Origin of the sequence: Sphingomonas sp. CFBP 13706, from assembly GCF_014842355.1 — a bacterium.
In the GTDB taxonomy this organism is placed as follows: Bacteria; Pseudomonadota; Alphaproteobacteria; order Sphingomonadales; family Sphingomonadaceae; genus Sphingomonas; species Sphingomonas aerolata.
In genome coordinates this window covers 1-98,696 of sequence record NZ_JACYVM010000012.1, presented here as the reverse complement: position 1 = coordinate 98,696, position 98,696 = coordinate 1, and the positions used below count along the sequence as shown (strand labels likewise).

General features: G+C 61.0%; 92 protein-coding genes and 3 pseudogenes. 46 read left to right on the top strand and 49 right to left on the bottom strand.

The window, feature by feature from the left end; genetic code table 11:
* Both IFS44_RS17540 and IFS44_RS17535 read left to right on the top strand, forming a co-directional pair.
* Positions 1-1,119, top strand: a protein-coding gene (locus IFS44_RS17540; protein ID WP_192099414.1) for an IS3 family transposase whose coding sequence is annotated in 2 segments (ribosomal slippage) — positions 1-206 and positions 206-1,119 — 1,120 coding nt annotated over the 2 segments. Because the reading frame shifts where the segments join, the coding sequence is not laid out codon by codon here. This gene is flagged as partial in the annotation.
* A gap of 390 nt (positions 1,120-1,509) precedes the next feature.
* Positions 1,510-2,064 carry a helix-turn-helix domain-containing protein gene (locus tag IFS44_RS17535; RefSeq protein WP_446740691.1) on the top strand — a complete coding sequence of 185 codons (555 nt, stop codon included), beginning with the start codon at positions 1,510-1,512 and terminating at the stop codon, positions 2,062-2,064.
* Here IFS44_RS17535 and IFS44_RS17530 read toward each other — a convergent pair.
* The 5 genes and pseudogenes from IFS44_RS17530 to IFS44_RS17515 all read right to left on the bottom strand — a co-directional run.
* Entirely contained in the window at positions 2,047-2,550 is a 504-nt protein-coding gene (locus IFS44_RS17530) for a hypothetical protein (RefSeq protein WP_192099413.1), read from the bottom strand. The genes IFS44_RS17535 and IFS44_RS17530 overlap by 18 nt on opposite strands.
* 123 nt (positions 2,551-2,673) lie before the next feature.
* Positions 2,674-2,784 carry a DUF5818 domain-containing protein gene (locus tag IFS44_RS22975; protein ID WP_446740775.1) on the bottom strand — a complete coding sequence of 37 codons (111 nt, stop codon included), beginning with the start codon at positions 2,782-2,784 and terminating at the stop codon, positions 2,674-2,676.
* 29 nt (positions 2,785-2,813) lie between these two features.
* Positions 2,814-3,014, bottom strand: a complete 201-nt coding sequence (rpsU, locus tag IFS44_RS17525) for a 30S ribosomal protein S21 (RefSeq protein WP_031393196.1) — start codon at positions 3,012-3,014, stop codon at positions 2,814-2,816.
* 517 nt (positions 3,015-3,531) lie between these two features.
* The gene (locus IFS44_RS17520) at positions 3,532-4,470 is read right to left on the bottom strand and encodes an ATP-grasp fold amidoligase family protein (RefSeq protein ID WP_192099412.1); all 939 of its coding nucleotides are present in this window, start codon (positions 4,468-4,470) and stop codon (positions 3,532-3,534) included.
* A 720-nt stretch (positions 4,471-5,190) separates the two neighbouring features.
* Positions 5,191-5,531, bottom strand: a pseudogene (locus IFS44_RS17515) (integrase core domain-containing protein); the annotation flags it as partial.
* A 252-nt stretch (positions 5,532-5,783) separates the two neighbouring features.
* Between IFS44_RS17515 and IFS44_RS17510 the strand changes: the two are divergent.
* Positions 5,784-7,397 carry a DUF5597 domain-containing protein gene (locus tag IFS44_RS17510; protein WP_192099411.1) on the top strand — a complete coding sequence of 538 codons (1,614 nt, stop codon included), beginning with the start codon at positions 5,784-5,786 and terminating at the stop codon, positions 7,395-7,397.
* Between the two features lie 104 nt (positions 7,398-7,501).
* Here IFS44_RS17510 and IFS44_RS17505 read toward each other — a convergent pair whose 3' ends face one another.
* The 5 genes from IFS44_RS17505 to IFS44_RS17485 form a co-directional block, all read right to left on the bottom strand.
* The gene (locus IFS44_RS17505) at positions 7,502-9,124 is read right to left on the bottom strand and encodes an alpha-L-fucosidase (RefSeq protein ID WP_192099410.1); all 1,623 of its coding nucleotides are present in this window, start codon (positions 9,122-9,124) and stop codon (positions 7,502-7,504) included.
* A gap of 146 nt (positions 9,125-9,270) precedes the next feature.
* Positions 9,271-9,915 carry a GDSL-type esterase/lipase family protein gene (locus IFS44_RS17500; RefSeq protein WP_244650400.1) on the bottom strand — a complete coding sequence of 215 codons (645 nt, stop codon included), beginning with the start codon at positions 9,913-9,915 and terminating at the stop codon, positions 9,271-9,273.
* Between the two features lies 1 nt (position 9,916).
* Positions 9,917-10,696: a GDSL-type esterase/lipase family protein gene (locus IFS44_RS17495; RefSeq protein ID WP_192099409.1), complete on the bottom strand. Its 780-nt coding sequence runs from the start codon at positions 10,694-10,696 to the stop codon at positions 9,917-9,919.
* The gene (locus tag IFS44_RS17490; RefSeq protein WP_244650399.1) at positions 10,693-11,610 is read right to left on the bottom strand and encodes an alpha/beta hydrolase; all 918 of its coding nucleotides are present in this window, start codon (positions 11,608-11,610) and stop codon (positions 10,693-10,695) included. Before IFS44_RS17490 ends, IFS44_RS17495 begins: the two co-directional genes overlap by 4 nt.
* A 38-nt stretch (positions 11,611-11,648) precedes the next feature.
* Positions 11,649-12,443: an IclR family transcriptional regulator gene (locus IFS44_RS17485; RefSeq protein ID WP_192099407.1), complete on the bottom strand. Its 795-nt coding sequence runs from the start codon at positions 12,441-12,443 to the stop codon at positions 11,649-11,651.
* Positions 12,444-12,617: 174 nt separating this feature from the next.
* Between IFS44_RS17485 and IFS44_RS17480 the strand changes: the two genes are divergently transcribed.
* The 6 genes from IFS44_RS17480 (at position 12,618) to IFS44_RS17455 (ending at position 23,747) form a co-directional block, all read left to right on the top strand.
* Complete coding sequence (locus IFS44_RS17480; RefSeq protein WP_244650398.1) at positions 12,618-15,446, top strand: TonB-dependent receptor; 2,829 nt, start codon at positions 12,618-12,620, stop codon at positions 15,444-15,446.
* 81 nt (positions 15,447-15,527) lie between these two features.
* Positions 15,528-16,256: a FadR/GntR family transcriptional regulator gene (locus tag IFS44_RS17475; RefSeq protein WP_192099406.1), complete on the top strand. Its 729-nt coding sequence runs from the start codon at positions 15,528-15,530 to the stop codon at positions 16,254-16,256.
* A gap of 321 nt (positions 16,257-16,577) precedes the next feature.
* A complete protein-coding gene (locus IFS44_RS17470; protein ID WP_244650397.1) occupies positions 16,578-18,737 on the top strand; it encodes a hypothetical protein in 2,160 nt (719 codons plus the stop codon).
* 162 nt (positions 18,738-18,899) lie between these two features.
* On the top strand, positions 18,900-21,767 hold the full coding sequence (locus IFS44_RS17465; RefSeq protein ID WP_192099405.1) for a glycoside hydrolase family 31 protein: 2,868 nt from the start codon (positions 18,900-18,902) through the stop codon (positions 21,765-21,767).
* Positions 21,768-21,806: 39 nt separating this feature from the next.
* On the top strand, positions 21,807-22,022 hold the full coding sequence (locus IFS44_RS17460) for a hypothetical protein (RefSeq protein ID WP_192099404.1): 216 nt from the start codon (positions 21,807-21,809) through the stop codon (positions 22,020-22,022).
* 72 nt (positions 22,023-22,094) lie between these two features.
* Positions 22,095-23,747 carry a hypothetical protein gene (locus IFS44_RS17455; protein WP_192099403.1) on the top strand — a complete coding sequence of 551 codons (1,653 nt, stop codon included), beginning with the start codon at positions 22,095-22,097 and terminating at the stop codon, positions 23,745-23,747.
* Here IFS44_RS17455 and IFS44_RS17450 read toward each other — a convergent pair.
* The 5 genes and pseudogenes from IFS44_RS17450 to IFS44_RS22965 all read right to left on the bottom strand — a co-directional run bounded on the left by IFS44_RS17450 (position 23,734) and on the right by IFS44_RS22965 (position 27,697).
* Positions 23,734-24,798, bottom strand: coding sequence for an aldose epimerase family protein (locus IFS44_RS17450; RefSeq protein ID WP_192099402.1), 1,065 nt, complete (start codon positions 24,796-24,798; stop codon positions 23,734-23,736). The genes IFS44_RS17455 and IFS44_RS17450 overlap by 14 nt on opposite strands.
* Before the next feature lie 117 nt (positions 24,799-24,915).
* Positions 24,916-25,122 carry a hypothetical protein gene (locus IFS44_RS22355; RefSeq protein ID WP_192142880.1) on the bottom strand — a complete coding sequence of 69 codons (207 nt, stop codon included), beginning with the start codon at positions 25,120-25,122 and terminating at the stop codon, positions 24,916-24,918.
* 145 nt (positions 25,123-25,267) lie between these two features.
* Positions 25,268-25,471: pseudogene (locus IFS44_RS22970) on the bottom strand (transposase); the annotation flags it as partial.
* A 1,209-nt stretch (positions 25,472-26,680) separates the two neighbouring features.
* Positions 26,681-26,863: a hypothetical protein gene (locus IFS44_RS17440; RefSeq protein ID WP_244650396.1), complete on the bottom strand. Its 183-nt coding sequence runs from the start codon at positions 26,861-26,863 to the stop codon at positions 26,681-26,683.
* Positions 26,864-27,286: 423 nt separating this feature from the next.
* Entirely contained in the window at positions 27,287-27,697 is a 411-nt protein-coding gene (locus IFS44_RS22965; RefSeq protein WP_192099399.1) for a type II toxin-antitoxin system PemK/MazF family toxin, read from the bottom strand.
* Positions 27,698-28,242: 545 nt separating this feature from the next.
* Between IFS44_RS22965 and IFS44_RS17430 the strand changes: the two genes are divergently transcribed.
* The 19 genes from IFS44_RS17430 (at position 28,243) to IFS44_RS17340 (ending at position 46,971) form a co-directional block, all read left to right on the top strand.
* Positions 28,243-28,797, top strand: coding sequence for a lytic transglycosylase domain-containing protein (locus tag IFS44_RS17430; protein WP_244650407.1), 555 nt, complete (start codon positions 28,243-28,245; stop codon positions 28,795-28,797).
* Positions 28,794-29,162: a TrbC/VirB2 family protein gene (locus tag IFS44_RS17425; protein WP_192099398.1), complete on the top strand. Its 369-nt coding sequence runs from the start codon at positions 28,794-28,796 to the stop codon at positions 29,160-29,162. The genes IFS44_RS17430 and IFS44_RS17425 overlap by 4 nt, the downstream gene beginning before the upstream one ends.
* 42 nt (positions 29,163-29,204) lie before the next feature.
* Positions 29,205-29,543: a type IV secretion system protein VirB3 gene (locus IFS44_RS17420; protein WP_026046796.1), complete on the top strand. Its 339-nt coding sequence runs from the start codon at positions 29,205-29,207 to the stop codon at positions 29,541-29,543.
* On the top strand, positions 29,536-31,944 hold the full coding sequence (locus IFS44_RS17415) for a VirB4 family type IV secretion/conjugal transfer ATPase (RefSeq protein ID WP_192099397.1): 2,409 nt from the start codon (positions 29,536-29,538) through the stop codon (positions 31,942-31,944). The genes IFS44_RS17420 and IFS44_RS17415 overlap by 8 nt, the downstream gene beginning before the upstream one ends.
* A 12-nt stretch (positions 31,945-31,956) precedes the next feature.
* Complete coding sequence (locus IFS44_RS17410) at positions 31,957-32,676, top strand: type IV secretion system protein (RefSeq protein ID WP_192099396.1); 720 nt, start codon at positions 31,957-31,959, stop codon at positions 32,674-32,676.
* Positions 32,673-32,930: an EexN family lipoprotein gene (locus IFS44_RS17405; RefSeq protein WP_192099395.1), complete on the top strand. Its 258-nt coding sequence runs from the start codon at positions 32,673-32,675 to the stop codon at positions 32,928-32,930. The genes IFS44_RS17410 and IFS44_RS17405 overlap by 4 nt, the downstream gene beginning before the upstream one ends.
* A 2-nt stretch (positions 32,931-32,932) precedes the next feature.
* Positions 32,933-33,895 carry a type IV secretion system protein gene (locus tag IFS44_RS17400; RefSeq protein WP_192099394.1) on the top strand — a complete coding sequence of 321 codons (963 nt, stop codon included), beginning with the start codon at positions 32,933-32,935 and terminating at the stop codon, positions 33,893-33,895.
* A 361-nt stretch (positions 33,896-34,256) separates the two neighbouring features.
* Positions 34,257-34,946: a virB8 family protein gene (locus tag IFS44_RS17395; protein ID WP_192099393.1), complete on the top strand. Its 690-nt coding sequence runs from the start codon at positions 34,257-34,259 to the stop codon at positions 34,944-34,946.
* A complete protein-coding gene (gene virB9 / locus IFS44_RS17390; RefSeq protein ID WP_010218643.1) occupies positions 34,943-35,800 on the top strand; it encodes a P-type conjugative transfer protein VirB9 in 858 nt (285 codons plus the stop codon). Before IFS44_RS17395 ends, virB9 begins: the two co-directional genes overlap by 4 nt.
* 455 nt (positions 35,801-36,255) lie before the next feature.
* On the top strand, positions 36,256-37,044 hold the full coding sequence (gene virB10, locus IFS44_RS22815) for a type IV secretion system protein VirB10 (protein ID WP_342366469.1): 789 nt from the start codon (positions 36,256-36,258) through the stop codon (positions 37,042-37,044).
* Positions 37,045-37,073: 29 nt separating this feature from the next.
* The gene (gene virB11, locus IFS44_RS17380; RefSeq protein ID WP_192099391.1) at positions 37,074-38,048 is read left to right on the top strand and encodes a P-type DNA transfer ATPase VirB11; all 975 of its coding nucleotides are present in this window, start codon (positions 37,074-37,076) and stop codon (positions 38,046-38,048) included.
* Positions 38,014-39,990, top strand: coding sequence for a type IV secretory system conjugative DNA transfer family protein (locus tag IFS44_RS17375; protein WP_197977928.1), 1,977 nt, complete (start codon positions 38,014-38,016; stop codon positions 39,988-39,990). Before virB11 ends, IFS44_RS17375 begins: the two co-directional genes overlap by 35 nt.
* A gap of 19 nt (positions 39,991-40,009) precedes the next feature.
* Positions 40,010-43,111, top strand: coding sequence for a DUF5710 domain-containing protein (locus IFS44_RS22960; RefSeq protein WP_192099390.1), 3,102 nt, complete (start codon positions 40,010-40,012; stop codon positions 43,109-43,111).
* A 505-nt stretch (positions 43,112-43,616) separates the two neighbouring features.
* Positions 43,617-43,889 (top strand): hypothetical protein, encoded by a 273-nt coding sequence (locus IFS44_RS17365; RefSeq protein ID WP_192099389.1) that lies wholly within the window; start codon positions 43,617-43,619, stop codon positions 43,887-43,889.
* The gene (locus IFS44_RS17360) at positions 43,886-44,773 is read left to right on the top strand and encodes a zeta toxin family protein (RefSeq protein WP_192099388.1); all 888 of its coding nucleotides are present in this window, start codon (positions 43,886-43,888) and stop codon (positions 44,771-44,773) included. The genes IFS44_RS17365 and IFS44_RS17360 overlap by 4 nt, the downstream gene beginning before the upstream one ends.
* 206 nt (positions 44,774-44,979) lie before the next feature.
* On the top strand, positions 44,980-45,231 hold the full coding sequence (locus IFS44_RS22955; RefSeq protein ID WP_446740866.1) for a KfrB domain-containing protein: 252 nt from the start codon (positions 44,980-44,982) through the stop codon (positions 45,229-45,231).
* Positions 45,232-45,502: 271 nt separating this feature from the next.
* Positions 45,503-46,273, top strand: a complete 771-nt coding sequence (locus tag IFS44_RS17350) for a hypothetical protein (protein ID WP_192099386.1) — start codon at positions 45,503-45,505, stop codon at positions 46,271-46,273.
* A gap of 12 nt (positions 46,274-46,285) precedes the next feature.
* Complete coding sequence (locus tag IFS44_RS17345; protein WP_192099385.1) at positions 46,286-46,708, top strand: KfrB domain-containing protein; 423 nt, start codon at positions 46,286-46,288, stop codon at positions 46,706-46,708.
* Positions 46,705-46,971: a hypothetical protein gene (locus tag IFS44_RS17340; protein WP_192099384.1), complete on the top strand. Its 267-nt coding sequence runs from the start codon at positions 46,705-46,707 to the stop codon at positions 46,969-46,971. The genes IFS44_RS17345 and IFS44_RS17340 overlap by 4 nt, the downstream gene beginning before the upstream one ends.
* A 247-nt stretch (positions 46,972-47,218) precedes the next feature.
* Here the strand turns inward: IFS44_RS17340 and IFS44_RS17335 are convergent, their stop codons facing one another.
* Positions 47,219-48,481, bottom strand: coding sequence for a Y-family DNA polymerase (locus tag IFS44_RS17335; RefSeq protein ID WP_192099383.1), 1,263 nt, complete (start codon positions 48,479-48,481; stop codon positions 47,219-47,221).
* 8 nt (positions 48,482-48,489) lie between these two features.
* Entirely contained in the window at positions 48,490-48,924 is a 435-nt protein-coding gene (locus IFS44_RS17330; RefSeq protein WP_244650394.1) for a LexA family protein, read from the bottom strand.
* Positions 48,925-49,044: 120 nt separating this feature from the next.
* Between IFS44_RS17330 and IFS44_RS17325 the strand changes: the two genes are divergently transcribed.
* Genes IFS44_RS17325 through IFS44_RS17315 form a run of 3 tightly spaced genes read left to right on the top strand, consistent with a single transcriptional unit; the run spans position 49,045 to position 50,106 of the window.
* Positions 49,045-49,287: a hypothetical protein gene (locus tag IFS44_RS17325; protein WP_192099381.1), complete on the top strand. Its 243-nt coding sequence runs from the start codon at positions 49,045-49,047 to the stop codon at positions 49,285-49,287.
* A complete protein-coding gene (locus IFS44_RS17320; protein ID WP_192099380.1) occupies positions 49,284-49,463 on the top strand; it encodes a hypothetical protein in 180 nt (59 codons plus the stop codon). The genes IFS44_RS17325 and IFS44_RS17320 overlap by 4 nt, the downstream gene beginning before the upstream one ends.
* A gap of 10 nt (positions 49,464-49,473) precedes the next feature.
* The gene (locus tag IFS44_RS17315; protein ID WP_192099379.1) at positions 49,474-50,106 is read left to right on the top strand and encodes an SOS response-associated peptidase family protein; all 633 of its coding nucleotides are present in this window, start codon (positions 49,474-49,476) and stop codon (positions 50,104-50,106) included.
* Between the two features lie 101 nt (positions 50,107-50,207).
* Here the strand turns inward: IFS44_RS17315 and IFS44_RS17310 are convergent, their stop codons facing one another.
* From IFS44_RS17310 to IFS44_RS17270, 9 genes are all read right to left on the bottom strand, one after another.
* Entirely contained in the window at positions 50,208-50,717 is a 510-nt protein-coding gene (locus tag IFS44_RS17310; RefSeq protein WP_192099378.1) for a hypothetical protein, read from the bottom strand.
* A 326-nt stretch (positions 50,718-51,043) separates the two neighbouring features.
* Complete coding sequence (locus tag IFS44_RS17305) at positions 51,044-51,217, bottom strand: hypothetical protein (RefSeq protein ID WP_192099377.1); 174 nt, start codon at positions 51,215-51,217, stop codon at positions 51,044-51,046.
* 34 nt (positions 51,218-51,251) lie between these two features.
* Entirely contained in the window at positions 51,252-52,427 is a 1,176-nt protein-coding gene (locus IFS44_RS17300; RefSeq protein ID WP_244650393.1) for a relaxase/mobilization nuclease domain-containing protein, read from the bottom strand.
* Positions 52,420-52,953, bottom strand: coding sequence for a mobilization protein (locus IFS44_RS17295; protein WP_192099376.1), 534 nt, complete (start codon positions 52,951-52,953; stop codon positions 52,420-52,422). The genes IFS44_RS17300 and IFS44_RS17295 overlap by 8 nt, the downstream gene beginning before the upstream one ends.
* 420 nt (positions 52,954-53,373) lie before the next feature.
* Positions 53,374-54,183, bottom strand: a complete 810-nt coding sequence (locus IFS44_RS17290) for a hypothetical protein (RefSeq protein WP_192099375.1) — start codon at positions 54,181-54,183, stop codon at positions 53,374-53,376.
* Between the two features lie 49 nt (positions 54,184-54,232).
* The gene (locus IFS44_RS17285) at positions 54,233-54,532 is read right to left on the bottom strand and encodes a hypothetical protein (protein ID WP_192099374.1); all 300 of its coding nucleotides are present in this window, start codon (positions 54,530-54,532) and stop codon (positions 54,233-54,235) included.
* 354 nt (positions 54,533-54,886) lie between these two features.
* A complete protein-coding gene (locus tag IFS44_RS17280; protein ID WP_192099373.1) occupies positions 54,887-56,005 on the bottom strand; it encodes a ParB/RepB/Spo0J family partition protein in 1,119 nt (372 codons plus the stop codon).
* Positions 56,005-56,775, bottom strand: a complete 771-nt coding sequence (locus tag IFS44_RS17275; RefSeq protein WP_192099372.1) for a ParA family protein — start codon at positions 56,773-56,775, stop codon at positions 56,005-56,007. The genes IFS44_RS17280 and IFS44_RS17275 overlap by 1 nt, the downstream gene beginning before the upstream one ends.
* A gap of 29 nt (positions 56,776-56,804) precedes the next feature.
* The gene (locus IFS44_RS17270; protein ID WP_138995683.1) at positions 56,805-57,020 is read right to left on the bottom strand and encodes a hypothetical protein; all 216 of its coding nucleotides are present in this window, start codon (positions 57,018-57,020) and stop codon (positions 56,805-56,807) included.
* Between the two features lie 124 nt (positions 57,021-57,144).
* Here IFS44_RS17270 and IFS44_RS17265 point away from each other — a divergent pair, with 124 nt between their 5' ends.
* Complete coding sequence (locus IFS44_RS17265) at positions 57,145-57,339, top strand: hypothetical protein (protein ID WP_010218566.1); 195 nt, start codon at positions 57,145-57,147, stop codon at positions 57,337-57,339.
* Here the strand turns inward: IFS44_RS17265 and IFS44_RS17260 are convergent.
* The 3 genes from IFS44_RS17260 to IFS44_RS17250 form a co-directional block, all read right to left on the bottom strand.
* Positions 57,336-57,683: a hypothetical protein gene (locus IFS44_RS17260; protein ID WP_192099371.1), complete on the bottom strand. Its 348-nt coding sequence runs from the start codon at positions 57,681-57,683 to the stop codon at positions 57,336-57,338. The genes IFS44_RS17265 and IFS44_RS17260 overlap by 4 nt on opposite strands.
* Positions 57,680-58,249, bottom strand: a complete 570-nt coding sequence (locus tag IFS44_RS17255) for a recombinase family protein (RefSeq protein WP_192099419.1) — start codon at positions 58,247-58,249, stop codon at positions 57,680-57,682. The genes IFS44_RS17260 and IFS44_RS17255 overlap by 4 nt, the downstream gene beginning before the upstream one ends.
* A gap of 437 nt (positions 58,250-58,686) precedes the next feature.
* Entirely contained in the window at positions 58,687-59,532 is an 846-nt protein-coding gene (locus tag IFS44_RS17250) for a DUF932 domain-containing protein (protein WP_192099370.1), read from the bottom strand.
* A 160-nt stretch (positions 59,533-59,692) separates the two neighbouring features.
* On the opposite strand from IFS44_RS17250, the gene IFS44_RS17245 reads away from it, so the two are divergent.
* Complete coding sequence (locus IFS44_RS17245) at positions 59,693-60,442, top strand: hypothetical protein (protein WP_192099369.1); 750 nt, start codon at positions 59,693-59,695, stop codon at positions 60,440-60,442.
* Positions 60,443-60,627: 185 nt separating this feature from the next.
* On the opposite strand, the gene IFS44_RS17240 is transcribed toward IFS44_RS17245, so the two are convergent.
* Positions 60,628-61,356, bottom strand: a complete 729-nt coding sequence (locus tag IFS44_RS17240) for a helix-turn-helix domain-containing protein (RefSeq protein WP_342366468.1) — start codon at positions 61,354-61,356, stop codon at positions 60,628-60,630.
* Positions 61,272-61,853: a DUF3768 domain-containing protein gene (locus IFS44_RS22810; protein ID WP_342366467.1), complete on the bottom strand. Its 582-nt coding sequence runs from the start codon at positions 61,851-61,853 to the stop codon at positions 61,272-61,274. The genes IFS44_RS17240 and IFS44_RS22810 overlap by 85 nt, the downstream gene beginning before the upstream one ends.
* A gap of 316 nt (positions 61,854-62,169) precedes the next feature.
* Between IFS44_RS22810 and IFS44_RS17230 the strand changes: the two genes are divergently transcribed.
* Positions 62,170-62,427, top strand: a complete 258-nt coding sequence (locus IFS44_RS17230; RefSeq protein ID WP_244650392.1) for a hypothetical protein — start codon at positions 62,170-62,172, stop codon at positions 62,425-62,427.
* Between the two features lie 193 nt (positions 62,428-62,620).
* Here the strand turns inward: IFS44_RS17230 and IFS44_RS17225 are convergent, their stop codons facing one another.
* Positions 62,621-62,785 (bottom strand): hypothetical protein, encoded by a 165-nt coding sequence (locus tag IFS44_RS17225; RefSeq protein WP_192099366.1) that lies wholly within the window; start codon positions 62,783-62,785, stop codon positions 62,621-62,623.
* Positions 62,786-63,335: 550 nt separating this feature from the next.
* Between IFS44_RS17225 and IFS44_RS22335 the strand changes: the two genes are divergently transcribed.
* Positions 63,336-63,752 carry a response regulator gene (locus tag IFS44_RS22335; protein WP_342354870.1) on the top strand — a complete coding sequence of 139 codons (417 nt, stop codon included), beginning with the start codon at positions 63,336-63,338 and terminating at the stop codon, positions 63,750-63,752.
* A 94-nt stretch (positions 63,753-63,846) separates the two neighbouring features.
* Here IFS44_RS22335 and IFS44_RS17215 read toward each other — a convergent pair whose 3' ends face one another.
* The 10 genes from IFS44_RS17215 to IFS44_RS17175 form a co-directional block, all read right to left on the bottom strand.
* Positions 63,847-64,257 carry a single-stranded DNA-binding protein gene (locus IFS44_RS17215; RefSeq protein WP_192099364.1) on the bottom strand — a complete coding sequence of 137 codons (411 nt, stop codon included), beginning with the start codon at positions 64,255-64,257 and terminating at the stop codon, positions 63,847-63,849.
* An 884-nt stretch (positions 64,258-65,141) separates the two neighbouring features.
* Positions 65,142-65,945 carry a strawberry notch-like NTP hydrolase domain-containing protein gene (locus tag IFS44_RS22950; RefSeq protein ID WP_446740865.1) on the bottom strand — a complete coding sequence of 268 codons (804 nt, stop codon included), beginning with the start codon at positions 65,943-65,945 and terminating at the stop codon, positions 65,142-65,144.
* On the bottom strand, positions 65,935-66,717 hold the full coding sequence (locus IFS44_RS22325) for a hypothetical protein (RefSeq protein ID WP_244650391.1): 783 nt from the start codon (positions 66,715-66,717) through the stop codon (positions 65,935-65,937). Before IFS44_RS22325 ends, IFS44_RS22950 begins: the two co-directional genes overlap by 11 nt.
* 177 nt (positions 66,718-66,894) lie before the next feature.
* Positions 66,895-67,797, bottom strand: a complete 903-nt coding sequence (locus IFS44_RS17205) for a replication initiator protein A (protein ID WP_031393304.1) — start codon at positions 67,795-67,797, stop codon at positions 66,895-66,897.
* A 265-nt stretch (positions 67,798-68,062) separates the two neighbouring features.
* The gene (gene repC / locus IFS44_RS17200) at positions 68,063-69,397 is read right to left on the bottom strand and encodes a plasmid replication protein RepC (RefSeq protein WP_192099363.1); all 1,335 of its coding nucleotides are present in this window, start codon (positions 69,395-69,397) and stop codon (positions 68,063-68,065) included.
* Between the two features lie 679 nt (positions 69,398-70,076).
* Positions 70,077-70,547: a MarR family transcriptional regulator gene (locus tag IFS44_RS17195; protein ID WP_192071722.1), complete on the bottom strand. Its 471-nt coding sequence runs from the start codon at positions 70,545-70,547 to the stop codon at positions 70,077-70,079.
* Positions 70,517-70,999 (bottom strand): hypothetical protein, encoded by a 483-nt coding sequence (locus tag IFS44_RS17190; RefSeq protein WP_192099362.1) that lies wholly within the window; start codon positions 70,997-70,999, stop codon positions 70,517-70,519. The genes IFS44_RS17195 and IFS44_RS17190 overlap by 31 nt, the downstream gene beginning before the upstream one ends.
* Before the next feature lie 112 nt (positions 71,000-71,111).
* Positions 71,112-71,390, bottom strand: a complete 279-nt coding sequence (locus tag IFS44_RS17185; protein ID WP_244649247.1) for a hypothetical protein — start codon at positions 71,388-71,390, stop codon at positions 71,112-71,114.
* Positions 71,391-71,417: 27 nt separating this feature from the next.
* Positions 71,418-71,909, bottom strand: coding sequence for a LuxR C-terminal-related transcriptional regulator (locus IFS44_RS17180; RefSeq protein WP_192099361.1), 492 nt, complete (start codon positions 71,907-71,909; stop codon positions 71,418-71,420).
* Between the two features lie 231 nt (positions 71,910-72,140).
* Positions 72,141-72,452, bottom strand: coding sequence for a hypothetical protein (locus IFS44_RS17175; RefSeq protein WP_244649245.1), 312 nt, complete (start codon positions 72,450-72,452; stop codon positions 72,141-72,143).
* A gap of 728 nt (positions 72,453-73,180) precedes the next feature.
* Here IFS44_RS17175 and IFS44_RS17170 point away from each other — a divergent pair.
* Positions 73,181-75,418: an ATP-binding protein gene (locus IFS44_RS17170; RefSeq protein ID WP_192099360.1), complete on the top strand. Its 2,238-nt coding sequence runs from the start codon at positions 73,181-73,183 to the stop codon at positions 75,416-75,418.
* Between the two features lie 117 nt (positions 75,419-75,535).
* Here the strand turns inward: IFS44_RS17170 and IFS44_RS17165 are convergent, their stop codons facing one another.
* The 3 genes from IFS44_RS17165 to IFS44_RS17160 form a co-directional block, all read right to left on the bottom strand.
* Positions 75,536-76,459 (bottom strand): family 43 glycosylhydrolase, encoded by a 924-nt coding sequence (locus IFS44_RS17165; protein ID WP_342366465.1) that lies wholly within the window; start codon positions 76,457-76,459, stop codon positions 75,536-75,538.
* 80 nt (positions 76,460-76,539) lie between these two features.
* Positions 76,540-76,674: a hypothetical protein gene (locus IFS44_RS22640; RefSeq protein WP_267895098.1), complete on the bottom strand. Its 135-nt coding sequence runs from the start codon at positions 76,672-76,674 to the stop codon at positions 76,540-76,542.
* Positions 76,675-76,724: 50 nt separating this feature from the next.
* Positions 76,725-79,526, bottom strand: coding sequence for a TonB-dependent receptor (locus IFS44_RS17160; RefSeq protein ID WP_206757860.1), 2,802 nt, complete (start codon positions 79,524-79,526; stop codon positions 76,725-76,727).
* A gap of 376 nt (positions 79,527-79,902) precedes the next feature.
* On the opposite strand from IFS44_RS17160, the gene IFS44_RS17155 reads away from it, so the two are divergent.
* The gene (locus IFS44_RS17155; RefSeq protein ID WP_192099357.1) at positions 79,903-81,063 is read left to right on the top strand and encodes a cellulase family glycosylhydrolase; all 1,161 of its coding nucleotides are present in this window, start codon (positions 79,903-79,905) and stop codon (positions 81,061-81,063) included.
* Between the two features lie 49 nt (positions 81,064-81,112).
* On the opposite strand, the gene IFS44_RS17150 is transcribed toward IFS44_RS17155, so the two are convergent.
* Together IFS44_RS17150 and IFS44_RS17145 are read right to left on the bottom strand one after the other, a co-directional pair.
* Positions 81,113-82,915: an IlvD/Edd family dehydratase gene (locus IFS44_RS17150; RefSeq protein ID WP_192099356.1), complete on the bottom strand. Its 1,803-nt coding sequence runs from the start codon at positions 82,913-82,915 to the stop codon at positions 81,113-81,115.
* A gap of 35 nt (positions 82,916-82,950) precedes the next feature.
* Positions 82,951-84,108 (bottom strand): aldose epimerase family protein, encoded by a 1,158-nt coding sequence (locus IFS44_RS17145; RefSeq protein ID WP_192071713.1) that lies wholly within the window; start codon positions 84,106-84,108, stop codon positions 82,951-82,953.
* Between the two features lie 162 nt (positions 84,109-84,270).
* On the opposite strand from IFS44_RS17145, the gene IFS44_RS17140 reads away from it, so the two are divergent.
* Positions 84,271-85,581, top strand: coding sequence for a sugar MFS transporter (locus IFS44_RS17140; RefSeq protein WP_244650390.1), 1,311 nt, complete (start codon positions 84,271-84,273; stop codon positions 85,579-85,581).
* A gap of 68 nt (positions 85,582-85,649) precedes the next feature.
* On the opposite strand, the gene IFS44_RS17135 is transcribed toward IFS44_RS17140, so the two are convergent.
* Positions 85,650-86,411, bottom strand: coding sequence for a FadR/GntR family transcriptional regulator (locus tag IFS44_RS17135; protein ID WP_192099354.1), 762 nt, complete (start codon positions 86,409-86,411; stop codon positions 85,650-85,652).
* Between the two features lie 107 nt (positions 86,412-86,518).
* Between IFS44_RS17135 and IFS44_RS17130 the strand changes: the two genes are divergently transcribed.
* The 8 genes and pseudogenes from IFS44_RS17130 to IFS44_RS17095 all read left to right on the top strand — a co-directional run bounded on the left by IFS44_RS17130 (position 86,519) and on the right by IFS44_RS17095 (position 98,125).
* Positions 86,519-88,072, top strand: a complete 1,554-nt coding sequence (locus IFS44_RS17130; RefSeq protein ID WP_192099353.1) for an aldehyde dehydrogenase (NADP(+)) — start codon at positions 86,519-86,521, stop codon at positions 88,070-88,072.
* Positions 88,073-88,129: 57 nt separating this feature from the next.
* Positions 88,130-89,122, top strand: a complete 993-nt coding sequence (araD1, locus tag IFS44_RS17125) for an AraD1 family protein (protein ID WP_192099418.1) — start codon at positions 88,130-88,132, stop codon at positions 89,120-89,122.
* A 2-nt stretch (positions 89,123-89,124) separates the two neighbouring features.
* A complete protein-coding gene (locus IFS44_RS17120; RefSeq protein WP_192099352.1) occupies positions 89,125-90,051 on the top strand; it encodes a Gfo/Idh/MocA family protein in 927 nt (308 codons plus the stop codon).
* A 7-nt stretch (positions 90,052-90,058) separates the two neighbouring features.
* The gene (locus IFS44_RS17115) at positions 90,059-91,621 is read left to right on the top strand and encodes an alpha-N-arabinofuranosidase (RefSeq protein ID WP_192071709.1); all 1,563 of its coding nucleotides are present in this window, start codon (positions 90,059-90,061) and stop codon (positions 91,619-91,621) included.
* 51 nt (positions 91,622-91,672) lie between these two features.
* Positions 91,673-92,707, top strand: a complete 1,035-nt coding sequence (locus IFS44_RS17110) for an arabinan endo-1,5-alpha-L-arabinosidase (protein ID WP_192099351.1) — start codon at positions 91,673-91,675, stop codon at positions 92,705-92,707.
* Between the two features lie 2 nt (positions 92,708-92,709).
* Positions 92,710-93,738 (top strand): annotated as a pseudogene (locus IFS44_RS17105) (glycoside hydrolase family 43 protein); the annotation flags it as partial.
* Positions 93,735-95,084, top strand: coding sequence for a glycoside hydrolase family 27 protein (locus IFS44_RS17100; RefSeq protein WP_342366471.1), 1,350 nt, complete (start codon positions 93,735-93,737; stop codon positions 95,082-95,084). The pseudogene IFS44_RS17105 and the gene IFS44_RS17100, both read left to right, overlap by 4 nt.
* 119 nt (positions 95,085-95,203) lie before the next feature.
* Positions 95,204-98,125, top strand: a complete 2,922-nt coding sequence (locus IFS44_RS17095; protein WP_244650389.1) for a TonB-dependent receptor — start codon at positions 95,204-95,206, stop codon at positions 98,123-98,125.
* Positions 98,126-98,166: 41 nt separating this feature from the next.
* Here IFS44_RS17095 and IFS44_RS17090 read toward each other — a convergent pair whose 3' ends face one another.
* Positions 98,167-98,613 carry a hypothetical protein gene (locus IFS44_RS17090; protein ID WP_192099350.1) on the bottom strand — a complete coding sequence of 149 codons (447 nt, stop codon included), beginning with the start codon at positions 98,611-98,613 and terminating at the stop codon, positions 98,167-98,169.
* Positions 98,614-98,696 lie beyond the last annotated feature (83 nt).

Genomic DNA, 98,696 nt, shown 5'->3' with positions numbered 1-98,696 from the left:
CTTCCTTCCATTCCAACGAAAGGATCGCACCATCAAACCGTGGGATCAAACACCTAGCGCCACCTATTACGCCTGGAAGGCCAAGTTCGGTGGTCTGGAGGTGTCCGATGCGAAGCGGCTGCGGGCGCTCGAGGAGGAGAACGCCCGGCTCAAGCGACTGCTGGCGGATACGATGCTGGACAACGCAGGTCTGAAGGACCTGCTTTCAAAAAAATGGTGACGCCTGCCGCGAAGCGGGAAGCGGTCGCGCATCTCCAGACGGCGCTGGGGATGAGCGAGCGGCGGGCGTGTGCTGTCGTCGGGGCGGATCGCACGAGCATGCGGTATCGTTCAAGCCGGGCAGATGATGGCGACCTTCGGTCGCGTCTGCGTGAGCTTGCGCAGCAGCGCCGACGGTTCGGCTATCGGCGGTTGCACATCCTGCTGCGGCGGGAGGGCATCATGATCAACCGCAAGAAGACACAGCGGCTTTACCGCGAGGAAGGTCTGACAGTCCGTCGCCGGAAGGGACGAAATCGCGCCGTCGGCGCGCGGGCACCTGCGCCGGTGCTGGCGCCACCCAACCAGCGCTGGAGCCTGGACTTCGTTCATGATCAGATGGCCACGGGGCGGCGGTTCCGTATCCTCAACATCGTTGACGACGTGACGCGGGAGTGTCTGCGGGCGGTGCTCGACACCTCGATCTCGGGCAAGCGGGTGGTGCGCGAGCTGGGCAACCTGATCGCCGAGCGTGGCGCGCCCAAGATGATAGTCAGCGACAATGGCACCGAGTTGACCTCAAATGCGGTGCTGGCGTGGTCGGGCGATGCCGGCGTCGAGTGGCACTATATCGCTCCGGGCAAACCGACGCAGAACGGGTTCGTCGAGAGCTTCAACGGCCGCATGCGCGACGAGCTACTCAATGAGACGCTGTTCTTCACGGTCCGCCAGGCGCGCACGATCCTCGCCCGCTGGGTCGAGGACTACAACACAGAGCGGCCACACTCCTCGCTCGGCTACGCCACACCGGCCGCCTTTGCGGCAGAACTCGAAAAGCAACGGTCGGATTTAAACCCGACCGTTGCTTCACCCGCGCTCCTGCGCGACAACAACGGTCGGTCTCTGGTTGCAGCTGGATGAAAGGCGGGGGTCACGTCAGTCATTGCCGGATAACCTGCGATACGCCGGTCTGATATCGAAATCTTCGCATCGACGTTCAGAGAGTGATCATTGGCTCGCAAGGTCGGCTAGATAGCTAGGCTACATAGTATGGCTGGTCGGGTTTAGTAGTCATGCTCATCAGCTCAAGCTATCATGGGGATACCCAAGAAAGCCGGATGAGATGAGCGAGCAGGAAAAGCGGAACATGATCAAGGCCACGCGGGGGTATCTGCGCGTGAGTACTGAGGAGCAGGATCTCGCTCGCCAGGAAGTGATAGTCGCCGGGGCGCGAGGAGCTGGGTACTATGTGGCAGCAGTCTACCGGGAAAAAGCATAGGTGCACGACCGGACCGGCCAGAACTGCTGCGCATGGTTGCCGACCTCCAGCCTGGTGAGGTGGTTGTCGCGGAGAAGATCGATCGGATCAGTCGTCTGCTTTTGCCCGAGGCGGAGTTGTTAGTCGCGACGATCAGAGGGAAGGAAGCTAAGCTCGCGGTGCCGGGGATCGTTGATTTGTCCGACCTCGTTGCCGATAGTTCTGGTGTTGCCCGGATCGTGCTCGAGGCGGTGCAGGATATGCTGTTACGGGTAGCGGTTCAGACCGCCCGCGACGATTACGAGACCCGTCGTGAACGCCAGCGCGAAGGGATCGAGATTGCCAAGCGGGAAGGCCGGTATACTGGGCGGAAGCCTGACCTCGCGCACCATCGCCGCATTATCGCGCTTCGTGACGCTGGCATGAGCATTGTTAGGACGGCCGAGCTGGCCGAATGCAGCATTGCGCAGGTCAAGCGAGTGACAGCTCTGCATCGTGCGAAAGCAGGCGTTTCATTAACCAAGGGGGTGTCGTCGGAGGACGGATCCAGCTTAAAGTTCGTGCTTCGACGACAGTGGAATAAGCCGTCGTCAGACAGCTGGCGGTAGGCCCGATTTGATCTTTCCGCCCACCGACGTGTCGGTTGCGGCTCCGTAGCGTTCGGCTTCTGCGACTAATTCAGCATCTGACAGGGCGCGGTGGTCTATCCACCACTTCGCATCAATTACGACGGCACAAACATGGCGGCCGTTTCCGTCTGTGCCCGAATTCGCCATGAGCGCGCAAAAGCGGCTGGCCCGTAGGGTTGTCGCCCAAGCAACCTGGCGATCACTGCCTGTGAGCAAGGGAAGGTCTAGGTGGGCAATGGCTGCACTGTTACGAACCGCCGCCTCCGCCTGCTCACCTTGCTTGGTCGCGACGAAACAGTTGCGACACTTGGTTGCCTTCAGCCAGCGGGCTTTGCGCTCCTGCTGGCTGGCAAAGCCGGAAAGATAGTGAATCTGCTCATGCCCGCAGGCGTGCGTGATGATTTGTCCCATAACATGATGATGCTCGACAGCCGTTTCGAGGCAACCGGGATGAGTCAGGTTCAATCACGAATGCGTTGAGCCGTTGGCGTGACTACTTTCCAACTTCAATCACTTAGTTGGGGGCTACTCCATCGGCATTCACGAGAGCGGGGCCGACAAGCGTGCCGACCAGACGAACCCGCTTCTCTACGAGGTCGAATGGCGCTGCAATTCCAATTCGTAGCGACCCCCAAGGTCCCGCCGCAGGTAAAAGGCGCCACCGTCGCGGATCAATGTACCAATCTCATCTACCCGCATACCGATCAACGGCACGATCGCGTTGTCGTTCAATTATCGCGTTCGGCGCGCTTGCGATCCGCCTTCCGCGCACGACTGACGGCCGCGGCATGTTCGCGCGCCCGTTTCTCGGACGGCTTCTCATAATGCCGGCGCAGCTTCATCTCACGGTACACCCCTTCACGCTGCAGCTTCTTTTTCAGGGCGCGCAAGGCTTGGTCGACGTTGTTGTCGCGGACGATGATCTGCATGATGGCTGGCTCGTTATGGCTATAGGTTAGTCAAATACAACACGCTTTATGCCCAGGAACGAGCCATGCCAAGGATAGCTTAGGCGGCATAGTCTGGCGATCCGCGTCACCGACGACGAGTTGAGCTCATCGTCGGCACATAGGGTTACCTTCGTCCGGTCGCCCTGCCTTTGAAACTGATATTGCGCCGTTGCATTCCAAAGAATGCCATATCCCGATTGGCGCGCGGAGCGCGACTGTGAAAATGTCGGCGCGATCGAGCAGATCGGTGTCGGCGAGGCCTGTAATAGACCGAGCGAACGGTTGATCCTGCATACCGGCGTGTCGGTCGTGGACGGGCAAATGTCCTGCGCCCGCATCTGGAGGCGGCGCTGGCTGGCACGGATGCAGCCTGGGGTATCACGAGCTCTACCCCGTCATCTTCGGCGAGGAGCTGGCGACCCCCGCCTGTGCCAGTGTAGAGCGGATCGCGGCGGTGGGGGCCTGCGTGGTGCGTCCCGCTTGATGCTGACGCCCGTCAGCCCTCGCGCCTGAACGCCCGCATCAGCGTGCGGCTGTATTCGCGATGGGTCGGAGTTTCCCGGTGGCACCCGGCAGATGATGGCGCGATGCCAAGCGAAGCTGCCGGTGTGAACGTCAGTTCCCCGAAATAGATGCCGTCCGCCCCGTCATAGAGGTCAACGCGGACGAAATCGAACGGTGCCGCCAGTGCTCGAGGCGCCGCGGTCATCTCAGCAAGGCGACCAGCATCTGGAAGCCAGTAATCTTCCGGGGTCGTGAACCCGTCGTCTGCGTCCATGGGCTCGAACCCTGGCACTTGGAACAGGCGGCTCCATGCCGTACCGAACCGGGCGTGATCGACCTGGCACAGCAACGGTTCGCCGTGGATGCAATGAAACTTGTAATCGTCGGGCGGGGCGGAGTTATGGGCGGGCACCAGCGTTTCGACGATGATCTGCCGCGGCAGGTTCCAATACTGCATCTCGCGCATCACGAGCGCATAATCGATTGATGCCAGCTGGTGCATCGCCGCAAGATCTGCCGGCGAGGTGACGTTCCGCAGAAAGACGGGCGATCCACTGGCATGGGTCGGCTTGGCGATCGCAGGGGTTCCAATGAACGGCCGCAGCAGCTCGTGGAGGCGGTCGACGGATCGCACACCCGCCATCGGGATGACCGCCAGCGTTTCGAGCACGCGCAAAGCCGGGCATGATCGCGTCGCCATCGCCTTGGCAGTGCCCTTGTCAACGAACGTACGCTGGAGCGCCGACCAATTGGGGTTGATTATGCGGGCGAAGATCAGGTCGTTGATCGTTGCGGCGGCATCATTCGGGGGAAGCGGCCATCGCCCGAACTTCCGTTCAAAATGACCGCCTGCGATCAGATGGTTGAACCCGCGCTCCATTGGCGCGGGACGGGCGAACCCGTTTCGGTCGTCCCCTGACAAGTCCGTCATTCGATACCCTTGCCCATTGATCCCGATCGCGGATCAGTCCGCCTGCGGCCGCAATATGGCATCCAATTGGGTGAGGCGGCCCGGAATGCATGCGACATGAGGGTAATGTAAGCCATTGCCTGGAGCTTGGCGGGGCGCACACGGAAAGTGAGACCGCCCCGAACTGCGTGCCATCATTAAATACCGGACTGCTGGTCAGCGATCCGTTATGTGGCATTCGATGCCGGCTCGCTGCTTTTTAACCCTCATGATTGCCTGTGTCTCATTGATCGGATGTGGCGACCGTACGCCTGACCGTGAACGTGTGCTGCGACAATTGGCACAATCCTCGGATGCCCAGCTTGCAGGGGAAGCCGAGAACCTCAGGAAAAACTGATTCGAGCGCCGTCCGATAAGGAAGCACGATATTTTCTAATCAAATCGCGAGCGCGATTGTTACATGGCACGCGTATAGCCGTCATCCGCAAGGAGCTTGCCGAGAAAGTAGGTTACGGTCGCATTGAGGTCGATTGTGCAGAGCGCTCGATGCGGGTGCTGGCCTTGTCAGATCGACGTTCTTTTGTAGAAGCAGGGCTATCAAGACCTGTCGAACTAAGCTCCATCGCCGATCGGCCGTTGAGGCGGGAATTAGCGGCTGCCGTTTGCGCAAAAGACGGAGCGTAATAGGCGGGTAGATTGATCTGTCAGCGCTGGCTGATCGCCGACCGCTACGAAACCCTGCTAGGTGTTTGGTCCCGGCATCTGGTGGATCAGATCAACAATGAGTCTGTCCGGCTCTGACGTCCAGATCTTGCAATGTATTTGTAAGGCGTGAGGCCATTGAGCGTCTTGAGGCGACGGGCAAAATAATAGGCCGCCATGAGGTTGGCGAGGTGCACAGGCAACTGCTCGTGGCTATCGTAATGGAAGCGTTTGGCGGTCGCCTCCTTGATCGTGCAGTTCATCCGCTCGACTTGTCCGTTGGTCCAGAGATGGTAGGGATGGATCGGCCCCTTAACTGAGCTCGGGAGAGCCTTGGTGAGCCGGTGCTCTATGTCGTTCGCTTCGCAGATCATGTCGAAGCGCATCTGCCGCGACCAAGCGGTGTTACAGTTGCGCGACTGTGCGACTAGACATGCTGGACACCTTATTTGGCCTTTGACGACGCGAACGAGCGCGACGGCATTCTATCTAGTGAGCAATGTGCTTGAAATGCTACGGCGCGGTTGGAAGTTCCATATTTTCACTTATGATATCCATGTTCACCAGCGCACCCATGGTTGGTTGTACAGATAATGTCGGGACCATAGGGGCTCCGTCTGGAGAGGAATTTCATGCGTATCGCACTTGCAACCCTAGCCCTGCTCGTGTCCGGCGCGGCATGCGCGCAGTCGACGCCAATTCCAAAGATCGAGGCGCGCGACGGGCGTCACGCGCTGATTGTTGACGGCGCACCATTCTTGATGCTGGCCGCGCAGGCCAACAATTCGAGCAACTATGTCTCGCAGCTGCCAGCAGTCTGGCCCATGCTCGACCGGATGCACGCCAACACGCTCGAAATGCCGGTCGCCTGGCAGCAGATCGAGCCGGTCGAGGGGAAGTTCGACTTTTCCTTCGTGCAGGCGCTGCTTGACCAGGCACGCGCGCACGACAAGCGCGTCGTCCTGCTCTGGTTCGGAACGTGGAAGAACACGTCCTTGGCGTACACGCCCGATTGGGTAAAACTCGACAATATACGTTTCCCGCGAATGAAGACGCGCGACGGCAAGGATCACGGCGTCCTTTCGGCGATGTTCTCCACGACGATGGAGGCGGACAAGAAGGCGTTCGTTGCGCTGATGACTTATCTTAAGTCGCATGATCCGCAGAACACGGTGATCATGGTCCAGCCGGAAAACGAGACGGGGAGCTACAGTAATCCGCGTGATTACAGTGCGAAGGCGAATGCGTTGTTCGCACAGGCGGTCCCGGCGCAGCTTATAAAGGCGCTCGGCAAGGCGCCTGGGACGTGGAGCGCGGTGTTCGGCGTGCAGGCGGACCGCGCGTTTAACACTTGGCACGTCGCGCGCTTCGTTAATGTGATCGCCGCGGCGGGAAAGGCGGTAAAGCCGCTGCCGATGTATGTGAACGCGTCGCTCGCAGGCCCCTCGAACGTGCCCGATCCCAACGGCGTCGCGAGCGGCGGCCCGCAGCAGGACGTGCTCGACATCTGGAAGGCGGCGGCACCGTCGATCGATGCCGCGGCGCCCGACATCTACGATCGCAAACACGACAATGTAATTGCGTATCTGAGCGCCTATGCGCGGCCCGACAACGCGCTGTTGGTGCCTGAGATCGGCAACGCGAAGGATTTTGCGCGGTTCTTCTGGCCGGCGCTGGGGCGCGACGCGATCGGCTATGCGCCGTTCGGGATGGATGACACGGGATATTCCAACTATCCCCTCGGCGCGAAAACGCTCGATGACGAGACGCTAGGTGCGATCGGCAGGAAATATGCGCTGTTCGCGCCGATCGCACGAGAATGGGCGGGCGTTGCGCTCACGCATCCAACCTGGGGCGTTGCCAAGGGTGAAGACGGCGCAGCGCAGTCGACCGTGATGGGCGATTGGTCGATTACGGCGAGCTTTGGGCAGTGGCCGTTCGGACAGAAAGAATGGACCTGGATCAAGTCCGACAAGCCCTGCTGGGCCGATCAGCCCGTCGGAGGCGCGGTCGTCGCACAACTATCGCCGACCGAGTTCTTGGTCGCGGGGGATTATGTCCGCCTGAACTTCAGCGCGAAGACCGGAGGGCCCGCCAAGGGCATGATGCTGCGGGTCGAGGAGGGGACGTTGACCGATGAGCGTTGGACTACCACCCGTGTGTGGAACGGGGATCAAACGGATTACGGACTCAACATCGTCAATCGACCGACGCTGCTTAAAGTTACGATGGGGGTGTACAAATAGACGTCCGCTTCCATTACTTCTTTTGCAAAGGCTCGCGCGTAGTTGGAACCGGGTCTCGGCCTAGGCCGGGACCATTTGGTCCACGCGCCGGCTTGCTGAGGGGGTCACACCAACCCACGCCCCTCGATTCGGACTGCTGGGACAAAGCCCGTGTACGCCGGTAGGTCCAGATGCAGTCCGGCGGCGTCGCGGCGATGCTTCAATGTGCCACCGCCGAGCAGTGATACCCGCTCGATCTCCCCCGCTGTGCGTCCCGTTCCAAGTGACGCAATCGTCGCAGGGCCGCGCGGGGGGGCGAGGAATAGTGCGTAGAGTGCACTCCTGTTAGTCGTGAAGCGTATGTCCCGCAGCGTGAACGGCTTGGCAGTCGCCTCGTTCTGCATGCCAACTGCAAGCTTGGTGGGACCTTCGCCGTAAATGCGCCAAGGTCGCGAGCCAAAGATCGCTTCGCCGTTGGTTGCGACCCAGGCTGCCATGCCGTCGAGGATCTTCTCCTCTTCCGAGTCTATCGAGCCGTCGCCAGGCTGCGGTACAGAGAGGAGCAGATTGCCGTTTTTGGATACGACGTCGGCGAGGCGCTGTATCACCTCCTCGGCGGTCTTGTAGCTGCGATCGTTGAGGCGTGCGACGTTGTAGAACCAGTCGCCGAGGCACGTGTCTGTCTGCCACGGCTCGTCCCACAGATGATCGGTGAAGCCCTTTTCGACGTCCTGGACGATGCCGAAGCGTTCGTTCGGCTTCAGCTGCTTGCCGGTCAGCACGACGTCGATCTTGCCGTGCCATTGGATCGAGCGGTTATAATAATCCGCTGCTGCCTCAAGCCCGACGGGGCCGAACGGCAGCCCATAATCGTCGAAATAGACAAGGTCTGGCTTGTATTTCTCGACCAAATCAGTCTGGCGAAGCAGCCAGCGCGTGACATAGGCAGGGTCGTCCTTGGGACCGGTTTCGACCCACCGGCCGTTATTCTTGTCGTGCCAGGCGTTCATCGCCTCGATCGTGTCGATGCCGTCGGGGAGCACGGCATGACCGCCGGTGTAGAGCTCCTGCGGGTCGAGTCCTTCCCACCATTGGCCTTTGCCGTCCGCCTTGGCTTGCGTGAAAGCATCGTAGCGGACACCCTTCTTGGCACCGATCGGGTCGTAGCCATAGGCGGGCTGGTACCAGTGCCAGGCGTGCGCCGCGTGGTTCGACACGCCGAATTTAAGGCCGGCGGCACGCGCAATCTTTTCCCATTCGCCGACGATGTCGCGCTTCGGCCCAACCCGTAGCGAGTTCCACGCGTGGTAGCGACTGTCGTAGCAATCAAGATTATCGTGATGCGTCGCGAGCGCGACGAAATATTTAGCGCCGGCCCTCACGTAGCGGTCCATCAGCGCCTGCGGGTCCCAGCGCTCGGCCTTCCAGGCGTGCTGCAGATCCTTCATCCCGGCAACCGACGGATGGCCGTAGGCCTTGAGGTGATGCTCGTACATCGGATGGCCCTGCATATACATGAAGCGGCCGTACCAATCCCCCTGCTCGGGCACCGCCTGCGGGCCCCAATGCGACCACAGCCCGAGCTTCGCGTCGCGGAACCAGTCGGGGTAGCGGTAATTGTCGACGAGCGAGGGCCAGTTTGCCTGCACCGGACCGCTCGCGCGGCCCATCGGGCTGGCTGCGCGGGCGGCGGTGGCAAGGCTCAGGGCGGCGGTGCCGGCGAGAAAGCCGCGGCGATTATAGGTCATTTGTCGGATCCCAACGTCTTTGCGATCGCGGCGAGCGCGAGGGTTTTCATGATGGCGTAGCCGGCGGGGGTAGGGTGGACGCCGTCGGTCGAAAGGCCCGGCTTCATGCCGCCCTCGGCCGTGGTTAGCGCGGCATGATAGTCGACTTAGCTATGCCCGTGCACCTTGGCATAGCCGCGCAACCAGGTGTTAAGCGCGGCGATCTGCGAGACGGGCCGCTTCGCGGGGCTCCAGGGGAAGGCGGCGGCGGGCGGAACCGACGCGAGGATGACCTTGATGCCGTACGCGCGCGCCAGTTCGGCCATGCCGGTGATATTGCCCTCGACGGTTGCCATCGTCACAGCACCGGTGTTGCCAGCAATGTCGTTTGTGCCTGCCATAATGTGAACCGCGGTCGGATGAAGTAGGATTACGTCGTTGCGGAAACGGATCAGCATCTGCGGCGAGGTCTGGCCGCTGATCCCGCGGTCGACCAGGCCGTTGGTAAACGGCGACGCATCGGCGCCGATCCAGTTGTCGGTGATCGAGTCACCCATGAACACGACACGCACGGGGGTCTTGAGCGCAGCGTTCTGCGCGGCGTCGCGGCACAGCTGCCCGTGATCGCGCGTTAGCATATGCAGATTGTACATCTGATAGTCGGCGGCGGGTCTGGGGTGCGTCGGGCACGGATCTGCGACGATGCCGACGAGGTCGTCGGCATAAGGATCGCCGGGGACCTTGGTCTGCGCGGCACCGGGGGCCAAGCACGAGATGGCGGCGAGCAGCGCCGTGAGGGTTTGGATGCGCATATCAGTTCCTTGCAAGCGCAGCGGCGATCGCGCGCGAGGCGATGGGAGTCATGCGGGCATAGCCGCTAGGGAGCGGGTGAATGCCGTCGGTTGTGTACGAGCGGCCGAGCATGCCTCGGGCATCAACCAGGGCAGCGTAGTAATCGGCATAGGCATAACCGCGCTCAGCGCAGAAGACGCGCAGCCAGGTGTTGAGCGCAAGTAGTTCGTCAGGCTTGCGCTCCCCGACCACGTTGCGCGCGGCTTCGGTATAGTCGTTCACCGGGAGCAGCGATCCGAACACGACCTTAATGTGGTGCGCGTCGGCTAAGTCGGCCATTGCTTCCCAGTTGGTCTTGATCTGCTCGGGTGTTTCCTGTTGCAGGAAGCCCTGCACGTCGTTGACGCCGGCGAGGATCACGACCGCCCGCGGGTGCAGCGCGATTACGTCTTGATGGAAGCGCAGGATCATCTGCGCTGTGACCTGGCTGCCGATGCCGCGATTAATATAGGGCTGGCCGGGAAAGCTGGCCGACAGGTTCCAGCGGTCAGTGATCGAATCGCCGAGGAACACTACGCGACGCTGGCCGGGTTTGCGGGTGGGGAGAGCGGCATTGGCTTGCCGGTAGATGTAACGTTCACCAAAATCCTGCATCAGGCTTGGGACGAGCTTGGCGCGGAAGGGCCCAAGCCACTGGCCCCAGTCCCGCTCCACGACGACTCTGCGCTCGGGCGAGCTTTGATAACCTTGCGCCACGGCCGCGCTCGACAACAAGGCCAATACGAAGACGCCGACCTTCATCCGAGGAGGCCGTGGCGCGCAGCGAACGTCATGAACAGCGCGGGCCATGCCATCGCCGAGCGGTCGGCGGGCAGCCGACTGCCGAAGCCGTGCCCCCCGTCCTCGAAGATGTGCAGTGCGACCGGGCGTTTGGCGTCAGTCATCGCGCCGAACATCGCGATGCTGTTCGCCGGGGGCACGAGACCATCGTCGGCGGCATGAACGAGGAAGGTCGGCGGGGTGTTCGCGTCGACGCAGTGTTCGACCGAATACCGGCGGCGCGTTTCGAGCATAGCTTCGGCCCCCAACAGCTGATCGCGCGAGCCGGCATGCGTATAGGGTTCGTACAGGCTGATCACCGGGTATACCAGCGCAGCAAGATCGGGACGGGCGCTCTGTCCGTCTGCGGAGTCGACAGGTGCGTACACCGCCCGCGCATGGTGCGTAGCAAGCAAGCCTGCGAGGTGGCCACCTGCCGAAAAACCGACCACTGCGAGACGATCGGCCCGCACGCCGAAATCCGCGGCGCGGCTGCGGATCAGGCGCATCGCACGCTGCGCGTCCTGCAGTGGCACGTCGGAACGGTCGTCCCACCCTTCACCGGGCAGGCGGTACATTAGTATGAACGCGGTGATCCCGCGCGCGTTTAGCCACGCCGCTTGCGAGGTGCCCTCGTTGTCGTACGACAGGAAAGCGTAGCCCCCGCCGGGGACGACGAGCACCGCAGACCCATTTGCGCGCGCAGGACGACGCACGATCAACACGGGTTGTGCGATGCCCGTGACCCAACGATCGGGATGCGCGGGATCTTGCGATTGGTCGTCGATCCGTCGCGCGGGGATCGTTCCTCGGCTGCCGGGTGGAGCCCCGGGCCACAGCGCAACTACCTGGTCCGTCGCGCTGATCTGCGCGGCGAGAGGGCGGGCGAACGCCATCAGCGCTCCTCCGCCCAAGACAGTTCGGCGGGAAGGGGTCATGCTGCGCTCTCCACCTGCTGGATAGCACCGGCGCCGTCCCTTACCACAGGCGTAAGTTGTCCCGCGATCGCTGCGGCTGCCGTGCGCAGCACATTCTGCGAGGCTGTCAGCGTTAAGCGACTGGCGGGACCGTCAACGAACGGCACGGTCAGCGCCGCGCGAGCGAAGCCAGCAGTGAGGATTGGCACCGACAGATCGGTGATGCCGGTCAGTACAGGGCTTGCGGTTGCGCCACCACCATCCGCGACGAGCCTGTTGAGCTGCGCAACGAGCGCCGCTTCGTCAATCGCTACACCGGTCAGGCGAATCTCCTCCAGCATGGCTCGCCGTGCTTCCGACGGCTGGAAGTCAAGCAGAATGCGCCCCGAGGCCGAACTATATAACGGACGGTGATAGCCCACGCGCACCGCAAAGCCCGATAAGCCGGGCGCCTCGACCCCGGTGATCACCACCATTTCGGCTCCCGACGCAACCGCCATATGGCAGCTCTGTCCGGTGTTGCGCGCGACGTCGTGCATCGTGGGGAGGGCCGTCGAAACGAGATCGCGAACCGGCGGCTGGCCCATGCTCACCGCAAAGAGCCGGTTGGTGAGGCGATAGCCGTCGTCGCCGCGCGTGATGTAGTGATGCTCTTCGAGCACTTGCAGCATCCGGAAAATCTCACTGACGGAGCGTCCAAGCGCGATGGATATGTCGGACATGTTGAGCGGGCCGGCTGCAGAGGCGAGCATCTCCAGGATCTCAAGACCCTTGGTCAGGGCAGGCGCCTGATAGCGCGATTTGTCGGCCATTCCTTCTCTCCAGCGTCCTTATCACGGCTTCTGCGAGACCGCTGATCGGTTCAGAGGTGCCATCAAAGATTCACACATGAAAGCACTTTTTATATTTCATAATCGTTTTGTCAGGTTTATAGGATTGTACAGCGCTCTGGCCATGAGAAGCCGGGGTCTGAAGAGGATTACACGATGATTGATTCGGCTGCTGCGCGTCGCGTTCGAGGAATGCATCTGGCAACCGGGACGTCCGTTGTTGCGCTCCTACTGGGCTGGGCTATGCCCGCCTCTGCGCAGACGGCAACACCTGTGCCGACGGCATCGGAGCAGAGCGGTACGGTTGCTCCTAGCGCGGAGGAGGGCGTCGCCGGCGCTCAGGCCGAAGGCACTACACCGGCGCAGGATCAAGCCGATATCGTCGTCACCGGCGTCCGTGCCAGCCTTCAGTCGGCCCAGAATATCAAGCGCAACTCTGCGCAGATCGTTGATTCGATCGTTGCCGAAGACATCGGCAAGCTGCCCGACCGCAACATCGCCGAGGCGCTGCAGCGCATTTCGGGCATCCAGATTCAGCGTAACTACGGCGAGGGCAGCTCGGTTGCGATCCGTGGCCTGACGCAGGTCCGCACCGAACTGAATGGCCGCGACATCTTCACTGCTAGCGCCAACAGCAGTTCGCTGAGTTTGGAGGACGTGCCTTCGGAATTGCTCGCCGGAATCGACGTCTACAAGAACCCGTCGGCGGACCTTATCGAGGACCAGCTGAGCGGTACGATCAATTTCCGTACCCGCAAGCCGTTCGACTTCAGCGGCTTCAAGGTCTCAGCCGCGGCGACGAACACCTATTACGACCTCGCGCGCAAGAGCCAGCCGACCGCTTCGCTGCTCGTCAGCAATCGCTGGAACACCGGGATCGGCGAATTCGGCCTGCTCGTCAGCGCTTCGTACCAGAAGACCGTGTTTAGCCAGGACACGATCTCGACGGAGCCGTTCGAGACGCTCGATCCGAACGATCCTGATCCAATCATTCGCGCGGCATCCCTCGCGGCGTTATCGTCGCTTGGTCGCACTGGGCAGGTCACGACCATTCCGCACGGCACCGGCATCGGCCAGGTCAATGGCGCACGCCGGCGGTTCGGGATCGACGCGTCGCTGCAGTGGCGGCCGACTGACACGCTGGAGATCACGGGCGAACTGTTCCGCAACGACTACAAGTTCCGCTATGACGATTTCAGCTACTTCGCGGAGCCTGCGGAAGGCGCGTTGAACGTCGTCCCAATCCCGGGCGCCGCGTTCGCGTTTGGCCCGAATGGCGATTTTCAAAGCGGATCGTTCCGGGATATCCGCCTTGCGGCCAACACCAGCCTCGAAAAGCGTCACTCGACGACCACCGACTATTCGCTGAACGCGAAATGGCGCCCGAGCGCGAGCCTAACGATCACCGCCGATGGCCAGTTCGTCGATTCAAAGACGAACGGCCTCCGCTCGATCGTGGGCCTCAACGGCGTTGGCAATGCTACGCTGGTCCAAGACATCAGCGGCGACATCCCCTCGTTCCAGATCACCGCGCCCGGCGGACTGGAGAACCCCGCGAATTACGCGTCCGCTTTCTATCTTGATAACCTGAGCAACTCGCGTGGCAAGGATAAGACCGGCCGCCTCGATGCCGAGTACAAGTTGGACGGCGGTGTCCTGCAGTCGATCAAGGTCGGTGCTCGCTATGCCGATCGCTCCAGCCGCTCGAGCGACACCGGCTATCGCTACACCGGCCTGAACGCGGTGCCTGCGCAGCTTGAATTCGGCAATTTCAGCAAGTTCTTCCGGGGGGACGCTGATCTATTCGGCAATGCGCTGCTGTTCTCACGCGGAATCACGCGTGACTATGGTACGACGCTTGGCACACTCGGTATCCCGACAACGCCGTCCTATCTGCCTAGCAGCACAAGCAACCAGTCGCAGAAGACCTATACTGGCTATGCCACTGCCTTCTTCAAAGCGGATACACTGCCCGTGCCGATTGACGGCAATATCGGTGTACGCGTGGTGCGGACCAAGCTGAACGTCGACGGCTTCTATCAGCAGACCGACCTAGTCACCCCGGTTGCCGGCGGTCCGCAGGTAACCGGGCCTACCACCTTCGTGCCGATCGTGAGCAGCGACAACTACACCTCGGTGTTGCCGAGCTTGAACCTGCGCGCACATCTCACTGAAAAGATGCAGCTTCGTCTGGCGCTGTCTAAGAACATATCGCGCCCGACGCTGAGCCAGCTCAACCCGAGCCTGAACATCACCGAGCCGGGCATCGCACAGATCCGGCAGGAGCAGTACACCTCGGGTGGCAACCCTGATCTGAAGCCGATGACCTCAAAAAACCTCGATGCGTCAGCCGAATGGTATTTCTCGCGCACCGGATCGCTCACCGTCGCCGGGTTCTACAAAGATATCTCGGACTATATCCAGACCGGCATCTCGCAGCGTAACGTCACCTTTACCGACGGCCAGACCGCGCTATACAACGTCACCTCGTACAGCAACGTCAGCAACGCCAAGGTAAAGGGCGCTGAAGTTGCCTATCAGCAATTCTACGATTTCCTGCCGGGGCCGCTCGCAGGCCTGGGCGCGCAGGCGAACTTCACCTTCGTCGACTCATCGGCGCCTAGCCCAGCGACCGAGGGCCCCGTCCGTCAGCTGCCGCTACAAGGATTGTCGAAGTACAATTATAACCTGATCGGCATTTACGAGCGTGGCATTATCTCGGCGCGCGTCGCCTACAACTGGCGCAGCAAGTATCTGAGGCTCACATCCGGCAACGGATCGGGCAATCTGCCGGTGTTTCAAAAGGCGTCGGGTCAGTTCGACGCGTCGATCACGGCGAACGTGACGCCACATCTGTCGTTGACGCTTAACGGGGTCAATCTGTTGAATACGATCCAGCAGACCTATTATGGCCTTGAGTCCCGCCCCCGTGATTCGATTGCGAACGATCGTCAGATCAGCGGCGTGGCGCGAATCACCTTCTGATCGCGACTTTTTCACGTTGAGATGATGACGTAATCTAACAGGAGTGTTTGTAGTCACATCTGAGTTGAGCGGTCGAACAGCATGACCGAAGCTAAGCCAAGCCAGATGCGCATGACACCGGGCCGAAATTTGACTGAGCGGCTATTCAATTTCGTGGGGCGTGAGATCGTTACCGGGCGTTACGATGGAAAGCGGTTTCCTACGGAAGCCATTTTGGCGTCTGAGCATCATGTAAGTCGGCCGGTCACACGTGAGGCGATCAAGATGCTGACTGCGAAGGGTTTGCTCTATGCGCGTCCGAAACAAGGAACTTTTATACAGCCCATCTCAGCATGGAACCTCTTCGACGCTGACGTGCTCAACTGGTTGCTCGAACGTCGATTCACGCTACCTTTGTTGCGCAGCTTTATTGAGTTTCGCCTTGCCGTTGAGCCGATGGCTGCACAGCTCGCTGCGCGTTCTGCGACGCCTAAAAATATTGCGGTGATTGCCGCTGGCTATGCACAGATGGAATCATCTCAGCAAGGCGATGATGACGCACTTGAGGCTACTATCGTGTTTCACATCGCCATTCTACAAGCATGCAACAATCCCTTTTTCAGTCAGTTCGAGAGTTTCGTCTCGACTGCATTGCGGACTTCAATCAGCTTTACTAACCGGTTCAACGACCGCGACGCAGGCCTTGCAGCGCACAGGGCGGTACTCGATGCTATTGCCGCGCATGACCCAATTTCCGCCAGTATTGCGTCTCGATCGATTATCGAAGACCTCATGATCCTGATCCGCAAGGTCGAGAACGAAGGCAGGTAGGTCAATCTTGACGCCACCGTCTTTGGTGTTTGGCCTCCCCATCTGGTTGATCGAATATACGATGATTTAATTAAGCTATGACGGCCAGACTCTGACAATGCAGGTGTACGGTTTTAAGGCCATTTAAGAGTTAGAGTCGACGGGTGATGTATTAGCGGCCGTCGATCTGGTAAGGTGCACTTGCGACATGATTAATAAAGCTGGGACCGCAATGCCGGCTCACGAACAGGTCATCGCACGAAATTGCACTGCAACGATGCGGGAGCCCTCATGATCCGATCACTTCCTAGACGATGGCGCGCGATTGGTGCAACTGTGCTGATGCTCACGGTTCCTGCGTCGGCTCGCCCGCCTGAAATTGCCCCGTACCGCTGGACCAACGTGAAGGTTGGCGCAGGCGGCTATGCTCCCAACATCGTCTTCAGCCCGGCGGAGCGCGGTCTCGCCTATCTGCGCACGGATATGGGGGGCGCCTATCGCTGGGACGACAGGGAACAGCGCTGGCTGCCGCTGCAGGACGGCAACGCCGTCCCGAGCTACATGGGCATCGAAAGCATAGCGCCCGATCCGCGCAGCCCGGATATTGTCTACATGGCCGCCGGCATGAACGCGGGCCAACCGGCCGCGATCCTCCGGTCCGGGGATCGGGGGCGGTCATGGCGCGTCACGCCGGTGCCGTTCGCGATGGGCGGTAATGAGGACGGCCGCGGGCTCGGCGAGCGGCTAGCTGTCGATCCAAATCAGACGCGTCGCCTGTTCTTCGGTTCGCGTCATGACGGGTTGTGGCGCAGCGAAGATGCCGGTGCGACCTGGGGCAAGGTCGCAAGCTTCCCCGTCGCGGGGCTCGGACGCCCGGCGTCCCGAAAAACGCATGGCGGCGTCTCCTTCGTGGCGATCGACGAAACAAGCGGTAGTGAAAGCAGGCCGTCCCGTCGAATATGGGCGGGCGTAGCAGATCCGGGTGAAGTACATCTCTATCGATCGGACGACAGTGGACAGACGTGGGTTGCGGTCACAGGACCGCCGATGCTGGCGGCAAAGGGCGTGGTCGATGAGCGTGGCGTGTTGTGGGTCGGCTATGCGAGCGGGCTTGGACCAAGCGGAATCGCGACCGGCGCGGTGTGGCGCTACGAGGCAGACGGACGCGGACGCGACGTGACGCCGACGGCGTGGCGCGAAACCGGCGCGGAGGGAGCATTCCTTGGTGTTTCGGTCTCGCGGATGACGCCAGGCACCGTCGCGGTCACGACCGTCGACCGATATCGGCATGGGGATTCGCTCTGGATCAGTCGCGACGACGGGCGCAGCTGGGACGATGTCGGTCCTCGCAGCAGGCGCAACGTATCCGAGACGCCGTTCCTGCTGCATGAAGGCAAAGGCGCGGATTTCGGACACTGGATCTCAGGTCTTGCAATCGATCCATTCGATCCGGCACACATCGCCTATACGACCGGTGCGACGGTCTATGCGACACACGGGGTGAGCAGTACGAGCGTCAACTGGACGCCGTGGACCAAGGGCATCGAACAGACCGCAGTCATCACCCTCGCGTCGCCGACAGGCGGCGCGCCACTGATCTCGGGCTTTGGGGACTTGGCCGGCTTCGTCCATGATGATCTCGACCGTTCGCCACAGCCGACCTTCATCAATCCGTACATGTCGAATACCAACAATGTCGATTACGCCGGGCTCAACCCGAACGTGATCGTGCGTAGCGGCAGCCTGTATCTTGATCGCCCACGCGAGGCTTCGATGGGCCGCTCCGAGGATGGCGGCCGAACGTGGACGATGGTCAAGTTGCCGCCGATGGGTGATCCGGCGAAACGCGAGGATCTGAATGGCGATTGGCCGATCACCGTCTCGGCGGACGGCGCGACGATGGTGGTGGCGACCCCCGTTCCGCAAGTCTCACGCGATCGCGGACACAGCTGGTCCGTGGTTCGCGGCCTGCAGGGCAGGACCCGCGCAGTGGCCGACAAGCGTGATCCGCGTCTATTCTACGCCGTGGACGTCGAGCGCAGCCGGGTACTCGTTTCGCGCGATGCGGCGGCTAGTTTCTCGCCCGTGACGGCGCGCGGACTGCCCGCCGGTCTCAGCCGGGCCGGGCGACAGGACCGCGAGGCGCAGAGCGCGCTTGTCGCAGACCCCGCGCGGACGGGCTCGCTGTGGCTGCAGGCGGGCGAGCGGCTGTTCCTCAGCACCGATGCCGGGCAAAGCTTCGCGCCGGCCAGCGGCAACCTCCGTGTCGAACTCTACGGGCTCGGCAAGAACGGCCTGTTCGCGGTCGGAACGCTCGACGGCATTCACGGTGTGTGGCGATCGGTAGACCGCGGGGGAAGCTGGTCGCGTATCGACGACGACGCGCATCGCTGGGGTGCACGGTACCGTGTCATCTCGGGCGATCCTCGGCGCGAAGGCCGCGTCTATATCGGTACAGACGGTCGCGGCCTGTTCTACGGCGACCCCGTGGAGGTTCGATGAGCCCGCAAGGTATCGTTCCAGCGGGAATGCACGCAGCGCAACCTGCCCTGGGGCGGGACACCAGAATATTGAGAGTCTAGCGATTTCCAGAACGGCCGCGAGTGCTGAAGTCCACGAGGGGGCATTAGCACTGAGCCACGAACGACATCCGGGAGAATGACGATGAAGGCAATTTTAACGGCGCTGCTGCTCGGCAGCGCGATGACAACAGTTCATGCACACGCACAGAGGTTCGAACGAACCACGGGGGGCGTCAAGGTGACCCCCGCAGGTGGTTCCGCCGCGAGCGTAGAGGTCTCCGTGCACGGCGACGGCATCATCCACGTCGTCACGACGCCGAAGGGTGCCGGTACGGCCCCTCGCGCTCCAAGCCTGATGGTGGCGCAGCCGCCCGCCGTGGGTACGTTCGAAGTGGCCAAGTCCGCCGGACAGGTGCGTATCACCACCCGCAAGGCAACCGCGGAAGTTGCGCTCGCCACCGGTCAGGTCCGCTTCCTTGACCCCTCCGGCAAGCCGCTGCTCGCCGAAGCCGGTCCCGTCCGCTTCGCGCCGGCCACCGCGGACGGGAAGCCATATGTCTCCGTCTCGCAGCAGTTCAACCGCGGCACCGACGAGGCGCTCTACGGTCTCGGCCAGCATCAGAACACGCAGATGGACTATAACGGCGAAGACGTTGAACTCGCGCAGCACAACATGGACATCGGCGTTCCGTTCGTCGTCTCGACGCGTGGTTACGGCCTGCTGTGGGACAATAATTCGATCACTCGCGTCGGCAATCCCAAGCCCTACGCCTTCGTAGGCGAGGGAATGAAGGTCACGAGCGGTGGCAAGCCCGGCTGGCGGGCCGAGTATTTCCTGGACGGCAAGTCCGCAGTGACGCGGCAAGAGCCCACGATCGACTACCAGTTCATCGAGGATCAAAAGAAGTGGCCCGAGGCCGCGAAGGCACGTACCGTCGCGGCGACTGGCGGCCAGAACACCGCTGGCAACGCGGTGCAGAAGCAGACGGTGGTGTGGAGCGGTGACGTTATGCCTACCGCGACTGGCACCCACAAGTTCAAGCTCTACGGGTCGAGCTACTACAAGGTCTACGCCGACGGGAAGCTCGTGCTCGACCGCTGGCGACAGAACTGGAACCCGTGGTTCGCCAACGTTGATTTGCCGATGACGGCCGGCAAGCCTGTGGCAATCCGTATCGAGTGGGAGCCGAACGCCGGCTACATCGCGTTCTTTCACAATGATCCTATGCCCGACGCGGACCGCCATTCGCTGTGGTTCACCAGCGAGGTAGGTCAGGCGAAGGACTATTGGTTCATTCCCGGCGGTGGCATCGACGGCGCGATCGCGGGATACCGACAGATCACGGGCAAGTCGGAGATGATGCCCAAATGGGCGTACGGCTTCTGGCAGTCGCGTCAGCGCTACGAGACCGCGGACCAGCTGACGGGTGTGGTCGATCAGTATCGCAAAATGAACATCCCGCTCGACAACATCGTGCTCGACTGGCGCTATTGGCGCGACCCCGAGTGGGGTAGCCACCGCTTCGACGCCACGCGCTTTCCCGATCCGGCGAAGATGCTCACAGACGTGCACGGCGATCACGCCAATTTCATGATCTCGGTCTGGCCGAAATTCTATCCCACGACCGACACGTACAAGGAGCTCGCGGCGGCGGGTCTCGTGTACCAGGGCAATCTGCGCCAGGGGAACAAGGACTGGGTCGGCCCAGGCTTCGCCAGCACGATCTACGATCCCTATTCAGCCAAGGGACGCGATATCTTCTGGAAGCAGATCGAGGGGCGGCTCGCGAACCTGGGCGTCGATGCCTGGTGGGCCGACGCGTCCGAGCCCGACCAGCATTCGAACACTTCGATCGTCCAGCGTATCGAACAGATGGGGCCGACGGCGATCGGGCCCGCAGCTCAGTATTTCAACAGCTATCCGCTGATGAACGCGCGCGCCTTTTATGACGGCTGGACCGCGTACAAGCCGAACGTGCGGCCGTTCCTGCTCACCCGTTCCGGGTTCGCCGGTCTGCAGCGCTACGGCGCAGCGATCTGGTCGGGCGACGTGGCCAGCCGCTGGTACGATCTGCGAGCGCAGATCTCGGCTGGCGTCAACGCATCGATGTCGGGCATCCCGAACTGGACGCACGATATCGGCGGCTTTGCGGTCGAGGATCGCTTCGCAAGCAAGACGCCGACCGCAGCCGATCTGCAGGAGTGGCGCGAGCTCAATCTGCGCTGGTTCCAGTTCGGCGCGTTCAGCCCACTGTTCCGCAGCCATGGCGAATATCCGTATCGCGAGATCTACGAGATCAGCCCAGAAGGCTCACCGATGCGGGCGTCGATGATCCGCTACGACGAACTGCGCTATCGCCTATTGCCGTACATCTACACGGTGGGTGCCGACACCTACATGAAGGACGGCAGCATCATGCGCGCGCTCGCGGCCGGCTTCCCTGGTGACCGCCAAGTGCGCCGGATCGACGAAGAGTATCTGTTCGGCGACGCGTTCCTTGTGGCGCCGGTGACGTCGTACAAGGCGCGCAACCGGTCGGTCTACTTCCCCAGCGGCACGACCTGGTACGACTTCGATAGCGGCCGGGTCTATAAGGGTGGCACCAGCGCTACGGTCGACGCGCCGTTCGAACGGCTGCCGCTGTTCGTGCGGGCGGGGGCGATCGTGCCGACGGGACCGGTGACGCAATATGTTGACGAGCGCCGCGACGCGCCGCTGACGATCCTGATCTACCCGGGCGCCGACGGCAGCTTCTCGCTGTACGAGGACGACGGACGGTCCACCGGATACAAGACGGGCGCCTTCTCGCGCATTCCGATCGCCTATGACGACCGCAGCGGCACAGTGCGCTTCGGGCCACTTGAAGGCGGCAGATGGGAAGGCATGCCTGCGACGCGCAAGTTGCGCGTGAAATGGGTCGTCGCGGGTCAGACGGCCAAGGACGACGCGTACGACGCGGAGGTCACCTACACTGGCCGGCCGGTCGAACTAGCGAGACGGAACCGCTGACGGCGACGACCAACGACAGACGACATGGGAGGAATGCAGATGACGGTATGGCGCGCCTTGGCCCTGATGGCCGCAATGGGAGCCGGAACCACGGCAATCGCGCAATCGGGCCAGGCTCCGATAAAGCAGTCGCCGATGCGGCCGGTGGCACGCTATGCCAATCTACGCGCCGCGATCTACATCGCGGTCAAGGACGCCCGCGCCCTCGCGGACCGCACGACGTTCGACCGACAGTTCGCTCGCGCCGCCTCGTAGCTGCATTTCGATAAGGTCTACATCGAGGCGTATCGCGACCACGAATTCGCGACCGCCGAGGAGTTGGAGCGGGTGAAGGGCTATTTTCACGAGAAGGGCATCGCGACCGCGGGCGGCATCACGCTCGCGGCCGGTGGGAAGAATGGCCAGTTCGGCACCTTCGACTATGAGGATGCGGACGATGGGGCAGAATGCGAACGCGCCAGCCGGCTGGCAGCACGCCATTTCGACGAAGTGATCCTGGACGACTTGTTCTTCTACACGTCGAAATCCGACGCGAACATCGCCGCCAAGGGCAAGCGCAGCTGGACGCAATATCGGCTCGACAGCATGCGCAAGGTAGCGCGTGACCTGGTGATCCGCCCCGCCAAGGCGGAGAATGCGCGCGTCCGGATGATTATCAAATACCCGAACTGGTACGAGCATTTCCAGGGCTTGGGTTACGATCTCGACCAGAACGCGCAGGCGTTCGACGGTATCTATGCGGGCACGGAGACGCGCGATCCGACGCTGACCGATCAGTTTCTGCAGCAATATGAGAGCTATTTGATCATCCGCTATTACGAGAATATTCGCCCCGGCGGGAATGGCGGGGGGTGGGTCGACATTGCCAGCATTCGCTCGGTTGATCGCTATGCGGAACAGCTGTGGGACACGTTCTGGGCAAAGGCGCCCGAGGTCACCTTGTTCAACTGGCGTCCGATGAGCGAGGATGCGCCGGCCATCGCCGGCGACAGGCCATGGTCGTCCGACCGGACGAGCTTCGACTGGACCTCCGAGCTGGCGCGCTGGCGATCAGGTGGCACGCCGGGAACACCCGGCTGGGGCCGTGCGGCGGGGCTCGCGCTCGAGCGGATAGATCCGATCCTGGGGGCGCTTGGCAAGCCAGTCGGCGTCGCGAGCTACAAGCCCTATCAGTCGTCGGGCGAGGACTTCCTTCACAACTACTTCGGCACGATGGGCGTGCCGGTCGAACTGTCGCCTAGATATCCTGACACCGCCGACACGGTGCTGCTAACGGAGGCGGCCGCTGCGGACCCGGCGATCATCGAGAAGATCAAGGGCTCGCTGCGGCGCGGTGCCGACGTCGTGGTCACCTCCGGACTTGTTAAGGCATTGTCCGGTCATGGCTTTGCCGACCTTGCAGAATGGAACCCCACTGGAAACACCGTAAGCGTGTCGAACTACATCCAAGGCTTCGGGGCTGGCAACGGCACCCCGCTCGTCGACGCGTCGGATCCACGACCGGTGCTGATCCCCGACATCCGTTTCTACACCAACGACAGTTGGATGCTGGTGCGCGCATATGCCGGCGCCAAGGGCTATCCAATGTTGCTGATGAACCATTATTCGAAGGGCACGCTGTACATGGTGACCGTGCCTGAGAACCCGGCCGACCTCTATGCGCTGCCCCAGCCGGTGTTGACGCAGCTGCGCTCGGTGCTGGCGCGTCATGCCCCGGTACTGCTCGATGCCCCCGCCGAGGTCGCGCTGTTTACCTACGACAACGGCACGTTCGTTATAGAGAACTACCGCGACACGGCGGTCACCATCCGGGTCGGCGTCACCGGTGCGGCGCGGCTGCAAGAGATCGGCGGGCCGACCTCGCTCACGGCAGCCGGCGAGATCACCGGTGCGATGGGAGACAGCCGGCCGGCGTTCGCGCTTAGCATTCCGGCCCATTCGTTCCGCGCTTTCGGCCGCGGCGTCGCTAGCGCGAACTAACTCCGAACCGCCAGATCGTGGTCGAGCGGAAAACCTGCCCGGGGCGCAGTAGCGTGGTAGGAAAGTCCGGGCGGTTCGGACTGTCCGACAGATGCTGCGTCTCGAGCGCGATGCCGTCGAACGCGCGCATCACGCGGCCGCTAGGGCCCTTGTCCAACCCGTCGATATAGCCGCCCGAATACACTTGGATCGACGGCTCGGTCGTCTCCACACTCAATGCCCTGCCCGATCCAATATCGTCGAGCCGCGCTACCGTCGCCAGTCTACCCAGCGGCTTGTCGAACAGCCAGGCGTGGTTGTAGCCATGCTCGCCCATCGGCGGTACGCGGCTGTCGATCGCCTGCCCGAGCGCGCGCGGTTGCCGCAGGTCGAGCGGAGTGCCGACGACGGACGGAAAGGCGCCGGTTGGGATGCCGCTGGCGTCCGTTGCGACATAGCGTCGCGCGAGCACCTGCAAGCGCTGCCCGCGGATCGACCCGCTGCCCTCGCCAGCCAGGTTGAAATAGGCGTGGTTGGTGAGATTGAGCGCCGTCGGCTTCGAGGTCCGCGCCTCGTAGTCGATCTGCAGCGCGTTCCCGCCAATCAACCGATAGGTTACCGCGACCTGCAGTCGCCCTGGAAAGCCTTGGAAGCCGTCAGGACTGTCCAGACTAAAGGTTGCCGCTCGGGAGCTTCGCGACCGCACCGACCATTGCTGCGTGTCGAACTTGGCCTTGCCGCCCCCATGGAGCGCGTTGGGGCCGTCGTCCGCCATAAGCCGCACCGGCTTGCCGTCGATCGTGAAACCCGCGCCTGCTATCCGTCCAGCATAGCGGCCGATCGTCGCACCGAACGACACCTTGCTGTTCTTAGCGCGAAACTCTGCCGGGGTCGCGAAGCCGAGCAGTATGTTCGCGGGGATGCCGTCACGATCGGGGACTTCGATCTGTGTAACCGTAGCGCCGAATGGAATCAGACGGACGACCATGCCGGTGTCATTGTGAAGTTCGATGACGTCGTTACTCGACTGTGCACTAGCGACCGGTGCTAAAGTGAGGGCAAGAACAATCATTATCTGACGCATATCTGCTCCGGATCCAGTTTGCGTATGGCTATATACCGTAGAAGATGCTGATACGCCCGGATAAAGGCATTCCTCGGACCTGTCTCATTGTCTATGTGCTTGATCTCACGTACGCTGGAGCGCCGACCAATCGGGGTTGATCATGCGGGCGAAGATCAGGTCGTTGATCGTCGCGACGGCATCATTCGGGGGAAGCGGCCATCGCCCGAACTTCCGTTCGAAATGACCGCCTGCGATCAGATGGTTGACCCCGCGCTCCATAGGCGCGGGACGGGCGAGCCTGTTTCGGTCGTCCCCCGACAAGTCCGTCATTCGATACCCTTGCCCATCGATACCGATTGCGGATCAGTCCGCCCGGCCGCGATATGGCATTCAATTGGGTGAGGCGACCCGGAACGCATGCGAGATGAGGGCGGCGTAAGCCATTGCCTGGAGCTTGGGGGGAACGCCCCCGGAAATCCGCGATCGTGCGAACGTCCAGTCGCAGGCCGCCCAGCAGCCACATTACTCCCAGGTCGCGTCCCGCCTCTGCCGCCAGGCACCGGCTCGACCGGACCCGGTTGAAATAGCCGTAGAGGTGGGGGTACAGCTTCAGCATATCAGCAGGGTCATAGCCGGGCCGACCTGCGCCTTGGGTCGCTCCAGCCAAAAGCACGCTCATCTATGTCTAGCTCGTCGATGAACACCGCGATGAACCATGTCAGGTTGTTCACCGATACGTAGTCATCAACCGACGCCAGCAGCAGTATTTGATCACGGGAAAGCCCTTCCTGTATCCCATGCCGGATCATATCGATCCGGCCACCACGCAATAATCCATCATGACGTTTTCAGACTGTCTGACTGTCTGGCGTATATTGCTGGTATACCCTGAGTAAGCATGCGATTTGGGACACAATCCTCGTTCAAACAAGGTTGGAAACAGCGAGATCGAACACCTCATTCCGGAGGTCTAGACCCTGCTCGAACACATTAGGGATGCGTCTGGCTTAGCCGCGTGGATCGCTGGGTCAGCCTCTGCCTTTAGAGGGCGATCACGAGATTCGTAGTCGATGGCATGAGCATCGGCACGTTTTGCATGTTTGACGCTGGTTCGCGGCTGCCATCAGATCAACGTCAGTCAGATCGCGGCAATCGATCCATCATTTGACGTCAGTGATCGAAGGCATGCGTTACAGTCGGCGTCACTGTTTGGGTTTGGTTAGCGCTGCAAGCTGCTTGGCCCTGATCGTCAACGCCCAGCTGATTTGCCGATCGGTGCCGGTTAGCGGTGGAAGAGCAAGGTGTGAGACTTGCGTTTCTTAACGCTACCGCGGCACCTTCTCAGCCCGCTTTTCCGCAACGATGCAGTCTCGACAGGTAGTCGTCTTGAGCCACTTAGCCTTTCGTTCCTGCTAGCTGTCAAAGCCGGAAAGATAGTGAGCCCGCTCGTGACCGCAGGCATGAATGATCCGCTGGTTCATGGCTGTTCGTGGTTTGTGCGCAACGGCAATTAGTCAGGTTGAATCAGAATTGCATTGAGTAGCTGACAATGTAAACCAGAGGCATGCTTGACCAGCTAAACTGGTGCAACCCCGTCGGCATTTGCCAGACATGAGCCAATCAACGTACCACTGAGCCGGACGCGCTTCGTTACCGGATCTATCGGGGTGTGGTGCAGTTCCAGCTCGTAGCGCCACCAACATCGCGGCGAAGATAGAAGGCCCCGTCATCTTGTATCAGGGTACCAATCTCATTGATCCGGGTTCATTCGTCACCATCGCTACGCCGTTACTTCATCATGATCGTGAGAGTTGGCGGGATATCATTGCGCGTTATCGATGTACTTCGGTGGGGCTCATGATTCTGCTAACCTGTTCTCGATCGGTCTTCAAAGGCTGATATTACGTCGCGCCATTTCAACCAACGCCGTATCCCCGATTGGTGAGCGGGGTTCGGCTTTAAATATGTCAGCCAAATCGAGCAGATCTTCTTTGGAAAGGTTCGCGATTGAGGCTTCGATCTCGGCAAGGCGCCGCACTGCGTGATCGCCGCGATCGGCGACCCGCTTCATTCTTGTCTTGAGCATATGGCTTTCTATCATAAACGTCGCGGGGGCGGCAGTGGCATTTACGGGTGATTTGCCGAGGTCATTCAGCCAAAATGCCCTATCTGCGGGCGAAAGAAGCTTCGTTAGTGGAGAGCCGGACCTCGTTCCGGCAGCAGATCGCGAAGCGGCAGGAACGTACAGCTTTAACAGTAAACGGCGTGATCTGGGGATCGCGAGCTCGCTGTTGGGCCATCGACCAAAATGCCTGCTGTCAGAAGTTATACGTGCCCCAGGCGCTAAACGAAAAACCCCAACCGGTTTCCCGGCTGGGGTCTATCGAACCCCTAGCTTGCATCGCCGAGGGTCCTGCCGGATTACTCCGGACTTAAGCCTGATACCCGGCAAGCCGGGTAGCGCAGGAACGAGAGGCATATACGCTGCTGTTCCTTAAGGTTCAATGACGATCCCGATTGCTGCTGAGACAGCTCGGCGAAGTTGGTCAACCTTAGCCTTTTCAAGTTCGATCTGATGGTACTGCCGAACGCCGGTCACGCGATGCTTGCTATGAGGAAGGTTGAGGCGAGTGTAGCCCACAGTTGCTACCATGTCGCACTTGGCCCAGCGCGGCCCTGGTCCCCACGGCTCTGGAATCTCATTGGGCACCTCGATGTGCCATGGTTCGACCGGGGTAGGGGCAGACATTGATAGTGGTACGACGGTCACCAGCGCGTCTCGACGTTTGAGTTTGGGCGAGATCGTAACCGCTAGCCGTCGCTTGATCATCTCCGGAGCTCTGAAGCCTGTAGTGTAATCGCAGATAACGATTGTGCCCGGTCGGGGATGGTAAGGAAGCGGCATGCTTGCTCGTAACGCGCGTTCTTAGACGAGGCCAGCTATGCCGCGGCGATCACGGCCGTCGGCCTTGTACTATTGAACATGAATGATTGGCTGGAGCTGGAGGCCGAGAAGGGCGCGCGAAAGCGGTCCCACCAGCTGACCACGACCATCCGTCCAAACGATTGGATCTATGACTGTTTATGACGTTTACCTTGTTTTTAATATTATAAGGATTGTGTTTTGCCCGTTTTTCCATGCTCACCCGTACGAGTAAATTCTGAGATTGAAGAGTGAAACTTTCAACAAACACTGTAATGTAAGGGCAGCATTGCTGACATAGCTACGTCATTTTACGCTCATACGCCTGGATCGTGGACTGCAAGGTTGTTCGGTCAAGTCACTCTACGGATGGCCCCCGCGAAACGATTTAGCTCGCTCCACTAACCGGGGCAGCATCCATGATTTTTACGATCGCTGCTGCCGCTGATCTGGCGCGTCAATGCGCGCCAGGTGTGGCCGTTGAAACGATGCTATCGGTGATCCACACGTAAAGCCGGTTCAATTCGCTGGCGATCGGCGTCAATCGTGGTGGTCGGTCCAAGCCGAAACCGCGCAGCTACGCCGAAGCCGTAAATACGGCGTATGCCCTTATCCGTGCCGGATATAATATCGACCTCGGGCTAGGTCAGATTAACAGCGCGAACCTTCGACGGTTAAACCTGTCGATCGAAGACGCCTTTGATCCGTGCCGTAGCCTGACCGCAGCCGCTACAGTGCTGACCGCGAATTATCTCCGCGTCCTGCCGCGTTCGCAGTCGACGCAGCACGCGCTCGCTACGGCGCTGTCGATGTATAACACCGGCAAGGAATGGCGCGGCTTTACGAACGGCTATGTCGGCCGCGTGTACGGCTCGGCCGGGACGGTCGTTCCTAGCATTGCCGGGCTTCCTAAGCTGGCTCCCCCTTCCACGGTTCTAGCCATGAACCGGCCATCAGATTTCGGCGCGGTCGCCCGCCGTGCCGATCCCCAACCCGCTCCGCCTGTACGCCTACCAGAGGAAGGCTCTCCCGTTCGAGAGGCTCCCGCTGCGAGCGTGCGAGGCGTGATGGTGTTTCAATGACGGGCAACACCTACCGAAAGGACGGACAAGTGCTGAAACGACACCACGAACACCTCAACGGGCATTATAATTCCGCCCGTCGTACAAAGGATCTGACACGGTTCGCCATTGCGGCGGTCGCGTGCTGCCTGATCGCTCATCCTGCCTACGCTCAAGGCACGGGCAACATTCAGAGCTTTGCGGACTCGATCAAAGAGTTCGTAACCGGGACGTTCGCAAAGAGCGTCGCGGTCATCGCGATTGCTGTCACCGGCTATCGCTTCTTCACCGGCCGCGCGAGTGCCGGGCCGCTGATCGCCGTCGTTGGCGGCTGCTTCCTGATCTTCGGCGCGTCGTGGTTCCTCGATCAAATCGTGGGCGGCTGATCGGTCGCTGCTGACGACGCCTAAACCAACTGGAGAACGATCTTGGGTGACGACGAACCACTAATCAGCGAGCCGCTTTTCTTGGCGGTCACGCGCCCGGCTATGTGGTTCGGCGTCCCCATCGAGGCCGGTATTCCGATGGCGATCGCGGGCGTCCTCGTCCTGATCGTCTCGGACAATCCGATTTACGGCGTGATTGTCGCAGTCGTCGGATTCGGGATCGCCCGGCTTGTCGTGCGCCACGATCCCAACGCCTTCCGGCTCCTGAACCTCGGCGTTCAAACGAAATGGAAAAACCGGGACCGCGCGTGGTGGGGCGGTAGCTCTTACTCGCCGCTCCCTGTGAAGGCTCTCAAGCGCAAGGGTTTTGCAGGTGAATAAACCGACCGTCGCCGAAAAGCTCCAGACGCCTTGGAACATCGCCAAGCGCGAACAGGAACCTAAGCGCTTTCTCCCATACTCACGCCATATCGACGATCATGTGATTGCGCTCGATGACGGCTCGCTCCTGACGATGTTTCGTCTCGACGGCATGGCATTTGAGACGGCCGATCGCTCGGACCTCAATTCGTGGCACGAAAATCTAAACAGCATTCTCCGCAATAGCGCGGACGAACGCGTTGCATGGTGGACGCATACCGTTCGCCGCCGCACCGACACTTATCCGGATGGCGCATTCCGATCGGAGTTCGCCCGCGACCTCAACGAGACGTATCGCGGCCGGGTCACGTCGGAACGCATGTTCGTCAACGAACTCTACCTGTCGATCGTCATGCGCCCGGCTGTCGGCGCTGCTGACAAGCTCGCGGTGGCGTTCAAAAATCTGGTGTCGAAACAGGCTCGCGTCGATGCGTTGGCAAAGGTCGACGAGGAAGACCTACAGCGGTTTAACGAACGCGCCAGCGAGACGGCAAAGCTGCTCGGGCGGCTCTCTCCGAAACGGCTCGGCCTGTATGAGTTTGACGATCTGCTGTTCTCCGAACCGCTGGAGGTTCTGGAGCTGATTATGATGGGCGCATATCGGCGGATTCCGCTGGTGCGTGGTCATCTGGGTTCGGCGCTCTATGGCGAACGCCTAATCTTCGGGCGCGAAGCCGTCGAAATTCGCGCGCATGATCGTAGCCGCTTTCTCGGCCTTTTCGGCATTCGCGAATATCCGTCACGCACCCGGCCGGGGATGCTTGATTCCCTGCTCAACGCGGATTTCGAGTTCGTGATGACGCACTCGTTTGCGTTCCTCGGCAAGAATGACGGAATGACGCGACTGATCCGTAAGCGCCGCCAGCTCGGCAGCACTGACGACGAAGCCGTGTCGCAGGCCGAAGCGCTGTACGACGCCGCGAACGATCTGGCGGATAACCATTTCGTGATGGGCGAACATCATTTCTCGATCGCCGTGTTTGGCGATACCGTGCGCCAGCTCAACGATAACCTGTCGTCGGCGCGCGCTGCTCTGTCGGACGCGGCGATGGTGTCAGCACGCGAGACAAGCGCGAACGAAGCCGCGTTCTGGAGTCAGCTCCCCGGCAATTTCACTTGGCGCGCGCGTCCCTCGGTCATCACGTCACGCAATTTTGCGGCAATGTCGCCGTTCCATACTTTCCCGGCTGGAAGGCCCGATAGCAACCATTGGGGGTCGGCCGTTGCGCTGCTCCAGACAACCGCGCTGTCCCCGTACTATTTCAATTTCCACGTTGCTGATATTGGTCATACGGCCATTTTTGGACCGACCGGCAGCGGTAAAACCGCCGTCCAAAACTTCTTCATGGCGATGCTGGAAAAGAGCGGCGCGCGGCAAATCTTTATCGACAAAGATCGCGGCGCGGAAATCTATGTCCGCGCATCTGGCGGGACATATCTGTCCCTGCAAAACGCCCTTCCGACCGGCTTCGCGCCGCTCAAGGCGTTTGATTATACCCCGGAAAATGTGTCGTTCCTTAGCGGTTTCATCCGCCAACTGGTGCGCCGCGAGGACACGCATCTGACTGTCGCGGAAGAGCGGCTAATTCACGAGGGCTTGGTTGCTCTCGGCCGTCTCCCTGCTCACCAACGCTCGATCCGCGCCCTTCGCGAAGTGCTGGGGTTCAAGGATGCAGAAGGCATCGGCGCGCGTCTGGAGCGTTGGGCGGAAGGCGGGCCGCTCGGCTGGGTATTCGATAACGAGGCCGATGTGCTCTCGCTGGAGGCGCGTTTCCTCGGGTTCGATATGACGGATTTCCTCGATAACGAGGAAGTTCGCACCCCTGTTATGATGTATATGTTCCAGCGGTTTGAAGAGCTGTTGGACCGCAAAGAGCGTCTCGTCATCGATATCGACGAGTTCTGGAAGGCGCTGGGTGACTCGCAATTCACCCGGTACATCGAAGACGCATTGCTTACCTACCGTAAGCGCAACGCCTTCTTGATCTTCGGCACACAGAACCCGGATCATGCGCTGCGCTCTCCGATCGCGAGTAGCATCGTCGGCCAGGTCGCAACGCTCATCATCATGCCGAACCCGAAGGCGAGCGAGGAAAGCTATCGCGTCGGGCTGGGTCTGACCGCGAAAGAGTTCAATCTGATCCGTCGCGAGCTGGTTCCGGAATCCCGGCAATTCCTCATCAAGCAGGGTCACGATTCAATCGTGGTGAAACTCGACCTCGACGGCCTCGACGACGCGCTGGCGATCCTGTCGGGCCGGTCGTCGACTGTCGGGCTTCTCGACGAATTGCGCGCCGAGTTGGGCGACGATCCCAAGGTTTGGCTTCCCGAGTTCCACCGCCGCCGCAAGTGGCTCAAGTAAGGAGAGAAGACGATGAAACGATATGTAATCGGACTCGCCGCACTCATGCTCTGCACAACCGCACCAGCGGCAGCGCAGGGCATCCCCGTCTATGATGGGACTTCATACCTCAAGCTGCTGGAACAGGCGAAGACCGCCGCGTCACAGCTCAACAAGCTGCAAGAGACGTATAATCAGGCGGTGAAGGCGTATGATGCCGCCAACGGTATCACCAACGTCAACGATATCGGCTCGATCCTCAACAGTTCGCAATCGCGAAATTGGATCCCTTCCGAAGCGAAGGATATCCAAAAGCTGATGAGTGGCGCGAACGATCAGCTCGGATCGCTCGGCACCGCCGCCAATAACATTCGCAACGGAAGGCGTGTCGATATCCCGGCGCTGGGTGCGAATGCGACGGAAAGCGAAAAGGCCGCGCGCAAGGCTCTCGATACGAACGGCAACAGCTATGCGACTGACGCTGCGGTTGCAGAAGCTGCCTATAGCGCAACCGGCACCCGCACGAAGGGCCTCGAAGAGCTGCGGCGCTCGCTCGATACTGCGACGACGCAAAAACAGGTGCAGGATATCCAAGCCCGCATCGCCGTCGAACAGGCGCATATCCAAAACGATCTAATGCAGTTCCAGGCGGTGCAAGCGCGTCGAACGGCCGAAGGCGAATTGCGCGGCCAACAGATGCTAGAGACGCAAGCCGCCGCCCGCGCCGCCTATGCTAAGAGCCGCCAAAAGTGAGGGTCGTTCTGACCGTCATGGTTGGCGCGATGGCGCTGGCTGGTTGTTCGGAAAACTCCCCGATCGCGGCGCAACCGCGATCGTTGGACTTCTTCAAGGCGAATACCGCCGTCCGCAAAAAGGTCATTGCGGCGTGTAAGGCGGCGCAAGGCACGCACGCTTATCAGCCGGAAGAAGAGTGCGGAACGGCGCAAATTGCCGATCAGCAAGTAGCTCGCGAGAATTACGCTCGCGAGCGCACCGGAGGGAAATAGCAATGAATCCGGCAAGCCCTACGCTTTTCACTGAGGCATATACTTACTTCAACGGTCAGTTGAACATGTTTCTAACCCAGCGGTACGGCGATGTAGTTGACGCCGTTCGCGGTCCTCTTTTGGCAGGGCTTGTCATTTATATTGCGATCTACGCTTTCGCGATCATGCGCGGCGTAGTGCAGGAACCTCTTACCGATTTCGTCTATCGCGGCGTCAAGCTGGCAATCATCTTCACGGCTGCGACCACCGTTGCCTATCAGGATTGGATCACGGGACCGCTATTCAACGACGCGCCTAGCGCCGTCACGGAGGCTATTTCCGGCAAAGAATACGGCTCGATGGGCATGGTGTTTGATGCGCTGGAATCTCAATCGATAGAGGTTTCAAACAGACTTCAAACCGCCGCTGACGCAATGCCACTTCTCATGGCACCACGCGCGATCCTGTATTACATTCTTTCCTTCATTGTTCGCCTGTTCGCTGAAATTGCATCGTGCGTTGGTTTCGGCGTCAGTATGCTTGCGCTGATATCGCTTGCGATCATTATCGCTATGGGGCCAATATTTATTGCGCTGTCGCTATTTGATTGGGGAAAGCGGTATTTCAACGGCTGGTTAAATCAGGCGTTTAACTACATCGTCGTACTTGCGATCATAACGACAATGGCAAGCCTTATTACCGATCTTGGGGATAAGGTCTTAGGTCAAATGAACATCGAAGACGATGTATCTGCTGCCGTTCTTTATATCGGCTTCTACGCTCTCGGTACTTTCTTCTTTTTCCAAGCTCCCTCCATTGCATCGGGCATCACTGGCGGCGCTGCCGCTGGCGCTAGCGATCTGGTCGGAAACGTCGCTCGCGCTGCCTCTAGGCCGTGGTTGCCGTCGCGGGGCGGCGGGGGTGGCGGCGGTGGCCGTGGTGCCGGGGGCCGTGGTGCCTCGGGCGGCTCAATCTCAAAACGATAATCTAGCTCGGGGAACGTCATGAACTGCAATTTGAATAACCGACGCTCGCGCGGGTTTAGAATCGCGGCAATCGTCGTCGCTCTCGCGGGTCCGCTCGCCGGGTGCGCCACGTCCAAGACGCCAAAGCTCGCTGTCTGTGATGGTCGGCACAAGCGGCCAGCTAATCCTTACGGAAGCATCCTGCCGGGTGCGCCTCCTGTTGTGTACGTTCCCGGTAAAAAGGGCGTGCCGGTCCCCGTCCCAGCGCCATCAGCGCCAGGTGCGCCCGCACAGGTCTTCTCACCCGATCCTGCGGCAACGTCCGCCCTCACGCCCGACGCCTCGCGTCGGGTCTTCGCTAGCTGCTGATAGGAGCCGGAAATTGGCCGAAGGTGTCTCAAAATCCGACCTCCAAAAGTATTTCGCCGATGCGCGAAGCTGGGACGAGGATCGCGCACGCGCTGCAATTAAATCGAAGCGGTTTGCCTACATCATCGCGGGTGTAGGTGCTGCGACCGGCATTACTGGCCTTGCGGCTGTGGCAATGCTTGTCCCTTTGAAACGTATCGAACTCGTCACCGTCCGCGTTAATCAGACGACCGGCGCTGTCGACGTTCAAACGGAGCTTAGTGGCAAAAAACAGATTGCTTACGATGAAGCCGTTTCTAAGTATTTCCTCGCGAATTACGTTCGTCTGCGGGAAAGCTGGAACTCGGCTTCCGGTAAGGAAGACTTTAACGCTGTTGCAATCCTATCAACTACGCCAGAGCAACAGCGCTTGTCCGATCTTATGAACGTGGCAAACCCTAAAAGCCCTCGGGCCGTGCTTGGTGAAAACGGGTTTGCAAATGCTCGGGTAACAAACATCACCTTCATCAACAACCGCGTTGCTAACGTGCGCTTCACGCGCACTGTTCAAACGGCGACCACGGAACCCACATCAACGGATTGGATTGCGACTGTGACGTTCGGTTACACCAATGCGCCAATGACGGAAGGCGACCGCTTCCGGAATCCTCTTGGGTTCCAAGTCGAGAATTACCGTGCTGATCCAGTGGTGGTCGGACGATGACGCGGGTTGCACTCGCAGCCTTGGCGCTGGGCCTAATCTCGGTTCCCGCACTGGCATCCGAAACGCCTCGCGCTGGCTTTGCCGATCCGCGCGTTCGCACCGTCAATTATGATCCGGAACAGGTTTACCGGATCGTCGGCGTCTTCCGCACGGCGACACAGGTGCTGTTCGGTAGTGACGAGGAAATCGTCAACGTCGCTGTTGGCGATAGCATCGCTTGGGAGGTCGTTCCTCGCGGCAACCTAGTATTTATCAAGCCCCGCGAACGCGCTGGTCCGACGAACTTGATCGTCTCGACGATGCACGCCGGGCAGTTGCGAAACTACACATTCGAGCTGACCGCACGGACAGGCTCGATCAAAGCCAATGCCCGCGACACATTCTTTCAGGTTCGCTTTCGGTATCCGGAAGACGAACGATTGAAGGAAGAGCGGATGCGGACCCTGCAAGCGGCGCTCCAGCTCGCCAAGGTGCAGGAAACCGCGATGAAAAGCGCCCTCGATCATGGCGTTTTGGAAGGGCCGCGCAACCTCGCCTATTCTCTCCAGGGCTCATCCGATCTCGCTCCCTCGGAAGTCTCCGACAACGGGCAATTTACGGTGCTGCGCTTTCCTGCAAACCGCGAAATGCCAGCGGTCTACCTCGTGCGGCCTACGGGTGAGGAAACCCTAGTCCCGTTCGACGTGCGCGACGATTTCATGGTGATCCACACGGTAGCCAAACAATTCCGACTCCGTCGGGGTGCGGAAGTCGTCTGCATCTACAACGAAAACCCCAAAACCTACGGCGTCGACCACGGCACCGATACCGCCTCGCCTCTCGTGGAGCGGACTATGAAGGAGGAAGAGCGTTGAGCACGATTCCGCCCATTACCGATAGCGAGCCTGTCGACCGTACCCCGCCAATCCGCGACCGCACGCCCGAACAGGCCGATATCCAGCGCGGTATTACGCCAGTCAGCCGGGCAAAACAGACCGGCAAGATTGCTCCGATCGCGGGCGGCGCTCTTGTCGTTGCGGCGCTCTTGTGGATCAACCTCGGGGGTCGCGATGACTCCGCGACGACAAACACTATGGCGATGGCAAAAAGCGCCAAGGAGCGGCCGACCGATACGGCAAGACAGGTTGCCGAGTATCAGAACGGTACGCCGACGATCGCCACCGCTGCGACCGACCCTAACGCGCCGACGCTCGGGGCGTTGAACGTCGCGCCAGGTACACCGGGGACGACGACGCTCGCGAACGGCCAAGTCGTGCCGGCGATTCAGCCGGGCGCATATCCAGCGACCGGGCAGGGGGGCGCAAACCAAATGTCGCCCGCGCAAACCCTTGCACAACAAAGCCGCCGATCGCCGCTGCTCGTGTTCGGTGCTGGCGACGATAGCGGCCCGGGCGGGCAAGCTGGGGCGCCAGCCGGTAACAATGGCGGCGGTCAGCTCGGGGGCCTCCAGAACGCTTCGGCGGAACAGGAAGCGCCCGGCGAACTCGACCGGCTGCGCCGGGCATCGTCGATCGGTGAATCTCGCGCAACGATGATGCCGAACCGAAATTACCTCATCACGGCCGGGACGCTGATCCCCTGCATTCTGCAAACCGCGATGAACTCGACGCAGCCGGGCTATACCTCGTGCATCGTGCCGCGCGACGTGTTCAGCGAGAATGGTCGTGTCGTCTTGCTTGAAAAGGGGACGAAGGTTCTCGGCCAGTATCAAGGCGGACTCCAGCAGGGGCAAAACCGCCTTTTCGTGGTCTGGACCCGCGCGACGACGCCTCGCGGCGTTGCGATCGAACTCGGCTCGCCCGCGTCTGACGCTCTCGGCCGGGCTGGCATGGCTGGCGGTGTCGATACGTTCTTTTGGGCGCGCTTCGGCGGTGCTGTCATGCTGTCACTCATCGATGCGGCCGGACAGGCGGGATCGAACGCAGTTGCTAGCAGCGGAAGCTATAACGTGTCGCAGCCGTCCAACGCGGCCGGGCAATCGCTCCAGCAGTCGCAGAATATCCGCCCCGTCCTCAAAAAGAACCAGGGCGAGGAAGTCGGCATTTTCGTCGCGAAGGATTTCAATTTCGCGGACGTTTACGGACTCGCTCTCAAGTGACCCCATCGAGCGGTATTCTAGAACACTACATGGAACCGCTGCGCGCTCTTCTAGCGCCTGACGACGTGACCGAGCTCGTTATTAATCGGCCGGGGGAAGTCGGGATAGAGCGGCGCGGCGGTTGGGTATGGCATGACGTGCCAGAGCTTGATTTTGCGTGGCTGATGACACTCGCCCGCGCTGCCGCTGCCGTCACTAAACAGGACATAAATGCTACGTCGCCAATCTGTTCGACGGTCCTCCCAAGCGGCGAGCGGTGCCAATTCCTGATCCCGCCAGCCACGCTAGACGGCATCGTATCGGCAACGCTCCGCAAGCCTTCTACCGTCACAATGGACGTTGAATCGCTGATTGCGGGGGGCGTGTTTGACGAAACGGAAGCGGCATCGCGCGCCATTTCTCCGACCGACGAAGAGCTAAAAAGACTGTTGGCCGCGAAGGATTGGCAAGCCTTCCTCCAGCTCGCAGTCGTCAGCCGGAAAAACATCCTTATCAGCGGCGCGACCGCCTCGGGTAAAACCACGATATCGAAGGCGCTAATCCGGATGATACCGGAGGACGAACGGCTCCTGACGATCGAGGACGCCCGCGAGCTGACTATGCCGCATAAGAACGTCGTGCATATGATGTACGCAAAGGACGGGCAAAGCCTCGCCAAGATCGGGCCGAAAGACTTGCTCGAAAGCGCTTTGCGAATGCGCCCTGATCGCATCCTGCTCCAAGAGCTTCGCGACGGGACCGCGTTCTTTTACTTACGTAACGTCAACTCGGGCCATCCCGGTTCGATTACAACCGTCCATGCCAGTTCGGCCGAAGGCGCGTTTGAACAGCTAACCTTGCTCGTAAAGGAATTGGAAGGCGGGCGTGATCTTGCCCGTGACGATATCCGGGGTCTGCTCCACAGCCTTATCGACGTGGTTATTCAAGCGCAAAAGGTCAAAGGCCGCTGGAAAGTGAAGGAGATATTCTTTGATCCGTATATGGGGGAAAAGTCCGGCGACTAAGACGGCTGTTGTCGTCTGCGCCGTGATCGTCTTCGCTGTTCTATCGTTCGTCATTGGCGTGTTCATTGCGCTGGCCGCGCTGAAACAGCTCAATTCGCATATGAGTTTTGCCGCGATCCCTAAGTGGGTCTGGTACTATCGGTATGATCCGATCCTGCAAACTTGGCTTATGCGTGGGTCGTTCCTCGCCTCGGCGCTGGTGGCGATCGGCGCGCTACTCCTGTTCCGGAATACCAAGTCGCTCCACGGCGAGGCGCGCTTTGCCAACACCAAGGAAATCGAAACCGCTGGGCTTCGATCGAATGACGGCATCCTGTTGGGTAAGTTTGCCGGGCGCTGGCTAACCACAAATTCGGAAGCGCATGTGCTGCTGGAGGCTCCCACGGGTGCCGGTAAGGGCGTCGGGATCGTCATTCCCAATCTATTGAATTGGGCGGGGTCGGTTGTCTGCCTCGATATGAAGCAAGAGAACTTCAACAAGACGGCTGGCTTCCGCGCCAAGCACGGCCAGGCGGTGCATCTGTTCGATCCGGTCAACCGGGAAGGGCTTACGTCCTGCTATAACCCGATCGGCTATATCGACCGCGCCGATCCCGTTCAGGTCGTCGACGAGTTGCAGAAGATCGGCGCGATGCTGTTCGCCGCGCCGGAAAAGGGAGATCCTTTTTGGGCGGAAGCTGCTCGGACGGCTTTTGTCGGTGTCGGCACATGGCTAGCCGCAACGCCAACACTCCCGTTCACGATCGGGGAAATCTATCGCAGCATCACGACGGGCGATCCAAAGACCCGCTTCGCACAGGAAATCATCGATCGGGAAGCGGCTGGAAAACCGCTCTCGATCGCGTGCATTACCGCGCTTTCTGATTTTACCTCGGCGTCGGACAATACCTTTTCCGGTATTAAACAGAGCGTCACGACAAAGCTCGGGCTGTGGCTCAATCCGTATATCGACAAGGCCACCGCGACGAGTGACTTTGATCTGCGCGAGCTGCGCCTAAAGCCAATGTCGATCTATCTCGGTGCGACCGTCAACAATATCGACCGGCTTGCACCGCTCTACAACCTGATCTTTCAGCAAATCGTCGACCTCAACACCGATTCAAATATCGGTGAGTATGATCCGAAAACACAACACCGCTGTTTGATCCTGCTCGACGAGTTTGCGAAGCTCGGGCGGGTGCCGGTGATCGTCTCGGCAATTTCGTTCGTCCGCAGCTATGGCTTGAACCTCTTAATCGTGGTTCAAAACAAAGCACAGTTGAAGGACGGTGCCGACGAAATCAGTGCGAACAGCGACGTTACCGTGGTTTATACCCCGAAGGAGTTTAAGGACGCCAAGGACATATCCGATCGCCTCGGGACACATGGGCTTGGCGCTAAGTCGAAAAGCCGGGGCGGGTCACTGTTCGGGCAGTCAAACAACAGCGTATCGGAAAGCGAACATGCCCGCGCACTCATGTTGCCGCAAGAAGTTCTATCCATGCCGCTCGACGAGATTCTAATCTTCAAGCGTGGCGTTTTGCCGATTAAGGCGGCGAAGCTCATTTACTACAAGATGGAAGAGTTCACGTCGCGCCTTCTGCCCGCTCCAAAGGTACAAGCTAGCGATGCCTCGGCGCTCCCCCCGCCTAGCTGGGTGGATAAGGCTCCCCGTGATGCCGGGGCAGTACCGCCAACGCCGCCAACGGAACCGGCTCCCGCCGCTCCAGGTGGTGCCGCTGCGGATGCACCAGCCGATGCCCCGCAACAGGCTTCCCCGGCTCCGCGCGAGCTGACGGACGAGGAAATCGATAGTCCTGCGTTGCTTGATACCAATGCGCTCATCTTGGGCGATGACGATCCTTTCGAGGCAATCAAAGCCGGTGCTGACAAGGTTGTAGCGGTCGAAAACTGGCTGGCTAACGTGATGCACCCCGAAGACCGCGAGCGGGATGCCGCATAACCACAAAGGAGGACAACCGATGGCCGATCGCCAATATCTCTCGGTCCCCTACGCTGAACGGGACGAAGCAAAGGTCGCTGGAGCGCGCTGGGACAAGGATAAGAAGCGTTGGTACGTCGGCCCCAAAGCCGACGCGGAGGCCGTTGTAGCGCGCTGGCGCGAGCGGCCTCGGGAAGAGCTATCGGAATCCGATATCCGGGCGTCCTTCGCGAGTGCAATGCGTGACCTCGGCCTTAATCCAACCGGGCAACATCCAATTATGGACGGCAAGCCGCATCGCATCCCGGTCGAGGGTGAGAAGGGCGGTCGGGAGTCCGGTCGGTATGTCGGGTATCTCGACGGGCATCCGGCCGGGCATATCAAGAATTATAAAAGCGGCATTGATACGCCGTGGAAGCTGGAGGGCGTCACCATCGCCCCCGAAGAATCCGCCCGGTTGAAGGCCGAATTTGAAGCCAAATCGGAAGCGCGTGCGGCCGAACGTACCGCCACCTTCGACGCGACTGCGCGGCGTGTTACCCGTCAAGCTGAACGGCTGTCGCCTGTGGTCGCGGCTACGCCATACATGGTCGCAAAGGGCATCAGCCCGGCCGGAGGTGCGCTTACGGATCGCGACGGAAAGACGACGTATCTCCCCGCGATCGACGTCACCGGCAAACAATGGACGATGCAATATATCCGTGACGACGGGACGAAGCGGTTTGCAAAAGATAGCCACAAGGAAGGCACGTTCCACGTTGCGGGGGGCAACCTCGCTTCGCTGGAAAAGGTGCCTGTCATCATCATTGGCGAGGGGTATGCGACTGCCCGCACCGTTGGCGAGGAAGTCGGTTTCCCAACTGTTGCAGCCTTCGATTCCGGCAACCTCAAAGCCGTAGCTCTCGCCCTGCACGATCGCTTTCCCGACAAGCCGATAATCATCGCTGGGGATGACGATCGCGCGGAAGAGCTGAAAGGTCGACCAAACCCCGGCAAGGATAAGGCTGTCGCCGCTGCCTTGGCCGTGAATGGTCGGGCGATCTTTCCGGAGTTCGGCCAGGAGCGCGACGCCAACCCCGGCGCATATAGCGATTTCAACGATTTGAAGATGCGTAGCCCGAACGGGCATGTCGCCATTTCTCTCCAATTTGCCGAAGCCGTGCGTGACGTGGTGTTTGCAGCCGCCCGCGCCGAGCAAGAGCGAACAGCCCATCAAACAGACGCGAACAAGGAGCGCCCTATGCCTGACGACGCAAACCCGGAACCGGGTCGCGATACGGAGCGCAATGCGCCCGCGATCGAGCGTCCCGCCGCTGCCGTCCCCGCGCCGGAAGCCCCTCCCGTTGACCCTGCAAGGCTCGATGCTGACCGCAAAAGTTCGTCCGGACGAACTTTTCGGGAGGATACCGCGCCCGCCAGCACGCCACCCGAGCGCGGCGTTGATCCGGCTCCGGTAGCTCAACCCGCGCGCAAAGCGGCCGATGACGAACGGGGCGCGGCTGAAAATCAGCCTCCTTCGCCAGCCCACGAAAACACCATTGGCCCGGTTGGACCTGAAAGCGCCCGCGATCGGGGGCCGGGTGCTGCCGCTGCCGGCGTCCCGCCGATCGACCGCGATAGCCGCGTGGACCCTGACCGTTCGGCCGGTCCCTCGCGCGATACTCCCGGCGAACCGGATCGCGCGTCTGATCCTGCCGCGAAGAAGCGTGAACAGTCGCTAGAACCGGGTGACGTACCGGACGAGATTGCGCGCCGCTATTTCGTCCAGAAATCCAAATGGTCTGGCGAACCCGGTTTCTATGAATCCAGCACAGCAAAAGACCCGGCGTTTCGCGATCAAGGCGGCAAGCTCGTCGCGCATACCGATAGCCCGGCGACTGCGCGCGATCTGGTTGCGGTTGCTCAACATCGCGGCTGGGGCGAAATCCAAGTCACCGGGACCGACGCCTTTAAGCGCGAAATCTGGTTGCAGGCGATGCAGCAGGATATCGGCGTAAAGGGCTACAAGCCTACCGAACGCGATTTACAGGAATTGAACCGCCTTCGGGAGGCCAACGCCGATCGCCAGAACAATAGCGTTGCACCAGTCGAACGCAGCGGCGCGGAACGTGTCTCGCCGCGTCGTGCTGATAGCGCCGATCGTGTGCCAGGTGCGCCCCCCGCCGATCGCGCGGCCGACTTTAAGGACGGCGTTCGCGGGAAGCTGGTCGAAACTGGTCGGGCAAACTTCAAGGAAGGCGATCCGTCCAGCTCGTCGCCTTACGTCGATGTTGAACTAGCGAACGGTGATCGTCGACGCGCTTGGGGTGTCGGCCTTCCCGATGCTCTCGCGCGCTCGAGCGCGGCAATCGGTGATAGCGTTGTGGTTCAACGCGGCGAGCGTGAAACGGTCCAAGTCCCGCAACGCACGCAGGATAAGGAAACCGGCGAATGGTCGACGAAGACGATCGAGGCACAACGCGCCCGGTGGTCTGTCGAGCTGACCGAACCTAATCGCCAACAGTCGGTTGACCGCGCTGCGAACGATCGAGGATCTAGCTCGCCTCAAACACCCGATCGCCAGCCGTCGCAGGACCGTTCGGGCGCAAGTGCGGCTGACCGGACCCAAACACCGCCAACGCCTCGTGACGGTCCTTCCCGTGGCTCTGACGCCGCCCCGGCTGAACGCCAATATCTCGCGGTTCCCTACAAGGAGCGTGAAGCGGCGAAGGCGGCTGGCGCACGGTGGGACGGAGCCGAAAAGCGTTGGTACGTTGGCGAACGCGCGGACCCGGCCAAGCTCGAACGGTTCACGGTTCGCGATCAAGGCGACGATCGCGCCTCAAAGCTCATCGGCGCCGATCGCACCGCCCGCGCTAACATGAAGATGATTGAAAGCGTCGTGGGGAAGGCGCTGGCTGACAATCCGGAAGCCGCAAAAAAGGTGCTGGCGTCGGCCCGGTCGCAGCTTGCCGATCGTGTCGAACAGGGAACCGGCCTCCGAACCCCGCAAGTCCGCGGTGGTCCCGATCGCACGCAGCAAGGCGGAAGCTCACCAGCAACGCCAGCCCGCCAACCCGCTCCAGCTCGTGCGGTCGAGGGTGCGCCACCTGTTCCGCCAACCCCTCGGCGCGAACCCCCGCAACGATCGCGGGGGCGATAGGCGATGCTGCTGCTCTGCCTCGCCATCGCCTTGCACGACGTTGACGGTCCTATTCGGTGTCAGTCGGGCGAACGCATCCGCCTTGCCGGTGTCGGTGCAACTGAACTCGACGGCTCGCGGCGACCGGGACAACCCGGCGTTGCGGGTGATCCGTTCGCACAACGCCGCGAAATGGCTGTCGCGCTGGGTGGCGGCATCGGGGCGGACAATCGACGGCCAGACGGATATCTTACTTTCGCCCGGCCGGTTCGCCTTTCGTGCGAAGCGGTCGGGACAAGCTGGAATAGGACCGTTGCGTGGTGCCAACTACCGAACGGCCAGGACGCGAGCTGCGTCGCGATCCGTGCCGGTATCGCCGTTCGCTGGGCTAAGTTCGACCCTAGCCAACGGTTAGCCCGCTGCGTGCGATGATGGCGTTTGTAGGTAGCGAATTGGCTGGGATGGGTGGTGTTACGCTCTGTATTTTTAGCCGTTTGCACCCTATATTTGATAGGACAAGGAGCGCGTGATAGCCGATGTTGGACTAGCTACCGGGAAGACGGAAGCGGAGCTTATTCGGGAAAGTATCGACGCGAACCTCCCTTATCTCCACTCGCAACGCTGGGCCGTAGAACAGGGTCGGCTCCGTGGTGTGATCGATAAGGCTCCAGATGCAGAAAAAGCTGCTGCAAAAGAGGCGCTTTCAAAGCACTACGATACGCGCGGCGATGTAGAGAGTAGCCGCGCCCCTTTAGTGCAGCGCGCAATGGAACAGATAGAAGCTCGCAAAACAAAGTGAGTGACGATCAAAAGCCATTGCGCGACGATGAACGCGAGAAACTTGCTCGCGATCTAGCAGAAACCGGAATCGAGAAATCGACCGCTGTAAAAGAGCCGTTGGCTATTTTTACAGCCGGGCAGTCGGGTTCTGGAAAGAGCATGATCGTCAACTCGATGCGGATTCAATTCGAGGGTGTTGGCGGTGCCGTTGAAATTGATCCGGATAAAATCAGGCCGCAAATCCCATACATGCGCGACCGGATCGAGCGCGGCGATTTAGATATTCCTCAAGTCGCATTCTCTGACGCTGGCAATCTCGCGCACCGTGTCATGCAGATATCCGCAGAAGAGCGGCGGAATATCATTTATGATGGGACGCTATCGAACTACGGCAATTCCTCCAAAAGTATGGATGAACTGAAAGACAAGGGATACCGTGTCGAGGTTCACGGAATGGCTGTGTCTCCGGATTTAAGTCATGCAAGCACTTATGATCGCCGCGAGGTCGAAATCGTTGACTCCAAAACCGGGTTTGGTCGTGGAGTAAGTGATGAGTTTCACGATCAGGCCGTGAAAGGTCTGGTTGATACGATCGAGAAATTGCAGCAGAACAACAATGCTCACGCGATCGTTCTTTACGGTCGTGACGGAAAGGTTGTTGGCAGTAGCAACTTAGAAAACGGCCGGTGGGTGCCCGATGAACGCCTAGCGGATACCCTTCGCGACATTCACAACAACCCCGATCGCCGTAGCCTAGAAGACGCTGCTAAACTTGGGATCGCGCATCGGATCTCATGCGCTTCCGTGGCGCTGATCTCGACGAACAGCGCAAGATTGAAGGCTTTCGCGTTGCCTCTCACGAACGCCTACCGGCTGAACCGTCGATCGATGCAGCGGCCCTAAACCGGGGGAGTCCGGATGCCGATCGCGCGAACACTGGCGAACGCCTTATCATCGCGGACGGAACACGCATTCACGAAAAGCGCATTGATGGTGGCTGGCGCGAACAGGACTCGGAACCACAAGGCTCTAGCCCCAAGGGAGTCTATCGTCTCGATACCGCGCGGGAAGCCGATCCTAAGTCCAAGGAAGAGTATCGCGGCGCTGTGCTGCACGTCGACAAATCGAACGTATACCAGCTCGGCAACGACGGCCAGGTAACGCGCCATGATCGCGACCGCTTCAAGGAAACCCCTAGCGTCGGGGACAATGCTCGAATTGGATACGATAAAGGCCAAGCCGCTGTGCTGACGCGCACGGCCGAACCTACTCCGGATCGCGCTGCGCCTTCCCCAACCGTGCAGACGCCGGCAGCGCCAAGCCAAACGCCAACCCGCACGACTCCCGACCGCGAGCGGTAGGACGTGCGGGCTTCTGCATGACGAGAGCCGGGCGCATTGCAGTCGCATCGATCGCAGCAATTCCGATCGGGATTGCGATCGAGCTGGGCTTGGAAATCTCCACCAGCCTTGATCGATACAACGCGACCCTCCCGCAAGCGATCTACGCTGCACGCCATTCCGTCTTCATGCCTCACGGCATCAGGGATTGGATCGTATGGGCGATGCTTGCGGTAATTGCCTTCGTCATACGCGAGGTAATGCAACCACGTAATCACACAGCGCCTAAACCATGATCGAGATATTCGAGCTTGAATATACCAAGGCGCAGCTAGCTAAGGTTCCTGACGAGGAACGAACATTCTTCCTTGTTATGACTAGCCTCGCAAACGATGTGCAGATGCTAAACAAGCAAATGCAAACCTCGATTAGAGAAGAAAGTGATATCAAGGTCGTCCAGCATGGCGCTCATGCAATGGCGATGCTCAACCTAAGAATGCTTGCCGGTCGTCTGTATGAAGGCTGGAAGACTCACAAAGCTCATTATCCGCACATATCATCGCTCTATGATAAAGATCTAAAAGCCGACGCAAAATCTGCATTGGCCGAGTTAGAAGCGTATTTTGAACCAAAACAAATAGAAGGCCAGCCGAAACCGCGCCGCGCCTTACTCGCTATGGTTCGCGATAAGATAGGTTTCCATGCTGACTTCAAAATGACGGCATCAGCATTTAACGAATGCAAAGACGATGCGATAATGGGGGAATACATATGCCTGACAATGGGCAACACCCTCTACTTTTCAACGGAGATGGTTCACCTTGAGGTTGTCGCAAAGATAGAAAATTCCTCGTCGGACGATGCGGCGTCTCTAATGGCGTTGATGGATCATAGCCGCGATGTAACGCGCCTATTTAATACGTTCGTGTATGGTTTCGCTGCAATATTCCTTCGTCGACATTTTCCAAAAAAAGTGAAGAAACTTAGGAGAAGAAGAGTTGATTTGCCCTCACAGCCGAAGCTGCGGGATTTGAGATTTCCCTTTTTTACTGAACTAGAATGAAAGGCTCCGATCGTGAGTTCTGATCGCCCGCCCGAACGTGCCGAACGGCTCGTAATAATGAACGGTAGCCGCCTTCACGAAAGGCACCTTGGCGGCCAGTGGACCGTCATGGATTCAGAACCGCAGGGCATGAACCCTCGTGGTATTCATCGCCTCGACACGGCTCGGGACGCCGATCCTAAGACCAAGGGTGAATATCGCGGTGCGGTGCTTCACGTCGACAAAGCCAACATTTACCAGCTCGGCAACGATAGCCAGGTGGTGCGCCACGATCGCGATCGCTTCAAGGAAACGCCACACGTTGGGGAGGGGGCGCGGATCGGATACGACAACGGGCGGGGCGTAATGCTCAACCGCTCGGCCGAAGCGATTCCTAATCGTGGTTTCCCGTCGCCAACAGCGACACCTCAAAAGCTATTGAACCGCGAACGATGAACATCGACGTCCTTATTTCAATCGCGGCTTGGGTCGCTGGCCTTGATGCTCAAGGTTGGACGAGTATCTTTAAGATATTTCTGTATATCTTTGCCGGTCTAGCGATCCTTCTACCGTCTATTGGCGAATGGTACGACACTAAAGACTTGAAGAATAAAACAGATAACAAGAGGCGATCCCAGGCGCTAAAGGCTTATGGCCGTGTTTCGGGCATGTTTGCCCTTGTTGGGCTTACCATTGGTAAGATATATTTGCATATCTAACGATACAGCTTGCCTAGATATAACTATCGCCTAACGGTCGGCACAGGCGAGACCGTTACTTTCCCCCGCTTAAAACACCGTTTGCACTTTAGCCGCGCAATGGCTTGCGGCATTGTTTGCGGCAAACCGCCAAAGAGCTTCAACACGTTGGCGAACGGTACATTGATCGTCCGCCCGCACTGGCACACGATCCGCATATCTGCGCGATGACGCGCGTAATCCATCGTCGTTTCAAAACGTGCGGTACTCATCGCGCAACCGGGATTTCCGCGATGTTCGTTGTCCACGAATTAGATTTCTGGCTGCGCTTCGTGTCGAAAGCCTTTGGCCCGCGCCCCTGCGCCGCAACGGTGATCGTATCCCGCCCGAACCGGGCGTTTAGTCCGTCCATCGCGGCTAACAGGCCAGGAGCGCGCGGGTCTGGAATAGCGAACAAGTCGGTCTGTGCCGCTCCAGCCGGGTTTAGATCCTCCAGAAGCACTCCGCATTTCGTATATACCCCGCCCTCCTGAAACATCGCCTCGGTAAGCCTTGTTGCCATCCCGACTATCACGCGCGGGTCATGGCTCGCCGGGGACAAGCGCGCCGATCGCGATGCGCTTGGTGGATTCGGCCGGTATTTGCTGCCGTGCGCAAAGACTATCATGCGAGACGCCACCAGCCCCTGCGCGCGTATCTTCTCGGCCGCGCGAGCTGCGCGACGTGCCATCGCCTCGCATAGGTCGTCCAAGGTGCTGACAGGTGCGCCAAACTGCCGCGTGACGGCTGTTCCCTTCATCGCCTCCGGTTCAACTGTGAACTCGGCGCACTCGATACCGTTCAACTCACGCACAAGGCGCTCCAGAACGACTGTCCCGGCGTCTCTCGCGACCGCTGGGGGCAATGCAGCAAGGTCAGCCGTAGTTCGCACCCCTAGCGGCTTCAGGCGGGCCTCCAGAGCCTTACCTATCCCCCAAACCTCTCCGACCGGCCATTGCGCGAACAGCCGGCGACGCAATTCCTCGTCGTGAAGGTCGACGACGCCGCCCCAAATCTTTTCAGTCGCTTTTGCAAGAGCATTGGCAACCTTTGATAGCGTTCGCGTTGGTCCTAAGCCTATGCGGGTAGGCAAACCAACGCTTCGTGATATAGCATCAATGACGCGGTGAGCGGTTGCTACGTCGCCAACGCCGCTAGGAAGAACAGGAAGACGGAAAAAGCTCTCGTCTATTGAATAGACCTCAAACGTATCGGAGAACTCTGCAATTACCGCATTGAAGTGCCTATTTAGATCGTCGTACAATTCGTAGTTAGATGAACGAACCGGTATTCCGTGACGTTTCACAACGTCACGAATCTTAAACATCGGATCGCCCATTTTTATATGCAGGGCTTTTGCTTCCTCGCTTCTAGCGATGGCGCATCCATCATTGTTGGATAGTACGATTACCGGCACGCCACGCAAGCGAGGATCAAAAAGCCGCTCGCTCGATACATAGAAATTCGCCACGTCACAGATTGCGTAGGACATAGCTCGATCTAACGCCGGTAGTCGCGGACGCCCGATCGCACGACGCCCCACACGTCGACCGCCTCATCTGCGATTGTCACGGGGTAGCTCGTCGATACGTTGCGCGCCTCCAAGTGCGGCACACCTTCGCGGAACACCAGTTGGCGACATACGAACCCGCCATCTACAACCGCGATTACAATGTGACCGTCTGACGGGCGCGTGTCTCGGTCGACCACCACCACGTCGTTATCGTGGATTCCGGCGTCCCTCATGCTGCTTCCCTCGATCCGGAAAACAAAGCTCGCGGCTCGATCCAATCGTAACAGGTCCACCAGATTTACGGACTCGCAGGCCCAGTCCTGCGCGGGCGAGGGGAATCCAGCTCCAGCGGCTGCGAGAATGCGCGGAAATATGCCTAGCGGAATATCTGCGATCGGAATTGGCTGCATCAGCGGCAGCATTTTAGCGTCTCCCTTCGGCCCCTCATAACGCATCAAAGAACAGAAAGGGAACGGGTAAAGCTATGCGACCGATCGCATTTTTGCGGCGTCGTCTTCGTGCTTTCGGATAGCATAGCCGGGATGGTCTACCGCAAGCCGCCCCCGCTCCCTGAACAAATGTCGCTTTACTGGTCCCACTGGTCGCCAGCTCGCCAGCGTGCCGAACAAGCGCGCTATTCTGAAATAGTCCGCGCCCGTGAAGTTCGGGACAAAGCGCTAGCCAAGTTGGACCGCGATACGCTGCGCATCATCGCCACGTTCGACGCGAGCTGCCAAACCATCGAGGCCGTGTTTCTAGATACCGAAAAAAAGGGGTGGGAATGACGGGCGTTGCCGCCCGGCTATCGATGCCGCATCATCCTGCAATGGATAAACCCGACGCCTTTGAACAATCCGCCCAAATCGTCGAAGCGTTCGCGGAAGGCGAAACCGACGATCGCGTTCTGGAGCTGCTGCGTAAGATCGCTCAAGCGATCCGTGACCACGCAATAGACGACTAGGGATCGCATAATGTGCAACCGCGCCTGCATGGACGGCGAACCGGAAACCGTATGGGGATCGGCGTCAAAGCTCTTTATCGAACGCCCCCGCGACAATCGGTTTAATCCGCGCGAGTTGCGGCCGAAGAGCCGCAATTATATCATCCGCGAACAGGACGGCCAACGCGCCTGGGACGTGATGACGTGGGACGTTACGGGCGGCAAAGCCCCTTGGCCCATGACGAACGTGCGGAACCTCGCGCTCCCTCAATGGCGCAAGCTGGCCGAGAAGCCGGAAAACCGCTGCCTCGTGCCGCTCACGGAGTTCTGCGAGTTCACTCCCGACAAGCACGATCTGGAGGACGGCAAACCGCCCCTCAAAGGCGAAATGTGGTTCTCGGTGCCAAGTCAGCCTGTGTTCGCTGTTGCGGGATTCTGGCAGACCACAGCGGAGGGCAACGGCTTTACGATGGTGACGTGCGATCCTAATTCGCTGGTTAGCCCGATCCACCCCAAAGCTATGATAACGATACTCGATCCCGACGATATCGAGACGTGGTTGCGCGGTTCGTATGACGACGTTGTTCGGCTCCAGAAGCCTTTTGATCCGGACAAGATGACGGTGCGTGGCCCTGTTTTCCCGACGCGGCGCAGAGAGCGATAGCTAGACGAAAGTTCGTCCGGACGAACTTTTTGATCTTGCCGAAAATCGGCTCCGTGGATCTCGGAGAAGCCACGAACCCTCTGATACGAGGGGACCGGGCATCATAGACGAAGTTCCTGCGCTAGCTTTTCTTGTAGTGGGTTCACCACGTAACCGATTTGAGCAACGGCGTCCCTAATTGCCTCTGGACTTTTTCCCTCGATGCGCCTGTCGGTAATCGCTTCGAGCAAATCGCATAGGTCCATGAACCGTTCGATCGGCAATCCCGGTAAGCCTTGCATTCTAATTGCAGTTCCCCGGAAAGCTCCAAGCTCTGCACGCAAGTCAATCGTGTCGGCAAAGCTAGAGACGTTTTCCAAGTAGTTCCGTGAAACGTCCTGAATGCTGCGAAATAGGACGTACAGGTGTGTAGCTACGTCGGTTTCAAACCGCTCTTGTTTCTTATCTGCTGCAACCTGAGCGAGCCGCGCCCGCTTTCGATCAAGGAAGTAAAACGATGCAGCCGTTAGAGCGCCCCCGACGCCTCCGATTGCACCAACCCAATCGGGAAAACTCCCCCAATCTATGTCATTTCCCCAAGCCCACATTTCCGACGCCCTCACGATAATCACGCATAAACTCGCTCGGTATCTGAGCGGACATTGAAGTTCGTCCGGACGAACTTTCCGGTTCAAGCGCGGTGTGATTTATCCCGGCGTGCATCGCCGCACCGCTGGCAAAAGCGGTTTTCGCTTGTCTCCATATCGAAGTCGGTCGATTAGAGACGCGGGTAGGAAGACCGTGCGCTGGTCCTTGTGGAAGGGGCCGCGACCTTAGCCGGGATCGTCTTCCTACCCGCCCTCCCTTACCCCTTGGAACAGGCTCGGAAAGGGTATCGCCATCGGCGCTTAGGAACACCGGGGGGCAATACCAGTCATGTTCTAGGGTCGGGTTTCGGCTAACTCAAGCGGATGTAGTTGCACAGGCTCACGGTAAACGTTGCGTTAAAGCCGAACCGACTAATATCGGGCCAATCATTTCGCATGTTTTGGAGCTGCGCTTGGCGACGATCTACATAACTCCCGCCGGTAATGCCGATGACGATGCCGGGGCCGTCGTTGGCATACATCATCGTCAAAGTTCGTCCGGACGAACTTTCCGCCAAACTACCGGCTGCGATCGGGCCGCGTTGGCGTCTTAGGTGTCTCGCGCGACTTGTCGGGCATCCGCTCTGGCTGCGGGGGTTGTGTCGGCCGTTTCCGTTCTGACTTTGCTGGAGGAACCGGCTCGGCTCGGGTCACTGGCGCACGCTCTCGATCGCGTTCGCTATCGCGGGCATTCCTTGTCACCTCTGCCATCTGCCGGGCTTGGTCGCGATCCCGTGTCATTGGATCGGGCATCGACGCGACGAACGCCCGCGTCTGCTCGGCTAATTTCCGATCGGCGGGGTCGGCGCTGGCGTCCAGTTCGGTAGCCGCCTTCTCGTAAGACGCTCGCACCTCGGATTGCCGAACGATCGCGTTCACCTCCCAAGGTCGCGCCTTGGCTGGCTTCTCCTGTGCCATAGCTGCGGCCTCGGCTCTGCTCGATTGCAATACGCGGGGCAGCTCGGCCGTTCCGGCTTCCGCCCGATCGCGTATCTTGCGGATAGGCGTCCGCTCCATCTTCTGAATAACGCCCCGCGCTCGGCGGGGTGTTGCCTCGGCTTCGATACCGCGCGCCCGTAACTCGCGTGCGAAGCTCTCGCGCCATCCGGCTAGATCGTCCTTCCTCGGATTGAATCTCTCCCCGCCTTCCCCTCGGGCCGCGACCGTTAAATGAACGTGCGGATGATCCGCGTCTGTGTGCAGCGCCATTGCGTAGGGAAAGCGCTCCAGCTCGGTGCGAGCGAACGCCCGCGCTGCCTGATACACCGTGTCCGGATCGGTGCCGGGCGGCATGGATAGAACCATCGAAATCGACGTAAGCGGTTCGCGGCGCTTGGTGGTCGCCGCTTCATCCTCGGCCCAATCCTGCGCTAGCTCGCGAAGGTCTTTCACGCTTTCCAGCTTTTCGCCGTCGCTCGTCTCGACCTCAAGTTTTCCGTGTCGGCCGATATACTCCAAGTGCGCGGCGGTATGCCCGCCACCACGTTGACGGCCGGAAACCTTGACCATGACCTCCGGGACGCGGTTCGTGATCCGCTGGAGCTTTGCCTTCGTCGCCGCAACGCTACCGCCCCCTCCCCCTCTGGAGCTTTTGCCAGCCGGTATGTTCAACCGGCCTTTCGAGCCTGTTGTTTTGCCTCCTGCTGGTGCGCGCCAGGTGGTGTCTAGAAACTCGATCTTCGGGCCGTCACTCATCCCCGGCTCTCCAATAGGATAGGTCGCCGCGCATCGCGTCACCGATCGCCTCGACTTGTTCGCTTACTGATTCCGCCATCGCGGCCAAGCGCACAACCTCGCGGCCTACTTCTAACCGGCTTTCCTCCATGTTCGCGGCATGAAAAGCCTTCACCACTTGGTTTATGTTTTTGCCGATCGCGCGAAGCTCGCGGCGAATGTCTGTCAGCGTTTGCCGGTGATCGATCGCCGGGACTGGCGCGGCTCTCAACCGGCTTTGGATTAGCGCAACGATCCATTCCGTTCGCTTCATACGCCGCCCGCTTGCGAGCTGTTCAAGCGCTTCGCCGTCTTCTTTCGGTAGTCGAACCTCGATCCGGTCGGGCGGTTCGTTGGGGGCGGGAAGCGGTGGAAGCGTCACACCCTTCGCGGTGCAAACCCTCTCTATCATCTTGCGTAACAAGTCTGACCGCCCGCCATCAGCAGCCGCGATCTTGTCGAACTGTGCCGCCAGGTCATCCGGCAATCGAAGGGTGAACATCGCCATAGGACAGAGACAATACACAAACCAATGGGCTGTGTAATACAAAAGCCGGCTGTAAGCCTATCCTGCCATCATACCACAAGAGTTAAAATTGTTCGTCCGGACGAACTTTCGCTAACGATCGCTTCTGACCGCTCGTTTGCCCCTCCCCCTGCCCTCTCTCGGTCGAACGCCGGGCAAAGCCCGGCTCGCGCGAAAATGCCCCCGTGACGATCCAGCTCTTGCGCCGATCGTCACGGGGGCATTTTCGCGCCGCCCGGATCGTACTTGCTCCCGCCACGTTTTCCTCCAGACGGCGCGGCTTTCCATCCTGTTATCCGCGTCGTCACTTCAAAAAACTAAAGCCGGTCGGATCGTAACCCTTCCCGCATTGTTCAGATTATGACGGCGCGGTTTCCCCCCCTTGCCCGCGCCGTCACTTTCTTAAAATGCGAACGCCGCCTGTCCCGTCTTTGCCTCAACGTAGGTGACGGCATTCCCGGCGCTGTACCTGTCGCGTCCCTTTACGGACCATTGCAGGAATCCGGCGCGGTCATACTCAAACCATCCGTCTTCGATTCCGAAAATCATCGCCCACGCCTGATCCTCAAGGCTGCTGGCTTTCCCGTTGATCGGCCAACGCTCGCCGCCTTTCTTGCCCTCTGAATTGCAAGCTGACGGTTTGCCGAGTTCCCGAATGATAGAGGCGCGATTGATCGGTTCGGTAGCTCCAAGCTCGTCCATGATCTGCCGGGCCTCCGACGTGGAAAGGTGGCCGTGGCGCTTTCCCCCCTCGCTATGGTCTGAATATCGCAAACCAAAATCCACCGCGTTGAAGATGCTGCGGGTGGTGGTGAAGTCGGACGTATCGAGCAACGCGCGCCACTGGCCCGCCGTCACGAGGTCGACCGCGTGAAACCAACCGAAACTTTCGCAAGTGCTGTAGCCGTTTTCGTTGGGTGCGCCGTTCGGGTCCAGCTTGAACCCTAACGCGGCCTCGACGTGCTGCACGAACGGATGCCCGGCTAGATCAGGGTGACGAAGGCCGATCGTGCGGGGCCGATCGCCTCGCGCCTTGCATACCTCAATCGGGAACCGGAACAGGCGGGAAGGAAGATCCCAAGGGGAGGGCAGGGGGAAGCCGCTTGGCACGGTCAAACCGCCATTAAGGTCCAGAATGAAATCGTTCTCCGCGAGTCCTGCGGTGATGATCTGTTCGCCTAGCTCGTCGCGCGTCTTGGTGGTGGTGGTCATATCGGCATCCTCGAAAGAGGGGCCGGGGGGGTGCCCGGCCCGCAATGGATCAGAGGGTTTTCCAAGGTTCGTTTGAACCAACGGGCCGATATTGAAGCTCGGTGCATCCGTAGGCTTCGGCCCAATCGAGCGGGGCAAAAGCGAGGTCCGCGCCGTGATTGATGCAACGGGTGCGGCCCTCAAAATAGACCTCGCCGTCATCGTCCAAAAGCTGGAACTCGGTCGGCATCGTTACCAGTGCGTCGGCAACCTTGCTCTCGTTCTGATAGTGGCGCGATTCGTCGTCGAACTGGCCGAAGTTGACTGCGTTCCCGTCGTCGATTTTGTCGGTGATGATGATCCAGCGCATTTTGCGATCCCTTCGATTGGCTGGCGGGGCCACCCCGCAAACTCCTTCATCGTGGAATCTAACCGGGAGAGGGGGGCAGCGAGAATCTAGGGGAGTGGTGCGGGCGCAGGGAGCTTTAGCGACTGAGCCTCGGTCCCCTAGATTGTCGTTGCGGGGGAGAGGGCGCGTGCGTCCTTTCCCCCCTTTCTACAAACTACGCGCCGGCCTTTGCCGGCACTTTCTGCGGCGCCCTTCCGCGCCGCCTCTTCCGTCAGTGATTGGAACCCGTAAGGGCCAAGACCCCACTTGGGGGCTTGGGGAGCGTAGCGACTGAATGAACGGTGCCGCGAAGCGGCAGACGCCATCCCCCTCCCTTTATGAACCGAACGCCAAAAGGCTAACGTCGTTTGGATCAACGGACTCTTCCGCTCCGTCATCGTCAAACACGACGCGAACAACTGGCGGCATGATAAGTCTCGCTGCTCGCCCATGCACCATCACAGGAAGGCTTGGCTTGCTGCTGTCAGCCGCGCGGGATTTCTCGGGCGTGGATTGTGTGGGCTTTCCGTCACCTTTTGGCGGTGCTGGTGTCGCATCCTTCGTAACGGGCTTTGTTACTGGAGCTGATAGGTTTTCCGCGTCTTTTCCCCTCGCGGCCGGTGGGTCTGTCGCTGTCGATCCGTTTGGAGCTGGCTCGGAAGTTCGTCCGGACGAACCTTTTTCATCGTCGTCGGAAGTTCGTCCGGACGAACTTTTATCGTCCGGTTCCAGCGGTAGGGGTGGCTCATCCGCGTTTGGCGTTGCTGCTGGAGCTGGTGCCGGGCGCTTATTTACCGCGTCTGCTCCGCGTACCAGCTCACGCGCGGCAGCTCGCCGGATGCCCGTTCCGTCACTGTCGGCAACGAACGCCTCGACCTTTGCCGGGTCTGCCTTCCAACCTTGATACAGCTCGTAGAGCGTTCGGATTGCTGTTGTGTCGGCCAGGGCGCAAAGGAATGGCGGCATTTCCTGCAACGCCGAATATTCCGCAATTACCGATTTCGGGCGTCCTAGCTTCTTCGCTATATCCGCGGCCTTGTCGCCTCGCGCCAACGCGGCTCCGATCGCCTCGCCCATTTCGGCGGTTGTCAGCGGCGCGCGCTGGTCGTTCTCTATGACCTGATCGAACAAATCATCTTCGGATACATCGGCCGTCGTCACGATCGCGCGGATTTCAGTCAACCCCGCTATTCGAGCGGCGCGAAAGCGCCGATCGCCATAGCGGACCATAAACGACGTTCCGCCTTCCAACGGGCGAACGGTGATCGGCTGGAGTATCCCGCGCTCTTTGATCGACTGCGCCATTTCCTCAAGCTGCGTCTGATCAAAAATCTTGCGAGGATTGTTTGGGTCGCTCGTGATCCGATCGAGCGGGATCATCTGAATAGCAACCGCGCTCGCGTTAGAATTAAGCGTAAATGCAACGTCGCCAAGTAGTCTTCCAAATTTGGACATTACTTAGCCTCCGTCGTCTCGGGTTGCTTAGGTGCAACCCGCTCGTAAACCGTCGTAAGTATCTTCCGGATTTCTGCGCCCGCTACTTTCGCGCCGGAAGTTTTGATTGTCCAAACTGGAACGGCGTCCGACATTGCCTGTTCGTATCCGTCTCGGTTAGTAATCACACCCGGAAACAACATATCAGAGCCAAGCGCGTTTATAAGCGTCTGGAGGTTGTCACGCTCTCGGTTAGAATGGCTGTTGAACCGCGAAGCGAGCAAACCTAGGAAGTTGACGGGCTTTCCGTTTCTACCCTTGTCTTGAACATTCTTCATCGACTGCAATAGCTTGCCGACGCCGCTTATCGCGAAGTCCTTCAACTCGATGGGCGCAATTACATGATCGCACACAGCCATTGCAGAGAAGTTTCGCCAGCCCCAGGCGGGCGGGGTGTCGACGACACAAAAGTCAAACGCGCCCGCGATCTTCGCAAACTGCGGAATCATCGCATCCGCGCCCGCCGCCTCAATGGTGTCTAGGCGTCCGTCGCTGGCTAGAACGGTGATGCCGGGTTCAGCGGTTAAAGGATCTAGCTTGCCCGTCTCGAATAGGTCGGCTGCATAGCCGCCCTTTCGTTCAGCCTGTAGAACGGTGCTGGAGTTGGCTTGGCCGTCTAGGTCGATGAACAGAACACTCGCCTTTAGCTCGGCCAGAAACCAAGCAAGGTGAACGGAAAACAACGTCTTCCCGACGCCGCCCTTCTGGTTGTTGATTACGATCGTCTGCATGGCTCAAGCCTCCACCGGCTATGCCGGGATCAATGGTTGTCCGGACCCTTCCGGAGATTGCGGTCATAAAGTTCTTGGGCCGATTGATCGTAACGGTACGGGCCTTCCCCTCCGCGTCCTGCTCCGCGATTGCGCCCGAAGGGCGTCGATCCGCGCACGAACAGTCCCCAAAGGATCAATCCTGCAATGAATAGGTAGCCGATCGCTTCGCTAATACCGCGAATGCCGTCCCATAATTCTTGCATTATCGTTCCTCCGTTACTCGGCCGGGGGTGCTTACGTCATCCGATGACGCCACCCTAGCACGATATCGTTAAATCGCCTATGATCGCTCCTGCCATCGTCAAACGCGATCGGTGTAGGAGCATTATGGACGATCAAGCAAAGCCGCGCGGTCGGCCTTCTCGTGGCGCGATGGGGTCGGTTTACGCCCGTCTCGCGGCCGATAAGCACGAACTGTTGCAGCGTATCCGCGAAGAAAAGGGCTGGTCGCTTGTTACGGCGATCGAGCGCGCGGTTGACGCGCTGGCGAAGCAAGAGGGCTATACCGAACATAAGGACTAGTGCGCTGTCGGGTTGATCGGCGGTTGGCCGGTCAACGTGTTTAAGAGGCGGTCCATTGTCGAGTTGCCAGCCGCAAGCGGCCGGGCAGGGGCCTTGAGTTGGTCGACCATAAGCGTTCGCGCCAGGTCGGCCGGTATATCCGGAACGTGACGCTTCGCGATCGTCACCAGTACGCCGGGATGACTGACCTCGGCATAGGACGCACCTAACCAAATCAAAGGCGGCTCGTCCTCCGAACCGTCCTGCAGGGCGTCCGTCCAGACGGTCAGAAAGAACGACGCAAGCGGCGCGTCCCATCCGATCGCGAGGCGCGCGCCGTTCCCCTGAAAATCGTACCGGCTCATATTTGCTGTTCCTCGGTCCGCGTTACGATCCGCGAAATTGTGGCTTGGCTCACGTTGAAGGATCGCGCGACGTTGCGCTGTGTCTCGCCGCTGGCGACCCGTGCAGACGCCTCGCGTATCTGGTGGGGTGTCAGTGTCGGCTTGCGACCGAACTTGATCCCTGCGGCCTTCGCCTGAACCCGTCCCGCCGTTGTGCGTGCGATGATGCGCCCTCGCTCCCATTTGGCTGCGATCCCGAGAACGGCAATCACTACCTCGGCCAGCTCCGACGACGTATCTACCAACGGCTCCGCGATCGATCGGAAAGCCGCTTCCGATAGTTTGACCTCGTGCAGGATATTCAAAAGGTCGCGCGTGTCGCGTGCCAGCCGGTCGATTGCTGTCACTACCAGCACGTCGCCCGGTTCTAGAGACTTCAACGCTTGCCGTAATTTCGGCCGGTCGGCGTTGGCGCCGGCGCTGCGCGTCTCGCGAATAATCTTCTGACAACCAGCGGCGCGAAGCGCCTCCGCTTGCTGGGTCAAATCCTGTCCCCCTGTCGAGACGCGCGCATAGCCCAAAATCATGGCCCTCTTTTGTATCAGAAATGTGCATAGCGGAAGGCCGCGGAAAACAGCCGTTTTTGAAATGATGCAAAATTGTTGATTTCTGCATCGCGAAGCGATGCGCGCGATCATCGGCCTTCCCGATAATCGCGCCGCGCCATGCGGGAACGGTCATCGTGCAAACCTCCGGTTTCGGATGCCAGCGGCGCGGCGCAGCTCGTGCGCGACGCATACGCGGCAAGGCGGATACGTGTTGGCGTCCAGCCAGTTGACGAAGGAAAGAGCGGCGCGGGCTGGGGCCAGGTGACGCCAGCGGGTTTGTGCAACGGTCGTCATGGGTCTGTCTCCGTGACGGCACGACGCGACCCTGTTAGGGGGCGCGCGTCGGCTTGGGGTCTGTCTCCGATTGTCGGCAAAACCGGGGGGGGCGGCGCTGCAATGCCGTCCCCCCACCTTTGTTAGGCTGCGGCCTTTAGGCGCTGCATCCCCTCGGCCAGTGTCCACATGGCCCGATTGAGGCTGACATTCTGGTCAATGCCGTTGATCGCACGCGACTTGCTGCGGCGAATGCGGCCCTCGTCGGTGCGCTTCATCCCGTGCACGCCGCCACGAATGACGTTCTCCTGAATGACGTTAAACGTGCTCCAGACACTGCCGCCCACATCGGCCGAACGGCGCGGCTGAATGATCTGGTCGGGACGGATGGGGCTTTCGTCGTCGCCGTAGCGGGCGATCAATGCCGCCTCACCGAAAACGCGCTGCTCGGCCTCGCTAAGGCGCGTTCCCTTCATTTCGGCCGTGGCGTCGATGATGCGCGGGAAGTCCTTGGCGATGGTGTACGCGCCTTCGATGATCTGATCCTGAATGTTGCCCTTGTGGGGAACGCGGACCTCCTGAAACTGATCGCCGCAAATCATGCCGTTGGTGCAGACGAAACGCAGCATCCCGGCGAACATCTGATAAGCGCTCGTGCCGTCATGGCTGTTGACGATGATGACCTCTGCGGCCTCGGCTTTGCCGATATCGTCGGGACGACGGAGGCGAAGCATGTGCTTCGTATGCGCCATGCGGCCCAGGTCGCGGGGCTTCGACTGTGCCGCGAAAAACGGTGCCCAACCCTCTTTGCGAAGGCCGTCGACCAGCTCGATCGTCGGGACATAAACGTAACGCTGCGAACGGCTGTTGTGCGCTTCTTCCGCGAAGATCGAGGGGACGAGGGCGCGGAGCGTGTCGTTGTCGAGTGCTTCCGAACCGCGAATCTGGCGGGCGTTGCGAGCGAAGCGGGTTGCGAGGGTGGCGTTCATGGGTCTGTCTCCGGTTGGTGATCGCCGCTGCAAATCGGCGGGAAGGCCGTCCTTCCACTTACGATATTAAACGATATCATTTGCTATGCAATAGGTATTTTGCATATTGCCTAATATTTTTCGATATCGTATTGTTTTGGGGAGGTTAGGAGGCTTTTAGATGCTGCTCACGCCCGAACTCGCTGCCATGTTTCCAACGCTGGGGGAGCATGACGAACCCTATAGCTGGTCCTTATTCGAGGTAGGAACGCAGCCCTCGGGCTGCCTGATCGCCATCGGCACGCTAGAAGAGGAAGGCGGGAGAAACCGCGAATTGAAAGTGCGGGTGGTCGAGGTGACGAGGCTAGGATGGCATCGCTTGGTGATGACTAGCCTCGGCCGTTTCTCCGGTTCCGGGGTCAAGCTGACAGACGGTTTTGTCGAGGTGATCCATCCCCGTTTGCGAGCGCAGGGGATAGGAACGCTCGTGTTCAACGTCGTTACCGCATGGGCGCAACGCACCTTCCCCGGCGTGGCCGTCGATCCCATAACCCTAGTTCGTCCAGATACTGCGGCGCAGTTCGACCGCCTGACGCGGTTCTATGGTCGGTTCGGTTTCGCCTGGGATCGCCCGGCCGATGGCTGGGGTCGCCATTTCCCGTCTAAGCCGATGACGGTCGACGCTCTCAAACAATATCCGGAAGAGCTGTTGGCAGACGTGCGCCGCGTCGACCTGACGGCCGGTTTAACCGCGATGATTGATCGGATGCTAGAAGCCGACGACGATCGCCGGATGATCGCCGTCCTGCGCGATCAGATCAACGAACGCCGCGACCGCTGGCGAACGAGTGGCTATCGCCTCAATCTGCTAGGCTATGGAATTGCGGCGCTCGCTGGGTTCGGCGCTGCTCGGGCGCTGTTCCTGCTATAGTCGGTGCCGCTCTCGTCGTGTTCGTGACCCTTTGCACCGTTTCAACGGGACGAACGCGCTCAAATGGAAGCTGACAAAGCCGCTTGCTCCATCGTGGAGCATCGTGGCGGCGCAGCCGACACTCCCGCACTATCCACAAGGAAACCGTTCTAGATCCTTTCCAGTGGCTTCCTCGCCTCCCGCCATCAGGCGAAAACGTGTTGGCCGACTAGGCCAACTCCATCCGAGCTATGATTAAATGAATCTATTAGCGGTTGCGTCTGTAATTGAGACTCGCTGTCTCTCCGATCGATCGCCGCGCCAAATTTCTCCAGCATCTTCCCCAACTGCCCGCCTACTGTGGCTTTCGCGAAGTCGCGGCAGGAGAGGGTGGCTAGCATAGCCTTCGTCTCGGCCGCGCTGTCGGCGTGGTGCTGCTCGTGATCGATCGGGACCGGCGCCGGTCGCATCCAGCGCGGGAGATAGGCCAGGACGCGCGCCGGCAGCATCGTGCGATAGGCATTCGACGTTTGCTTGTACCGCGGCCCTATGCCCTCGACCTCAACCCGCTTGAAACGGCGCTGGCGGGCAATGAAGCCGACTGCCTCCAAAATCCCCAATGCACGCGCGACCGTTGCCCGGCGAATGCCCGTCTTTTCCATCAACCATTCATAGGTCGGATAAACCCGCCCTGCGTTAAGCCGCGCCAGCTCTAGAATCCGCTCAAATATCAGGATCACGTTCCCGTTGAGCGATAGGATAGCGCGCTCGATCCGCGACGCCTTGCGCGCCTCGCGGCCGATCGTCGCCCGGATTGCCGAACGACGCGCGCAAAGCTCCTTTGCTGCCTTCAACGTCTTGTCGGTTTCGCCCTTCGCGGGAACCGCGAAAAACATATCCTCGAACGTGCCTTCTTCGATGCTGTTACGCAGCACCGGCGCGCCGGTCCTATGCGCTGCACCTGACGGCTTAGGCTTACGCGCGGAGTTCCATCCGCCGATCGCGCTCCGCGCAATCTCGCCAATCGATAATGCTTCCATCGTCCATCCCCTCGATAGGGCTGGGACAGGACGCGCGTCGTTTTGAAGGGATCGGCCGGATCCTCTGAACCCGCGCTCAGGTCGTGATTGTAATAGTCGATCTTCCAGTAGCATTCGGTGCCTTCAAACCGGAACCGGCCCAGGTCGTGCTCGCCATACGGGTCGATGGCGTCGTCAAAGCCATCGAAGTCGCGAACCTCTCGGAGCAGTTCCGCCCGCTTGCGGAAGTTTCGGAAAAGAGTGACGTCGCCGATCAGATCTGCGATCCCGCTGGTCATCACGATACGGTTGTTGCCCGGGACGGTGAGATGCTCGCGCAGCCAGTCGTTGAGGCGGGCGATCTCCGCTGCGCCACCCTTGGCGTGGTTTGATTGGGGCGTTTGCTCGGCCATGATGGTCTCCTGCCATTGACCCCGACGATCGGGGCCTTTCGACAGGCGACAGGACGGGCGGGGCACAGGTCGCTCGCGCACCCATAGGGTCGAAACGGAGTGGAGAAGCCCGCTGGCGGGCTTGCGCGGGGGAGCGCCCCGGCCAGGACGTACGAGCCCGAAATGCCGCGCGGATCGTCGACACGGGAAGACTTCAGGTCCATGCTGATGCTGGACGACCACGCCGATCGCGGCGTATCGTTTGATCATGGAAACGGCTGCCGACATCGTTGCCCTGTGGCCCCGCTGGATGGACAGCGCTGGCGATATGCTCCGGATGAAGGCGTTGGTCCGGACCCGGTGCTGCAAATGCGGGACGCTAATGCGGGCCGAGCTGGAAGACATCGTGGCACGCCGCGGCTCCGACTATTCGCTGGTCGACAAGCTGGAGCGCTGTCGGATGGTCGAGTGCGAAGGGTCTACCTTCTATCTGGTGTCGCGAACCTATGGCCGCGAATGGGTGACGCTCCTGCGCGACCCGCGGCTGATGAAGGTGTTCGAGGAACTGCCGCCTGTCCGGACGGCGTGGAGCTGATTGCCCGCCTTCGGAAGAGATACCGCCTGAATTTGGATCCCGCACCCAAGCGGTGGGTAGAAGGGGGCAGAAGCGCGTCGTCCAGCGGCGCTGCCGTGCTTGCGCAGCGGGGCCGGGGCGGGCTCGATGCCCGCTCCGGCGCCTTCACGGTTGACGAGCGGGGAGGGGAGGGGGGCCGAAGCCCCCGGGAGGCTCAGGCGTAAGGGTCGTATTCGTTGACGATCGTGAGCGAGCTGTCGTGATCTTCGGCGGTGATGACGACGTACCCCGTGCCGACGGCGATGACGATGGTTGCCACCATGAGGGTTCTTGCTAGGCACATGGCGTTTTTGCGGGCGATCCAGATATCGTTGAACATGTCCGAGGCTCCTGTGAAGCCGGCGGGGTTCATCCCCGCTCGACAGGCGCCCGACAGGACGGGGAAGGGCCGCGATCACTTTGTTGCCGCAGGCAAGAAAGCCGTAGCAAAGCGCCCGGACCCCTTGCGGGTTGATCGTACAGGGCCCTGAGGCGGCCCAAGGATTGCGCCTCAAAAGCGGGGGGGAAGCCCGCCTGCCGGGAACGTCGTGCTCAGCGTTGGTTTGCCAGTAACGCGCCCCTCGCAGGCGCGGTGGACACCTGCCCAGTCCGTGCCCCTCTCTGCGCCCCGATGTCGACGGGGACAGTGCGCTGCGCGGCGGTGCAGCCCCGGCCGGGCCAGGATGGAAGGAAGTTGCCGCTTTCCGGAAAGATGTTTCCGCGCTGTGCGTCCGTCAGTCGATCGTCACCCGAAAGGGCCGAGACCGGCTACGGCATCGGTGAAGCGAAGCGGAATAGAGCGACGGTCCCGGCTTCGCCGGGAGACGCCATCTCATTTCGAAACGCCAACAACGGCAACCAGATTTTATAACGAGGCTTCAGATCGGAAGGTGATCTCTACCGTCGCTTATGCCTTGGTAGTCGATGATGATCCGCTTATCCTGATGCACGCGTCCGACGCTCTCGTGGCCGCCGGGTTTCGCTTTCACAAGGCGGGTACGGGGGATGAGGCGAAGACCCTCCTGGGCGATCATGCCGACAATGTGATGCTCCTGTTGTCCGACGTGGAGATGCCCGGCGACACCGACGGGTTTGCGCTAGCCCATCACGTTGCCCACCATTGGCACGGGATTGAAATTGTGATCGCAAGCGGCAACCGGAAGCCGGGTCCGGGTCCGGGTCCGGGGGTCATGCCCGACAAGGCTACGTTTATCGGCAAACCGTTCACCGATCGCATGGTTCACCGACATCTTAGGCAGACGCTACCGGACAACAAGCAACCCGAGCAGCTCAAGCGGGCGGTTTAGCTGAGTTTTCCTGAACTTGTGACCTTACGGTCCTGATCGCCAATGAACGCGATAAGAGGCCCGGAGCGTCAGCTCCGGGCCCGTACTGCCTCCCTCAGAAGGGGACGTCATCGGCCTCATTTTCCTGCGCGGCGCCTTGGCGTTCCTGGCGGTTCTTGCCGTAGGAGAGGAAGGTCACTTCGTCGGCGATGATCTCGACACCGTAGCGCTCGATATTCTGGTCGTCGGTCCAGCGGGTGTAGTGGATGCGGCCCCGGACCATGACCTTCTGGCCCTTCTCGACATACTGCGCGACGGTCTGGCCGACGCCGCTGAAGCAGGTGATCCGGTGCCATTCGGTGTCCTCGACTCGGCGAACTTCGCCATCCTTCATGGTCTTGCCGTCCTGGTCACGCTTGGGACGCGAGGTGGCGAGGGAGAAGTTGGTGATCTTGGTGCCGCCCTGGGTGGTGCGGACTTCAGGCGTGGCGCCGACGTTGCCGGTGAGGATGACGAGGTTCTGCATTTCGAAGTTCCTTTTTTTACTCGCCGGGGGGTCCGTCCCCTCGACTGAGCACCAAAAAAGACGGCCAGGACGCCCCCTCCACCGCAAGCGCGTAGACGCGCAGGGGAACCCCGATCAAAAGGGTGGTGCGGGCAGCCGTGGCACACGGCAACTCGGCCCGAATGATCGCGGGTTGGAGGGGGTGGACGGCCGAATTAGGTCGTTCAGGAAAGAGAGGGGATGGACCGCCCGGCGGGCAGCGGTCATGGAACCGTGAAGCAGTACGTCTTTGTCGCGTTACTCGTCCGGAAGTGCCACTCTGCCTCAATCCTGTTATCCCGGGCGCCTCTGACACTCTCCCTCGCTGGTGCTCGCGCCCTGCGCCGGTGTCTGTGGTGAAGGATGATGGTTGCGGCGTGGACCTTGGTGCGGCTTTCGCTGACACGGCGCGCGCGCGCCGAGCATGTCGAGATGACGATGGGACGGTTCGTGCTTCGCAGCATCCCGCCCGGACTGCAGGAACCAAGCGCGGCTGACGTGCCTGCCGGTAGTGCGTCCCGCCTGGCACACCGCGGCGAAGCCGGCGCAAAGGCCATCGCTGTGAGTTAGCGTGCGGCCTGAACGAGAAGCACACAGCGCGGGGCAGACTCCGGCCTCGCCCCACGGAACCGCTCCGCGTCGGAATCGCGATCTGGGCGCGATAAGCCCCGTCAGTCGATCGTCACCCGGACGGGCCAAGACCGGCTAGGAACTCGGTGGAGCGAAGCGGCATAGCGCGCTGGTCGTTACACTATTCGCCACCAACCATCGCGAGCTTGCCCCTTAGGAACCAGTCATCACCGCTCGGCTGTTCGCCTTGGGAGCGTGCACGACCGATCATGGCTTCGACAGCGCGATCCGCGTCCTCACCATGCAGGCGGGGGGCCGAAGCCGGCGACGGTGACGCAAAGCCTCTTGCCGCTCGCGCGAGGAGCGCCGAGGTTGCTTGCGGCGACCGCGCAATCATTGATCCAAGATGATCGCGGCGACCTGGCGACCCTTGCCGGCGCCGGTGCCGTCACCGAGGAAGAAGCCGGTCCGGTACGGACGGCCATCCTCGGAGAAGCGATTGAGAGACCTTCCTCGACGGATTTGAACAGGCCGAGTAGGTTACGCCCAAACGCGTCGCCGGCATAAATCAGCGTCTCGAGCTGTGCGTCGGAGAGCGCCTTCGCGTAGACGACAGCCTGGGGCAGGGTCGGAACATAGATTGGCCGCGGCGCTGTGATCGAAGCCATGGCGATCGATTCTACCAGCGCGGTTGGATGCGCCGACGCGCAACCGATCGCGATACGGCTTGGCCGATAGGGCAGGTACACACCGACAGACTCCCCCGTCGGAAGTGGCTTGGCAAACACGGTGTAATCGATCGGCGTTGCGGTCTGCGACAGCGCGCCTTTTGCGGGTGGTGCGCTCAGCCGCGGTTTGCTCGCCAAGCCGCCAAAACGCGAGCTGCGCCCGCGGGGGCGGATGAGCAGCGAGGCCGTGCGCGGGACAGGCGCGGACACAGACGGAGCGGTCTTGGCGGTGATCGCCGCGGGCGCATCGGCGAGCGTCGTGCAGCGGATCATCTCGGCAGGCGTGCCGGTCACCTTTTCCAGCACCATGATCTTCACAGGTTGGCTGGTGCCATGCTTGGCATAGGCATTCGCCGGCAGTTCAAGGTGCAACGTCAGCGTACAACCCTCGGTCGCCTTCGCTCACGCGCGACTCGACGTGTCGACGCGGTCGGGCAAGATGGCGGCGCAGCGGCCTCCCGTGCCCAGACGCATCAAAGCGGTGCGAAGATGCCGGAACGCTGTTTGGCGGTCGGCGTGACGACCGATGCTGCGCGATAAAGGCGGATTGATAAGAACGGCCGTAAGGCCGGATGCTCGGCGCCAGCAGGTCGTGAATCAGCTCGGCGTCGTGCCGCGTGACGGCAGCCCCGGGGGAGTCGGCTGCGAGCATCTCGGCGCGAGCCGGATCGATCTCGTTCAGGACTAGGCGAGCATTGGCGCGGGAGGCGAACTCAGCGAGGAGACCAGTGCCGGCAGATGGCTCGAGCACCAGGTCCGTGGGCGCGATGCGCGCAGCGAGCGCGGCGAGGTACCCGATCGGCGCCGGTGTCGAGAATTGCTGGAGCTCAATCTGCTCTTCGCTGCGAACAGTGTGGGTCGGCAGATTGGCGACCAGTTCGGTAAGTGCAGCGACACAAGCGCCAGGATCGGCGGGAAGGCCTGCTTTTGCGAAGTACATGACTTCGACGAGTTCGAGCATGTCGCGGAGCGACCAGCGACCAGCGACCATCTGCAGTCGAAGCGCCATAGGCTTGCTCCATGACCCACACAGCATGTCGCGCTGGAGCGATCCATTCTTGGCAATGGTTTCGGCGACGGCCTTGGCAGCGGTGACTGACGGTTCGGTGAAATCGAGTTTGAGAGCTGCGTCTGAGGTTCGCATCGAGGGCCTCGGTTAAGTCGTCCGGTGATCATCACCGAATCAACAAGCCGAAGGCTCCCTCTCCTCTGAACACCTTGTGCCCGACAAAGCATAGCGACCGCGAAGCCATCTTCCAAAGCCGGTCGGGCGGCGTCGGCCGCGGCTAGTCGCGCAGGATGTCAGGCATATGGATCGATATCACGCGGCCAACGTGGCCCGACCGCCTGTCGACCGATCCTTGGGCCTCATTACAACGACCGTTTCTGGCTTCCCGACCCGTCGTCCTAGTTTATCCCGCGCAGGGACCTCCGGAACAACTTCGCGCACTTCAATTGAGTAGCTCGGCATCTTATTGTCGGCCGCAATCTTCTTCAGCTGACTTTTCAACGTGCGTAGCGGCGACGTGGAGCCGATTTTCGCACCCAGCATCTCCAGAGGCATTTCATATTCTTCATCACGACAATAGCAGTGCGCCAATTCATAAAGGCGTCGTTCAATCGAGCCAAGACGAAAATAGTCGTTGTGGTAGTCATAGATACGACTGTCACGTGAAACCGCGCGGACGAGCCAGTCACAGAGCTGGACGCGGACCGGCATGAGTTGATCGACGCCGCTCGCTGTTTCGCGAGTTGTCGCCTGCGCCTCCGCGAACCATGAGAAGAAGCCCTTCGTCCCCACGGTGCCAGTTTTAATGTTTGTTCGGATTTGCGTGCCCTGTAAACGACCGAGTGCTTCGATGAAGCGATCGTAATCACGCTTCGATGGGCGACCGACGCCGGTCGCCCGGAAGAAGTCGTGTGCATTGAAGGTAAAGACGTTCTGTACTTCACCCCCGGTCCGGCCAATATGCTGCACCATCAACGACAGGACGTAGATCAGGACTTCTTTATCCCACATCGTCGCGATACCGCTCGAACTGGGCTTGATCTCGATTTTGACGCCGTCCATCTCGTAGGTCATGGCCTCCATCTGAGGCCGCTTCGCTAACGAGAATAGTGGAAAGTCCATGATGCTCTGCTCGCCGCGGACTTTGCCGTGCAGCGGGCTGTCGAGATAGTCGAACAGCTTGCCCTGGGAGAGAGCGACTTCTCGCGAATCCATCGTCCGGGCTCCCACCAGCTTCACTTAGCAAGGCCGCTTATAGCGGATCGGCCGCAAACCTGCAGTCGGATAAGCGACCGCGTTATCGATAGCACGAGGATTTGGAGCGATTTAGCCGGTAAATCGGGGTGTGTTTCACATTTTGATAGGTACGGGCCACCGCAAACCCGGTCGAGACTCGTGCTATCGGTAACGCCGTGAACCTCATTCGGAGACCCGGTGTGCAGTACGAGTTCCAGGTCTTTGAGAAGGTGACGAAATCCTGTCATCGCAGTTCAGCCCCCCGGGAAACCAGCCGCGACATCAGGCTCCCGATCGGCGTCGCGTCGGTCCCATCGGACATCCCCCGCATGGCGACCGTGCGGCTCGTGTCCTTGAGGCCGTGGAGCGTCCGCCCAAGGTTCAATTCGCCCTTGTCAGCCTTGCTGCTCATTCCGCGGAGATACGCGCCGGGCCGCTGAACCTCGCCGCGCCGGTATTTCTGGATCGTGGCGATGACGGAGGCAGCGGCACCTCGCTGGCCCATGATGCGACAGGCTTCCTTGAACGCGTGATTGCTGATCCCCGACTGTCCCGCAAGACGCTCCGCGGTGGCGACCACCTCGCCCCACGATCCATCGCGGTGGAGCAGACCGGAACAGAGCTCCGGCGCGATCGACATCATGAATCCCGGATCGACACCGTGTTTCTCCAGATCGTCGTCGACTGCAGTTTGAGGTTGAGAGGAGAGGGCGTCCCCATTTTCACTACTTTTTTTCGCTAAGCCGCTACTGGTATCTGCTTTAGCTGATTGGAGTTGGCTTGTAGTTGTAGAGTGGATGTCCCTAGGTCCATCCCAGCATGAACTATCATCCTGATCGCTACCGGTACTGGGGACAGCGATCTCGGCCGAAACAGCCCCGGCTAAACGACGCGCACGCTCTTCGATCTGCTCCACACAGGCCGTCAGAAGGCCGACATCGCGGACGCAACGCATCTGGTCGGTGGCCATCAACGCCAACGCGAGATCGTCACCCGCCTTTAAATCGTGAAGATCGGCATCGAATACCGTTTGGGCCAGAGCCCTGATATTCCTGCGGGCAGCGGCAAGGCGTTTGCGGAGCACTGTCAGTGCCGCGTCCTCTGCGGCTCCCTTGGCCGCGCGGGCAGCAAATTCTTGAAGCCTGGTGCCGATCGGAGCGAGGACGATGCCGTAGCCCCATGTGATGAAGCCGTCGGCCCCGCGGCGTCCACCACGATGACCGTTCGGACTATCCCGAAAGCTGACCAGACCGAAGGCCTGTGCCTGATTTAAGAGCTTTTGAACCTGTCGGACGGTTACGCCCAGCTTTTGCGCGAGCAGGTCGTTCGACGGCCAAACGACGGGGATTTGTCCACCCTGCCAGTCCTGCGGCTTCGTCCAGGCAAACAGGAGATCGATGACGGAAACCACGCGCAGGGGGACGCCTATGTAAGGAGCCGCTCGTTTGAGCGCCGCAAGCGCTTTGGAAGGTGCCATTCCAGTTTCAAGACCGCAAAATTGCTCGGCAAGTTTCGTCGCCTTGGCGGCATGCTCGTCAAACCGGCGCAGTCCCCGGCCGGGGCTATGGGCAGCAGCCATTGTTCGTTCTCCCTGGGAGGGGAGCCCGTGCAGACAAAGCGACACCGTGGCGCCACGATCGACGCTTTGGGGTAGCAATAGGAAAGGGAGCCAGCTAAAGTGAGGTTTCTCACATCCGCCCTAGCAGGCGTCCCGAAAAGCCCGGCCTCGTGCCGGGTTTTTCATATCTGCACAGCGTCCCCCTTGATCGTTGTGACGCGCGCCCGAGTGGACGGCGGAGGTCAGCGTCGAGCTGATCCACAGCATCGATTGTTAAGCATCACTGGCGGGTCGGTCGTGCGCGATGAATCGTGCTATCAGTAACGGAATGGGTGATAATCACGTGCTATCAGTAACGACGTGTCGATCTTCGCTCGTGCTATCGATAACGCTGTCCCCAGAGGCACGTGCTATCGGTAACGCCGTCGCGCACTCGCTCGTGCTTTCGGTAACGGCGTGAGAATCGGGCGTTTCGGCAGTCTTACGTGACATGTTGCGCAGACGTAGAGCAGCCTCCTCATCGGCGCGCCGGGTAGGCGTGGCAGGGAAATGGCAATTGAGTCAGCGAGAGGCTGCAAGTTCAGGCTCGAAATTGGCTGATGCCGTTTGTCCAAGCAGGGGAGCGAGTTGGACGTTTTCGGGCATTCGATATGTCACTGGTGGCTGAAAGACCGGAGTCTAGTGTGACCCGTAGACATCGTCAGCCCGATCTCCGATCCTGTATTCGGAACTCGGCAATTTGAAGATCGAGCCACTGCTCCGAAGCGACAAGAAGGGGAGTGAGCGTACCGACGATCAGGCGGCGTCCGTCTTCGGGATCCGTTTGTCTGACTATGTATCCAAGCGCCTCGAGATGCTCGATGTGGCGCAAAGCGGTGGTCGTCGAGCCTCCGCTCAGCTTACATAGCTGGGACACAGCGATGCGGCGTCGCTCGCATGCGGCTACGTAAAGTTCCAGGATCATGTCCCAGCTCGGATCATAGAAGCGGACCCCGTTAAAGTGGGTCGCCCGCCGGCGCCGGCCGACCAACACCGCCCTAGCCTCGGCAAGCCTGCGCTCGGACAGCTCTCTCGCGTCTGGCGGCATAGACAGCAACGTCTCCTCTATCGCCTTGCGCGGCAGCCGCACAACGACGTCGATCAGGTCATCTCGTTCAGATGCTGCACCCATAATCGTCTCGATCCGTTTCGGATGTGGGGCTCGGCGTTCGCCGGCAAGCGGAGCGTGCCGAGCGCAAGCGTGCCAAGCGCGAGATAAGCGTAGATCCCAAGGCCTGTATGGTAGGCAAAGAGTGGCACACCGGGCAGCAGAGCGCCGAAGATGCTCATGAAGAGGTCGGCTACTGCAAAACCTGTTGCCCAAATTGGCCAGAAGCGGATCGTCGTTACGCTCAGCCAGTAGAAGCCCGCAGCGACGCCCGCATCAATCACCAGGATCAATACCTCACCCGGGGCCCAGCCTTCTTTCGCCGCGATCAATCGAATAGCAGTAGTGGTGGCGAACCCCGCCATGTTGATGAGCGCCCCCAATCGTTCCGGCCTGCCCCCTCTGAGTGCCGCGAAGAGCAGCACGCCGAACATGACGACGTTAAAGATGACCGCGAGGATTATCTGGGCGCTCATAGGATTTCTCGCGGCCTACCCGCCGTTACCCCCGCGGTGACGTAGCCTCCGCAATCCGCGGAACGTCGATCTCCTTGATCGAAACAGATGGCGGCTTCGGCAAGTTCTCGCCTCAGTTCGTTTCTGTCAGGCCCAGTTGGCGACCGACCTTCTCGACAGACAGATGTGCTCGCATTGCCAGCTGATCCTGAACATCAACGAGGGCCGACAGTGCCGCGACCGTCGCCTTTACCGTTTGCTGCGTCATCGCGGCAGATAAGCTGTGGGCCTCCGTCGCCTCGAGTATGGTCAGTAGAAATTGCGCCGTATCACGTGTGGCTAGAGTGATCGATCGCTCCGCTCGGCGCAGGTCGTCCGCGACGATCCGGCTTGTGTCGGAAAGTGATTGCATAAGGCCTCCTTGGGCACCGAGCGCCCATCACAGTGGTTTCAATCCAAGCAGGAGAAGCAGCGTTACGATCGCCATGCCGGCCGCAGTTAGGCCCAAGGGGGTCACGATCGAGATGATCGCGGTCCAGAAGGCAACCTGCTTCCAGGTGAGCATATTCGCTGCCGCCCCAGCGGTCGGCAACGGGAGGGGAAGCGGTAAAGTTGGTGGCGCGGAAGGTAGGTCGTTTGCAGGGGGTAAAGGCTCTACCCCTCCGTCGTACTCCGCCAGGAGCCGCGCGGCATCATAACGGGTCGGCACGCCGAGGATATTATTTGCCTTTAACAGCTGCTTATCGACCGCCCGGTGGCTGCTACCCGTGGCTGCCGCGATCTCCTTCGAGCTGCGGTTCTGAAGCACCAGGCGGAGATAAGACCGCTGACGATCGGTCAGCAGAGCAACGCGATCCGGTGTGCTTACACCCGGCGTCGGTGTTGGAGGCGTCCGTTGGGCAGGACGTTTGCCCGGTTCGATCGTCAGCATGCTCGTGAAAATACTCGCAACCCGGAATGATTCGGCTCCATGTCTGCGATGACTCCTGACGGGGCCCGTCTATCAAATCCACATCACAAGGTTCAAACGTCGCTCGAACGCGACGGACCGGGCACGTTCCAGAGCCCACGACGCCTCGCCGCTTTCTCACTTTCGACGCAGGCTGAAGCCAAGACCAGCGTAGCGATCAACTGCGATCGCCACTCAGCATGAATAATAGAGCTAATGGACGGAAGAGAATATGCAGACGGTTGCCGCTGTGTCGTTCAAGCGGGAAGCCCAGAAGGAAAGGATCTGCCCCTCCACCGGGCGATCGTCGGCTGTATACGCGGCAAACTCGGACAGGGTGCGGGCGAGTTCGGCACCTGTGATTACGCGTTCGCGTTCCAGTATTGTGGCCAGCAGCGCGAGCCAGTCGCCATGTGCCTGCACCAGCGCTTCAATCTGAAGCATTCCCGAACCACTGTTCGAGAAATCCTTCGAAGGGCTTTGGCGCCGGCGGAACCTCGTGAGCAAACTTTTGATCAAGGACATGGCGCGCGTTCCATCAACCGCCGGTAGCCGGGACGGTTGAACACGCGGCAACACTGGTAACCACGCCCCACGTATTCCCCGCACCGACAAACCGTAGCAAGGTCATGTATCTTGCGGGCCGCCCGACGGAAGTCGGGAACCCAGCATTCGACCGCACTTGCGGGCCAAGGATGGTGTTCAAGCCACGCCGCTATGGTACAAGGCTCAGGCGAAAACACGCTGTCATTGCAAAGCTAAGCGGACCGCAGCATCCTGGAAGCAGGCATCGCGCTCGTCGACGGAGCAATATGGCGGACGGCGCGCTCGTCGCTCGATCGGGGCGCGGGAGATCGCCCCGGCGATCAGCGTATCAATCGCCATGCTTTACCAGCAAGTTCCGGCATCCGAGCACGAAGCGATCCGGGATCGGTATTTGAAATGGACACAGATACACAGTTAGCGTCGGCAGGCTAGCTGAGGCGTCACCAAGCACCTGTTTGTCACACACGGGTGACGGGAACCGGGTTTTCCGTACTTTCGACCGCTGAAGGGCAATAAATGATGGAAAGGCGACAGTCCGCTTTCGGGAAGAGGATGGTGATCGGCCGACGTTCCTGGCGGGCTGCCGCCTTTTCCAAAAACGATCACAAAACGAGAAATTCTAGCGCTGGCTGCACTTCAAATCGATTGTACTCCGGTCAAGGGCACTGAGCGTTGCCCCGACCTTTACTACGAGCCAAGCCGGCGACGTGGCCGCATACGGCGCGCTCGGACTGCTCTGGGTAGGGCAGGCGCAGGCACTCGAGGTCACGCCTCCCGGTGAGATTGTCCGCGACAGCGTGCGCGCGACGCTGGAAGCCGAGGTTGGTACCATCATGGGCGGTGCTGCCTATCAGCGTGTCCGGCCCCGGATCGACAGCCAGTTCGCAGACTATTGGACCAACACTGGTCGGCCTGGCGCTCGACAGTCGACAGCCCGTACCGAACATGATGCGGCCGAGCGGGCTGCAACCGAAGCCGCAACTAGGCTCGCCGCCCTCGAGCAGGGTTTCGCTGATCTTGAAGCTGCTCGGGCCAGGCTGAAGCTCTTGGATCGCGATCTTGCCGATACGGCGGATGCAGATCGGCGAAGGGTTCTGGTCGATCAGGTCGACGTCGCACGATCCGCGGCGCAATTGCGCGATACGCGGCGGGCCAAGCAAGGTCGCCTTGCGGACCAGGTCAAGGCTCTCGAGGAACTTACCGCGCGTCTGGTCGATGCCCGCAAGGCCGTCAGCAAGACGGTCGCAGAGCTTGCCAGCGCCTTCGAAAACCGATCTGCCCTGGAAGAGGAATTGGCCAACGCGCGGGAGCGAGCGGGTACGGCGCGTGATCGGTTGGCGGCGGCCCGGGATACCCGGCGAAACGCCCATGCCGCGCTCGATGCTGCCGGCAGGCTGGTGGCCACCCAAGCACGCCATGTCGAGATCGCCCGAGCACGTCAGCGGCACGACGAACTACTGCCTCTTGGAGCGCAACTCGATGTGGCGCGCGAGCTTGGTAAGACGCTGATTCCACCCAACGTCATCAAGATGTTGGAGGAGCGCGAACGGGCCGTCGACAAGGCGCGTGCGGCCGTGGAGGCGGGTGCGACCCGGGTCGAGCTGACGGGCGATATCAGCGGCGTTCAGATCGACGGCATGCCAGCGGAGCCTGGCGACCGGACGCTATCGCGTGAGACGCGCATTCAGCTTGGTGGCGCCATGCTGATCATCCGGCCGCCAGCAGAGCTACAGAGCGCCGAAACAGTGCTGGTCAACGCCCGCGACGATCTGAGCGCTGTACTGGCTGACCACGGGGTGGCGAGTGTCGCCGATGCGCGAACTCATAATGAGGCTGCACGAGATGCCGCTGCTAACGCCCGTACGCTCGAGGTGAAAATCGCCGGGATGACCCCAGCCGTGCCGCTGCTCGGTATCGCAGGTGGTGCTTCAACCCTGAAGACTTTCGTAGCGGGATTGCACGAGAGCGCGGAAGGGGAGGGGAGTGAAGAGGGGCCAGACCTCGACGCATTGACGGCGATTGCGGCGGAAGCGGACTCCGCGCTTGCGAGAGCCGAGGGAGGCGATGAGGCAGCAGCAATGCACCTGCGCGAACTGGAAGCGCGCAATGCCCCTCTGATGGTTCAGGCAGCTGGCGCCGAGCGTGATGCCGCTAACGCCGAAGCACAGCTTGCTGCCCTTGAAGGCAAGTCTGAGGTCGCCAATCTGGATGAAGCCCTGTCGGAGGCTCGTCAGCAAGAGGCGGCAGCGCTGGTCAGCCTGCAGGATGCCGAGCGGGCAGCGACGGCGCATGACGTCTCCGCGATCGAGCGGCAGATCGCCGTGTTGGACAAATGCGCCGAGGTTGCCCGGACGCAGCGTATTGATCTTGAGAAGGTGATCGCCGGGCTCGAGGCGCGGATCGAAGCCGAAGGGGGCAAGGGCCTCGCGGACCGCGCTGCGGTCTCGCGAGACGAAGCGGAGGACGCGGCCGCTAACCTCGCGCGAGTGATGCAGGAGGCGGACACGTTGAGGCTTCTTCGCGATACGCTGGAAGGCACGCGTGCGGAGACGTCACGGACGTTCGTCGGTCCTGTTGCGCGCCGCGCGCGGCGCCATATCGAGCGACTTTTACCGGGCTGTGATCCGAGCTTCAGTGATGATCTGGGCCTGACATCTATTGTGCGCGGTGGTCTTGGCGAAAACTGCGGGGATCTCTCCCGGGGCACCCAGGAGCAGCTGGCCGTCCTGACCCGGCTTGCCTTTGCGGACATGCTATTGGAGCAGGGCGTACCCGTGTCGCTGATCCTGGACGACCCGCTCGTCTATTCCGATGATAGCCGGCTCGATCTTATGACCGAGATTCTTACCGATGCAGCGACGCGGATGCAGGTCATTCTACTGACCTGTCGCGATCGTGCCTTCAGGCATCTCGGCAACCGCATAAACCTAACGGGAGTCGAGTAGGGGCGCAGAGCGGGACGTCTGTTTTGAGGCGAAACTGGTGGAAAGTCGCCTGTCCGCATTCGCGCGGCGAGCGGCATGAGTAGCCGTTCGTCCAGATGACGGGCAGCCGCCTAATCGCTAATTGCCCGCGCAATTACCTATTCCGTGCAGCTTCGGGACCGCGTCGCCTTCGGTCATAATAACGGGCACAATAGTGCCGTCGGTGCCGTAGCATACCCGGTCGATCGCAACCTGGCGCTCGCCCTTAAGCGGCGCTGGACCGGGGGGCTGGTCCCAACGATGATACACAATCAACCACTCATCCTGTGGTGTACGGACGAAGCTGTGGTGGCCCGGCCCTTGATGTCGCGTGTTGCTCGTCAGGATTGCGCCACGGTAGCGCCACGGGCCGATGGGGGAGGGCGCAGTTGCATAATGGACCGAGTAATCAGGGCCGTTCCAGTGACCGTGGCTGTACGAGAGATAATACACACCATTCCGCTCGTGCATGAACGCACCCTCGGTGAAATTGGGCGGCTGGTGTACCGGAACTTCGCGCGCGAGACTGACCAAGTCGCGACTGAGTTCCCAGATACGCAGCTTCGCGCCGGCACTGCCGCCGGCGTAGAGATAGGCCTTGCCGGACCGTGGGTCGACGAATGCCATCGGGTCGATCGCCTCGAATTCCCCGTTCGCCTGACGACCGCCGGTGACCAGTGGCCGTCCGCTGTCGCGGTACGGGCCCTGCGGTGCGTCCGCGACGGCAACACCGATCCGGCTCGGCGTAGGGTTCTGCGGTCCGACCGAATAATAAAGATACCATTTGCCGTCCCGTGTCGCAACGCCCGGCGCCCACAGGAAATGCGCCTTCGCGCCATCGTCGCCGATCCAGCGGATTTGATCGCGGCGCAGGATCTCGCCACGGGAGGTCCAAGTCTTGAGATCACGAGACGAGAAGGCACCGAACCGGTCCGCGGCCCAGCTTCCGCCCGGGCCGCCAGTCGGAAAGATCCACATTTCGCCATCGATCATCATCGCATGCGGGTCGGCGCCCTGGAACACTGGGTTGCGGGCGAGGCCTGCCGCGGCCGTTACCAGAGCGACACCGATTGTGCTTGCGATCCACGGTCCCCAACGCCGCGTCATTGCGCTGGCTGCCCGGAGTCGAGCACGAACAAGAGATCCAGGTCGGGCGCCACACTCGGCGCATCGTTGGTGGCGTACGAGGCCGACATAAGCGCGCCGAGCCCCAGCGTAGCGAAGAAAGCAATCCGCATGACAGTATCTCCTATGATCGCTGTGTCAGGTCAGGTCAGGTCAGGTCAGGTCAGAACCGAAACCGGACGCCGAGCGAGTAGGTACGCTCGAGATAGAAGATCTGGCGTGCGAACTGATCGCCGGCGTCATCGAACTGGCGATAGCGCCGGATCGGATTGCCCAGAACGTTAACGATGTCGAACGCCAGCGTGACGCTCGGAATCGGCGTGACCGTTGCGGACAGATCGAGTTGCCCGCGCGCCTTCTCGATCACCCCGCCAGTGCGTTGAGCGCCGTTGACGTCGACGTCGAGCGGCTCCTGGCTGTAATATTGAACGAAGTCTGAGCGGAAATTATACGCGATCCGCGCCGAAAAGAACGGCCGTTCGTACAGCCCGACCAGGTTGTAAGTCCATTTCGACACGCCGTTGAAGCGTTGCTGCTGACCGGCGACGTTGGGGGACGTCGCGAGCGTCGATGCGAGATCGCCCTTAGAATCGACGTAGGTGCCGTTGGCCTGCAAGCCGAAGCCCTTCGCCCAGTCAGGCAGTCCGTCAATGTCGAGGAAGCTGGTGAAGCCGACTTCGACACCCTGGAACCGCGTTGCGCCGGTGTTTTCGGGCCTGGTGAAGCGCACGCGACCGTAAGTCGGGTCGGTAGTGAAGACGGTCGTGTTCGAGATGAAGCCCTGCGCATCACGCCGGAAGATCGCACCGGTCAGCGAGCCGGTCCGTGAAAAATACCATTCGAGGCTCGCGTCGTAGTTGTTTGACGTCAACGGCGACAGGTTTGGGTTGCCGGCCGTGATATTGCGGGCGTTGCTGTTTGGATCGTTCGAGTTCGGCGGATTGTTCGGATCGATCGTCGGCGGCGATCCGACGGTCAGTGCGGGATTGAGGTCGAAGAAGTTCGGCCGGGTCCGCGTCTGCGTATAGGCGAGCCGCAACTGCAGTTCATCGGTGGCGGCAACGCGCGCGCTGACGTTGGGCAGGTAATCGGTGTATTCGTTCTTCGCGGTGATCGGGGTGATCACGAAATTCCCCGGCGTCTGTTCGTCGCGCAGGAAGCCGCTGATCTGATTTTTCGTGCGGACGGCCCGCAAACCGACCACGCCGTCGACGACGACGCTGCCGATGTCGAAGCCGTATTTGACTTGAGCATAGGCTGCCAGCGCCTTTTCGTTCGCGCGGAAATTCTCCGAGGGATTGAACTCCGGTCGTCCAGCCGGCGCACCGTAGAAGCTCCGCAACGCGACGAGATTATCGCGGATGCTGCTCGAGGGGATTGCGGTGAAAGTATGGATCGGCAGCGTGTTGTTATAGCCAAACCCGGCCAACGTGCTTTCGGTGCTGACCGGCAGCGCGGTGATGGGAATCTGAGCCGGCAAGTTGAAAATATAGGGCGCGCCGCGATCACGGTTGGCGTCGCGATCGTTGTAGCGAATGCCGAACTGCAGGCGCTTAAGCAGGCCCTCGCCGATGTCGTACTGGACGTCGAAGCGCGACTGGATGTCCTTGCCGCCGACCTTGGTATATTCCTGGAAGAAGCCGCGGCTGAGGTAATTCGCCGGATCGGTCAGGTTGAAGGTGCCCAGGTCGAAACTCGGACCACCGTCCGTTCCTGGCGACTCGAAGACGACGTTGCGGACCGGCGAACTGCGGAACGTGTAGTCGATATTGACCGCATCGAACGTGTAGGTGCTGTCGGTGTAGGCGATGTCTCCGGAAATCTGGAGATTGTCATGTTTCCAGATTGCGCCACCGCCAGCCTGATACGTGTTGGTCGTCCCGTTGGCCGATCCATAATAGCCATCCGGTGCGTTAGCGCCCGAAACCGTCGCGCTTTGCGCGACGTTTGCGTTGCCGGGGCGCGTGACCACATTGTTCAGCTGGAAATCGGCGCCGCCGAAGTTCGGCACGAACATGAACCGGTTGGAATCGCGCCCACGATAACCTTGGTAGAGACCGTCGGCATAGATCTCGAGTTCCGGCGTTGGTTTCCATTGGAATGCGGCGTTGGCGGACGGCCGCCAGCGTCGACCATAGCCGAGGAAGAGCGACTGCGCGTCTGGATAGCGAACACCGCCGGTCGTGCCAGGCGCATTCACGGCATTGGTCGTCGCGACGACCAGCGATTGCTCGCGCGTTGAGTCCAGGAAATTGATGCCGACATAGGACGCGTTGACGAGCAGGCCCATCTCACCGATCCCGGTGTCCCAGCGGTCGCTGACGAGCAGATTGCCGTTCCAGGACATCTTGCCCGATTGTTGCCAGTTTACGCCGTTCAACGATCCCGACAGTTCGAAGCCGTTGAAGTCGAAGGGGCGACGGCCGCGGACGTTGACCTGGCCGCCGATGCCGCCTTCGATCAGGTTGGCAGTGCCGGATTTATAGACTTCCAGCGCTGCGACCGTGCCGGCAGGAAAATCCTGGATCTGGACGAAACGACCTTCGGCTGTGAAAATCTCGCGGCCATTATAGGTGGTGCTGAGATCGGGTAGGCCGCGCACCGTGACACCCGCCGACTCGCCGCCACCCCGCGTCACCTGCACACCCGACACGCGCGCGAGCGCGGACGACGCGAACGTGTCCGGCAGCTTGCCAATGTCTTCGGCGACAATCGCATCAACGATGCCGTCAGAATTGCGCTTGATCGCCTGCGCCGACTGAAGGCTGCGACGCAGGCCGGTAACTACGATCTCGCCGTCTCCCTCCGTAGGACTTTCCTGCAGCGATGGCTGCGGGGCGGCGGGGTTCGCGTTCTGATCGGAGGCGGTGGTCGGCTTGGGGAGATCCTGACCGCCCGCCCGAACTTCGGCTGTCGATTTGTCGGAGATCTGCGCGCTGGCGGACGCTGTGGTAAGCAGTGCCATGGTGGCTACGGATGCGCAGAGAAGCGCCTTCGCTTTCATGTCTCTCTCCCCTTCGATGTCGATGGTTTTCCACGCGACCTGATTCCACGCTAAGATTATCCTACGGAGCTGACAACCGTTTGTAGGACAATACCGAACAATTCTTCGGTTGGTTCTTGGTGATCCGGAGCGTGGCCAGCTAGGATGATCAAAGGCGCGGCGAACAGCGCTGCGGTGATGTGGCGCGTCGTTAAGTGAATGAACGGCACGATCGCCCAACAGGAGAGGACAACCGGTGAAACAACGCACGTCGAGGCAGATGCGGGATGGATCGGAACGAGAAGTTTGCTCCGATAAGCCGCATCGGAGGATTTCGGTCGGAAGAATCGTCGCGCCCATGAGGGCGCTGCCCCCCGTCCTGCTTGCCGCGATCGTCCTATCAGTCAGCCCCGCCCAAGCGAGGGGTCGCTGGACCGAGGGACAAGCCAAGGGATGGTATGCCGCGCAACCGTGGCTGGTCGGCGCAAACTATGCGCCATCAACTGCGATCAACCAGCTCGAGATGTGGCAGGCGGTAACTTGGGATCCCAAGCGGATCGATTATGAGCTCGGCCTTGCGCAGGGCATCGGCATGAACACGATGCGCGTCTTTCTTCACGACCAGCTCTGGCAGCAGGACCCCGAGGGCTTCAAGCAGCGGATAGGCGCGTTCCTGACGATCGCTCGGGCACACGGGATCAAGCCGTTGTTCGTCTTGTTCGACAGTTGCTGGGATCCGGATCCGAAACTCGGGCCGCAGCATCCGCCGATCCCCGGCGTGCACAATTCGGGGTGGGTGCAGGGGCCGGGAATGCCAGGTCTACGCGATCGCACGCGCTATCCCGGCTACAAGGCGTATGTGCAGGGCGTGATCGGTGCGTTCGCCAAGGACGACCGGATCCTCGGCTGGGACGTCTGGAACGAGCCCGACAATGGTGCCGACCAGTATAAGGGGCAGGAGGGCAAGGAGCCGCTGGTTCGCGCACTGCTGGCGCAGGTGTTCGACTGGGCACGCGAGTCCGATCCGTCCCAGCCGCTGACCTCGGGCGTGTGGATCGGAAACGATTGGACGCCGGGCGGCAAGACCTCACCGATGGAAAAGCTTCAGCTTGCGCAATCGGACGTGGTGACATTCCACGATTATAGTTGGCCCGAGACGTTCGAGCGGCGGATCAGGCAGCTTCTGGCCTACGATCGTCCTGTAATCTGCACGGAGTATATGGCGCGTGGCAACGGCTCGACCTTTGACGGTTCGCTGCCGATTGGCAAGCGCTACAATGTTGGGATGATCAACTGGGGGTTCGTCGATGGCAAGACGCAGACGCGTCTACCCTGGGACAGCTGGCAGAAACCGTACGTGCTGGCCGAGCCGACGATCTGGTTTCACGAGGTGTTCCGGAACGACGGCACGCCGTATCGGCAGGCCGAGACCGATCTGATCCGCCGATCGAGTGCAGCGCCGAAGGGTGTCGTACCGGTGGCCCTTTCCGAAGTGCCAGCGGTACGGCGCCAACGCTGAAGGCCTATGCAGTATCGCCTTCACATAGGAAGGCGATACTGCATCTTTATCAGTGATTGTCGCGCGGTAGACCCATCGTCTGGGCGATGCGCTGGTATTTCTCCGCACCTTCGAGGATGGCGCCGGTTTCCATCTGGCCGACGGTGGCGCGCTGGATTTCCTGCCACGGCGTCTGCGAGCGCGGGAAGGCATAGCCGCCCGCCGCAGTCAGCGTGCGGCGCCGCTCGGCCAGTTCCTCATCGGAGATCAGGACATCGGCGCTGCCCTTGCCGAGATCGATGCGAACCCGGTCGCCGGTGCGGATCAGCGCGAGGCCGCCCATCGCCGCCGCCTCGGGGCTGGCATTGAGGATCGACGGCGAGCCCGACGTGCCCGATTGGCGACCGTCGCCGATGCAGGGAAGCGCGTGAACGCCTTCGCGGATGAGATAAGCGGGCGGACGCATGTTGACGACTTCGGCGGCACCCGGATAGCCGATCGGCCCCGCGCCGCGCATGAACAGCAGCGTATCGGTGGTGATGCCGAGCGACGGATCGTCAATCCGGTGATGATAGTCCTCGGGGCCGTCGAACACGACCGCGGGGCCTTCGAACGCCTCGGGATCGTCCGGATTGCTGAGATAGCGTTCGCGGAATTCCGGCGAGATGACGCTCGTCTTCATGATCGCGCTGTCGAACAAATTGCCGCGGAGCACGATGAAGCCGGCATCCTCCAGCAGCGGCGTTGCGAACGGGCGGATGACGCGCTCGTCCTCGATCGTCGCGGTGCGGCAATTGTCGCCGATGCTCTTGCCGTTGGCGGTCATTGCGTCCTCGTGGATCAGCCCCTGCTTCATCAGCTCAGCGACCACCGCTGGCACCCCGCCGGCATGGTAATAATCCTCGCCGAGATACTCTCCGGCGGGCTGAAGGTTGACCATCAGCGGGACCTTGTGACCGTGCGTCTGCCAGTCGTCGATCGGCAGGTCGACGCCGATATGGCGCGCGATCGCGGCGAGGTGGATCGGCGCGTTGGTCGATCCGCCGATCGCCGAATTGACGACGATCGCGTTGTGGAACGCCTCCCTGGTTAGGATGTCGCTGGGCTTCAGATCCTCGGCGACCATGTCGACGATGCGCTTGCCGGTCTTGTACGCGACCTCCTGGCGGTCGCGGTAGGGCGCGGGGATCGCAGCCGATCCGGGCAGCTGCATGCCGAGCGCCTCGGCCAGGCTGTTCATCGTCGTCGCGGTGCCCATCGTGTTGCAATAGCCGGTCGACGGCGCCGACGAGGCAACGAGCTTGATGAAGCCCTCATCGTCGATCGCGCCGGTCGCGAGCAACTCGCGCGCCTTCCACACGATCGTCCCCGAGCCGGTCCGCTCACCCTTGTGCCAGCCGTTGAGCATCGGCCCGACCGACAGCGCGATCGCGGGAATATTGACCGTGGCCGCCGCCATCAGGCAGGCGGGCGTCGTCTTGTCGCAACCAATCGTCAGCACGACGCCGTCGAGCGGATAGCCGTAAAGCACCTCAACCAGCGCCAGATAGGCGAGGTTGCGGTCGAGCCCCGCGGTCGGGCGCTTGCCGGTCTCCTGGATCGGGTGGACCGGGAATTCGAGCGCGATGCCGCCCGCCTCGCGAATGCCTTCGCGCAGCCGTTCGGCGAGCACGAGGTGATGGCGGTTGCAGGGGCTGAGGTCGCTGCCGGTCTGCGCGATTCCGATGATCGGCTTGCCCGAACGCAGCTCCTCCAGAGACAGCCCGAAGTTCAGATAGCGCTCCAGATAGAGCGCGGTCATGTCGATGTTCTCGGGGTTGTCGAACCAGGCGCGCGAACGAAGCTTCTGAAGAGGCGTGGTCAAGTCGGTCATCGATTGGGCTTTCTGGAAATCGGATCAGCGGGGGGTCAGCGGGCGACGGAGACGCGGTAGATCATGCGGTGGTGATAGGGCTTGCCCGGGTCGACGCGCGCTGAGCCGAACGCCGGCTGGTTAGGCGTGTCGGGAAACTTCTGTGGTTCGAGCGCTAGGCCGTCGCCCATCCGATAAACGTGACCTGACTTGCCGACCAGCGAGCCGTCGAGGAAATTGCCCGAGTAAAATTGCACGCCAGGCTCCGTCGTGAATACTTCGAGCACGCGACCCGATGCAGGGTCCTCGACGCGGGCGGCCAAGCCGGGCTCCGCGCTCGCGCCCTTGTCGAGCACGAAATTGTGGTCCCAGCCGCGGCCGATGACGATCTGCGGATCGCGGCCGTCACGGATGCCATCTGACAGCGCCCGGCCCTTGGTGAAGTCGAACACGGTGCCGGCTACTGGCTTCAACTCGCCGGTCGGGATCAGCGCAGCATCGACGGGCGTATAGCGGCGGGCGCGGATGGTCAGACGCTGGCCGTAGATCCCGGTCGCCGAGCCTTCGCCGGCGAGGTCGAACAGCGCATGGTTGGTCAGGTTGACGATCGTCGGCGCGTCGGCCGTCGCATCGAAGTCGATCGTCAGTCCGCCCTTGTCGTCAAGCGCATAGGCGACCTTGACCGCAAGCGTGCCCGGATAGCCCTGGTCCCCTGCCGGGCTGGTCATCGTCATCACGACCTTCGCCTGCGCGCCGTTCGTGACCGAGACGATCTTCCAGACCCGCTTGTCAAAACCGGTAGTGCCGCCATGCAAACTGTTGGTCTTGTCATTGAGCGGGAGCTGATACGCCTTGCCGTCAAGCTCGAAACGGCCACCGGCGATCCGATTGGCATAGCGTCCGACCGTCTGGCCCCAGAAGTTCGGTGCGCTGACATAGCTTGCAGCATCGTCATAGCCGAGCGTGATGTCGACCGTCTTGCCGTTGCGGTCGGGCGCGCTGAACGACTGGAGCGTCGCGCCGAGCGTCATGATCCTCGCGCTGACGCCGTTGCTGCCGGTCAACGTCACCGCCTCGATCGCGGTACCGTCGGGCAGGGTGCCGAATGCACCGCGCTTGGCCGTCGCGGCGTTGGCGGCCTGAGCCGTCAGCGCCGCCAGTGCGACTGATAGTATGATCCCCGACTTCGACACCGACTTAATCATTGCGCGCATCCCGTCCTTAATCGTTCGGCGCCGTTGACGCGCCTTATGCGGCTATATAGTCAGACAATATATTTCTGGGCAAGCCGTGCGGGAAAAGACGATCGACCAAAGTCCGTCGATCAGTCGCCGACATGGCACGGAGGATGAACGATTATGGCGATGCCGATACAGATGCAACGACAGGTTGAGGGTGCTGCGACACAAGTGCCGCCAAGCGGGGGGCTAAGCTACCGATCCGCGTTGACGCTGCTGGCCAGTCTGTTCTTCATGTGGGGCTTCATCACCGTCATCAACAACACGCTGCTGCCGCATCTGCGCAGCGTGTTCGACCTCAGCTACACACAGACCACGCTGATCGAGAGCGTCTGGTTCATCGCCTATTTCTTCGCGTCCATCCCGTCCGCCAAGCTGATCGAACGGGTCGGCTACCAGCGCGCGATGGTGTTCGGGCTGGGTCTGATGGCGGTTGGAGCGTTGATGATGGTACCCGCCGCGCGGCTGCCCTCCTACGGCGTCACGCTATTCGCGCTGTTCGTGATCGCCAGTGGGATCACGCTGCTGCAGGTCGCCGCCAACCCGTATGTCGCCGTCGTCGGCCCGCCTGAGACCGCCTCGTCGCGGCTCAACCTGGTCCAGGCGTTCAACTCGGCGGGCGCCACGCTCGCGCCGCTGTTCGGTGGATATCTGATCCTCGGCCGCTCAACCTCCGGTACCGCGGTTGCTGGGTCAACGGCAGTCCTCACGCCGGCCGAACGGCTCGCCGACGCACAGTCGGTGGTGTTGCCGTATCTCATCGTCGCCGGCGTACTGGTGGTGCTCGCGATCGTCATCGCGCGCTTCCCGTTGCCGGCGATGGGCGCATCGACGCAGCGCTCGGCAAAGGCGGAGCGTAAGGGGCTGTCCCTGTGGTCGCACCGCAACCTCGTACTCGGCATTCCGGCGATCTTCATCTATCTTATCGCCGAGATCGGCGTCGCCAACCTGTTCATCAATTTCGTCAGCCAGCCGGACATCGGCAACCTCACGCACGAGCAGGCCTCGCATTACCTGTTCGTCCTGTGGGGCGGTATGATGGTCGGCCGACTGGTCGGCAGCGTAGTGATGCGGACGATCCCCGCCGAGCGCGTGCTGGCGGTGGCGAGCATCGGCGCGTTCGTCGTCATGTTGATCGCGACCTTCACCACCGGCCATGTCGCGATGTGGTCGCTGATTTTGGTCGGGCTCTTCCACTCGATCATGTTTCCGACGATCTTCACTCTCGGCATCCGTGGCCTGGGGCCGCTGACCGAAGAAGGGTCGGGGCTGCTGATCATGGCAATAGCCGGCGGCGCGCTAGTGATCGTCCAGGGTTGGCTCGCCGACACCTACGGGTTGCAGATCTCGTTCCTGCTGACCGCCGTGTGCGAACTCTATATCCTGTTCTATGCGGTATGGGGGTCGCGCGTGACCGACGCGCTGCCTGATCCCGTTCCCGTTCCTTAATCAGAGTTCAGCTTAACCAGGCTCCGGTTAGTCAGAGCAAAGGAAGCCGAAACGACGGTGGCGTGAGATCAGCCCGCCATCGCCAGCTTCGTATCCTCCAGCGCCAGATCGACCAGGGTTCGCATCGCCGTGCTGGCACCGTTCGCATCGCCTGAAGCGATCGCGTCGTAGACCAGCGCGTGATCCGGGATGGGATTGCGAGGCAGGGCACGTGCGCGCTGCTTGAACTGAGTGGTCCAAGCGACCGCGGCGCCGATGCTCGCGCTCAGTACGATCAATGCATCGTTGCGCGTCGCGGTCAGTACCGCATCGTGAAACTCGCGGTCCGCCGCGCGGCCGGCTTCGGTGGCCAAGGTATGCCGCCGCATCGCCGCCAGCGCATCCTTCATGATCTTGAGGTCGCTGCGCTCGCGTCTCTGGGCGGCCAGCGCCGCCGCGGCAGGCTCGACGATCGCGCGAAGTTCGAAGAGACTGCGGATCAATGCGATGTCAGGTTCGCCGGCGAACGACCACGCCAGAACGTCGGGATCGAGCAAGTTCCACCGGCTGCGCGGCAGTATGCGCGTTCCGATTTTCGGACGGCTCTCCACGAGCCCCTTGGCAGTCAGGACCTGGATGGCTTCGCGGTAAGCAGTACGCGACACGTCCAGCATCGCTGAGAACTCGACCTCCCCGGAAAGCGTGTCGCCAGGCGTGTATTTCCCGGACAATATCGCCGTTCCCAGCTTGTGAGCTACGGCCCCGTGCAACCGTCTTCCCGTACCACGGGTGGCCCGCGGCGGTTCACTTATCGCATCAACGACGTCGTTAACGTCTTGAATCTTAGTCATTCGCGCTCCCTGTTCGACAGATACCACGCCGTTCCAGATGGAGGAATGTCGTAGATTGCCAAACTCAAACGAGCCTTATATGTCAGAGTATAAGGAGTGGATACCACATGGCCGACGTGTCTTTTGCGAACAAGGTTCACGATACAGGCTTCTGGTCCGTCGAGGCGGCAACGGGTGCGACCGTAGGCGATCCGATTGCGGTTCATGGTCATGGCGACGTCGAAGCAGGCTGCGCCGCTGCAGAAGCCGCGTTCGACGTATACCGCGCGACCACTAATGACGCACGGGCGGACTTCCTGGAGCGGATCGGCGCGGAGATCGTCGCACTGGGCGACGACCTGATCGTCACCGCGATGCGCGAGAGTGGCCTGCCGCGCGCCCGGCTGGAGGGCGAGCGCGGGCGTACCGTCGGCCAGTTGAAGCTGTTCGCAGGCTTCGTTCGCCGTGGCGGCTGGATGGGGTTGCGGATCGATCCGGCACTCCCCGATCGCGCACCGCTGCCGCGTCCTGACCTGCGCTTGCGTATGATCCCGCTCGGTCCGGTCGCGGTGTTCGGGGCGAGCAATTTCCCGCTCGCCTTTTCGACTGCCGGTGGCGACACCGCGTCGGCGCTGGCAGCCGGTTGCCCGGTCGTCGTCAAGGGTCATCCTGCACATCCCGCCACCGGCGCAATGGTCGCTGGCGCGATTGATGCCGCGGTCGCGGCGTGTGGGCTGCCCAAGGGCGTGTTCTCCCATCTGGTCGGCCCCGGCAACGAGCTTGGCAGCGCGCTGGTGCAGGATTCGAGGATCGCCGCTGTCGGGTTCACCGGTTCGCGGGCTGGCGGGCTGGCCTTGGCCAAGCTGGCGCAGGTTCGCGAAGTCCCGATCCCGGTCTATGCTGAGATGTCAAGCATCAACCCGGTGGTGCTGCTGCCCGAAGCGCTGAAGGCCCGTGGCGCTGCGCTCGGTACGGCGTTCGTCGGGTCACTGACGATGGGCGCGGGCCAGTTCTGCACCAATCCCGGGCTGGTGCTCGCGCTCGAGGGCGAGGGGCTCGACGCATTCGTGTCCGCGGCCGCAACGTCGTTGCCCGAGGCTCCTGCCGCAACGATGCTCACCAGCGGCATCCATGCCGCCTACGAGCAGGGCATCGCCGCCCTTGCCGGCCACGACGCGGTGAACGAGATCGCGCGCGGCAAGGTCGGCGAAGGCGTTGCGCAAGGGCAGGCGGTATTCTTCGAAACGACCGCCGCACAGTTCCTGAGCGACAAGGCGCTGGGCCATGAGGTGTTCGGTGCGTCGTCGTTGCTGGTACGCTGCACGAGCGAGGACGAACTCCACGCCGTACTGGGTGCCGCCGAGGGTCAGCTTACGGCGACCATCCAGATGGATACGGGCGATGCCGGGATGGCGTCGCGCCTGATCCCGCGGCTCGAGCGCAAGGCGGGGCGGATCCTGGCCAATGGATGGCCGACGGGTGTCGAGGTCGCGCATGCCATGGTCCATGGCGGGCCGTTCCCGGCGACGTCGGACGGCCTCACGACTTCGGTCGGCAGCCTGGCGATCGACCGGTTCCTGCGGCCGGTGTCGTACCAGAATCTGCTGCCCGAACTACTGCCGGAGGTTCTGCGTGATGGCACGACCGTGCCGCGACTTATCGACGGCGTTCCCGCCATCTAAATCAAGATACTAGGGACGAACCGTAACAACGGCGTCCCGCTTAGGAGAGAGAGTGTGATGATTTTGCGCCTGTTGCAGCATGTTGGCGTCGACGGCACGCGATCGGTGATCGCTGCCACTAGTGAAGGGGCCACGTTCGTTACCGGCGTAGACAGCGTCCGCGCGCTCGCCGAACGTGCGCTCGCCGATGGCACCGATCTCGCCGGCGCAGTTGCAGCTTGTGGAACAGGCGCGAGCGTCGACATCGCCGCTGAGCTCGCCGCTGGTCGCCTGACCTCACCGATCGATCATGTCGATCCGGCCCACTTCATAATGACGGGCACCGGCCTGACGCATCTCGGTTCGGCTGAGGGCCGCGACAAGATGCACCGCGCGGCCGCGGACGCCGAGAAGCAGACGGATTCGATGCGGATGTTCCTCGAAGGCGTCGAGGGCGGCAAGCCGGAAGAAGGGACACGCGGCCAGCAGCCCGAATGGTTTTACAAGGGTGATGGCTCGGGTCTGGTCGCACCGGGTGCCGCGCTCGCGATGCCCGATTTTGCCGAAGACGGCGGCGAGGAGCCTGAGCTTGCCGGGATCTACCTGATCGGTCCGGACGGAACGCCGTTTCGCCTTGGTCTGTGCCTTGCCAACGAGTTCAGCGATCACGTGACCGAGCGGCACAATTATCTGTGGCTCGCGCATTCCAAGCTGCGCCAGGCGTCGCTCGGCCCGGAGCTGCTCGTCGGCACGCCGCCCGCGCATATCGAGGGCATGAGCCGGATCCACCGCGACGGCGCCGTCCTGTGGGAAAAGCCGTTCCTGTCGGGCGAGGCGAACATGTCGCACAGCATCGCCAACCTCGAGACGCATCATTTCAAATATGACCTGTTCCGTCGCCCAGGCGATGTCCATGTCCACTTCTTCGGCACCGCAACGCTGTCATTCGCCGACGGCGTGACAACGCGCGAAGGCGACGTATTCGAGATCGAGGCCGCACCGTTCACGCTTCCCTTGCGCAACACGCTGACCAAGGCAGCACCGCAGCCTGTCGTCGTGAAGGCGCTCTGAGTATGGCAGCTATCAGCATCGCGATTGTCGGCATGGGCAAGATCGCCCGCGACCAGCATCTACCCGCGATCGCAGGCAACGCCGAATTCGACCTCGTCGCCAGCGTCAGCCCGCGGGATGCGGGCGTCGAGGGCGTCGCCAACTTCAGGTCGCTGGAGGCGTTGCTCGCCGACGGTCCGGCGATTGACGCAATCGCGCTCTGCACGCCGCCGCAGGTGCGCTACTCGCTCGCCGCGATGGCGCTCGACAAGCGCCTGCACGTGTTCCTCGAAAAGCCGCCGGGCGCGACACTCGCGGAGGTCGACGCGCTCGAGGCTCAGGCCGCACAGACCGGCGCAACGCTGTTCGCCGGCTGGCATTCGCGGTTCGCGGCGGGTGTCGCACCCGCCAAGGCCTGGCTTGCCGACCGTCGCATCGACCGCGTGTCGATCGTCTGGCGCGAAGACGTCCGCGTCTGGCATCCCGGTCAGGCGTGGATCTGGGAGCCGGGCGGGCTCGGCGTATTCGATCCGGGCATCAACGCCTTGTCGATCGCGACCGAGATCCTGCCCGAGCCGTTCTTCCTCGAGTCCGCGACGCTGTCGACACCGGCCAATCGTGCCGCGCCCATTGCTGCCGATCTCGCTTTCCGCAGTGCGTCGGGCACACCGATCACGATGGATCTCGACTGGCGTCAGACGGGCCCGCAAAGCTGGGACATCGTCGTCGACACTGACGCCGGCACGCTCCGTCTCGCCAAAGGCGGCGCGGTGCTAACGCTGCCCGAAGGCAGCAGCGAGCATGACGATGCCGAATATGCCGGGCTCTACGCGCGTTTCGCCGCCCTGGTCCGTGACGGGCGCAGCGAGGTCGACACGACCCCCTTCACGCTCGTCGCCGACGCATTCCTGCGCGGCACCCGCAAATCCGTGGAGACTTTTAATGATTGAGGCAAAAATGACCCGCACGCTGAAGGGCCTCGCCGCCGCGCTGCTGCTCTCGACCGCCGGTATCGGCACCGCGCAGACCGACGCCCCCACGTCGGCTGCGGCAACCGTGACCGTCCATGCGGACACGCCCGGCCCGACCTATGATCGCCGCATCTTTACGCAGTTCGCGGAACATCTCGGCACCGGCATCTATGGCGGGCTCTGGGTTGGGGACAAGTCAAAGATTCCCAACGTCCGCGGATTTCGTACTGACGTCGTCACCGCGCTTCGCGGGATAGGCGTGCCGGTGGTGCGCTGGCCGGGCGGCTGTTTTGCCGACGAATACCACTGGCGAGAAGGGATCGGCCCCAAGGCTAAGCGCCCGACCAAGATCAACACGCACTGGGGCGGCGTGACCGAGCCGAATACGGTCGGCACACACGAGTTCATGGAGCTTGCCGGACAGCTGGGCGCCGAAGCCTACATAGCCGGCAACGTCGGCAACGGCACGCCGCAGGAAATGGCGGAGTGGGTCGAATATATGACCTCGCCCGCCGGCGCTCTGGCCGACGAACGCGCAAAAAACGGCCACAAGGCGCCGTGGGCAGTGCCGTATTTCGGCGTCGGCAATGAGCTGTGGGGCTGTGGCGGCAACATGCGCGCGGAGTATGCCGCCGACGTCACGCGACGTTACGCCACCTTCATCAAGGCGCCCGCAAATACGCGCGTCATGAAGATCGCGAGCGGCGCCAACGTCGACGACTATCACTGGACCGAGACAATGGCGCGTGAGCTGGTCGGCAAGGTGGATGCGCTGTCGCTGCATTACTATACGATCCCCGGTGGCTGGCCGCCGCGTGCGTCCGCGACCGTGTTTGACGAGCGCGGCTGGGCCGAGACGTTGTCCGAGACGCTCAGGATGGACGAGCTGATCACCAAACATTCGGCGATCATGGACAAGGTCGATCCGAAGAAGACGATGTGGCTCGCGGTCGACGAGTGGGGCACGTGGTATGCCGGCGATCCGGGCACCAACCCCGGTTTCCTGCGCCAGCAGAACACGCTGCGGGACGCGCTGGTCACCGCGATCAACCTTAACATCTTCGCCAAGCATGCCGACCGTGTGAAGATGACCGCGATCGCGCAGATGGTGAACGTGCTGCAGGCGATGATCTTGACCGACGGCAGCAAGATGGTGCTGACGCCGACCTATCACGTGTTCGCGATGTACAAGCCGTACATGGACGGCACTGTCTTGCCGATCGACATCAAGTCGCCCTGGTACAACAAGGACCAGTGGACGATGCCGTCGGTCAGCGCATCTGCCGTCCGTGGCAAGGACGGCGTGGTGCGGATCGCGCTCTCGAACCTCGATCCGAACAAGCCTACCAGCGTGTCCGCCGCGCTGCCGGGCGTGACGGCGCAGACCGTCACCGGGCAGGTGCTGACCGCGCCGACGATGACTGCGCTCAACACCTTCGAGGCGCCCAACGCGGTCGCACCGAAGGCATTCACTGGCGCTAGCCTGAGCGGTGGCACCCTGTCGGTGACGTTGCCACCAATGTCGGTGGTGATGCTCGAACTGAAGTGATCGTGACGCCCGCCGGAGCAACCGGCGGGCGTACCTACCGGGAGAGAGACGATGGCCGCATCGAAATGGGCGACCGGGCTGATCGCGTTGACGCTCGCGAGTAGCGTGCTGGCGCAAACCGCCGATGCGCCGCCGACACTAAATGCCAGTCTAACCGGCGATATCGTGCCCGTTCACGACCCGGTAATGATCCGGGCGGGGGATACCTATTACGTCTACGGCACCGGGCTCGACGGCCAGATGCTGAGCGCACGCACTTCGCCCGATCTGGTCCACTGGACCGCGGGTACGCCGCCGCTGTCGCGCCTGCCCGACTGGGCGACCAAAGCGGTGCCGGGCACCAAGGGGATGTGGGCACCCGACATCTCGCGGAGCGGGGACGGGCGGTACCGGCTTTATTATTCGGTCTCCACCTTCGGCTCGAGCCGCTCGGCGATCGGGCTCGCGACCAGCCCGACGCTCGACCCCAAGGCGCCCGACTATGGCTGGCGCGACGAGGGACTCGTGGTAATGTCGACGCCCAAGGACGATTTCAACGCGATCGATCCCAACCATGTCGTCGATGCGCAGGGCCGCGAGTGGCTATCGCTCGGCAGCTTCTGGACCGGCATCAAGCTGTTCGCGCTGAACCCGAAGACCGGCAAGCTACTCGACCCCGTAGAGAAGCCTCACGCGATCGCGCGCCGCCCCGCACCAGCCGGCGGACCCGCCCCGGTCGAGGCGCCGTTCATCATCGTCCATGGCGGCTATTACTGGCTGCTCGCGAGCTACGACTATTGTTGCAAGGGCGTGAACAGCACCTATTACACCGTCGTCGGCCGATCGAAGGCGATCACCGGCCCGTATCTCGGCAAGGACGGCAGCGCGATGATGCAGGGCGGGGGGACGATCTTCCTGCGCGCCGACCTGCAGGAAACGCAGCGCTTTCGCGGACCCGGCCACCCCGGCGTGATGCACGATACCGACGGCAAGGACTATGTCGTCTACCATGCCTATGATTCCCAGACCAAAGGCACCCCGACGTTGCGCATCGCACCAATCGCCTGGGGTGCAGATGGCTGGCCAATTGCGGAGAACCGACCATGATGATGAATTTCACACGACGGCTGTTCTTGGCCGGTGCCGGCGCAGCGACCGCAAGCGGCGCCCTCGCGCGGCTTGCGGCCAAAGCGCCGCTGCCGGTCAACCCGCTGGTCCGCCAGCGTGCCGATGCACAGGTCTTTCTGCACACCGACGGCTATTATTACATGACCGGCTCGGTGCCCCAATACGATCGGCTCGTACTACGCCGCTCGCGCACGCTGGCAGGGCTGTCGACAGCCAAGGAGCGCGTGTTGTGGCGGCATGAGAAAACCGGGCCGATGTCCGGTTTTCTTTGGGCACCCGAGCTGCACATGATCGACGGCCGCTGGATCATGTATTTCGCGGCAGGCCCGAGCGGCGGCGGCGAGGACGTTTTCCGTATCCGCACCTTCGCGGTGGTCTGCGACGGACCCGACGCGATGACCGGCAACTGGACCGTGCTGGGGCAATTGACGACGCCGTGGGACAGTTTCACGCTCGACTCGACCAGCTTCGTTCACCGCGGCACGCGCTATCTCGCCTGGGCACAGCGCGAGCCGGGGATCGAGACCAACAGCAACCTCTATCTCGCACCGCTCGCAACCCCGCTGACGCTGGCGACGAAGCCCGCGCGGCTGGCAGTGCCGACGCTTGATTGGGAGATCCGCGGCTTCAAGGTCGCCGAGGCTCCGGCGCTGCTGGCGCGCAACGGCAAGCTGTTCATGACCTATTCGGCGAGTGCGACCGATGCGCGCTATTGCCTGGGCATGCTGACCGCGCGCGACGATGCCGATATCATGGATCCGGCAGCCTGGACGAAATCGCCGAAGCCGGTGTTCAAGTCCTCGCCAGCGCACAAGGTCTTCGGGCCTGGCCACAACAGCTTCACCGTTGACGAGCGCGGCCGCGATATTCTGGTCTATCATGCGCGCGACTATGAGGCGATCAAGGGCGACCCGCTGTTCGATCCCAACCGCCACACCCGCGTCCAGACCTTCACGTACATGCCCGACGGCACCCCCGATTTCGGCGAACCGATTGCCAGCGGCCCATTGAGGTGAGCGGTCTCGATCGCCGGACGTTCCTTGCAGCAGGAGCCGCAGCCGTACCCGCGGCCGCGATCGGCGCTGGCGCAAGTGCTGGCTCGAAGCTCTTGGCGCCGACGCCGCCAATGGGCTGGAACAGCTGGAACAGTTTTGCGACGACGATCACGGAGGCGCAGGCGATCGAGATCGCGACGATCATGGCGGAGAAGCTGCTGCCGTCGGGCTATGATGTCTTCACCGTCGATATTCAGTGGTACGAGCCTGGGGCGACCAGCTACACCTACGCGACCAAGGCGACACCGGCGCTGGACGGCTATGGCCGGTTGCTGCCCGCGCCGAACCGGTTCCCGTCGAGCGCCGGCGGCAAGGGCTTCCGCCCGCTCGCCGATCGGGTGCACGCGCTCGGCTTGCAGTTCGGCATCCACCTGATGCGCGGTATTCCGCGATTGGCGGTGGAGCACAACCTGCCGGTGTTCGGGACGAAATACCGCGCGCGCGAAATCGCCGACACCGCCAGCATCTGTGCCTGGAACCCGGACATGTACGGCGTCGACATGCGCAAGCCCGGCGCACAAGCCTATTACGACAGCGTGTTCGCACTCTACGCATCCTGGGGCGTCGACCTGGTCAAGATGGACGACATGAGTCGCCCCTATGACGCGCATGCCCCCGAGATCGAAGCTGCGCATGCCGCGATCGTCGCGACTAAGCGGCCGATCATCCTGAGCCTGTCGCCCGGAGAAACGCCCTTATCCCGTGCCGATCACGTTCGCCGCTTTGCGCAGATGTGGCGGATCAGCGACGATTTCTGGGACGAGTGGCCGTTGCTCGAAGCGCAGTTCACCCGCTTGGAGAACTGGAACCCGCACCGCGTACGTGGCGGCTGGCCCGATGCGGACATGCTCCCGCTTGGGCGTCTGGCGCTGGGCGCGCGCGACACCAAGTTTACGCCCGACGAACAGCGCACACTGATGACCCTGTGGTCGATTGCGCGATCGCCGCTGATTATGGGCGGCGACCTGCGTTATCTCGACCGCCCGACGCTCGACCTTCTCACCAACCCTGAGGTCATAGCGGTCAATCAAGCAAGCTACGACAACCAGCCGCATTTCGTCGCCGACGGAATTCGGGTCTGGTCGGCGCGTGTGCCGGGATCGCGAGACCGCTATCTCGCTCTATTTAACACCGACAAATCCCGGCGATCTGTGCGGTTTTGCCTCGACATGATCGGCCTGAACGGACCGGTCGGTGTCCGTGATCTTTGGATACGACGCGATCTGGAAAGGGCGTCGGGTACGCTAGTAAAAAGCCTGCCACCGCACGGCGCCGCATTGTACCGCCTCAGTCCTCGCTGAAATATCCTGCTGAGTAGTCGGCCAAATAACCCTTGCTTTAACGTCCTTCCGATCATAACGAATGTCCGAGTAATACCGACTGCCAATAAGGTCGGATAGACATGATAGGGAGAGGCTAGATGGCGATGAAATCATTAATTCTGTGTTCCGCATCGATCGCAGCGCTGGTGCTGGGAGCCCCCGCACATGCGCAGGCCGTGCCGACCACGCCACAGGATCAAAACGGCCTGCCAGCGACCGGTACGCCCGCGGGCGTCGTTAACAACGCTGCCCAGACGCCGCCCGCGGCTGAGCAGTCCGCGACTGACCAGACTGCCACTGATCAGACCGACGCTGACATCGTTGTGACAGGTGTCCGCGCCAGCATCGTCGGTGCGCTTAACGTGCGCAAGAATTCGATCCAGATTGTCGATTCGATCGTGTCGGAAGATGTCGGTAAGCTCCCCGACAATAACGTCGTCGAAGCGCTTCAGCGTGTTACCGGTATTCAGGTCACTGATCGCGCCGGCGGCGAAGCGGCGACGATCACCATCCGAGGTCTGACCGATCCGTTGACGACGCTAAACGGGCGCAACATCTTCACCGCGGCCGGCACGTCATTCGCCCTACAGGATATCTCGGCGAACCTCGTCAAGCAGGTGGACGTCTACAAGACCCGCTCGGCTGACCAGCTGGAAACGGGCCTGGCCGGGCAGATCGATGTTCAGACCCGGCGCCCGCTCGATTTTGACGGCTTCACGATATCGGGCCTCGTACGCGGACTCTATTCGGAACTCGCTGACAAAGTGAACCCAAACGCTGCGCTGTTAATCAGCGACCGTTGGAAAACCGGCATTGGCGATATCGGGCTGCTCGTAAACGGCAGCTACACGCGCGCTCAATTCCGCAACCAGAATTTGCAGGCTGGCGCGATGGTGCCGTTCGCAACGGAAAACCCGGCGGCGGGTTCGGGCCTTACCCCGTTGCAGCGGATCTTCCCGGGTGACAGGAACCAGAACTGGACGCCGGGCCTGGATGCAGGTCTGCCCACCGCGCCGGGCTCCACGCTCAACATCAATGGCGTGAATACGCCGTATTATCTGTCGAGAGACGCGGTCATCGCGTCCGATGTTTACGGCAAGCGCGAACGTCGCGCGTTCAATGTAGCGCTGCAATGGGCGCCTAACGATCGTTCGGTCTACACGGCGGAAGTCTTCTACACCGGCTTCAAGGGCAAGACGTTCAACAGCCTGAACTTCAGTTTCGTCGACTGGTGGGGCGACCTGCCGGCCAATCCTGGAGCAAGCTTTGAGCTGTTCGACGGGACGAACATCATCAAGTCGCGTCAGGTCGGATCGGTCGCGGGGTTCAACAGCGGCGACACGGGCACCAGCAAGACCGACAGCTATGTCTATGCGTTAAACGCCAAGTGGGACGTGGCCGATCGCGGCAAGATCTCGGCCGACATCGCGTATCAGGACAGCAAGAACAAGACCTCGTTCTTCGCCATCCGCACGGATCGCGGGCCGCTCGACATCGACGTGGACTTCAACGCGGGCGGTGGGCTGCCGTCTTACAGCTTCGGCAATCAGTCCGTGCTGACCGACGCGACGGCGTGGACGATCGGTAATTTGTTCGACAGCGGTACCAAAAATACCGGTAGCGCGCTGACAATGATGCTCGATGGCGAATATGGCTGGGACGAAGGATTCCTGCGGCGCATCAAGACGGGCTTCCGGTTCGATGATCGCAAGGCTGACAATTACGTGCGCGACCAGGGCGCGGGTGGGCTGGGCACCACGCTGGCGGCGTTCGGCGAGGGCAAGCCCTTCACCAACAGCGGCTTCTTCGACGGTCAGGCGAACATTCCGACGAGCTGGGTGCTGGCGGATCCGCGCAGCATGGACCGCGACGCCGTCCGCACGCTGTATCGCGCCGTGGCCCCCGGCCTATTGCTCTCCGATCAGCTGAGCTTCGGCCAGGTGTTCGGCATCTCGGAAAAGAACGTGGCCGCTTATGCGCTTGCCGATGGCGAAGTCAGCATCTTCGGGCGTCCGCTGCAGCTGCAGGCCGGCGTACGCTATGTCGCGATCGATACCGATTATGACTATTTCGATCGCGGTGCCAACTTTGCTCGGACGAGCGTGTCCACCGGTTCGGAGAAGTGGCTACCCTCGTTTACCGCGCGCTATGCGATCGGGAATAATCTGCGCGTCCGTTTCAACTATGGCGAAACGCTCCGGCGTCCCAGTTTCGGCGATCTGAACCCCAATCCAGTGCTGACAGGCGACTTGTCGCGCATCGGCTTCGGTTCGGGCACGTCGGGAACGGCAAACCTTACCCCGACGCACTCGAAGAATATCGATCTGGCGGTCGAATGGTATTTCGAACGCAACAGCGCGATCTACGTAACAGCCTTCCGTCGTGAGATCGACGGGCTGGTCGTGCCGCTCACAGTGCGTGAAGCGATCCCGAACAACTATCTACCGCGCAATGAAACCTATACCGAATTGTTTAACATCACTCGTCCGGTGAACGCCTCGGACGGCGTCCTGAAGGGCGTCGAACTGGGTCTGACCTATTTCCCGACCTATCTGCCTGGTCCGCTGAACGGGTTGGGTGTCACCGGCAGCGCTACGATCCTAGATTCCGAACAGACCATTCCGCTTACCAACGCTGTCGGCGAGATTACGGGTTCGACGAAGTCGGCCTTCTTCGGCGTATCGAAACTGTCGTACAATGCGACGCTGGCCTACGACAACGGTCCGATTGGTGCGCGTCTATCGTACGTCTGGCGCAAAGGGTTCTTGCAGAGTAACGAAGCCCGGGCGTTTGCCAACCCGATCGGCTTCTGGCGCGCGCCGGAAAAAAGCCTGGACTTCCAGCTCACCTTGAATGTGAATAACGATATTGGCTTGACCTTCGACGCTGTGAATCTAACCAAGGCAAAGCAGCAGAGCTATTACAAGTTCGGCAATGTCGGTAACCCTGAGCAGTTCAACTCCAGCACGCTGCTGATCGACCGAACCTTTGCGCTTGGTGTGCGCTTTAAGTTCGACTGAGGTTAAGCAGCGGACTGGCTCCCGAGCTCTGCCGTTCATCTTCATGAATGAATGGCAGAACTTATTAAGCCCAAGCCCATGCAAAAATGACCGATTATGGGTCTTAGCGTCTTTGCGGTAGCGAGCTCGCCGCCCAACCACGTGTTCATTAAACCACCAAACAAAGGGTTCGCTTGCGAAGCGTTGCAGCAAGACCTTGGCCTTTCCCGCTCTTCCGGATACGTAGCTTCCAGAGCAGGCAAAGTTTCGCACTTCTTGATCAAGCAGCGCGCGCCCCACAGGGCGAAGACTTCGCGCCTAAGCTTCGCTTGTTGCGGCCGCGCAAAGACCTCAGCCAGCTTGCGCTGGCGTTCCACCGCCTGTTCGGCTTCCGCTTCCGGGCTGCCAATCAAACGAAACTTAAGCTTGGCGAACTGATCTCTGAAGACATTACTTACTGAATTGTCTTTCATCGGATGACCGGCGAGAGCATTTGCGAAGCGATCCACCGAAACTTAGCTCCGTCATCCTATTTCCTAGGTGTTTAGTCCCGGCATCTGGTGGATCGGATCGACGATGAACCTGTCAGGCT

Excerpts from the sequence above, each read along its gene's own strand:
- IFS44_RS17190 (WP_192099362.1), bottom strand. The coding sequence starts at position 70,999 with ATGAGCGCCCAGATAATCCTCGCGGTCATCTTTAACGTCGTCATGTTC.
- IFS44_RS17500 (WP_244650400.1), bottom strand. The coding sequence starts at position 9,915 with ATGCGCATCCAAACCCTCACGGCGCTGCTCGCCGCCATCTCGTGCTTG.
- IFS44_RS17495 (WP_192099409.1), bottom strand. The coding sequence starts at position 10,696 with ATGAAGGTCGGCGTCTTCGTATTGGCCTTGTTGTCGAGCGCGGCCGTG.
- IFS44_RS22960 (WP_192099390.1), top strand. The coding sequence starts at position 40,010 with ATGGCCGATCGCCAATATCTCTCGGTCCCCTACGCTGAACGGGACGAA.
- IFS44_RS17115 (WP_192071709.1), top strand. The coding sequence starts at position 90,059 with ATGACCCGCACGCTGAAGGGCCTCGCCGCCGCGCTGCTGCTCTCGACC.
- IFS44_RS17485 (WP_192099407.1), bottom strand. The coding sequence starts at position 12,443 with ATGGCCGACAAATCGCGCTATCAGGCGCCTGCCCTGACCAAGGGTCTT.
- IFS44_RS22810 (WP_342366467.1), bottom strand. The coding sequence starts at position 61,853 with ATGGCCGAGCAAACGCCCCAATCAAACCACGCCAAGGGTGGCGCAGCG.
- IFS44_RS17425 (WP_192099398.1), top strand. The coding sequence starts at position 28,794 with ATGACGGGCAACACCTACCGAAAGGACGGACAAGTGCTGAAACGACAC.
- IFS44_RS17095 (WP_244650389.1), top strand. The coding sequence starts at position 95,204 with ATGGCGATGAAATCATTAATTCTGTGTTCCGCATCGATCGCAGCGCTG.
- IFS44_RS17135 (WP_192099354.1), bottom strand. The coding sequence starts at position 86,411 with ATGACTAAGATTCAAGACGTTAACGACGTCGTTGATGCGATAAGTGAA.
- virB9 (WP_010218643.1), top strand. The coding sequence starts at position 34,943 with ATGACGCGGGTTGCACTCGCAGCCTTGGCGCTGGGCCTAATCTCGGTT.
- IFS44_RS17130 (WP_192099353.1), top strand. The coding sequence starts at position 86,519 with ATGGCCGACGTGTCTTTTGCGAACAAGGTTCACGATACAGGCTTCTGG.
- IFS44_RS17330 (WP_244650394.1), bottom strand. The coding sequence starts at position 48,924 with ATGCTGCCGCTGATGCAGCCAATTCCGATCGCAGATATTCCGCTAGGC.
- IFS44_RS17315 (WP_192099379.1), top strand. The coding sequence starts at position 49,474 with ATGTGCAACCGCGCCTGCATGGACGGCGAACCGGAAACCGTATGGGGA.
- IFS44_RS17185 (WP_244649247.1), bottom strand. The coding sequence starts at position 71,390 with ATGCAATCACTTTCCGACACAAGCCGGATCGTCGCGGACGACCTGCGC.
- IFS44_RS22965 (WP_192099399.1), bottom strand. The coding sequence starts at position 27,697 with ATGCCGCTTCCTTACCATCCCCGACCGGGCACAATCGTTATCTGCGAT.
- IFS44_RS17335 (WP_192099383.1), bottom strand. The coding sequence starts at position 48,481 with ATGTCCTACGCAATCTGTGACGTGGCGAATTTCTATGTATCGAGCGAG.
- IFS44_RS17480 (WP_244650398.1), top strand. The coding sequence starts at position 12,618 with ATGATTGATTCGGCTGCTGCGCGTCGCGTTCGAGGAATGCATCTGGCA.
- IFS44_RS17475 (WP_192099406.1), top strand. The coding sequence starts at position 15,528 with ATGACCGAAGCTAAGCCAAGCCAGATGCGCATGACACCGGGCCGAAAT.
- IFS44_RS17275 (WP_192099372.1), bottom strand. The coding sequence starts at position 56,775 with ATGCAGACGATCGTAATCAACAACCAGAAGGGCGGCGTCGGGAAGACG.
- IFS44_RS17195 (WP_192071722.1), bottom strand. The coding sequence starts at position 70,547 with ATGGGTGCAGCATCTGAACGAGATGACCTGATCGACGTCGTTGTGCGG.
- virB10 (WP_342366469.1), top strand. The coding sequence starts at position 36,256 with ATGTCGCCCGCGCAAACCCTTGCACAACAAAGCCGCCGATCGCCGCTG.
- IFS44_RS17110 (WP_192099351.1), top strand. The coding sequence starts at position 91,673 with ATGGCCGCATCGAAATGGGCGACCGGGCTGATCGCGTTGACGCTCGCG.
- IFS44_RS17510 (WP_192099411.1), top strand. The coding sequence starts at position 5,784 with ATGCGTATCGCACTTGCAACCCTAGCCCTGCTCGTGTCCGGCGCGGCA.
- IFS44_RS17265 (WP_010218566.1), top strand. The coding sequence starts at position 57,145 with ATGGACGATCAAGCAAAGCCGCGCGGTCGGCCTTCTCGTGGCGCGATG.
- IFS44_RS17470 (WP_244650397.1), top strand. The coding sequence starts at position 16,578 with ATGCTCACGGTTCCTGCGTCGGCTCGCCCGCCTGAAATTGCCCCGTAC.
- IFS44_RS17320 (WP_192099380.1), top strand. The coding sequence starts at position 49,284 with ATGACGGGCGTTGCCGCCCGGCTATCGATGCCGCATCATCCTGCAATG.
- IFS44_RS17410 (WP_192099396.1), top strand. The coding sequence starts at position 31,957 with ATGAAACGATATGTAATCGGACTCGCCGCACTCATGCTCTGCACAACC.
- IFS44_RS17535 (WP_446740691.1), top strand. The coding sequence starts at position 1,510 with ATGGTTGCCGACCTCCAGCCTGGTGAGGTGGTTGTCGCGGAGAAGATC.
- IFS44_RS17145 (WP_192071713.1), bottom strand. The coding sequence starts at position 84,108 with ATGCGCGCAATGATTAAGTCGGTGTCGAAGTCGGGGATCATACTATCA.
- IFS44_RS17120 (WP_192099352.1), top strand. The coding sequence starts at position 89,125 with ATGGCAGCTATCAGCATCGCGATTGTCGGCATGGGCAAGATCGCCCGC.
- IFS44_RS17450 (WP_192099402.1), bottom strand. The coding sequence starts at position 24,798 with ATGATTGTTCTTGCCCTCACTTTAGCACCGGTCGCTAGTGCACAGTCG.
- IFS44_RS17290 (WP_192099375.1), bottom strand. The coding sequence starts at position 54,183 with ATGACCACCACCACCAAGACGCGCGACGAGCTAGGCGAACAGATCATC.
- IFS44_RS17305 (WP_192099377.1), bottom strand. The coding sequence starts at position 51,217 with ATGATGTATGCCAACGACGGCCCCGGCATCGTCATCGGCATTACCGGC.
- repC (WP_192099363.1), bottom strand. The coding sequence starts at position 69,397 with ATGGCTGCTGCCCATAGCCCCGGCCGGGGACTGCGCCGGTTTGACGAG.
- IFS44_RS17205 (WP_031393304.1), bottom strand. The coding sequence starts at position 67,797 with ATGGATTCGCGAGAAGTCGCTCTCTCCCAGGGCAAGCTGTTCGACTAT.
- IFS44_RS22355 (WP_192142880.1), bottom strand. The coding sequence starts at position 25,122 with ATGACGGACTTGTCGGGGGACGACCGAAACAGGCTCGCCCGTCCCGCG.
- IFS44_RS17270 (WP_138995683.1), bottom strand. The coding sequence starts at position 57,020 with ATGCAAGAATTATGGGACGGCATTCGCGGTATTAGCGAAGCGATCGGC.
- IFS44_RS17215 (WP_192099364.1), bottom strand. The coding sequence starts at position 64,257 with ATGCAGAACCTCGTCATCCTCACCGGCAACGTCGGCGCCACGCCTGAA.
- IFS44_RS17140 (WP_244650390.1), top strand. The coding sequence starts at position 84,271 with ATGCAACGACAGGTTGAGGGTGCTGCGACACAAGTGCCGCCAAGCGGG.
- IFS44_RS17225 (WP_192099366.1), bottom strand. The coding sequence starts at position 62,785 with ATGTTCAACGATATCTGGATCGCCCGCAAAAACGCCATGTGCCTAGCA.
- IFS44_RS17520 (WP_192099412.1), bottom strand. The coding sequence starts at position 4,470 with ATGACGGACTTGTCAGGGGACGACCGAAACGGGTTCGCCCGTCCCGCG.
- IFS44_RS17295 (WP_192099376.1), bottom strand. The coding sequence starts at position 52,953 with ATGGCGATGTTCACCCTTCGATTGCCGGATGACCTGGCGGCACAGTTC.
- IFS44_RS17180 (WP_192099361.1), bottom strand. The coding sequence starts at position 71,909 with ATGCTGACGATCGAACCGGGCAAACGTCCTGCCCAACGGACGCCTCCA.
- IFS44_RS17340 (WP_192099384.1), top strand. The coding sequence starts at position 46,705 with ATGAACATCGACGTCCTTATTTCAATCGCGGCTTGGGTCGCTGGCCTT.
- IFS44_RS17490 (WP_244650399.1), bottom strand. The coding sequence starts at position 11,610 with ATGGCGTTCGCCCGCCCTCTCGCCGCGCAGATCAGCGCGACGGACCAG.
- IFS44_RS17325 (WP_192099381.1), top strand. The coding sequence starts at position 49,045 with ATGGTCTACCGCAAGCCGCCCCCGCTCCCTGAACAAATGTCGCTTTAC.
- IFS44_RS17280 (WP_192099373.1), bottom strand. The coding sequence starts at position 56,005 with ATGTCCAAATTTGGAAGACTACTTGGCGACGTTGCATTTACGCTTAAT.
- IFS44_RS17505 (WP_192099410.1), bottom strand. The coding sequence starts at position 9,124 with ATGACCTATAATCGCCGCGGCTTTCTCGCCGGCACCGCCGCCCTGAGC.
- IFS44_RS17260 (WP_192099371.1), bottom strand. The coding sequence starts at position 57,683 with ATGAGCCGGTACGATTTTCAGGGGAACGGCGCGCGCCTCGCGATCGGA.
- IFS44_RS17155 (WP_192099357.1), top strand. The coding sequence starts at position 79,903 with ATGAGGGCGCTGCCCCCCGTCCTGCTTGCCGCGATCGTCCTATCAGTC.
- IFS44_RS17285 (WP_192099374.1), bottom strand. The coding sequence starts at position 54,532 with ATGCGCTGGATCATCATCACCGACAAAATCGACGACGGGAACGCAGTC.
- IFS44_RS17245 (WP_192099369.1), top strand. The coding sequence starts at position 59,693 with ATGCTGCTCACGCCCGAACTCGCTGCCATGTTTCCAACGCTGGGGGAG.
- IFS44_RS17255 (WP_192099419.1), bottom strand. The coding sequence starts at position 58,249 with ATGATTTTGGGCTATGCGCGCGTCTCGACAGGGGGACAGGATTTGACC.
- IFS44_RS17230 (WP_244650392.1), top strand. The coding sequence starts at position 62,170 with ATGAAGGCGTTGGTCCGGACCCGGTGCTGCAAATGCGGGACGCTAATG.
- IFS44_RS17440 (WP_244650396.1), bottom strand. The coding sequence starts at position 26,863 with ATGAAGCGGGTCGCCGATCGCGGCGATCACGCAGTGCGGCGCCTTGCC.
- IFS44_RS17175 (WP_244649245.1), bottom strand. The coding sequence starts at position 72,452 with ATGTCCTTGATCAAAAGTTTGCTCACGAGGTTCCGCCGGCGCCAAAGC.
- IFS44_RS22325 (WP_244650391.1), bottom strand. The coding sequence starts at position 66,717 with ATGCGAACCTCAGACGCAGCTCTCAAACTCGATTTCACCGAACCGTCA.
- araD1 (WP_192099418.1), top strand. The coding sequence starts at position 88,130 with ATGATTTTGCGCCTGTTGCAGCATGTTGGCGTCGACGGCACGCGATCG.
- IFS44_RS22640 (WP_267895098.1), bottom strand. The coding sequence starts at position 76,674 with ATGCGGATTGCTTTCTTCGCTACGCTGGGGCTCGGCGCGCTTATGTCG.
- virB11 (WP_192099391.1), top strand. The coding sequence starts at position 37,074 with ATGGAACCGCTGCGCGCTCTTCTAGCGCCTGACGACGTGACCGAGCTC.
- IFS44_RS17150 (WP_192099356.1), bottom strand. The coding sequence starts at position 82,915 with ATGACCGACTTGACCACGCCTCTTCAGAAGCTTCGTTCGCGCGCCTGG.
- IFS44_RS17465 (WP_192099405.1), top strand. The coding sequence starts at position 18,900 with ATGAAGGCAATTTTAACGGCGCTGCTGCTCGGCAGCGCGATGACAACA.
- rpsU (WP_031393196.1), bottom strand. The coding sequence starts at position 3,014 with ATGCAGATCATCGTCCGCGACAACAACGTCGACCAAGCCTTGCGCGCC.
- IFS44_RS17250 (WP_192099370.1), bottom strand. The coding sequence starts at position 59,532 with ATGAACGCCACCCTCGCAACCCGCTTCGCTCGCAACGCCCGCCAGATT.
- IFS44_RS17460 (WP_192099404.1), top strand. The coding sequence starts at position 21,807 with ATGACGGTATGGCGCGCCTTGGCCCTGATGGCCGCAATGGGAGCCGGA.
- IFS44_RS17300 (WP_244650393.1), bottom strand. The coding sequence starts at position 52,427 with ATGAGTGACGGCCCGAAGATCGAGTTTCTAGACACCACCTGGCGCGCA.
- IFS44_RS17400 (WP_192099394.1), top strand. The coding sequence starts at position 32,933 with ATGAATCCGGCAAGCCCTACGCTTTTCACTGAGGCATATACTTACTTC.
- IFS44_RS17160 (WP_206757860.1), bottom strand. The coding sequence starts at position 79,526 with ATGGCACTGCTTACCACAGCGTCCGCCAGCGCGCAGATCTCCGACAAA.
- IFS44_RS22975 (WP_446740775.1), bottom strand. The coding sequence starts at position 2,784 with ATGCGGGTAGATGAGATTGGTACATTGATCCGCGACGGTGGCGCCTTT.
- IFS44_RS17350 (WP_192099386.1), top strand. The coding sequence starts at position 45,503 with ATGATCGAGATATTCGAGCTTGAATATACCAAGGCGCAGCTAGCTAAG.